The sequence below is a fragment of the Nocardiopsis sinuspersici genome (assembly GCF_001998325.1).
Lineage (GTDB): Bacteria > Actinomycetota > Actinomycetes > Streptosporangiales > Streptosporangiaceae > Nocardiopsis > Nocardiopsis sinuspersici.
In genome coordinates this window covers 1,722,169-1,835,324 of record NZ_MCOK01000001.1, presented here as the reverse complement: position 1 = coordinate 1,835,324, position 113,156 = coordinate 1,722,169, and the positions used below count along the sequence as shown (strand labels likewise).

General features: G+C 71.9%; 103 protein-coding genes (2 of these 103 only partly in view). 55 read left to right on the top strand and 48 right to left on the bottom strand.

What is annotated here, in order from left to right:
• From NOSIN_RS07725 to NOSIN_RS07705, 6 genes are all read right to left on the bottom strand, one after another.
• Positions 1-770, bottom strand: the 5' portion of a protein-coding gene (locus NOSIN_RS07725) for a gamma-aminobutyraldehyde dehydrogenase (RefSeq protein WP_077690073.1). The gene continues 664 nt to the left of window position 1, outside the view; the window shows 770 of its 1,434 coding nt (coding positions 1-770); the start codon lies at positions 768-770; its stop codon lies beyond the left edge, outside the window.
• Between the two features lie 412 nt (positions 771-1,182).
• On the bottom strand, positions 1,183-2,646 hold the full coding sequence (locus tag NOSIN_RS07720; protein ID WP_077690072.1) for a glycoside hydrolase family 43 protein: 1,464 nt from the start codon (positions 2,644-2,646) through the stop codon (positions 1,183-1,185).
• A gap of 126 nt (positions 2,647-2,772) precedes the next feature.
• Positions 2,773-2,895, bottom strand: a complete 123-nt coding sequence (locus NOSIN_RS27995; RefSeq protein ID WP_255528183.1) for a hypothetical protein — start codon at positions 2,893-2,895, stop codon at positions 2,773-2,775.
• A gap of 9 nt (positions 2,896-2,904) precedes the next feature.
• Positions 2,905-4,446 carry a tyrosinase family protein gene (locus tag NOSIN_RS07715; protein WP_227014436.1) on the bottom strand — a complete coding sequence of 514 codons (1,542 nt, stop codon included), beginning with the start codon at positions 4,444-4,446 and terminating at the stop codon, positions 2,905-2,907.
• A gap of 402 nt (positions 4,447-4,848) precedes the next feature.
• Positions 4,849-5,772, bottom strand: a complete 924-nt coding sequence (locus NOSIN_RS07710; RefSeq protein WP_077693477.1) for an alpha/beta hydrolase — start codon at positions 5,770-5,772, stop codon at positions 4,849-4,851.
• A gap of 75 nt (positions 5,773-5,847) precedes the next feature.
• Positions 5,848-8,157, bottom strand: coding sequence for a rhamnogalacturonan lyase (locus NOSIN_RS07705; RefSeq protein ID WP_077690070.1), 2,310 nt, complete (start codon positions 8,155-8,157; stop codon positions 5,848-5,850).
• Positions 8,158-8,356: 199 nt separating this feature from the next.
• Here NOSIN_RS07705 and NOSIN_RS07700 point away from each other — a divergent pair, with 199 nt between their 5' ends.
• Positions 8,357-9,181: a class I SAM-dependent methyltransferase gene (locus NOSIN_RS07700; protein WP_077690069.1), complete on the top strand. Its 825-nt coding sequence runs from the start codon at positions 8,357-8,359 to the stop codon at positions 9,179-9,181.
• 340 nt (positions 9,182-9,521) lie between these two features.
• Here the strand turns inward: NOSIN_RS07700 and NOSIN_RS07695 are convergent, their stop codons facing one another.
• Positions 9,522-10,514 (bottom strand): LacI family DNA-binding transcriptional regulator, encoded by a 993-nt coding sequence (locus NOSIN_RS07695; RefSeq protein WP_077693476.1) that lies wholly within the window; start codon positions 10,512-10,514, stop codon positions 9,522-9,524.
• 205 nt (positions 10,515-10,719) lie between these two features.
• Here NOSIN_RS07695 and NOSIN_RS07690 point away from each other — a divergent pair, with 205 nt between their 5' ends.
• From NOSIN_RS07690 to NOSIN_RS07645, 10 genes are all read left to right on the top strand, one after another.
• Positions 10,720-12,006, top strand: coding sequence for an ABC transporter substrate-binding protein (locus NOSIN_RS07690; protein ID WP_077690068.1), 1,287 nt, complete (start codon positions 10,720-10,722; stop codon positions 12,004-12,006).
• Positions 12,003-13,025, top strand: a complete 1,023-nt coding sequence (locus NOSIN_RS07685; protein WP_077690067.1) for a carbohydrate ABC transporter permease — start codon at positions 12,003-12,005, stop codon at positions 13,023-13,025. The genes NOSIN_RS07690 and NOSIN_RS07685 overlap by 4 nt, the downstream gene beginning before the upstream one ends.
• The gene (locus NOSIN_RS07680) at positions 13,022-13,921 is read left to right on the top strand and encodes a carbohydrate ABC transporter permease (protein WP_077690066.1); all 900 of its coding nucleotides are present in this window, start codon (positions 13,022-13,024) and stop codon (positions 13,919-13,921) included. The genes NOSIN_RS07685 and NOSIN_RS07680 overlap by 4 nt, the downstream gene beginning before the upstream one ends.
• Positions 13,922-14,078: 157 nt before the next feature.
• A complete protein-coding gene (gene ribA, locus NOSIN_RS07675; protein WP_077690065.1) occupies positions 14,079-14,708 on the top strand; it encodes a GTP cyclohydrolase II in 630 nt (209 codons plus the stop codon).
• Between the two features lie 5 nt (positions 14,709-14,713).
• A complete protein-coding gene (locus tag NOSIN_RS07670; RefSeq protein ID WP_236743324.1) occupies positions 14,714-15,442 on the top strand; it encodes a CDP-alcohol phosphatidyltransferase family protein in 729 nt (242 codons plus the stop codon).
• Positions 15,439-16,419 carry a dehydrogenase gene (locus NOSIN_RS07665; protein ID WP_077690064.1) on the top strand — a complete coding sequence of 327 codons (981 nt, stop codon included), beginning with the start codon at positions 15,439-15,441 and terminating at the stop codon, positions 16,417-16,419. Before NOSIN_RS07670 ends, NOSIN_RS07665 begins: the two co-directional genes overlap by 4 nt.
• 36 nt (positions 16,420-16,455) lie before the next feature.
• Complete coding sequence (locus NOSIN_RS07660) at positions 16,456-16,839, top strand: 6-pyruvoyl trahydropterin synthase family protein (protein ID WP_077690063.1); 384 nt, start codon at positions 16,456-16,458, stop codon at positions 16,837-16,839.
• Positions 16,836-17,909: a glycosyltransferase family 4 protein gene (locus NOSIN_RS07655; RefSeq protein ID WP_077690062.1), complete on the top strand. Its 1,074-nt coding sequence runs from the start codon at positions 16,836-16,838 to the stop codon at positions 17,907-17,909. The genes NOSIN_RS07660 and NOSIN_RS07655 overlap by 4 nt, the downstream gene beginning before the upstream one ends.
• Positions 17,906-18,694, top strand: a complete 789-nt coding sequence (locus NOSIN_RS07650) for a class I SAM-dependent methyltransferase (RefSeq protein WP_077690061.1) — start codon at positions 17,906-17,908, stop codon at positions 18,692-18,694. Before NOSIN_RS07655 ends, NOSIN_RS07650 begins: the two co-directional genes overlap by 4 nt.
• Complete coding sequence (locus tag NOSIN_RS07645; protein ID WP_236743323.1) at positions 18,691-19,686, top strand: lysylphosphatidylglycerol synthase transmembrane domain-containing protein; 996 nt, start codon at positions 18,691-18,693, stop codon at positions 19,684-19,686. Before NOSIN_RS07650 ends, NOSIN_RS07645 begins: the two co-directional genes overlap by 4 nt.
• Positions 19,687-19,924: 238 nt before the next feature.
• Here NOSIN_RS07645 and NOSIN_RS07640 read toward each other — a convergent pair whose 3' ends face one another.
• Together NOSIN_RS07640 and NOSIN_RS07635 are read right to left on the bottom strand one after the other, a co-directional pair.
• Positions 19,925-20,551: a VOC family protein gene (locus NOSIN_RS07640; protein WP_077693473.1), complete on the bottom strand. Its 627-nt coding sequence runs from the start codon at positions 20,549-20,551 to the stop codon at positions 19,925-19,927.
• Positions 20,552-20,971: 420 nt separating this feature from the next.
• Complete coding sequence (locus tag NOSIN_RS07635) at positions 20,972-21,571, bottom strand: CGNR zinc finger domain-containing protein (RefSeq protein WP_077690060.1); 600 nt, start codon at positions 21,569-21,571, stop codon at positions 20,972-20,974.
• 85 nt (positions 21,572-21,656) lie between these two features.
• Here NOSIN_RS07635 and NOSIN_RS07630 point away from each other — a divergent pair, with 85 nt between their 5' ends.
• The gene (locus NOSIN_RS07630) at positions 21,657-22,439 is read left to right on the top strand and encodes an MBL fold metallo-hydrolase (RefSeq protein ID WP_077690059.1); all 783 of its coding nucleotides are present in this window, start codon (positions 21,657-21,659) and stop codon (positions 22,437-22,439) included.
• A 143-nt stretch (positions 22,440-22,582) separates the two neighbouring features.
• On the opposite strand, the gene NOSIN_RS07625 is transcribed toward NOSIN_RS07630, so the two are convergent.
• Both NOSIN_RS07625 and NOSIN_RS07620 read right to left on the bottom strand, forming a co-directional pair.
• Positions 22,583-23,296, bottom strand: coding sequence for a creatininase family protein (locus NOSIN_RS07625; RefSeq protein WP_077690058.1), 714 nt, complete (start codon positions 23,294-23,296; stop codon positions 22,583-22,585).
• Between the two features lie 65 nt (positions 23,297-23,361).
• Positions 23,362-23,952: a TetR/AcrR family transcriptional regulator gene (locus NOSIN_RS07620; protein WP_206057611.1), complete on the bottom strand. Its 591-nt coding sequence runs from the start codon at positions 23,950-23,952 to the stop codon at positions 23,362-23,364.
• 115 nt (positions 23,953-24,067) lie between these two features.
• On the opposite strand from NOSIN_RS07620, the gene NOSIN_RS07615 reads away from it, so the two are divergent.
• Both NOSIN_RS07615 and NOSIN_RS07610 read left to right on the top strand, forming a co-directional pair.
• Positions 24,068-25,663, top strand: coding sequence for an MDR family MFS transporter (locus tag NOSIN_RS07615; RefSeq protein ID WP_077690057.1), 1,596 nt, complete (start codon positions 24,068-24,070; stop codon positions 25,661-25,663).
• A gap of 175 nt (positions 25,664-25,838) precedes the next feature.
• Positions 25,839-26,642, top strand: a complete 804-nt coding sequence (locus NOSIN_RS07610) for an SAM-dependent methyltransferase (RefSeq protein WP_077690056.1) — start codon at positions 25,839-25,841, stop codon at positions 26,640-26,642.
• A 21-nt stretch (positions 26,643-26,663) separates the two neighbouring features.
• Here NOSIN_RS07610 and NOSIN_RS07605 read toward each other — a convergent pair whose 3' ends face one another.
• Entirely contained in the window at positions 26,664-27,911 is a 1,248-nt protein-coding gene (locus NOSIN_RS07605) for a PP2C family protein-serine/threonine phosphatase (protein ID WP_206057612.1), read from the bottom strand.
• Positions 27,912-28,441: 530 nt separating this feature from the next.
• Between NOSIN_RS07605 and NOSIN_RS07600 the strand changes: the two genes are divergently transcribed.
• The 3 genes from NOSIN_RS07600 to NOSIN_RS07590 all read left to right on the top strand — a co-directional run bounded on the left by NOSIN_RS07600 (position 28,442) and on the right by NOSIN_RS07590 (position 31,446).
• A complete protein-coding gene (locus tag NOSIN_RS07600; protein WP_227014437.1) occupies positions 28,442-28,744 on the top strand; it encodes a hypothetical protein in 303 nt (100 codons plus the stop codon).
• A 193-nt stretch (positions 28,745-28,937) separates the two neighbouring features.
• Complete coding sequence (gene bla / locus NOSIN_RS07595; protein ID WP_077690054.1) at positions 28,938-29,885, top strand: class A beta-lactamase; 948 nt, start codon at positions 28,938-28,940, stop codon at positions 29,883-29,885.
• Positions 29,886-30,288: 403 nt separating this feature from the next.
• Complete coding sequence (locus NOSIN_RS07590; protein WP_236743322.1) at positions 30,289-31,446, top strand: zinc-dependent alcohol dehydrogenase; 1,158 nt, start codon at positions 30,289-30,291, stop codon at positions 31,444-31,446.
• 253 nt (positions 31,447-31,699) lie between these two features.
• Here the strand turns inward: NOSIN_RS07590 and NOSIN_RS07585 are convergent, their stop codons facing one another.
• From NOSIN_RS07585 to NOSIN_RS07570, 4 genes are all read right to left on the bottom strand, one after another.
• A complete protein-coding gene (locus NOSIN_RS07585; protein ID WP_077690052.1) occupies positions 31,700-33,241 on the bottom strand; it encodes a rhamnulokinase in 1,542 nt (513 codons plus the stop codon).
• Positions 33,238-35,340, bottom strand: a complete 2,103-nt coding sequence (locus NOSIN_RS07580) for a bifunctional aldolase/short-chain dehydrogenase (protein WP_206057613.1) — start codon at positions 35,338-35,340, stop codon at positions 33,238-33,240. The genes NOSIN_RS07585 and NOSIN_RS07580 overlap by 4 nt, the downstream gene beginning before the upstream one ends.
• Positions 35,328-36,506 (bottom strand): L-rhamnose isomerase, encoded by a 1,179-nt coding sequence (gene rhaI / locus NOSIN_RS07575; RefSeq protein WP_077690051.1) that lies wholly within the window; start codon positions 36,504-36,506, stop codon positions 35,328-35,330. Before rhaI ends, NOSIN_RS07580 begins: the two co-directional genes overlap by 13 nt.
• 193 nt (positions 36,507-36,699) lie before the next feature.
• Positions 36,700-37,320, bottom strand: coding sequence for a LysE/ArgO family amino acid transporter (locus tag NOSIN_RS07570; RefSeq protein ID WP_170293661.1), 621 nt, complete (start codon positions 37,318-37,320; stop codon positions 36,700-36,702).
• A 73-nt stretch (positions 37,321-37,393) separates the two neighbouring features.
• On the opposite strand from NOSIN_RS07570, the gene NOSIN_RS07565 reads away from it, so the two are divergent.
• Together NOSIN_RS07565 and NOSIN_RS07560 are read left to right on the top strand one after the other, a co-directional pair.
• Positions 37,394-38,290: a LysR family transcriptional regulator ArgP gene (locus tag NOSIN_RS07565; protein ID WP_077690050.1), complete on the top strand. Its 897-nt coding sequence runs from the start codon at positions 37,394-37,396 to the stop codon at positions 38,288-38,290.
• Between the two features lie 165 nt (positions 38,291-38,455).
• Positions 38,456-39,322 carry an LLM class F420-dependent oxidoreductase gene (locus tag NOSIN_RS07560; protein WP_077690049.1) on the top strand — a complete coding sequence of 289 codons (867 nt, stop codon included), beginning with the start codon at positions 38,456-38,458 and terminating at the stop codon, positions 39,320-39,322.
• A gap of 142 nt (positions 39,323-39,464) precedes the next feature.
• Here the strand turns inward: NOSIN_RS07560 and NOSIN_RS07555 are convergent, their stop codons facing one another.
• Positions 39,465-40,367: a serine hydrolase gene (locus NOSIN_RS07555; protein WP_077690048.1), complete on the bottom strand. Its 903-nt coding sequence runs from the start codon at positions 40,365-40,367 to the stop codon at positions 39,465-39,467.
• A complete protein-coding gene (locus tag NOSIN_RS07550; RefSeq protein WP_077690047.1) occupies positions 40,364-41,248 on the bottom strand; it encodes a LysR family transcriptional regulator in 885 nt (294 codons plus the stop codon). The genes NOSIN_RS07555 and NOSIN_RS07550 overlap by 4 nt, the downstream gene beginning before the upstream one ends.
• A 213-nt stretch (positions 41,249-41,461) precedes the next feature.
• Between NOSIN_RS07550 and bla (NOSIN_RS07545) the strand changes: the two genes are divergently transcribed.
• The 7 genes from bla (NOSIN_RS07545) to NOSIN_RS07515 all read left to right on the top strand — a co-directional run bounded on the left by bla (NOSIN_RS07545) (position 41,462) and on the right by NOSIN_RS07515 (position 47,101).
• Positions 41,462-42,388, top strand: coding sequence for a class A beta-lactamase (gene bla / locus NOSIN_RS07545; protein ID WP_077690046.1), 927 nt, complete (start codon positions 41,462-41,464; stop codon positions 42,386-42,388).
• A gap of 183 nt (positions 42,389-42,571) precedes the next feature.
• On the top strand, positions 42,572-42,916 hold the full coding sequence (locus NOSIN_RS07540; RefSeq protein WP_077690045.1) for a DUF3817 domain-containing protein: 345 nt from the start codon (positions 42,572-42,574) through the stop codon (positions 42,914-42,916).
• A gap of 142 nt (positions 42,917-43,058) precedes the next feature.
• On the top strand, positions 43,059-44,090 hold the full coding sequence (locus tag NOSIN_RS07535; protein WP_077690044.1) for a phosphatidylinositol-specific phospholipase C domain-containing protein: 1,032 nt from the start codon (positions 43,059-43,061) through the stop codon (positions 44,088-44,090).
• Between the two features lie 339 nt (positions 44,091-44,429).
• A complete protein-coding gene (locus NOSIN_RS07530) occupies positions 44,430-45,239 on the top strand; it encodes a peptidoglycan recognition protein family protein (RefSeq protein ID WP_077693468.1) in 810 nt (269 codons plus the stop codon).
• A 133-nt stretch (positions 45,240-45,372) separates the two neighbouring features.
• A complete protein-coding gene (locus tag NOSIN_RS07525; RefSeq protein ID WP_077690043.1) occupies positions 45,373-45,819 on the top strand; it encodes a MarR family winged helix-turn-helix transcriptional regulator in 447 nt (148 codons plus the stop codon).
• A 112-nt stretch (positions 45,820-45,931) separates the two neighbouring features.
• Positions 45,932-46,432, top strand: a complete 501-nt coding sequence (locus NOSIN_RS07520; RefSeq protein WP_077690042.1) for a hypothetical protein — start codon at positions 45,932-45,934, stop codon at positions 46,430-46,432.
• Between the two features lie 171 nt (positions 46,433-46,603).
• Positions 46,604-47,101 carry a LysR family transcriptional regulator gene (locus NOSIN_RS07515; RefSeq protein WP_236743321.1) on the top strand — a complete coding sequence of 166 codons (498 nt, stop codon included), beginning with the start codon at positions 46,604-46,606 and terminating at the stop codon, positions 47,099-47,101.
• Between the two features lie 115 nt (positions 47,102-47,216).
• Here NOSIN_RS07515 and NOSIN_RS07510 read toward each other — a convergent pair whose 3' ends face one another.
• Positions 47,217-48,023 (bottom strand): RNA-guided endonuclease InsQ/TnpB family protein, encoded by an 807-nt coding sequence (locus tag NOSIN_RS07510; protein WP_227014439.1) that lies wholly within the window; start codon positions 48,021-48,023, stop codon positions 47,217-47,219.
• On the bottom strand, positions 48,020-48,376 hold the full coding sequence (locus NOSIN_RS27690) for a helix-turn-helix domain-containing protein (RefSeq protein ID WP_236743320.1): 357 nt from the start codon (positions 48,374-48,376) through the stop codon (positions 48,020-48,022). Before NOSIN_RS27690 ends, NOSIN_RS07510 begins: the two co-directional genes overlap by 4 nt.
• Positions 48,377-48,488: 112 nt before the next feature.
• On the opposite strand from NOSIN_RS27690, the gene NOSIN_RS07505 reads away from it, so the two are divergent.
• From NOSIN_RS07505 to NOSIN_RS07495, 3 genes are all read left to right on the top strand, one after another.
• Positions 48,489-48,902: a LysR substrate-binding domain-containing protein gene (locus NOSIN_RS07505; RefSeq protein ID WP_375539647.1), complete on the top strand. Its 414-nt coding sequence runs from the start codon at positions 48,489-48,491 to the stop codon at positions 48,900-48,902.
• A gap of 102 nt (positions 48,903-49,004) precedes the next feature.
• Complete coding sequence (locus NOSIN_RS07500; protein ID WP_077690040.1) at positions 49,005-50,090, top strand: S-(hydroxymethyl)mycothiol dehydrogenase; 1,086 nt, start codon at positions 49,005-49,007, stop codon at positions 50,088-50,090.
• Positions 50,087-50,719: an MBL fold metallo-hydrolase gene (locus NOSIN_RS07495; protein WP_077690039.1), complete on the top strand. Its 633-nt coding sequence runs from the start codon at positions 50,087-50,089 to the stop codon at positions 50,717-50,719. Before NOSIN_RS07500 ends, NOSIN_RS07495 begins: the two co-directional genes overlap by 4 nt.
• Positions 50,720-50,773: 54 nt before the next feature.
• Here NOSIN_RS07495 and NOSIN_RS07490 read toward each other — a convergent pair whose 3' ends face one another.
• Positions 50,774-51,235: a GNAT family N-acetyltransferase gene (locus NOSIN_RS07490; protein WP_077690038.1), complete on the bottom strand. Its 462-nt coding sequence runs from the start codon at positions 51,233-51,235 to the stop codon at positions 50,774-50,776.
• Positions 51,236-51,285: 50 nt separating this feature from the next.
• Positions 51,286-52,359, bottom strand: coding sequence for a hypothetical protein (locus NOSIN_RS07485; protein ID WP_227014440.1), 1,074 nt, complete (start codon positions 52,357-52,359; stop codon positions 51,286-51,288).
• Positions 52,360-52,591: 232 nt separating this feature from the next.
• Here NOSIN_RS07485 and NOSIN_RS07480 point away from each other — a divergent pair, with 232 nt between their 5' ends.
• Positions 52,592-55,750, top strand: coding sequence for a BTAD domain-containing putative transcriptional regulator (locus NOSIN_RS07480; protein ID WP_077690036.1), 3,159 nt, complete (start codon positions 52,592-52,594; stop codon positions 55,748-55,750).
• 24 nt (positions 55,751-55,774) lie between these two features.
• On the opposite strand, the gene NOSIN_RS07475 is transcribed toward NOSIN_RS07480, so the two are convergent.
• A complete protein-coding gene (locus NOSIN_RS07475) occupies positions 55,775-56,398 on the bottom strand; it encodes a YHS domain protein (RefSeq protein WP_077690035.1) in 624 nt (207 codons plus the stop codon).
• A gap of 399 nt (positions 56,399-56,797) precedes the next feature.
• On the opposite strand from NOSIN_RS07475, the gene NOSIN_RS07470 reads away from it, so the two are divergent.
• The 3 genes from NOSIN_RS07470 to NOSIN_RS07460 all read left to right on the top strand — a co-directional run bounded on the left by NOSIN_RS07470 (position 56,798) and on the right by NOSIN_RS07460 (position 59,171).
• Complete coding sequence (locus NOSIN_RS07470) at positions 56,798-58,159, top strand: multidrug effflux MFS transporter (protein WP_077690034.1); 1,362 nt, start codon at positions 56,798-56,800, stop codon at positions 58,157-58,159.
• A gap of 58 nt (positions 58,160-58,217) precedes the next feature.
• Positions 58,218-58,730: a pyridoxamine 5'-phosphate oxidase family protein gene (locus tag NOSIN_RS07465; protein ID WP_077690033.1), complete on the top strand. Its 513-nt coding sequence runs from the start codon at positions 58,218-58,220 to the stop codon at positions 58,728-58,730.
• Between the two features lie 231 nt (positions 58,731-58,961).
• Positions 58,962-59,171: a hypothetical protein gene (locus NOSIN_RS07460; protein ID WP_077690032.1), complete on the top strand. Its 210-nt coding sequence runs from the start codon at positions 58,962-58,964 to the stop codon at positions 59,169-59,171.
• Between the two features lie 166 nt (positions 59,172-59,337).
• Here NOSIN_RS07460 and NOSIN_RS07455 read toward each other — a convergent pair whose 3' ends face one another.
• The gene (locus tag NOSIN_RS07455) at positions 59,338-60,084 is read right to left on the bottom strand and encodes an SDR family oxidoreductase (protein ID WP_077690031.1); all 747 of its coding nucleotides are present in this window, start codon (positions 60,082-60,084) and stop codon (positions 59,338-59,340) included.
• 124 nt (positions 60,085-60,208) lie between these two features.
• On the opposite strand from NOSIN_RS07455, the gene NOSIN_RS07450 reads away from it, so the two are divergent.
• Entirely contained in the window at positions 60,209-61,036 is an 828-nt protein-coding gene (locus tag NOSIN_RS07450; protein ID WP_077690030.1) for a helix-turn-helix transcriptional regulator, read from the top strand.
• Between the two features lie 89 nt (positions 61,037-61,125).
• Here NOSIN_RS07450 and NOSIN_RS07445 read toward each other — a convergent pair whose 3' ends face one another.
• Positions 61,126-61,833, bottom strand: coding sequence for a TetR/AcrR family transcriptional regulator (locus NOSIN_RS07445; RefSeq protein WP_077690029.1), 708 nt, complete (start codon positions 61,831-61,833; stop codon positions 61,126-61,128).
• 114 nt (positions 61,834-61,947) lie between these two features.
• On the opposite strand from NOSIN_RS07445, the gene NOSIN_RS07440 reads away from it, so the two are divergent.
• From NOSIN_RS07440 to NOSIN_RS07430, 3 genes are all read left to right on the top strand, one after another.
• Positions 61,948-62,685 carry an SDR family oxidoreductase gene (locus NOSIN_RS07440; RefSeq protein WP_077690028.1) on the top strand — a complete coding sequence of 246 codons (738 nt, stop codon included), beginning with the start codon at positions 61,948-61,950 and terminating at the stop codon, positions 62,683-62,685.
• Positions 62,686-63,063: 378 nt separating this feature from the next.
• A complete protein-coding gene (locus tag NOSIN_RS26665) occupies positions 63,064-63,345 on the top strand; it encodes a hypothetical protein (protein ID WP_143832881.1) in 282 nt (93 codons plus the stop codon).
• Between the two features lie 256 nt (positions 63,346-63,601).
• Positions 63,602-64,312, top strand: a complete 711-nt coding sequence (locus NOSIN_RS07430; RefSeq protein WP_077690026.1) for an HAD family hydrolase — start codon at positions 63,602-63,604, stop codon at positions 64,310-64,312.
• A gap of 58 nt (positions 64,313-64,370) precedes the next feature.
• On the opposite strand, the gene NOSIN_RS07425 is transcribed toward NOSIN_RS07430, so the two are convergent.
• From NOSIN_RS07425 to NOSIN_RS07395, 7 genes are all read right to left on the bottom strand, one after another.
• On the bottom strand, positions 64,371-65,096 hold the full coding sequence (locus NOSIN_RS07425) for a polyamine aminopropyltransferase (protein ID WP_077690025.1): 726 nt from the start codon (positions 65,094-65,096) through the stop codon (positions 64,371-64,373).
• Between the two features lie 244 nt (positions 65,097-65,340).
• Positions 65,341-66,840, bottom strand: a complete 1,500-nt coding sequence (locus tag NOSIN_RS07420) for a SulP family inorganic anion transporter (protein WP_077690024.1) — start codon at positions 66,838-66,840, stop codon at positions 65,341-65,343.
• Between the two features lie 500 nt (positions 66,841-67,340).
• A complete protein-coding gene (locus NOSIN_RS07415; protein WP_077690023.1) occupies positions 67,341-67,748 on the bottom strand; it encodes a MerR family transcriptional regulator in 408 nt (135 codons plus the stop codon).
• A 201-nt stretch (positions 67,749-67,949) separates the two neighbouring features.
• Entirely contained in the window at positions 67,950-69,467 is a 1,518-nt protein-coding gene (locus NOSIN_RS07410) for a sodium:solute symporter (protein ID WP_077690022.1), read from the bottom strand.
• Positions 69,468-69,530: 63 nt separating this feature from the next.
• A complete protein-coding gene (locus NOSIN_RS07405; RefSeq protein WP_077690021.1) occupies positions 69,531-70,706 on the bottom strand; it encodes an anhydro-N-acetylmuramic acid kinase in 1,176 nt (391 codons plus the stop codon).
• A 450-nt stretch (positions 70,707-71,156) separates the two neighbouring features.
• Positions 71,157-72,083 carry a cation diffusion facilitator family transporter gene (locus tag NOSIN_RS07400; RefSeq protein WP_077690020.1) on the bottom strand — a complete coding sequence of 309 codons (927 nt, stop codon included), beginning with the start codon at positions 72,081-72,083 and terminating at the stop codon, positions 71,157-71,159.
• Positions 72,084-72,368: 285 nt separating this feature from the next.
• A complete protein-coding gene (locus NOSIN_RS07395) occupies positions 72,369-73,367 on the bottom strand; it encodes an ArsR/SmtB family transcription factor (RefSeq protein ID WP_171986566.1) in 999 nt (332 codons plus the stop codon).
• A 69-nt stretch (positions 73,368-73,436) separates the two neighbouring features.
• Here NOSIN_RS07395 and NOSIN_RS07390 point away from each other — a divergent pair, with 69 nt between their 5' ends.
• Both NOSIN_RS07390 and NOSIN_RS07385 read left to right on the top strand, forming a co-directional pair.
• Positions 73,437-74,681 carry an MFS transporter gene (locus tag NOSIN_RS07390; protein WP_143832880.1) on the top strand — a complete coding sequence of 415 codons (1,245 nt, stop codon included), beginning with the start codon at positions 73,437-73,439 and terminating at the stop codon, positions 74,679-74,681.
• Between the two features lie 99 nt (positions 74,682-74,780).
• Complete coding sequence (locus NOSIN_RS07385; RefSeq protein WP_077690018.1) at positions 74,781-75,509, top strand: dienelactone hydrolase family protein; 729 nt, start codon at positions 74,781-74,783, stop codon at positions 75,507-75,509.
• Positions 75,510-75,601: 92 nt separating this feature from the next.
• Here the strand turns inward: NOSIN_RS07385 and NOSIN_RS07380 are convergent, their stop codons facing one another.
• From NOSIN_RS07380 to NOSIN_RS07355, 5 genes are all read right to left on the bottom strand, one after another.
• Positions 75,602-77,554, bottom strand: a complete 1,953-nt coding sequence (locus NOSIN_RS07380) for an aconitate hydratase (RefSeq protein WP_077690017.1) — start codon at positions 77,552-77,554, stop codon at positions 75,602-75,604.
• Positions 77,555-77,814: 260 nt separating this feature from the next.
• Entirely contained in the window at positions 77,815-78,336 is a 522-nt protein-coding gene (locus NOSIN_RS07375; protein WP_077690016.1) for a hypothetical protein, read from the bottom strand.
• 167 nt (positions 78,337-78,503) lie between these two features.
• Positions 78,504-79,208 carry a hypothetical protein gene (locus tag NOSIN_RS07370; RefSeq protein ID WP_227014442.1) on the bottom strand — a complete coding sequence of 235 codons (705 nt, stop codon included), beginning with the start codon at positions 79,206-79,208 and terminating at the stop codon, positions 78,504-78,506.
• 232 nt (positions 79,209-79,440) lie between these two features.
• On the bottom strand, positions 79,441-79,905 hold the full coding sequence (locus NOSIN_RS07365; RefSeq protein ID WP_077690015.1) for a hypothetical protein: 465 nt from the start codon (positions 79,903-79,905) through the stop codon (positions 79,441-79,443).
• 953 nt (positions 79,906-80,858) lie between these two features.
• Positions 80,859-81,809 (bottom strand): PfkB family carbohydrate kinase, encoded by a 951-nt coding sequence (locus tag NOSIN_RS07355; protein WP_077690014.1) that lies wholly within the window; start codon positions 81,807-81,809, stop codon positions 80,859-80,861.
• Between the two features lie 344 nt (positions 81,810-82,153).
• Here NOSIN_RS07355 and NOSIN_RS07350 point away from each other — a divergent pair, with 344 nt between their 5' ends.
• Both NOSIN_RS07350 and NOSIN_RS07345 read left to right on the top strand, forming a co-directional pair.
• Positions 82,154-82,726 carry a type I-E CRISPR-associated protein Cas6/Cse3/CasE gene (locus NOSIN_RS07350; protein WP_077690013.1) on the top strand — a complete coding sequence of 191 codons (573 nt, stop codon included), beginning with the start codon at positions 82,154-82,156 and terminating at the stop codon, positions 82,724-82,726.
• A gap of 138 nt (positions 82,727-82,864) precedes the next feature.
• Complete coding sequence (locus NOSIN_RS07345; RefSeq protein ID WP_077690012.1) at positions 82,865-83,701, top strand: class I SAM-dependent methyltransferase; 837 nt, start codon at positions 82,865-82,867, stop codon at positions 83,699-83,701.
• Between the two features lie 97 nt (positions 83,702-83,798).
• Here the strand turns inward: NOSIN_RS07345 and gndA are convergent, their stop codons facing one another.
• Positions 83,799-85,232: an NADP-dependent phosphogluconate dehydrogenase gene (gene gndA / locus NOSIN_RS07340; protein WP_077690011.1), complete on the bottom strand. Its 1,434-nt coding sequence runs from the start codon at positions 85,230-85,232 to the stop codon at positions 83,799-83,801.
• Positions 85,233-86,179: 947 nt separating this feature from the next.
• On the opposite strand from gndA, the gene NOSIN_RS07335 reads away from it, so the two are divergent.
• The gene (locus tag NOSIN_RS07335) at positions 86,180-88,087 is read left to right on the top strand and encodes a calcineurin-like phosphoesterase C-terminal domain-containing protein (protein ID WP_077690010.1); all 1,908 of its coding nucleotides are present in this window, start codon (positions 86,180-86,182) and stop codon (positions 88,085-88,087) included.
• Between the two features lie 179 nt (positions 88,088-88,266).
• Here NOSIN_RS07335 and NOSIN_RS07330 read toward each other — a convergent pair whose 3' ends face one another.
• The gene (locus tag NOSIN_RS07330; RefSeq protein ID WP_170293662.1) at positions 88,267-89,031 is read right to left on the bottom strand and encodes a DUF1932 domain-containing protein; all 765 of its coding nucleotides are present in this window, start codon (positions 89,029-89,031) and stop codon (positions 88,267-88,269) included.
• A gap of 82 nt (positions 89,032-89,113) precedes the next feature.
• Here NOSIN_RS07330 and NOSIN_RS07325 point away from each other — a divergent pair, with 82 nt between their 5' ends.
• The 9 genes from NOSIN_RS07325 (at position 89,114) to NOSIN_RS07285 (ending at position 97,804) form a co-directional block, all read left to right on the top strand.
• The gene (locus NOSIN_RS07325; protein ID WP_077690008.1) at positions 89,114-89,791 is read left to right on the top strand and encodes a GntR family transcriptional regulator; all 678 of its coding nucleotides are present in this window, start codon (positions 89,114-89,116) and stop codon (positions 89,789-89,791) included.
• Positions 89,792-89,929: 138 nt separating this feature from the next.
• Positions 89,930-90,901, top strand: coding sequence for a DUF6282 family protein (locus NOSIN_RS07320; RefSeq protein ID WP_077690007.1), 972 nt, complete (start codon positions 89,930-89,932; stop codon positions 90,899-90,901).
• A complete protein-coding gene (locus NOSIN_RS07315) occupies positions 90,898-91,665 on the top strand; it encodes an ABC transporter ATP-binding protein (RefSeq protein ID WP_077690006.1) in 768 nt (255 codons plus the stop codon). Before NOSIN_RS07320 ends, NOSIN_RS07315 begins: the two co-directional genes overlap by 4 nt.
• Entirely contained in the window at positions 91,662-92,522 is an 861-nt protein-coding gene (locus NOSIN_RS07310; protein WP_077690005.1) for an ABC transporter permease, read from the top strand. Before NOSIN_RS07315 ends, NOSIN_RS07310 begins: the two co-directional genes overlap by 4 nt.
• An 83-nt stretch (positions 92,523-92,605) precedes the next feature.
• A complete protein-coding gene (locus NOSIN_RS07305) occupies positions 92,606-93,631 on the top strand; it encodes an ABC transporter substrate-binding protein (RefSeq protein ID WP_077690004.1) in 1,026 nt (341 codons plus the stop codon).
• Positions 93,632-93,750: 119 nt separating this feature from the next.
• A complete protein-coding gene (locus NOSIN_RS07300; protein ID WP_077690003.1) occupies positions 93,751-95,037 on the top strand; it encodes a 4-oxalomesaconate tautomerase in 1,287 nt (428 codons plus the stop codon).
• A complete protein-coding gene (locus tag NOSIN_RS07295) occupies positions 95,034-96,050 on the top strand; it encodes an amidohydrolase family protein (RefSeq protein WP_077690002.1) in 1,017 nt (338 codons plus the stop codon). Before NOSIN_RS07300 ends, NOSIN_RS07295 begins: the two co-directional genes overlap by 4 nt.
• 40 nt (positions 96,051-96,090) lie before the next feature.
• Positions 96,091-96,774 carry a 4-carboxy-4-hydroxy-2-oxoadipate aldolase/oxaloacetate decarboxylase gene (ligK, locus tag NOSIN_RS07290; RefSeq protein ID WP_077690001.1) on the top strand — a complete coding sequence of 228 codons (684 nt, stop codon included), beginning with the start codon at positions 96,091-96,093 and terminating at the stop codon, positions 96,772-96,774.
• A 304-nt stretch (positions 96,775-97,078) separates the two neighbouring features.
• Entirely contained in the window at positions 97,079-97,804 is a 726-nt protein-coding gene (locus NOSIN_RS07285; RefSeq protein WP_170293663.1) for a CPBP family intramembrane glutamic endopeptidase, read from the top strand.
• A 374-nt stretch (positions 97,805-98,178) separates the two neighbouring features.
• Here the strand turns inward: NOSIN_RS07285 and NOSIN_RS07280 are convergent, their stop codons facing one another.
• From NOSIN_RS07280 to betC, 3 genes are all read right to left on the bottom strand, one after another.
• The gene (locus NOSIN_RS07280; RefSeq protein WP_143832878.1) at positions 98,179-98,832 is read right to left on the bottom strand and encodes a hypothetical protein; all 654 of its coding nucleotides are present in this window, start codon (positions 98,830-98,832) and stop codon (positions 98,179-98,181) included.
• Positions 98,833-99,179: 347 nt separating this feature from the next.
• Entirely contained in the window at positions 99,180-100,220 is a 1,041-nt protein-coding gene (locus NOSIN_RS07275; protein ID WP_077689998.1) for a hypothetical protein, read from the bottom strand.
• Between the two features lie 312 nt (positions 100,221-100,532).
• The gene (gene betC, locus NOSIN_RS07270) at positions 100,533-102,071 is read right to left on the bottom strand and encodes a choline-sulfatase (RefSeq protein WP_077689997.1); all 1,539 of its coding nucleotides are present in this window, start codon (positions 102,069-102,071) and stop codon (positions 100,533-100,535) included.
• A 37-nt stretch (positions 102,072-102,108) separates the two neighbouring features.
• Here betC and NOSIN_RS07265 point away from each other — a divergent pair, with 37 nt between their 5' ends.
• The gene (locus NOSIN_RS07265; RefSeq protein ID WP_227014443.1) at positions 102,109-103,014 is read left to right on the top strand and encodes a formylglycine-generating enzyme family protein; all 906 of its coding nucleotides are present in this window, start codon (positions 102,109-102,111) and stop codon (positions 103,012-103,014) included.
• 25 nt (positions 103,015-103,039) lie between these two features.
• Here the strand turns inward: NOSIN_RS07265 and NOSIN_RS07260 are convergent, their stop codons facing one another.
• The 5 genes from NOSIN_RS07260 to NOSIN_RS07245 all read right to left on the bottom strand — a co-directional run bounded on the left by NOSIN_RS07260 (position 103,040) and on the right by NOSIN_RS07245 (position 110,996).
• Complete coding sequence (locus NOSIN_RS07260) at positions 103,040-105,085, bottom strand: BCCT family transporter (protein WP_077693464.1); 2,046 nt, start codon at positions 105,083-105,085, stop codon at positions 103,040-103,042.
• Between the two features lie 251 nt (positions 105,086-105,336).
• On the bottom strand, positions 105,337-105,465 hold the full coding sequence (locus NOSIN_RS27990; RefSeq protein WP_255528184.1) for a hypothetical protein: 129 nt from the start codon (positions 105,463-105,465) through the stop codon (positions 105,337-105,339).
• Positions 105,466-106,074: 609 nt separating this feature from the next.
• Positions 106,075-109,794 (bottom strand): tetratricopeptide repeat protein, encoded by a 3,720-nt coding sequence (locus NOSIN_RS27985; protein WP_077689996.1) that lies wholly within the window; start codon positions 109,792-109,794, stop codon positions 106,075-106,077.
• A 48-nt stretch (positions 109,795-109,842) separates the two neighbouring features.
• Positions 109,843-110,178 (bottom strand): trypco2 family protein, encoded by a 336-nt coding sequence (locus NOSIN_RS07250; protein WP_077689995.1) that lies wholly within the window; start codon positions 110,176-110,178, stop codon positions 109,843-109,845.
• A gap of 353 nt (positions 110,179-110,531) precedes the next feature.
• Positions 110,532-110,996, bottom strand: coding sequence for a hypothetical protein (locus NOSIN_RS07245; RefSeq protein ID WP_077689994.1), 465 nt, complete (start codon positions 110,994-110,996; stop codon positions 110,532-110,534).
• Between the two features lie 405 nt (positions 110,997-111,401).
• Between NOSIN_RS07245 and NOSIN_RS26660 the strand changes: the two genes are divergently transcribed.
• Positions 111,402-111,584, top strand: coding sequence for a hypothetical protein (locus NOSIN_RS26660; protein WP_143832877.1), 183 nt, complete (start codon positions 111,402-111,404; stop codon positions 111,582-111,584).
• A 164-nt stretch (positions 111,585-111,748) separates the two neighbouring features.
• On the opposite strand, the gene NOSIN_RS07235 is transcribed toward NOSIN_RS26660, so the two are convergent.
• On the bottom strand, positions 111,749-112,267 hold the full coding sequence (locus tag NOSIN_RS07235; protein ID WP_236743319.1) for a TetR/AcrR family transcriptional regulator: 519 nt from the start codon (positions 112,265-112,267) through the stop codon (positions 111,749-111,751).
• A gap of 141 nt (positions 112,268-112,408) precedes the next feature.
• On the opposite strand from NOSIN_RS07235, the gene NOSIN_RS07230 reads away from it, so the two are divergent.
• On the top strand, positions 112,409-112,918 hold the full coding sequence (locus NOSIN_RS07230) for an alcohol dehydrogenase catalytic domain-containing protein (RefSeq protein WP_077689992.1): 510 nt from the start codon (positions 112,409-112,411) through the stop codon (positions 112,916-112,918).
• On the top strand, positions 112,915-113,156 hold the 5' portion of the coding sequence (locus tag NOSIN_RS07225) for an NADH:flavin oxidoreductase/NADH oxidase family protein (protein WP_077689991.1). It continues 1,015 nt past the right edge of the window; the window shows 242 of its 1,257 coding nt (coding positions 1-242); the start codon lies at positions 112,915-112,917; the stop codon falls past the right edge of the window. Before NOSIN_RS07230 ends, NOSIN_RS07225 begins: the two co-directional genes overlap by 4 nt.

Genomic DNA, 113,156 nt, shown 5'->3' with positions numbered 1-113,156 from the left:
ACCACGGCGGGCGCCTTGCCGCCGAGTTCGAGGTGGCCGCGCTTGAGGCCTCGCGCGGCGGACGCGGCGACCTGCCGGCCCGCACGCACCGAGCCGGTGAGCGAGACCATGGCCGGCTCGGGGTGCTCGACCATGAGCTTCCCGGTGGTGGCGTCGCCCAGGACGACGTTGACCACGCCCGCGGGAAGGATCTCGCCGATGAGGCGGGCCAGGACCAGTGTCGACTCGGGGGTCGTGTCGGAGGGCTTGAGCACGACGCAGTTGCCCGCGGCCAGCGCCGGGCCGAGCTTCCACACCGCCATGAGCAGCGGGTAGTTCCACGGGGTCACCTGGGCCACGACGCCGACCGGCTCGCGGCGCACGTAGGAGGTGTGGCCCTCCATGTACTCCGTGGCGGCGCGGCCCTCCAGCGTGCGGGCGGCACCGGCGAAGAAGCGCAGGTGGTCCACGCCCATGCCGATCTCCTCCTGGGAGATCATCCAGCGCGGCTGGCCGGTGTTGCGGTGCTGGGCCTCGACGATCTCGTCGGCGTGCGCCTCGACCGCGTCGGCGAGCTTGAGCAGCAGGCGCTGGCGCTCCGCCGGGGTGACGTCCTTCCAGCCCTCGAACGCCTCACGGGCGGCCGTGAAGGCGCCGTCGACGTCGACGTGGTCGGATACCGGCGACACCGCGACGGTGCTCCCGTCCGTGGGGTCGACGACGTCGATGCCCTCCTGCCCGTGGGCGTCGACGAACCCACCGTTGACGTAGTTCCTGAGGCGGTTTCCCATGCGGTCTCCTCGGCCGTACAAAAAATGATGCTCGTTCATTTTATGGTCGCACAAGGTGGTGGGCAACACATCCCCCGGTCCGGATCGCCGGGGAAGCCGCTCCCGCACCGGCCTCCGGGCACGCCGGACGCACGCCGTCTCCCCTGCGGTGGGGCCCTTCGAGACTCCGGGCACCCCGCCGCCGGGTGTCCCCCCTCCCTCCACCGAGTGGACCGGCTTCCTCGGCACCACACTCCCCCGCCGACCAGCGGACACGGCCGTGCCCGGCCACCGCCTCCCCCGGCGGTGACCGGGCACCCCGCTCTTCATCCGGGTCCACCCGGCGACAGGCACAGGCCGCCCTCGACCGGCCCTGGTCCACCAGGCGCCGGACGGTCAGCGCACATCGCCCCGCGTAGGCGCGGCGGTCCCCTCAGGCACCGCCGAGGTACTCGACGAACCGCACGTCGATCTCGCCCGAGGCACAGCTCACCCCGGCCATGCGGCCGGTGAACCCGCCGGCGGTCTCGGTCGACAGGTAGCGCCCGTCCATCCGGGCCAGCTCGACCGTCCGCTCCGGGGTGCGGACGGCGGCGACGACCACGTCCGGCCCCCGCTCACGGCTGTGCTCGGGCGCCGTCGGCCGGACCACCCGCAGTTCGAGGACCGTGTCCGCGGTCGCGGGAGCCTCCCCCAGCACGGTGGTGAGCGGTCCGACGCGCGCGACGGCGCTCACCCGCGCGCCGTCGACCTCCAGGGCGAACCTGTGCACGGGATCGACACGGACCTCCAGCGCGCCCGTGCCCTCGTGCGCGTCGATCCCGGCCCGGACGGTCATGGTCGTGTGCTCCTGGCGGTGGCCGACGAACACCGGCTCGGCTCCGCGGGCCGACATCCGCCACCGCCCGCGCGACCACCGCAGGGCCCGCTCGGGGAAGACACCGGCGCCGACCCAGTCCGCACCGATCACCCCGTCGCCCAGTGGCGTCCGCACCGCCGGCGTCTCCTCCGGTTCGACCGGTCCGGCGACCACCGGCCAACCGTCCCGCCAGGCGACCTCGGCGGCGAACGTCTCCCTGCCCAGTACATGCCACCCGGGGAAGGAGCCCGAGGGGCGCACTCCCAGGAACACCATCGCCCAGGAGCCGTCGGGCCGTTCGACGAGATCGGCGTGCCCGGTGTTCTGCACCGGCCCGGGTCCTCCCCGGGCGGTCAGCAGGGGTTGGTGCGGGCAGGGCTCGAACGGCCCCGTCGGCGACGGGGCCCGGGCGACCGTCGCCGCGTGCCCGGCGCCGGTACCGCCCTCGGCGATCACGAGGTACCACCAGCGGCCGACACGGTACAGGTGCGGAGCCTCCGGGTCCCTGCCCCCGGTACCGCTCCACAACGGGCGCGGTTCGGACAGCAGGTCACCGGTACCCGGATCGAGAGGGGCCTGGCGGATCCCGCCGTCGGCCCAGGTGAGGAGGCACCTGCCGTCCTCGTCCCAGGCGATGTCCGGATCGACGCCGCCCGCGCCGCGGACACGGACCGGGTCGGACCACGCCCCGGCGGGGTCGGTCGCCGTCATCAACAGGTGTCCGGGGCCGTCGGAGACGTTGGTCGTCACCAGGAAGAAGGTGCCGTCGTGGTGGCGCAGGGTCGGAGCGTAGACGCCCCCGGACGGCGCCGCGTCGGACAGTTCCAACTGGGAGGGACGGTCCATCACCGAACCGATCCGTTCCCAGGTGAGGAGGTCCGACGACCGGAACAGCGGGATCCCCGGCGCGTACTCGAAACTCGAACACGCGAGGTAGAAGACGTCGTCCACGCGGCACACCGTGGGGTCCGGGTGGAAACCGCCGAGGACCGGACGCGTCGGCAGGACACCGGGGGGAAGCTTCTCGGGCTCTGTCATTGCGGGAGTCTGGCACGTCCTCCGCCCGCTTCGGGACCGGGTGCGCCGTCCGAGTCCTTCGGTTCCGACGGCGCGTCCGGTCCCGTGGTCACGCCCTGCGAGGCGGGGCGGGTGGCCCACGCCGGGTCAGGCGAATCCGGCGGCTCCGGCGAGGAGCACGAACAGCGGCAGGGCCAGGTTGTTGACGACGTGGACGGCCACCGCCCGCGGCCGGTCGCCGTGGCGACCGGCCGCGGGGCGTGGCGCCACGGCGGGGTGTCAGACCACCGTGAAGGTGGCGTTGGTGAAGCGCGGGTCGGCCTCGGCGATGGCCGCCGCCTCCGCCAGCGGCCCGGGGACCACCCGGACCACGGGCATCTCCTCGCCGGTCCAGGCCTGGTCCGGCAGCTCCCGCAGCGTCTCGGTCACGTCGAAGGAGAGCCTGGTGCCGTCGGAGTGCGCGGCCCGGGGTCCGACGTTCTCGAAGAACGTCAGGTGGCCCACGAAGGCGGGCCCGGCGGGATCGGTGTCCGACTCGTCCCCGCCGAGGAAGACGAGGAAGGTGGTGCACGGCGCCGCGTCGGCGCGCACGCCCTCGAAGGTGAGCACGACCCGGTCGCCGGATTCCACCGCGGTCTCGATGGTGTCCGCGCCGCTCCTCCCGGTGCCGGGTGAGAGGGTGACCGGCTCGGCGCCCAGGTGGGTCACCTCGTCGGCGACCGCGAACGTGGGCGCTCCCTGCGGCATCCCGACGACCAGGAAGGCCGACGGTGTCCCGCCGGCGCCCATGCCGTCGGTCAGCGACTCGTACGTGTAGGCGTTCCGGGGAAAGGTGAAGACCGGTCCCTCCAGTGTGTGCCGGCCGCCGTTCTCGTCGCGCAGCAGGTAGGGCAGGTCGGGGTCGTCGGGCGCGTGCTTGGGGCGCACCTCGGGCCACCGCCATCCGGTGGGCACCTGGTGCCTGGTCAGCCAGGCGGTCCAGAAGCGGTCGATATTGGCGTGGTGCAGCCAGAACACCGGGTCCCCGGCCGCCGTCTCCACCGCGCCCATCAGACCGCCGGTGCGGACGTGCACCACGTTGTGCGGGGAGCCCTCCAGCACCAGGGAGAAGCCGGCGCGTTCGACCTCCTGCTCCTCCGGCGGCCAGAAGGAGTCCTCCCGCATCGCGACGGCCGGATCGACCTCGCTGAAGGTCATGGCCCTGTCGCCCAGGCAGCGCCCCTCCATGTTGACCGGCAGGTACAGCGGGTTGTCCTCCTCCTCCCGGCCCTGGGGGTCGTGGATCCTGCGCTGCCGGAAGGGCAGCGGGATCCTGCGCCACTCCTTCGAGGCCGCCGGGTCGCCGCCGAACATCAGGTGCGCGTAGTTCCAGTACGGCAGCGCCCAGTCGGCCATGCTCTTCTGACCCAGCTCGGTGACGATGACGTTTCGCACGATCCGCTCGAAGTAGTACAGGTACCAGCGGTGCCAGGGCAGGAAGTACCGGTCCCCGTGCGGGCACTGGTGCCACTCGGGGGGATCGGTCCGCTCCCGCCGGGGCTTGCCGTGCGTGTACCACTGGAACCGCCAGGAGTTCGGATCGTTCCGCCGCTGTTCCCTCATCCAGCCGACGGCCTTGGCGTACCAGTACAGCTCCGGTGCCCAGGCTCCCGTCACGGCGTCGACCAGTCCGGCCACGTCCTTGCGTACGAACCGGCTCCGCGGCGGCTGCGCGAGGCCTGACCGCCGCTGTGGTGCGGCCGCGGCGGCCGACTGGGGCAGTCCCGTGGAGAGGACAAAGGCTCCCGTTCCCGCGAGCAGGGAGCGCCTGGACACATGCATGTGGTTCCTCCGGAGTGGTCTGGGTGGTTCGGTCGGCCTCGCGCAGGTGGCCGGTACGAGCCTCCGCTCGCGCGAGATGGTGACCGTCAGTGACCAGACAACCATGCCGAGAGGTCGGGCGGCCGGATTTTCCACGGGAACCACCGGGACCGGAAAGAAGGCTGTGCGGGCTATTGACCTGCACAAAAGGACAGCCATGGGGAACCGGTGCCCTAACGGAGCGCGTGGTCGGCGTCCCGTCACCGGGCACGGATCACCCAGGGTGTTCACCGCGGGTTTCGGCCGGAGTACACGGCGGGCGGCGGCGGCCCACGCTTCCGAGGCCGGGACGCGGACCGGAAGGCGCCCCGGCCGCGGACGCGGCCGGCCGGGGTCAGCGGATCCGCACGGTCCGAGCGGGTCCTAGGCCGCCGGTCCGGTCGCCCGTGCGAGGTGTCCCGCGATCACGCGGTAGGTCTCCCGCGCCGCGTCGTCGTGGCCCACGTCGTACCCGTGGTCGCGGCCGCGCACCTCGTGGAGCGCGACGAGCGCGCCGACCCGTTCGAGCCGCTCGGCGTACCGGACCCCCTCCTCGCGGAGGACGTCGTGTTCGGCGACGACGACCACGGCGGGGGCGATACCGGTGAGGTCGGCCGTGTCGGTCGGCGCCGCCGGGGAGGCCAGCCGGTCCCGGCCCGCCTCCGGGCCGGGGAGGTAGCAGGTGCTGAAGACCTCTCCCATCCAGGGCCGCAGCATGGGCCGGGCGACGGGCGAGGGCTTGTCCTCCGTCCGGACCGTCAGGTCCAGCGACGGGTAGTGCAGCACCTGCAGCGTGACCAGGGACCCGCCGCCCTCCAGGTCCAGCCGCGCGGCCGCCGCGGCCAGGGATCCGCCCGCGCTCTGCCCGCCGACGGTCAGCCGGGTCCCGTCCCAGCCGTGGTCCCCGCCGTGGGCCGCCGCCCACCGCACGACCTCGTACGCCTGGTGGGGCGGTGTCGGGAACGGGTGCTGCGGGGCGACCGCGTAGTCCACGTTCAGCACGACGGCCCCGGCCTCGGCCGCCAGCACACGGCACAGCGGGTCGTCCATGTCCGTCCAGCCCAGCACGAAGCCCCCGCCGTGCAGGTTGACGTGCACCGCCGGGGTCCGAGGGCCGGGCTCGGGGCGGTGGACGGTGACGCGCGCCGGTCCGTGCGAGGTGGGCACGGTGAGCGACCCGGCCCTTCGCGGATACTCGGGGAGCCGCGCGTGGGCGCGCCGGGTCGCACGTCCCGCGGCCAGCGCCATGCCCGCCTGCATCGAACGGGCCACCAGGCGCGCCACCCGCGGTCGCCTCATGAACGTCATGGCGCGCACGGTACCGGCGGCGCCGTTCGGAGACGACGGGGTCCCGGGCGGCACCCGCCGCCCGGGACCGCTCCCCTACCGCGTCGTCGGGTACCGGGCCTCGGGGACCTCCACCCGCGACCAGTCGGTGTCCGAGCCCAGGTGGAAGCTCGGGTAGGCCGGCTGGTTGTAGCCGCTCTGCTGCCCGGCCACGCCCACCCGGTACTGCGGGTCGTGCATGAGGGTGTGCAGCTTGCGGTCGGTCACCTCGGTGCTGGTGAGGACGCGCAGTGCCGTACTGTCCTCGGTGCGCACGACCAGCTCCTCGCGCCAGTCGCCGAGCACGTCCGCGACCAGGGCGGGGTTGCCCTTCGTGCCGTTGTTGGTGTGGGTGCCCTCGGCGGTGAGCAGGGTGCCGCGGCTCCAGTCCCGGATCCTCGGATCCCGCGTCCCCTCGACGATCTGGGTGGTCATGTCCGCGGCCCAGCGGATGCTCATGTTCGTGCCGGGGGTCCGGTCACCGAGGAACTCGCCGTCGGCGCTCCACAGGCCCGCCTCGACGTCGTCGCCGGGCGGCATCGAGGACCAGACCTCCAGTCCGGGGACGTCCGGGTCGATGTCGCCGGCCATGCCCCGGCCGGTGTCCGTGCCGGTGTACCCGCCGAAGAGCACCTCTCCGGTGGCGGCGTCGCGCATCGCGAACCCGTAGGGCACGCTCGCGGAGCCCTCGTGCACGGTCCAGGCCTCCAGGCCGTCCCGCCCGGGGTCGAGGTCGCCCACGTGCATCGCGTCGCCGTGGCCGAGCTTGACGTACTCTCCCGCGACGTCGCTCTCGGGGGGACCGTGGTCGTGGGAGGAGTAGAGCAGGGAGCCGTCGTCGTCCAGCGTCGCGGCGCCGTAGACGATCTCCTGGCGGCCGTCGCCGTCCACGTCGGCCGCGCTGAAGGAGTGGAAGCCCTGGCCGGCCAGCGTTCCCGTCTCGGGATCGGTGCCGTCGCCGCCGTGCGGGGAGGCGTTGAACGGGTTGTCCATCGGCACGTGCCCGCTGTCCGCGGTCCAGCGCTCGCGAATGGACTCGCCGTCGAAGTCGTAGGCCGCCACGGCCGCGCGCGTGTAGTAGCCCCGGGCGAACACCGCCGACGGGCTGGTGCCGTCCAGGTAGGCCACGCCGGACAGGAACCGGTCCACCCGGTTGCCCGGCTCGATGCGCGACATGGCGTAGTCGCCCCACATGAGGCCGTCGTCGCCGCGTCCCGGCTCGTAGCGGACGGTGTCCAGCTCCGCGCCGGTCTCGCCGTCGAACACCGTCAGGTACTCGGGTCCGCTCAGGACGAAGCCCTCGAAACCACGCAGGTCGTTCCTTCCACTGCGCGAGGGCGCGTACTCGTCGATGAAGAAGTCGGCGAGGGACTCGGCGTCCTCCCGGCTCAGCGGGTAGTCGTGGCGCGGCTCCTCGCCGAAGGCCTCCTCCAGGGTCCGCGGCCAGTTCCCGGCCACGACCTCGGGGTGCTCGTGCCAGCCCAGGAACATCTCCACGACGTGCTCGCGGTAGTCCTCGGCGCTCATCCGGTAGTCGTCGCCGTGCCCGTACCCGGCCTCGACGTCCTCCTCCGGCATGGTCACGTAGTCCTCGGACACCTCGCCGTCCTCGCCGAAGGCCAGCGACCTGCTGCCCGGGGCGGTCTTGAGCATCAGCTCCGAGCGGCCGTCACCGTCGAGGTCGTAGACCAGGAACTGCGTGTAGTGCGCGCCCGAGCGGATGTTCACACCCAGGTCGACGCGGTGCAGCAGCTCGCCCTCCTGGGTGTAGGTGTCCACGTAGGTGTTGCCGGTGTACCCCTTCTGGGAGACGTCCTTGGAGTTGGTGGGGTCCCACTTGACGACGAACTCGTAGCGGCCGTCCCCGTCCACGTCGCCGACGCTCACGTCGTTGGCGGTGTACTCGTACTCCTCCCCCGCCGGGGTCGTTCCGCCCTCGGGCTTTCGCAGGGGCAGGTCGCGGTGGCCCTCGGCCCACACGGCCGTCTCTCCTGCGGGTCCGGTTCCGGGCCTGCCCCGGGGCACCGGAACGACCCTGTACTCGGAGCCCTCCGTGCCCTCCTCGTCCAGGAAGCTGGTGCTGTCCCCGACTGTGCCGACGACCTTCCCGTCCCGGTACACCCGGAACTTCGTGCCCCTGAGCCCCGAGTCCGTGTGACCGGTGACCTCGGAGGCCAGCAGACGCCAGCTCAGGAAAACGCCTTCCTCCACATCGACCGCGACCAGGCCCCGGTCCAGTCGCTCCAACTGGATTTGCGGCTCCTCGCGCGGCTCGGCCAGCGCGGTGGTGCTCGCCGCCATCAGCACCGCGCATACGCCTGCTACCAGCGGACTCGTTCTCAGGACGAAACGTGGGGGGATGCCCATGGATACGCCTCCTCTACGGCTGGGGGGTGGCCCACCCTATAAGGCAAGCGCTTTCCAGCCAAGACTCCTACGCACCCCGGCTTTCCGGGGGGAAGGGCCCGGTCACGGTGGACACGTACACGGAACCCGCCGTGGCGGGGCGGAGCGCCGCGTGAAAACGGCTTGCCGGCACGGTACGTCCTGTTCCTAGGATGCCGGTATGAGCGACGCCGACAGCACCGCGGACCTTGTCGAGGGCAACCACCGGCACTGGGACGAGCGGGTTGCGATCCACACCAGGAGCCCCTTCTACGACCTCGACGGGTTCCGCGCCGGCGCCGAGCCCCTGGACCGCTTCCAGCTCGACGAACTCGGTGACGTCACCGGCCTCGACCTGGTCCACCTTCAGTGCCACATCGGCCTGGACACCCTGTCCTGGGCGCGCCACGGCGCCCGCGTCAGCGGTCTGGACTTCTCCGAGGCGGCCGTCCGGGCCGCGTCCGGCCTCGCCGCCGACATCGGCCTGGACCACAGGGCCCGGTTCGTCGCCGCCGACGTCCACGACGCCGTCGACGTGTTCGGCGCGGGCGCGTTCGACGTCGTCTACACCGGCACGGGCGCACTGATGTGGCTACCCGACATCGAACGCTGGGCCCGCACCGCGGCCGGCCTGCTGCGCCCGGGCGGGCGGCTCTACCTGGCCGAGTTCCATCCGCTGGCCGACGTCCTGGACGACGGCGACGGTGTCACCGCCGTGCACGACTACTTCGCCCGCGGAGCGCGCACCTACGAGGTGTCGGGCTCCTACGCCGACTGGGAGGCCGAGACCACGCACAACACCGCCACCGAGTGGCACCACACCCTCGGCGACGTCATCAGCGCCGTCGCCGGGGCCGGGTTGCGCATCGAGTTCGTCCACGAACACGGGACGATCGCGTTCCGGCGCTGCGACGCCCTCGTCGCCGACGGCGGGCGTTTCCGCTATCCCGACCGGTCCGCGCGCCTGCCGCTGACGTACTCGCTGGCCGCCTCAGCGCCCTCCTAGACCCCCGTCTCCGGCCGCGTCCGGGTCCGCGTGCAGGGCGCACGGCTCCGGCGGCGGGAGGCTCCCGCGAGGAGAGGCCCCGACCGTTTCGGCGGCCCGGGACGGACTCACCTGGGGCCGCCCCTCGGGGAGGACATCCACCACCACGTGCGGGCCTCCCCGTCGCGCGCCCGGCCGAGCACGACGCGTACCGGCGGCCGCCCCTCTCCGCCGCCTCGCAGGAGCTGTCGGCGAGGGATCGGGCAGGAACCGCTCCCCGACCCGCCCGCGGCCGGCGCCCGGGCGTCGTTCCTCCGGCGCCCGGGCCGCGCTCTCCACCCGAAGCGAACCGCGTCAGGGCTCAGCCGGTGAGCGGCTGGGCGCTGCTGCCCCGCACCACCAGGTCGGTCGCCAGGTCCAGGCGCAGGTTGGCGGGGGTGGCCCCGCGGGCCAGTGTGAGCGCCATCCGGGTGGCCTCCTCGGCCATCTCGGTGAGCGGCTGTCGCACGGTGGTCAGCGGCGGACCCATCCAGCGGGCCACCGGCAGGTCGTCGTAGCCGACCACGCTGAGGTCCTCGGGAATGCGTACCCCCAGCTCACGGGCGGCCTCGTACAGTCCCATAGCCTGTAGGTCGTTGCCCGCGAAGATCGCCGTGGGCGGATCGTCCAGCCGCAGCAGCTCCCGTCCCCGGTCGCGGCCGCTCTCGACGTGGAAGTCGCCGTAGCGGATCAGGGCGGGGTCCGGTGTCAGGCCGGCGGAGTCCAGCGCCGATGAGTAACCGTCTATGCGGGCCTTGCTGCACAGCACGTGCCGGGGCCCGCCGATCACCCCGATGCGCCGGTGCCCGAGTTCGAGGAGGTGACGGGTCGCGACCAGGCCCCCGTTCCAGTTGGCCGACCCCACGGAGGGCATCTTGGGGCCCGGATCGCCCGCCGGATCGACCACGACGAAGGGGATGCCGCGTGCGGTCAGGCGTGTGCGCTGCTCGGGCGCCAGGTCGGAGAAGACCAGGATCGCGGCGGTGGACTGGCGGGCGAGCACGGCGTCGACCCAGTCGTCGCGCGGGGTCTGGGCGCCTCCGGACTCGGTCAGCACGACGCTGAGGCCCTCGGCGCGCGCCACGCTCTCCACCCCGCGGATGACCTCGACCGCCCAGGCGCTGTCCAGCTCGTGGAAGACCAGGTCGATCATGGAGGACCGGCCCCCGCCGGGGCCCCGGCGGCGCCGGTAGCCGTGGCGGCGGATCAGTTCCTCCACGCGTGCCCTGGTGTCGCTGGCCACGTCGGCCCGCCCGTTGAGCACCTTGGAGACCGTCGGCACCGAGACGCCGGCGGCTTCCGCAATTTTCGAGATGGTGACCGGCTCCGAGAAGGTCGTTCGCGCGGAGTCGGGGGTCGGGTCTGCACTCACGATGCCTGATCCTACGCGGTCGTGGGCGTGCTGTGGGAACCCAGGTGACCCACCTCTCACTTGCCTATTGACGCCCCACGTCACGCCGCGTACATTCGGGCGCAAATATTTCGAAATACTTCCCGATAGTTTCGAAAGAGGAGTGGCCATGAGAACCCCCCGCCTAGGCTCCGTCGCTGGAGCGACGGCGCTCTGTCTGCTCGCCGCCACCGCCTGTTCAGGCGGCGGTGGCGGTGGCGGCGGCGACGACCAGATGCACGTGTGGATGTACCAGGACACACTGGTCGTCGTGCAGGAGGGCGCCGTCGAACGATTCAACGAGGCCTCCGAGACCGAGGCCGTCATCGACGAGGTGCCCGGCGACAACTACGAGGAGCGCCTGCGCACCGCGATGGGCTCCAGCGAGCGGCCCGACGTGTTCTTCAACTGGGGCGGGGGCAGCATCGAGCCCTACGTCGAACAGGACATGCTCCAGCCCCTGGACGACATGCTGGCGGACAACCCCGAGTTCGCCGAGTCCTTCATCCCCTCCATCCTGGAGGCGGGCCAGGTGAACGGCGTCCAGTACGGCATCCCGCTGCGCGGCACCCAGCCGGTCATCCTCTTCTACAACGAGACGGTGTTCGAGGAGGCCGGTGTCGAGCCCCCCGAGACCTGGGAGGACATCCTGGGCCTGGTCGACACCTTCAAGGAGGAGGGCGTCACCCCCTTCGCCCTCGCCGGGGCCGACCCCTGGACCGAGCAGATGTGGCTCCAGTACCTCGTGGACCGCATCGGCGGGCCCGAGGTGTTCGCCGAGATCGTGGAGTCCAAGGGCGCCGAGGGCTGGGACGACCCCGCCGTCCTGGAGGCCGCCCAGATGGTCCGGGAACTGGTGGACAGCGGCGCGTTCGGTGACTCCTACGCCTCGGTGAGCTACACCGAGGGCGCGGCCTCCACCCTGCTCTCCGAGGGCAGGGCCGCCATGCACCTGATGGGCTCGTGGGAGTACTCCACCATCCTTGACCAGGACGAGGAGTTCGCACAGGAGAACCTGGGGTACGTGGAGTTCCCGCCGATCGAGGGCGGCGAGGGCGACCCCGACAACGTGGTCGGCAACCCGACCAACTTCTTCTCGGTGACCGCCGAGACCGAGCACATGGACGCGGCGCTGGAGTTCCTGACGTACACCTCGGAGGAGGAGTACGTGGCCGACATGGTCGCGAACGGCGAGGTGCCCACCACCGTCAACGCCGAGGAGGCCGTGGCCGACAGCCCCAGCCCGGACTTCGCCACCTTCCAGTACGAAATGGTGCGCGACGCGCCGCACTTCCAGCTCTCCTGGGACCAGGCGCTGCCGCCGGACGTGGCCACGCCGATGGTCACCGAGATCGAGTCGCTGTTCAACGGCCAGAGCACGCCCGAGCAGTTCGTCGACGCACTGGCGGCCCTGTGACCGGCCGCTCCAGCAGCCAGGCGACCGGTGGCACCATGACCGGTGACCCGGCGGCCGAAGGTTCCGGGGCGGGCGGCCGCCCGCCCCGGGGCCCCCGGCCCGACGGTCCGCGCGGCGGCTCCGCCGCGCGGGCCGCCGTCCCCCGCACAGGGCGGCCGGGTCCGCTGTGGGCCGTCCCCGGGCTGCTGTACTTCGCGTTCTTCGCGGCCCTGCCGATGGTGCTGGTGGCCTACCTGTCCCTGACCGAGTGGGGCGGGCTGGGCACACCCCGCTTCGTCGGTATGGAGAACTGGTCGCGCCTGACCGCCGACCCCCTGATGCGCAAGGCCGTGGGGCTGAGCCTGCTGCTGACCGTGCTCTCCTGGGCGGTCCAGACCCCCATCAGCCTGCTGCTGGGCGTCTGGGCGGCCGGCCGACAGCGCAGCCGCGCGGTGCTCTCGGCGATCTTCTTCCTGCCCCTGCTGCTCTCCTCGGCGGCGATCGCGCTCATCTGGCGGGCCCTGTTGGACCCCAACTTCGGGCCGCTGGCCTGGCTGGGCCCGCGCCTGGGCCTGGGGTCGGTGGACGTGCTGGGCGGGACGAACAGCGCGTTCCTGGTGATCGTGTTCGTCAGCGCGTGGCAGTTCATCCCGTTGCACATGCTGCTCTACCAGGGCGGCGCCCGGCAGATCCCGCCGTCGCTGTACCAGGCGGCGGAGATCGACGGTGCGGGACGGCTGCTGGCGTTCTGGCACATCACGCTGCCGCAGTTGCGGCACACCGTCACCACGTCGTCGGTGCTGATGGTGGTGGGCTCGCTGACCTACTTCGACACCGTGCTCATCATGACCGGTGGCGGCCCCGGAACCAGTACCACCATCGTCCCGTTCCTGATGTACCGGGCCGGGTTCGAGAGCTGGGAACTGGGATACGCCAGCACCATCGCGTTCACGCTGGTACTGGTGGCGACGGTGGTCTCCCTGCTGATGGTCCGCTTCACCGGCTTCGGCAACATGCGCAGTACCCGGGAGGGAATGTGAGCGTCCATACGGCCGAGAGGCCCACCTCCCAGCAGCGTCCCGGTGGTCGGCGCCCCGCCGCCCTGCGGTGGCGTGCGGGCCGCCAGCGTCCCAACGTCCTGGGCTGGCTGGGAGCGCTGGTGTGGCTGGCCATCGTGGGGGTGCCGCTGTACGCGCTGCTCGTGGCCACGGTGCAGCGCTCGGAGAACTACACCGCCGAGGGGCCGCTCACCCCGCCCTCGGACCCGACCCTGGACAACTACGTCAAGGCGGTCGAGAACGGGGTCCTGGGATTCGTGCTCAACACCGCGGTCGTCACCGTCGCGGTGGTGGCGATCGTGCTGGTGCTCGCCGCCATGACCGGGTTCGCCGTGGTGCGCTCGCGCACCCGGTGGACCTCGGGAGTGTTCCGGCTGTTCCTGCTGGGGCTGGCGATCCCGTCCCAGGCGGTGATCATCCCGGTGTACCTGATCATCCTCGAACTGGGGCTGTACGACACACTGACCGCCATCGTGCTGCCCACGGCGGCGTTCGCGCTGCCGGTGTGCGTGCTGATCCTGGTGGGGTCGATGCGCGACATCTCCGAGGAGCTGTACGAGGCGATGGCCCTGGACGGCGCGGGTTCGGTGCGCACCTTCCTCCAGCTGGTGGTGCCGCTGTCGCGGTCCGGACTGAGCACCATCGGCGTGTACGCCGCGCTCCAGGCCTGGAACGGGTTCCTGTTCCCGCTGATCCTCACCCAGTCCATGGAGAGCCGGGTGATCACCATGGGTCTGTACGAGTTCCAGGGCGAGTACCGCGTGGACGTGCCCGGCCTGCTGACCGCGGTGGTGCTGGCGACCGTGCCGCTCTTCATCGTGTACCTGTTCGCACGCCGCTCCCTGGTGCAGGGGATGATGGGGGTCGGCGGCAAGTAGCTCCTCCGGCGGCCCCTCCCGTCCGGAGGCCGCGGCCGCACGCGCCTCCCCACGGCGCCCTCCTCCCCTCCCGGTGCCCCGCCCCCTGGTTTCACTCCCCCAGGGGCGGGGCACCGGGCGTGTGTGGCCGCTGCCGCGCGGTGGAACGAGGGGACGTATGAGCGAACACAGCATGGATCCGGCTTCCGTGGCGGAGTCGGAGCTGGCCACCCGGCGGGGGACGTTCCGCGCGGTGGCCTTCCGGGACCCGGTGGACGACCAGGAACACGTGGCCCTGGTGTTCGGCGAGGTCCTCGGCTTCGAGGAGGTGCTGGTCCGTGCGCACTCGGAGTGCCTGACCGGGGACGCCTTCGGAGCACTGCGCTGCGAGTGCGGCGACCAGCTGGGGGCCGCACTGGACGCGATCGTGCGCGAGGGACGGGGCGTGCTGGTCTACCTGCGCGGCCACGAGGGCCGGGGCATCGGCCTGGTGGCCAAGGTGCGCACGCTCGCCCTACAGGACCGGCTCGGCCTGGACACCGTGGACTCGGCGACCGAGCTGGGACTGCCGGTGGACGTGCGCGACTACGGCCCGGCGGCGCGGGTGCTGCTGTACCTGGGGGTGCGGTCGGTGCGGTTGATGTCGAACAATCCCGACAAGGCACGTGCCCTGGACGAGTACGGGATCAAGGTCATGGGGCGGGTCCCCCTGCTGATGCCCGCCCGCGCGGAGAACCTGGCCTACCTGACCGCCAAGCGCGACCGCCTGGGGCACGACCTGCCGCACCTGGACGAGACACTCGGTTGAACGCCGTGGGCGGGCGACCGGCCCTGGCCGCCGGCGCGTGCGCGCAGGTGGCGGTACTGGTGGTACTCACGGTGACCGCGGACCTGGGAACGGCCGGCTGGGCGGCGGGAACCGCCTACCTGCTGACGGGGGCGGCGGTGCTGGCATGGGCGATGCGTCGCGCGGGCCACGACGCCCTGGGCCCCGCCGACCTGGTGACACTGGTGCGGTCGGTGCTCATCGGCGCGGTGACCGCGCTGGTGGCCGACGGCGGTCCCGTGTGGCCGGTGGTGGTGCTGGCGTCGCTGGCGCTGGCGCTGGACCTGGTCGACGGGCCGGTGGCGCGAAGGACCCGGACCGAGTCGTCCTTCGGCGCGAGGTTCGACATGGAGGCCGACGCGTTCCTGATCCTGGTGCTGAGCGTGCAGACGGCGTTCACGCTGGGGCCGTGGGTGGCGGTGATCGGTGTGACGCGGTACGTGTTCGTGCTCGCCGGATACGCGGCCCCGTGGCTGCGGGCGCCGCTGCCGCCGAGCCGGGCGCGCAAGGCGGTGGCCGCCGTCCAGGGGGTGGCCCTGGTGGCGGTCTCCGCCCGGGTACTCCCCCACTGGGGCTCGGCCGCCGTGGCGGCCGGGGCGCTGACCGTCCTGGGGTGGTCGTTCGGCCGCGACGCCGTGTACCTGTGGCGGAACCGCCGACCGGTGGGGCCCGCCGCACCGGCCACCGGCCGGGGAAGGGAGCAAGGAGGAGTATGAGTCGTACGGCACGGGCGTTCTGGGTGAGGTCACCGGGCGAGGGCGAGATCCGCGAGAGCGTACTGCCCGCCCCCGGGCGAGGGGAGGTCCTGGTCCGCACCCTGTACTCGGGGGTGAGCCGTGCCACCGAGGCCCTGGTCTTCGGCGGAGGCGTGCCGCCGAGCCAGTACGGGCTCATGCGGGCGCCCTTCCAGGAGGGGGAGTTCGACGGCGCGGTCAAGTACGGCTACCTCAGCGTCGGGGTGGTCGAGGAGGGGCCGCCCGACCTGGTGGGGCGCACGGTGTTCGCCCTGTACCCGCACCAGACGCGGTTCGTGCTCCCGAGGGAGTCGGTGCGGCCCGTACCCGAGGACGTCCCGGCGCGTCGGGCGGTGCTGGCCGGAGCGGTGGAGACGGCGGTGAACGCGCTGTGGGACGCCCCTCCCCTGCTGGGCGACCGGCTGACGGTGGTCGGCGCCGGAATGGTGGGCTGCTGCGTGGCGCGCCTGGCCGCCGGGGTTCCGGGAGTGCGGGTGCAACTGGTGGACGTGGACCCCGCGCGGGCGCGGGTCGCCGAGCGGCTCGGCGTGGAGTTCGCCCTGCCGGAGGAGGCCGGAAGCGAACGCGACCGGGTCTTCCACACCAGCGCCACCGAGGCCGGGCTGGCGCGTTCCCTGGAGCTGGTCGCGGCCGAGGGCGAGGTGGTCGAGCTGAGCTGGTACGGCGACCGGCGGGTCAGCGTACCGCTGGGCGAGTACTTCCACTCGCGCCGTCTGACCGTGCGCTCCAGCCAGGTCGGCACGGTCGCCCCCGCGCGCGGGGGCCGGCGCGGCCACGGCGACCGGCTCGACCTGGCCCTGGAACTGCTCGCCGATCCCGCCTTCGACATGCTCGTCACCGGTGAGAGCCCCTTCGAGGAACTGCCGTCGGTGATGCCGCGCCTGGCCGGGGGCAGCCTGCCCGCACTGTGCCACCTGATCGTCCATCCGCGGCCGTGAGCGTCCGCGACCGACCACCACCGAGGGAGCGCACTCGTGTACAGCGTCACCGTCCGCGACCACATCATGGTCGCCCACAGTTTCCGCGGCGAGGTGTTCGGCCCCGCCCAGGGGCTGCACGGGGCCACGTTCGTCGTGGACGCCACCTTCCGCCGCCGTGAACTGGACGAGGACAACATCGTGGTGGACATCGGCCTGGCCACACGGGAGCTGAAGGCCGTGCTCGCCGGACTCGACTACCGCAACCTGGACGAGGATCCCGACTTCGCCGGGGTGAACACCAGCACCGAGTTCCTGGCCGGGGTGATCGCGGACCGCCTGGTGGAGCGCCTCGACGCGCGGGCGCGCGGACTGGACGGGATCGCGGTGACCCTGCACGAGTCGCACGTGGCCTGGGCCGGCCACGAACGGGACCTGTGACCACGGTCGTCGTCGTACCACCGGACTCGGTGCCCAGCGGCGGCAACACCTACGACCGGCGCCTGGCCGGAGCGCTCACCGGGCTGGGACGGCCGGTGCGCCGGATCGTCGTCCACGGGGACTGGCCCCGCGCGGACGCCGGTGCCCGCGCCGGGCTCTCGCGCGTGCTGGCGGAGGTCCCCGACGGCGCGACGGCGGTCCTGGACGGACTCGTCGCCTGCGGCGTCCCCGAGGTCCTGCTCCCCCACGTGTCCAGGCTGCGGCTGGTGGTCCTGGTACACCTGCCGCTGGCCGAGGGAAACGGCCTGTCCCCCGAGGCCGCGCGCGACCTGGACGCCCGGGAGCGGCGGGTGCTGCGCGCGGCCGCGGCCGTGGTGGCCACCAGCCGGTGGTCGGCACGGCGGGTGGCCGGCCACCACGGGCTGGACCGGGTACACGTGGTCGAGCCGGGTGTGGACCCGGCGCCGCTCGCCCCCGGCGGGGACGGCACCCGGCTGCTGTGCGTGGCGTCGTTGACCCCGCGCAAGGGCCACGACCTGCTGCTGGCCGCGCTGGCCCGGCTGGATTCCCTGGAGTGGGAGTGCTCGTGCGTCGGTCCGGTCGGAGACCTGTCGGCCGACACGGGCGCGTCGGCCGCCTACGCCCGGTACCTGCGCGCCCTGTGCCGCGACCTCGGCCTCCAAGGCCGGGTGTCCTTTGCCGGCGAGCTCCGGGGAGAGGGGTTGTCCGCGGCCTACGCCCGCTCCGACCTGCTGGTGCTGCCCTCGCGCGGGGAGACCTACGGCATGGTCGTGACCGAGGCGCTGGCGCACGGCGTCCCTGTGGTGGCCGGCGAGGTGGGCGGTGTGCCCGAGGCCCTGGGCCGCGACCCCCGGGGGGAGCGGCCCGGCGTGCTCGTCCCGCCCGGGGACGCCTCCGCGCTGGCCGAGGCGCTGCGCCGCTGGCTGACCAGGGAGGACCTGCGTGGGCAACTGCGGTGTTCCGCCCGTCTGCGGCGGGAGGGATTGGCAGGATGGGAGCGGGCGGCACGGGACATGGCCGCCGTTCTGGACCATGGGGAGCCGCGTTGAGTACCACCGGGGTTCCGGCGTTCACGCCGGAGTGGCTGGCGCTTCGGGAGAACGCCGACGCCGAGGCGCGCGCCACGGAGCCGCCCACGCTCCTGTACGGACACGGGCGGGTGGTGGCCGACCTGGGGTGCGGGACGGGTGCGCTGGGGCGCTGGCTGGCGCCGCGCCTGCCCGGGCCGCAGCGCTGGGTGCTCTTCGACCGCGACCAGGCCCTGCTGGACCTGGCCCGGGACGCGGTGCCCGCCGCCGAGGTGGTCACACGGCGGCTCGACCTGGCCTCGCTGCGGGCCGCCGGCCTGCGCGAGGTCACTCTGGTGGTGGCCTCGGCACTGCTGGACCTGCTCACCCGCACGGAACTGGAGACACTCGCCGGGGCGGTCGCGGTGACGGGGTGCCCGGCACTGTTCTCGCTGTCGGTGTCGGGACGGGTGGACCTCTCCCCCGCCGACCCGCTCGACCGGGCCTTCTCCGAGGCCTTCAACGCCCACCAGCGGCGTGGGGGGCGCCTGGGCCCGGACGCCGCCGGGTTCGCCGCCACGGCCTTCGGGCACCTGGGCTACGGGGTGCGCACCTATCCGAGCCCGTGGCGGCTCGGTCGCGGTGAGGCGGAGCTGACGCGGGCCTGGCTGCGCGGCTGGGTGGGCGCGGCCGTGGACCAGGACCCGTCGCTGCCCGGCGCGGAGTACCTGGCGCGCCGCCTGGAGGAGTGTTCCCGGGGGAGGCTGGCGGCCGTGGTCCACCACACGGACCTGCTGGCGCTGCCCCGGCCGCCGGAGGTGCGGTGACCGGCGGTCGCACGCACCGTTGGTGGCCGCTGTGGGCGCGGACGCTGGCCGGGTTCGCCGTGCTGGCGGCCGTCGTGTGGTGGTACCCGCTGGAGGCCTTCACCGACGCGTTCGGGGTGGTCGGCCTCCCCGCGGTCGGGGCGGCCCTGGGCATCGGCGCGGTGACCACCGTGCTCTCGGCGGTCCGCTGGCTGACGGTGGCGCGCGGGGTGGGGCTGCGGCTGCCGCTGCGGCGCGCGGTCGCCGACTACTACCTGGCCGTGTTCCTCAACGCGGTGCTTCCCGCCGGGGTGCTCGGCGACGTGTACCGCGCGTTCAGCCACGGCCGCTACACCGGGGACATGGGCCGTGGCGTGCGCGCGGTGGTGCTGGAGCGCATGGCGGGGCAGGCGGTACTGGCCGCCACCGGGGCGGCGCTGCTGTTCGCCCTGCCCACCGCCCTGCTCGGTTTCGGGCTGCGCGCGGTCGGGGTGACGGCGGGGGTGGTCGGACTGGTCGCCCTGGTGGTCGCCGTCGGCCTGCGCGTGGGGCGGTCCCGCCGGCCCCGGTGGTGGCGCGCCCTGCGGGCGGCGGCCGCCGACGCCCGGGCGGGCCTGTTCGTACGCGGTCCCCGGGTGCTGCTGCTGTCGGCGGCCGCGCTGACCGGCTACGTGTCGATGTTCCTGGTCGCCGCCCGTCTGGCGGGGGTCACCGCGCCCGTGCTCCAGTTGGTGCCGCTGCTGGTCCTGGCCCTGCTGGCGATGAGTGTGCCGGTCAACGTCGGCGGCTGGGGGCCGCGCGAGGCGGTCACCGCCCTGGCCTTCGGTGTGGCGGGGCTGGGCTCGCGGGAGGGGCTGACGGTGTCGGTGGTCTACGGGCTCCTGGCCCTGGTCGCCGCCCTGCCCGGCGCGGTGGTCCTGCTGGTGCGGCTTGTCCGGCGCCGCAGGGTACCCCGCGAAGGATTCGGGGAGGACGGCGAGCAGGGGCCGGCCCGTGGCGGCCGTGGCCGATGAGGGACGACCGGCCCCCGAGGGGCGCAGGGAGCCGATCCCACGGTGAGCCCGTGGTCGCGCCCACCCGTGGTGTGGCCGGCGTTCTCCCCGCCCGGCCGGGATGGTCTCCCGTGCCCCCGTGCACCGCCACTGGTACGGCGCGTCAGCCGTTCCCGGCGAGGCGCGCGGGGACGGCGCGCGTTCGCGCGGAGTCCGCGGCCCGGGTCACGGGTCCGGGAACGCGGGCGGCGACGGCACCTCAGGATGCGGTCACCGGGGACACGGCCTCCCACACGAACCCGTCCGGGTCGGTGAAGGACCCGGCGTCGCCACCGAGCACGAGCCGGTGCGATCCGGTGCCCTCGGGCGAGACGCCGACGTCCTTGGCAAGGGCTCGGTGCCTGTACAGGGCCAGCTTGACGGGGCTCGGCCCGGTGGCGAACTCGACGTACGCACGGCCGAAGCTCCTCGCCACGCCGAGGCCGCGCTCGACGTAGAACCGCTTGCTCGCGGCCACGTCCGCCACCCCCAGCAGCAGCACGATCTCGTCGACGCGCCGGGTGTCGGGACCGGTGTCCTTCTTCGCCGACGTCGCGACCTTCCAGATGGCCCCGTCCGGAGCCCGTACGACACCGCCGTACCCCCAGAACGACTTCACGGCGGGCTTCAGCGGCGTGGCCCCGGCGCCGAGGGCGGAGCCGATGAGGCTGTCGACGGTGCCCGGCCGGGACACCGTGAGCGCCGTCGCGAACCCGCGGAAGCCGGCCGTGGGTGCCTGCGAGGCCCGAAAACGCACCTGCGTGTCCAGGCCGAAGGCGGCGGTGTAGAAGCGGTCGGCGGCCGTGGGGTCGGCCACGTCAAGGGTGATGGATTCGATGGTCGCCATGACCGTCACGCTAGGCGTGGCCCGATGGCCGGCGCTTCTTGATTCCTGACCGGTCCGGGCACCTGACCGGCCGCGCACGGCGAAGGCGGAAAGGGTCATCGGCACCTGTGGGGGCCGTTCTCCGAGATGCTGCCCGTCCGAAGCCCCCGGGGACCACCCGCCGCGCCCGGGTCATGCGGTACTCGTCCCCGAGCAGCTCGGGGACGAGTACGGCGCCGCCCCCGGCACCCTTCTGGTCCGATGAACGCGGGTCCCGGTCCCGCCGGGTGCGCCACACCCCCGGTCCGGACGGGGCGCGCCACCTCGCCCCGGAGGAAGCACCGCGCTGACGGGAGCAGGGACGGGACCCGGCCCCTGTCCACGCCCCGTACCCGCCCGCGCCGACGGACCCCGCCGAAGGCCCGGAGCACCGGGTGCGCGTCAGCTCCCCCCGGCCTGGGCCCGCCGGGCGTAGGCCCGAGCGGCGCGGGCCCGGTCGCCACAGCGGGTGGAGCACCAGTGCCGGCGGCCGTGGCGCAGCAGGTAGCGGTTGCAGGGGGTGGAACCACAGGCGGTCAGGCGCGCGGCGTCGGGGCCGGTGAGCAGGTCGGCGGCGTCGGAGGCGAGGGTCGCCAGGGCGTGGTCGACGATCTCGGTGACGGGGTGCGGCGTCACCCGGTAGGGACCGTCCTCGTCGTCCCACTGCAGCAGCGGGGCGGTGGGCACCTTGGTCAGCGCGTCGTTGACGGCCGTCAGAGCGGCGGGAAGGGCGGGAAGGGCCGCCACGTGCGAGGCGAACAGGGATCTGATCTGCTCGCGTAGCACGCGTAGCTGTGTGGCGCACATCTCCCGCATGCCGGCGTCGACCGGTGCCAGTCCCCGCTCGGTCAGCCATCGGTTGGCCTGCGCTGGGGCCGCGAGCAGATCCACTGAGCGCCCGCCGGGCAGGACGACCGCGCTGTTGGCGAGGTCGAGGGAGGGGTACTGCTCCGCCCCTGGCGCGGACGGCAGGTCAGGTTCTTCGGCCACGGTCTCGTCCATGGCTCTCATGGTACAAGTTGCCCCATCCGTGAGATACGGCTACCGTGCATCACGGTTGAGCCGTTCCTATCCGTGAGGTGTACTCATGTCCGTCGTAACCGAGCAGTTCCCCGTCCGCGTCTTCGGCGGCCCCACCGCCCTCTTCGAGTACGGCGGCCTGCGTTTCCTGACCGACCCGACCTTCGACGGCCCCGGCGACTACGGGGCGCCGGGCCGCCCGGGACTGACCAAGACCGCGCCCTCCGCCGGCACCCCCGCCGACCTCGGCCGCGTCGACGTGGTCCTGCTCTCCCACGACGAGCACTCCGACAACCTCGACCGCTCCGGGCGTGCCCTGCTCGCCGAGGTGCCCCTCACCCTGACGACCCCCGACGGCGAACGGCGCCTCGGTGGCAACGCCAGGGGGATGGCCGACTGGGCGACCACCGAGTTGGACCGGCCCGGCGGCGGCAGGGTCACCGTCACCGCGGTCCCCGCTCTGCACGGCCCCGGCTCGCGCGAGGAGGTCGAGCCGTTCACCGGCCAGGTCGTGGGCTTCGTCCTGACCGGTGAGGGCCTGCCCGCGGTCTACGTCAGCGGCGACAACGCCTCCCTCGAACTGGTCGGGCAGATCGCCGAGCGCTTCGCCCCGGTGGACACCGCCCTGCTGTTCGCTGGAGCCCCGAGGCTGCCCGCCCTCTTCGACGGCCGGCCCCTCGTCCTCGACAGTGCCCAGGCCGCCGAAGCCGCCCGCGTCCTGGGGGCCCGCCGCGTGGTTCCCGTCCACCACGACGGCTGGGCCCACTTCACCGAGGACGCCGACGACCTGGCCGCCGCCTTCACCGAGGCCGGCCTGGCCGACCTGTTGGACTGGGGACGGCGGGGCTGATCGCCGGTGGTCCCCTTCCGCCCTCCGCGGCGCTTCGCCGCGGAGGGCCTTCGCTCGGGCCCCGCGTCCCGTGTCCACCACGGACGGGACCGGCACGGTCGGCTCGGCGTCCGGGCAGCGCGGGACCGGCGGCCCGCGCCTCCTCACCCGTGCGGCTCGTCCAGCACCGCCAGGTACCCCGCGAAGGACTCCACGAGGGCGGCGAGCAGGGCCCGCCCCTTGGCGGCCGTGGCCAGTGAGGGCCGGCCGGCCACCCCCGAGGAGGTGTAGGGGGCCAGTCCCACGGTGAGCATGTGCTCGCGCGCGCCCGTGGTGTGGTCGGCGTGCTCGTACCCGGGCCGGACCAGGTCCGGGTGGGTGTGCAGGAGCACGGAGGTCTCCAGCTCCCCGGCGTGCATGTCGCGGTCGTTGTCGGTGGCCATCCCGGCGACGACCCGGGCGGCCTCCCAGTCGTGGGGGCCGGGGAAGAGCGCCATACGCCCGCCCGACTCCTGGACGAGGTTGGCCAGCACGTGGTTGCCGCCGTGGCCGTTGACCAGTACGAGCCGGGTGTCGCCGAGGGAGGCGGCGATGTCCCCGACGTACGCGTACAGGGTGGGCGCGGAGACGCTCACGGTCCCGGGCCAGGCGGCGTGCTCGTGGGAGCAGCCGACGGTGACCGGCGGCAGCGGTCGCAGCGGGTGGGCGTCGGCCAGGCTCCGGGCCAGGTCGCAGGCGATGACGGTGTCGGTGACCAGGGGAAGGTGGGGGCCGTGCTGTTCGAGGCTGCCCACCGGCAGCAGAGCCACCCGTGCGGCCCGCTCGCGCTCCTGTGCGCTGGTCGTCAACGGCAGCAGGGACAGTGTCAGGTCGTCCATGGGCACCAGTATTCCCACGGCTCCCGCCTCCAGCCTCCCGGTGCCGGGTCCGGGGCCGGGGCCGGTCAGCGGCCGAACGGCGCCTCGACCTCGTCCAGTGCCTCCTCCACGAACCTCAGCGGGTCCTGCGCCTCCTCCTCGTCGATCCACGTGTTCAGGCCCACGCGCAGGCCGGAGAGGAAGACGGCGACCAGCAGTTCGGGGCGTATCCCGTTCGGGCGGACCCGTCCGGCCAGGGCCTCCTCCAGGTCGCGGGCGAGCGTGGCGTGGTTGGTGAGCTGCCGGGCCAGGAGCGAGGGGTGCTTGCGGGCCAGGCGGGTGCGCAGGGCCCATCCGCGGTCGGGCCGGCAGTCCCAGGACACGTAGAGATCGCGTGCGGAGGCGCGCAGGGCGGTCCAGGCGCCCTCGTGTGCGGGGCGCTCGCGCAGCGCCCGCACCAGGGAGCGCGTGTAGAGCCGCTCGCCGTACAGGACCGCGTCCTCCTTGCAGGCGAAGTAGTTGGAGAATGTCCTCCGGGAGATGTTGGCGGCCTCGGCGATGGCCTCGACCGTGACCTGGTCGAATCCGTGCTCCACGGTGAGCCGCATGGCGGCGGTGTACACCGCTCGCCGGGTTTCGTCCTTTTTGCGTTCCCGTAGTCCCTGTGTCCTGTCCACGGTGCTATTCTACATGGAGTGCAAAAATGCCGACCCTGCATTTTTGCCGGATGAGCAGCCTTAGCAGTCCCCGCGGCCCCCGGCGCCGCGCCTTCCCTCCCGCAGAGGTCAGTCCTTGAACACTCCACGTTCCCTGCCCGAAACCGGGCGACCGTCGATCCCGCGCTCCCTGAGCGGGCTGCTCACAGTGCTGGGTGTGACCATGCTCAGCAGCACGATCGTTTCGGTCGCCCTGCCGCAGATCGTCGGGGCCCTGGAGGGCACCCAGTCGCAGTACACCTGGGTCGTGACCGCGGCGCTGCTGGCCTCCACCGCCTCCACGCCGATCTGGGGCAAGCTCGCCGACCTCTTCGACAAGAAGAGGCTGTTGCAGCTGTCGATCGTGCTGTTCGTCCTCTCCTCGCTGCTGTGCGGCTTCGCGCAGACCACCGGCCAGCTGATCGCGTTCCGCGTGGTGCAGGGACTGGGGATGGGCGCCTCCCAGGTCCTGGTCCAGGTGATCATCGCCTCGCTGGTCAGCCCCAAGGAGCGCGGACGCCTCAACGGCCACATCGGCGCGGTGATGGCCGTGGCGACCGTCGGCGGACCGCTGATCGGCGGCCTGCTCGCCGACCTGCCCGGACTGGGATGGCGCTGGTGCTTCCTCGTCGGTGTGCCGTTCATGCTCATCGCCCTGGTGGTGCTCAGCCGCACCCTCGAGCTGCCCGACGTACGCCGTCCCGACACCAGGGTGGACTACGCGGGCGCCACGCTCATCGCCTCGGGTGTCAGCCTCCTGCTGCTGTGGGTGACCTTCTTGGGCGACGGCTTCGCCTGGATCTCCTGGCAGTCCGGCGCCATGGTCGGCGGAAGCGTCCTGCTGCTCTCCCTGGCCGTGTGGGTGGAGTCGCGCGTGGCACAGCCGGTCGTGCCCCTGCACCTGGTCATGCGGCGGGAGACGGCCATCGCCATCCTCGCCAGCGCGGCGGTCGGCATGGCGATGTTCGGCGGCGCGGTCTTCCTGGGGCAGTACTTCCAGCTGGCACGCGGATACGCTCCGACCGAGGCCGGGCTGCTGACCGCACCGCTCATGCTGGGCACCATGGTCTCGGCGACCGTGTCCGGGCGCATGGTCTCGCACTCGGGCCGGGTGAAGCCCTACGTGGTCACCGGCATGGTGCTGTTGACCCTGGGCTTCCTCGTCCTGTCCACCGTCGACGAGAACACGTCCCTGGCCATCGTCTGCGGGGGAATGCTGCTGATGGGCTTCGGGGTCGGCATGTCCATGCAGAACCTGGTCCTGGTGGTACAGAACTCCGTCCCGCTGCGCGACATCGGCGCGGCCAGCGGCACGGTGACCTTCTTCCGCACCCTGGGCGGCACCATGGGCGTGTCCGTGCTGGGCGCCTTCCTGGCCAACCGGGTCGCCTCGAACACCGCCGAGGGCCTCTCCGCGGCCGGGGCCGGCCCCACCGCCGGAGGCGAGAGCGCCGGCACCCTGGACCTGGAGGGCATGCCGCCGTTCCTGCGCGAGATCGTCGAGGGCGCCTACGGCTCGGCCACCGGCGACCTGTTCCTCGTCGCCACGGCGATCGCCGTCTTCGGCCTGGCCACGTCACTGTTCCTGCCGCGGGTCCGGCTGCGCGACAGCGTCGACCTCCCTCCGGAGGCCGCGCCGCGGGAGTCCGCCGCCGGGGCGGCGAGGGACAACAGGGAACCGGCCGCCGACTGACCGGCCCCGCACGGGAGGCCCTTCCCGGCATCGCCTCCGAGGAGGGCCTCCCGTTTTCACGGGGCCGCGGTGGGGCGCGAGGTCCGCGACGGCGGCTCTCGGGTTGCGGGCACACGGCGGACGCACAAGACTGCGCGTACCGCTTGCCACGGACCCGTCCCCTTGAGAGGCCCCCATGACGGACACCCCCATCGACCCCAGCGTCGCGCACGGCGCGCGGGTGCGGAACTACTGGCTCGGCGGCAGGGACAACTACCCCGTCGACCGCGAGGTGGGCGACACCGTCAGGGAGCTCATGCCGCAGGTCGTCGAAGCCGCCAGGGGGGACCGTCTCTTCCTGCGCCGCGCGGTCACCCACCTGGTCCGGGAGGAGGGGATCCGCCAGTTCCTCGACATCGGCGCCGGGCTGCCCGCCGCCGGCAACACCCACGAGGTGGCGCAGGCCCACGTCCCGGACGCGCGCGTGGTCTACGTCGACAACGACCCCATGGTGCTGGCCCACGCCCGCGCCCTGCTGATGGGCACCGACGAGGGCCGGACCCGGTTCGTGGGATCGGACCTGCGCGACACCGGCACGGTGCTGGAGGCCGCCCGCCGGACCCTGGACCTGGACCGCCCCGTCGGCCTGACCCTGCTGGGGACGATGGGCGCCCTCGGCGACCTCGACGAGGCCCTGGGCATCGTGCGCGCCTACATGGACGCCCTGGCGCCGGGCAGTTTCCTGGCCGTGTGCGACGGCGTCCTCACCGGCGCGGAGACCACCGCAGACGAGCGCGCCCCGGAGGCCCTCCGGCACTGGCGGGAGAGTGTCGCCCAGCCCTACCACATGCGCCCGGTGAAGGAGTTCGGCCGGTTCTTCGACGGGTTCGCACTGGTCGAGCCCGGGATCGTCTCCGTCACCCGGTGGCGTCCCGAGCCGGTCGAGGTCGGCGAGGTGCGCGACATCCCCCAGTACTGCGGCCTGGCCCGCAAGGTCTGAGGCCCTGCGCGGGGCGGGCCCTCAGGGTCCGTGCCACTGCAGGAGGAGGACGGTGGCGTCGTCCTGGAGACGTCCGCCGTGGTAGTCCATGACGCTGTGGATGAGGCGCCGCAGGGTCTCCGGCACGGGGAGGCTGCTGGCGTGCTGGCGGAGGATGAACTCCAGGAACCGTTCCAGGCCGAACTCGCGGCCGTCCGCGCTGCGCGCCTCCGTGATGCCGTCCGTGTACAGGATGACGCGGTCGTCGGGCTGGAGCTGCTCACTGCACGTGGTGACCGGCAGGCCCAGGTCCGAGCCCAGCGGGTGGGAGGGCTCGCACTCCAGGGTGCTCACCCAGCGTCCCTCACGGATGATGACGGGCGGCAGGTGGCCGTGGTTGGTCCAGGTGAGCATGCCGGTGCGGGTGTCCAGGTCGCTCAGGACGGCGGTGACGTAGCGCGTCTGGGCGAAGAAGCCGTCGTCGGTGGAGGCGTCGTAGTACTTCTGCCCGAACTCGGTGAGCAGGGTGTGCTCGACGCCCGCGGCGACCTCGGCCAGGTCACCGCCCTGGCGGCGGTGGTTGCGGCAGGCCGCCACGGCGAGGTTGGCGGTCAGCCCGGCGGCGGTGTCGTGCCCCATCGCGTCGAAGATGGACACGTGTACGTTCCGGCCCGCCACGGCGTAGTCGAAGGCGTCGCCGTTGACCTGGTAGGCCGGCTCCAGCGCGGCGTCGATGGTCACGTGTTCGTTGGTGTAGGTGCGCGGCGGCATCAGGTTCCACTGCATCTCGGCCGCCACGCTCATCTCCTGGACACGGACCAGCCTGGCGTAGGAGTCGCTGTGGACCCGTTTGCTCACCACCAGCAGCGCGACCAGGGACGCCAGGTGCCACATGCGCTCGCGGGTTTGTGCGTCGTCGGCGTCGGTCTCCACCCAGAGGAGTCCCATGCGCTCGGTGCCGTCCAGCACCGGCACCCACCAGTGGTAGCGGTCGTCCTCCTTCGTGGAGGCGCGAAGGATCCTCTCGGTCTGGAAGGCGCGTCCCGCCAGCGTTCCATCGATGCGCAGCGGTGTGCGCTTTCCTCCGGGGTCCTGTCCGGCGTCCGGACCGCGCCCGGTCAGCAGCACCAGCACCTCCTGGCGCACGTCGACCGCGTAGATCAGGACCCCGTGCAGTCCGGCGCGGGCCGCTTGGTCGGCCACGTGGCCCGGCACGTCCTCCATGGCCATCGTGTGGCTGGCGCCGAGCAGGTCGCCGAGCATCCGTTCCGCGGCGTTGGACTCCTCCATGCGGGTTCCATCCTCTCCACGGGTGGTGCGGCCCCGGGCCGGCGGGTGGTCCCACCGCACCGGATTCCAGAAGGCTTCCCCGCGGACGCCGTACCCGAACACGGCGACCGCCCAAAGACCGGCCCCGAAATGACGTAGGCGGATCCTAGGGTCGGTCCCGTACCTTCCCCGGAAACGGGAAACCCCGGTTGAGGAGTCGCGTCATGGGCCAGCCCGTCCACTTCGTCCACCGGTCGCCGGACGGCTTCGCCGGGTGCCCGGACGGGGAGTCCGACCGGCAGGAGACGGGGGCCGGGCCGCCGGTCCACCCGCGGAACCCGAACGGCGTTGCCGGTGCCTGACGTGCCGCGAGGGACCGTGCCGCGCACCCCCGGGGGTTTCACCGGCCGGGGGTACGGGCAGCCTGCATGCACACGGCGTGTCGGGCGCGGAGCGTACGGCGAACGGCCGGGGAGCCCGCGGGAGCGCGTGGGCACGGCCGTCCGGGAAGAGGGAAGCGAGGGAACGTGACACTGGCGATTCTCGTGGCGATGACGATTGCGGCAGCGGTGTGCGTGGACACCCTGGTTCCCCTGGGGAGCAGGAGCGGCCTGGGAGTGCGCAGGGGGGCGGCGCAGAGGGCCGTCGCGGCCTGGCGCGGCCGTCGGCGCGTGCAGGTGCCCGTGCCCTCGGCGGCCGGCGACCGGCGGCAGAACACGGCGACCGGCCGGAACGCTGAGCCGGCGGGGTACGGGCCCGCGGTCGCGGCGTCCGACGGGCACCGCGCCTGGCGCCGGGGCCCCGCACGGACGGGTCGGCCGCACCACGCCGCCGTGAGGACCTCCTCCGTCTGACCGAAGGACGGGCGTGGCCGGTGCTCCTCGTGAGCACCGGCCACGCTGTTCACCGGGGCCGCACGGGTACCGCGTGCGGGGACGACGCCCGAGAAGACGTGCGCGCCATGCCGTCGCCATCGTCGACAGCGCGCCCGCCGACCGCGAGAATTCCGGGAGTCACCGTCCGGCTACGGAGAGAAGGTGCTTCGCGGTGCCGTGGTCCACGACTCGCCACGCCGCGTGGGCGGCGCTGGTCCCGATCGCCCTGGTCCCGTTCACCGGCTGCTCGTCCCCCGCGGATTCCGCCGGTCCGGCGGCCCCACCGCCGTCGGCCGAGGCCGCCGGGACTCCCCCGCCAGCGGAGCCTCCCGCCCCCGTCCCGATGGACTCCGAGTTCGAGCGCCTCGAAGAGGAGTTCGACGTCCGGCTCGGCGTCTACGCGCTCGACACCGGCACCGACCGGGTGGTCGAGTTCCAGGCCGACGAGCGGTTCGCCTACTGCTCCACCTTCAAGGCCCTGGCCTTCGGCGCCGTGCTCGACCGGACACCGGTCGACGGACTCGACCGGGTCGTCACCTTCTCCGAAGCGGACCTGGTCTTCCACTCCCCCGTCACCCGGAAGCACGTGGACAGCGGCATGACGCTGCGCGAGATCGGCGACGCCGCGCTGCGCCACAGCGACAACACCGCCTCCAACCTGCTCCTCGAGGAGCTCGGTGGACCGGAGGGGCTGGAGGAGGCCCTGCGGGGGATCGGCGACGACGTCACCCGGGTGGACCGGGTCGCGCCGGAGATGGCGGAGGCCGTGCCGGGCGACGTCCGCGACACCAGTACCCCGCGCGCGATGGCCACCAGCCTGCGCGCGTTCGCCCTGGGCGACGTCCTGCCCGAGGACGGGCGCGGCGTCCTCGTCGGCATGATGCGCGCCAACACCACCGGCGACGGCCTGATCCGCGCCGGGGTCCCGAAGGGCTGGACGGTCGGGGACAAGACCGGTGCGTGCGGCTACGGCACCCGGCACGACATCGGTGTGCTGTGGCCGCCGGAGGGCGCCCCCGTCGTCCTGGCGGTCATGTCCAGCCGCGACGAGGCGGGCGCGGAGTACGACGACGCCCTCGTCGCGCAGGCCACGGAGCTGGCGGTCGGAGCCCTCGCCTAGGTTCTGTTCGGTGGACTCGGTGCTGTGCCGCCGGGGGGTGGCGAGGGCGCCGACGGGGACGCCGGAGGTCCCGCGGTGCGCCCGTGAGGTAGGCGCGTGCGCACCGCGGGGACCGAGGGTTCCCGCACCTGCGGCTTCCGGGCACGAGGCAAAGCGCGGCGGAGCTTCACCGAACAGCACATCCAGGCCGGGCGGGCACGCGGAGGACCTCCTGCGTCGGTCCGGCCGGACCGGTTCCCGTGTCCGCGCCCCTTCCGGTTTACGGGGCCGGGGCCTGGGTAGCCGCCGCACTCAGCGAACATCCACCGATTCGGGCGACGCGGACGCGTCCCCACCGCTGGTCGGGAGGAAGACCATGAAGGCCGTTGTGTGGCATGGCATTGGCGACATCCGCCTGGAAGACGTGGCGGAACCGAGCATCGAACACTCCCAGGACGCCATCGTGCAGATCACCACGAGCGCGATCTGCGGCACCGACCTGCACATGATCCGAGGCACCATGCCGGGCATGGTGCCGGGCACCGTCCTCGGTCACGAGGGGGTCGGCGTGGTGACCGAGGTGGGCTCCCAGGTGCGCAACTTCCAGCCGGGCGACCGGGTGGTCATCCCCTCCACCATCGGATGCGGGACGTGCAGCTACTGCCGGAGCGGCTACTTCGCCCAGTGCGACAACGCGAACCCCGGGGGCAGCCGCGCGGGCACGGCCTTCTTCGGTGGGCCCGAGTCCACCGGCTCCTTCCCCGGCCTCCAGGCCGAGCGGGTGCGCGTTCCCTACGCCAACGTGGGGCTCGTCAGCGTCCCCGAGCGGGTGAGCGACGAGGAGGCCGTCCTCATCTCCGACATCTTCCCCACGGCGTGGTTCGGGGCCAGGCTGGCCGAGATCGCCCCGGGTGACACCGTCGCGGTGATGGGCTGCGGTCCCGTGGGGCTGTTCGCCGTGCTGAGCGCCTACCTCCAGGGGGCGGGGCGCGTACTGGCGGTCGACGGGGTCGGGAGCCGGCTGGAGCAGGCGCGCCTGCTGCACGCCGAGGTGATCGACTACACCAAGGAGGACCCGGTGGCCACCATGGTGGAGCTCACGGGCGGCATCGGCCCGGACCGCGTGATCGACGCCGTCGGGGTCGACGCGGAGCAGCCCAAGCAGGGGCCGGCCGTCCAGGAGGGCCTCAGGGAGCAGTTCGCCGCGGAGGTCTCCGAGATCGTGCCCCAGGCCCGGCCCCAGGGCGACACCTGGGTTCCCGGCGACGCGCCCTCCCAGGTCACGCGGTGGGCGGTGGACGCGATCGCGAAGGCGGGGACCCTGTCCATCATCGGCGTCTACCCGCCGACGATGACGCACTTCCCCATCGGTGCGGCGATGAACAAGAACCTCACCCTGAAGATGGGCAACTGCAACCACCGCACCTACATCCCCGAACTGCTGGAGATGGTGGCCGCCGGCAGCGTCGACATCACCTCGGTCCTCACCCAGGAGGTGCCGTTCGACGAGGTGGTGAACTCCTACCGCGCCTTCGACCACCGCGAGCCCGGCTGGACCAAGGTGGCCGTGACCACGGCCTGACCCGGCGGCGTCGGCGAAGCCCGCGGGAGCGGCCCGCCGGTGGACGTCGTGGCCGAGCCGCGCGGGTTCGGGGACAGGCCCCGGAGGCGGGCCCGCGCCGATCGGCCGTGTGAGGGTCCCCCGCCGTGGTTCCGCGGCACGGAAGCCGCACACGGGGAGGCCGTGAGGAGACGGGGACTCCGGTCGGGGACCGGAAGCGGCGAGGGGCCGCCGAACACCGGCGGCCCCTCCAGCGCGTGGGGAAGGCGCAACCTCAGCTCCAGAGCCGCCGCTCGGCGGCCTCCCACGGGGCCTGCGGTCCGCTCGGCTCGTAGCGGCGGACCTCGGTGGAGTCGGCCACGATCCGGCGCAGGTCGTCCAGACCGCCCTCCACCGCTCCGACCGCGCGGGCCTGCACCAGCAGGTTGCCGATCGCCGCGCCCTCGACGGGCCCGGCGACGACAGGCAGGCCCACGGCGTCCGCGGTGAGCCGGCACAGCAACTCGTTGCGCGATCCGCCGCCGACCACGTGGACCACCTCCACGTCCGTCCCGCTCAGCTCGGCGGCCTGGCGCACCGCCCCGCGGTAGGCCAGTGCCAGCGAGTCCACCACGCACCGCGCCACCTCGGCGTCGGTCTCCGGCGGGCGCTGCCCGGTCTCGGCGGCGAACGCGGCGATACGCGCGGGCATGTCCCCCGGCGGCAGGAACCGGGGATCGTCCACGTCCACCACGCACGCCAGCGCGGGCAAGCCGGCGGCACGCGCCAGCAGGTCGGGCAGGTCCACCTCGCGTCCCCGCTCACGCCACACGCGCAGCGACTCCTGGAGCAGCCACAGCCCGGTGACGTTGCGCAGGTAGCGGACCGTGCCGTCCACCCCCAGTTCGTTGGTGAAGTTGGCCGCCCGGCTCGCCTCGGTCCGCACGGGGGCGTCCAGCTCCACCCCGACCAGCGACCACGTCCCCGAGGAGACGTAGGCGAAGCGGGGTGTGGCGGCGGGCACGGCCACCACGGCGGAGGCGGTGTCGTGCGAGCCCACCGCCACCAGCGGCGTGCCCTCGGCCGCCCCGGTTCCGGCCCCGGTCCCGGTTCCGGCCCGGATGGCGCCGACGACGGTTCCGGGTTCGACCAGTTCGGGCAACAGGTCCCGCGCCGGGACGCCGAAGCGCTCCCGGAGCAGGTCCAGGCACCGGTCCGCCCAGCGCCGCGCGTGCACGTCCACCAGGCCGGTGGTGGAGGCGTTGGTCAGCTCCGCCACCCGCTCCCCCGTCAGCCAGTACCCGAGCAGGTCGGGCACCAGCAGCAGGTCGCGGGCGGCGGCCGACTGGGCGTCCCCGGAGGCGGCGGCGAGCTGGAACACCGTGTTGAACGGCTGCACCTGGAGGCCGTTGACCGCGTACAGCTCCTCGGCGGGCAGGTGCGCGAACACCCGCTCGGACGCCCCGTCGGTACGGGCGTCGCGGTAGTGGACGGGGTTGCCGAGCAGGGCGCCGTCGGCGTCGAGCAGGCCGTAGTCCACGGCCCAGGAGTCCACCCCGGCCGAGGCCAGCCCGTGGGGTTCGGCGGCCCGCCGCAGCCCTTCGACCACACCCGCGTACAGGGACAGCACGTCCCAGTGCAGGGTGGCGCGGTTCCCGGCGGGCACGGTGACCGGCCCGTTGGGGAAGCGGGCGACCTCCTCGGTGCGCAGCCGCCCGTCCTCGATCCGCCCGGCGATGACCCGTCCGCTGGAGGCGCCCAGGTCGACGGCCGCGTGGACCGCCGTGCCCCCGGCCGCCCGGGCGGAGCGGCCGCCCGGGCCGCTGGCGGCGCTCATCGCAGGAACGCGGCGGCGACGCCGCTGTCCACGGGGATGTGCAGGCCGGTGGTGTGCGACAGCTCCCCGGCCGTCAGCGCGAACACCGCGTTGGCGACGTGCTCGGGCAGCACCTCGCGGCCCAGGATGGTGCGCTTGGCGTAGAACGCGCCCAGGTCCTCCTCCTTGACCCCGTAGACCTTGGCCCGCTGGGCTCCCCAGCCCCCGGCGAAGATGCCCGATCCGCGCACGACCCCGTCGGGGTTGACGCCGTTGACCCGGATGCCCTCGCCGCCCAGTTCGGCGGCGAGCAGCCGCACCTGGTGGGCCTGGTCGGCCTTGACGGCGGAGTAGGCGACGTTGTTGGGCCCGGCGAACACGGCGTTCTTGGAGGCGATGTAGACGATGTCGCCGCCCATGCCCTGGGCCGTCATCACGCGGGCGGCCTCGCGGGAGACCAGGAAGGACCCCTTGGCCATGACGTCGTGCTGGAGGTCCCAGTCGCGCTCGGTGGTCTCCAGCAGCGGCTTGGAGATGGACAGCCCTGCGTTGTTGACCACCAGGTCCACCCCGCCGAAGGCCAGCGCGGCCTCGTCGAGGGCGCGGGCCACCGCGTCGGCGTCGCTGACGTCGCAGGCCACGCCCACGGCCACGTCCGCGCCGCCCAGTTCGGCGGCTGCCTCGGCGGCCTTGCCGGCGTCCAGGTCGGCCACGACCACGCACGCGCCCTCGGCCGCCAGCCGGGCGGCGATCGCCTTGCCGATGCCGCCGGCCGCGCCGGTGACCAGGGCGATCCGGGTGGCGAGCGGCTTGGGCTTGGGCAGGCGGGCCAGCTTGGCCTCCTCTAGCGCCCAGTACTCGATGCGGAACTTCTCCGACTCCTCGATGGGCCGGTAGGTGGAGACCGCCTCGGCGCCGCGCATGACGTTGACGGCGTTGACGTAGAACTCGCCCGCCACGCGCGCGGTCTTGGCGTCCTTGCCGAAGGAGAACATGCCCACGCCCGGGACCAGCACGATCGCCGGGTCGGCGCCGCGCATGGCGGGGCTGTCGGGGCCCGCGTGGCGCTCGTAGTAGGCGCGGTACTCGGCCCGGTACTCCTCGTGCAGCTCGCGCAGTCGCGCGACGGCCTGCTCCAGCGGGGCGTCGGCGGGCAGGTCGAGCACCATGGGGCGGACCTTGGTGCGCAGGAAGTGGTCGGGGCAGGAGGTGCCCAGGGCGGCCAGGCGCGGGTGCTCGGCCGAGGCCAGGAAGTCCAGGACCACGTCGCTGTCGGTGAAGCGGCCGACCTGGGGGTGGTCGGTGGAGGCCAGGCCGCGGATGACGGGGGCCAGGGCGGCGGCGCGCTCGCGGCGCTCGTCGTCGGGCAGGGCGCCGTAGCCCTCCAGGGCGGGGCCGAAGGGGTCGGGGCGGCCGTGCTCCTCGAGGAAGCGCTCGGCGGTGTGGATGATCTCCAGGGAGTTGGCCTGGCACTGCTCGCTGGTCTCGGCCCAGGCGGTGATGCCGTGGCCGCCCAGGACGGCGCCGATGGCGTTCGGGTTTTCCTCCGCGATCTTCGCGATGTCCAGGCCGAGCTGGAAGCCGGGACGGCGCCAGGGCACCCACACCACGCGGTCGCCGAAGCACTCGCGGGTCAGGCGCTCGCCGTCGGCCGCGGTGGCCAGGGCGATGCCGGAGTCGGGGTGCAGGTGGTCCACGTGCGCGGCGCGCAGCAGGCCGTGCATGGCGGTGTCGATGGAGGGTGCGGCGCCGCCCTTGCCGAACAGGCAGTGGTCGAAGGCGGCGACCATCTCGTCCTCGCGCTCCTCGCCGGGGTAGACGTCCACGAGGGCGCGCAGGCGGTCCAGGCGCAGCACGGCCAGGCCGTCCTCGGTGAGGGTGCCCAGGTCGCCGCCGGATCCCTTGACCCACAGCAGGTCGACGGGCCGGCCGGTGACGGGGTCGGTGCGCGTGCCCGCGGCGGAGGTGTTGCCGCCCGCGAAGTTGGTGTTGCGCGGGTCCGAGCCGAGGGTGTTGCTGCGGGCGAGGAGCTGTTCGACGACGGAGTCGGACACGGTGTCCTCCTGTTCGGTGCGGCTGCCGGGTTCTGGCGTGGTCGGTGTCTGGCTCACGCGCCCCACCCGGCCTGGGCGCCGCCCTTGCGCTCCTCGACGGCGCGCTCCACGTAGCCGGAGCGCGCGTGCGCGGCCATGGGGTCGGGGTCCAGCCCCTGGTCGGTGCGCAGGTCGGCGAGCATGGGGCGCACGTCGGTGTTGTAGGCGTCCATCAGGACGGCGTTGGCGGCCAGGACGTCGCCCTCGCGCTGGGCGTCGGCGAGCGCGTCGGCGTCCACCAGCAGGGCCTTGGCGGTGGCCTCCTGCACGTTCATGACCGAGCGGATCTGCCCGGCGATCTTGGGCTCGATGTTGTGGCACTGGTCGAGCATGAACGCGACCCCGGTGTCGGCGGCCAAGCCGCCGCCGCGCACGACCTCGTACATGATGCGGAAGAGCTGGAAGGGGTCGGCGGAGCCGACCATGAGGTCGTCGTCGGCGTAAAAGCGCGAGTTGAAGTCGAAGGCGCCGAGCTTCCCGGCCCGCAGCAGGAACGCGACGATGAACTCGATGTTGGTGTGCGCGGCGTGGTGGCCGGTGTCGACGCAGACCACGGCCTTCTCGCCCAGCTCCAGGCAGTGGGCGTAGGCGGTGCCCCAGTCGGGGACGTCGGTGGCGTAGAAGGCGGGCTCGAAGAGCTTGTACTCCAGCAGGAGGCGCTGGTCGGGGCCGAGCCTGTCGTAGACCTCGGACAGGGCCTCGGCGAGGCGGTCCTGGCGGGTGCGCAGGTCGTCCTGGCCGGGGTAGTTGGTGCCGTCGGCGAACCACAGCTTGAGGTCGCGCGAGCCGGTGGCGTCCATGACGTCCACGCACTCCAGCAGGTGGTCGATCGCCTTGCGGCGCACGGCCGGGTCGGGGTTGGCGACGCTGCCGAGCTTGTAGTCGTCGTCCTGGAAGACGTTGGCGTTGACGGTGCCGATGCCGATGCCCAGGTCGCGGGCGTGGGCGGCGAGCGCGGCGTAGTCGTCCACCTGGTCCCAGGGGATGTGCAGGGCGACCGTGGGGGCGACGCCGGTGAGCCGGTGCACCTGGGCGGAGTCGGCGACCTTCTCCCAGGGGTCGCGGGGGACGCCGGGCTGCGCGAACACCTTGAACCGGGTTCCGGAGTTCCCGAAGGCCCAGGAGGGGAGTTCGATGTGCTGGCGCCGCAGGACGTCCAGGGCGTCCGCGCGGCGTTCGGGGAGTGCTGCCACGGTGGGGCTCCGTTCGGGGAGGGCACGACTGCGGGTGGACCGGCGGTGAAGCGATTGAATCGTTTCACTCAGGCTGCGCTGAAACTACCCCCAGCTCTTCTCGCATGTCAAGACCTCCCCGAAGTCTTCCCTGGTCATCGGATGTCTCTGCTCTTGAAACGTTTTATCACCAGCGTGTAGCGCTCGCGGCCTCTCAGGATCCGAGGGCCATGCGCACGCCCAGGGTGAGCATGACGGCGGCGATGACCGCGTCCAGGACGCGCCAGGCGCCCGGCCGGGCGAAGAGGGGGCGCAGCAGCCGCGCGCCGAAGCCCAGGCCGAAGAACCACACGAAGCTGCCCGTGACGGCGCCCGCCGCCCACCACCAGCGGGCGCCGCCGTCCTGTTGGTTGGCGAGGGAGCCGAGGAAGACCACCGTGTCCAGGTACACGTGCGGGTTGAGCCAGGTGAGCACCAGCGCCGTCGTCACGGCGGCCCCGCGGCCGTCCCCGATCCCGCCGCCGACCACGAGCGCGCCCGGCCGCAGGACCCGGCGCGCCGCGGACAGGCCGTAGACGACGAGGAAGCCCGCGCCGAGGAGGCGGACCACGACGACGGCGGCGGGGGCGGCCTCGACGACGGCACCGACGCCGAGGACGCCGCACACGATGAGCACGGCGTCGGACAGGGCGCAGACCAGCACCGCCGGCAGGACCGTGCCGGTGCGGCCCTCGATGCCGAGCCGTAGGACGTAGGCGTTCTGGGCTCCGATGGCCACGATGAGCGCCAGCCCGGTACCGAGACCGAGCAGGGCGGGGAGAAGGGTCGCGTTCATTGTCAGAACGCTAGGACCGCACACCCCATGCAGTAAAGCTAAACTTCCTTAGGATACCTGAGAGAGGCTTCATATGTCGTTCCAGTTCGACCACCTGCGCACCCTGACGGCCCTGGTGGACGAGGGCACCTTCGAGTCCGCCGCGCGGCGGCTGCACGTGACGGCGTCGGCGGTGTCCCAGCGGGTCAGGGCGATGGAGCAGACCGCGGGCAAGGTCCTGGTGCAGCGCACGAACCCGGTGCGGACCACCGCCGCCGGGGACGTCGTGCTGCGCTACGCCCGCCAGGTGCTGCTGCTGGACGAGGACGCCACCACCGAACTCCGGATGGGCGACCGGGAGCGGGGCCGGGTGTCGGTGCCGCTGGCCGTCAACGCCGACAGCCTGTCCACCTGGTTCCTGGAGGCGCTGACCGACCTGCCCGCCGACCTGGGAGCGGTGTTCGAGATCCACCGCGAGGACGAGGAGCACACCACCTCCCTGCTGCGCTCGGGAACGGTGATGGCCGCCGTGACCTCCACCCCCGAGGCGGTCCAGGGATGCACCGTGGCCGGGCTCGGCGCGCTGCGCTACCAGGCGGTGTGCAGCCCCGGTTTCGACGAGGAGTACCTGTGCGGCCGAGCGGACCCGGAACTGCTCCCGTACGCGCCGGTGGTCAACTTCGACCGCAGGGACGACCTTCAGGACCGGTTCCTGCGCGAGTCCGGCGGAGGCGAGCCCCACGGGCCCCGGCACTACATCCCGGCTTCGGAGGACTTCGCCCGGGCGGTCCTGCTCGGACTCGGGTGGGGCATGGTCCCCGAGCAGCGGTGCGCGGCCGACGTCGCGTCCGGGCGGCTGGTGGCGCTGGCACCGGACCGCCCGGTGGACGTGCGCCTGTACTGGCAGCGGTGGAACCTGCGCTCACCGGCCCTGGACACGGTCTCCGAGGCCCTGCGGGCGGGCGCGGCGGCCCACCTGCACTCGCTGTAGGCGCCCTTCCGTGGTGGTGCACGGCGGCCCGGCGGCGCTCCCGCGGCGCGGCCCCCCGAACACGCGTGGTGAGCGTAACGTGGCCGGGTGGGGCAGCGCACGTGCCCGACCGGCGGGCCGCCGGGGGCGGTGGTCCGCCGACGCCACCGCCGAGGAAGGCCTTTCATGAGTCTGAACGCGACCTCCGTCGATCCGGGGACCTACGGGGTGTGGGTGAAGCGGACCGACCTCACCGCCGAGGTGGCCGCCGAGATCGAGCGCCTGGGCTACGGCGCCATCTGGATCGGCGGCTCCCCCGGCGCCGACCTGGACCTGGCGTCCACGGCACTGGCGGCGACGTCGCGCGTCGCGGTCGCGACCGGCATCGTCAACATCTGGTCCGCGGACGCCGCGACGGTGGCCGACTCCTTCCGGCGGATCGAGTCCGAGAGCCCCGGCCGGTTCCTGCTCGGCATCGGCGCGGGGCACCGCGAGGCCAACGGCCCCGAGGCGGCCAAGCCCTTCCAGGCGGTGGTGGACTACCTGGACGCCCTGGACCGGGGAGGCGTCCCCGAGGACCGGCGCGTGGTCGCCGCCCTGGGGCCGCGCATGCTCCGGCTGTCCGCCGAGCGCGCCGCCGGCGGCCACCCGTACCTGGTCGACCCGGAGTTCACGCGCACCGCTCGGGAGAGGCTCGGCGACGGGCCGCTCCTGGCTCCCGAGCACAAGGTGGCCCTGGGCGGGGACCGCGAGCGGACCCGGGCCGCCGGCAGGCAGGGGCTGAGCGTCTACGTCGACAACCGCCTGACCAACTACCTCTCCAACTTCCGGCGTATGGGCTTCACCGACGCCGACTTCGCCGACGGCGGGAGCGACGCGCTGGTCGACGCCCTGGTCGCGCAGGGCGCACCGGAGACGGCGGCGGCGGAGCTGCGCGCGCACCTGGAGGCGGGCGCGGACCACGTCGCGGTCCAGCCGCTGGCCGAGGACGGCGACCTCCTGTCGGTGCTGGCCCGGCTGGCTCCCGCCCTCGGCCTTCCCGCCCGGGGCTGAGGCCGCCGCTGCCGAGGTGGACCGCCGCGGCGCCGGGGCGGCCGGTCCGCCCCGGAAGCCGGCGCCGCGGCTTCCGGGGCCGCCGCGCGGTCGCCGCCGCGTGCACGCCGGGCACGGGGAGGCGGGCCACGCGACCCCGGGGCTACCGTGCGCGCAGGTGGTCGCGCAGGGACCGCGCCACCCGCGCCATGAGCGCCTCGGCCCCCGGCTGCTGGAAGGCGGGCACACGCGACTCGGTCAGCACCGCGACGGCGAAGGCCTGGCCGCCGTCGTGCTCGACCACGCCGACCTCGTGGCGCAGGTTGAGCAGGCTCCCGGTCTTGGAGGACCACCGGGAGGCGTCGGAGGCGAACTCGGGCGCCAGCCGGTGGCGCAGGACGTTGTCGCCCATCAGCTCCCGTACCCGCGCGGCCACCTCCGCGTCGATGGCCGAGGGCCGCCACAGCGCCTCCATCAGGTCGGTGAACGCCCGCGCCGACCCGGAGCTGGCGCGCGTGGCGTCGAGCTGCGCGATCCGGTGCCCCCGCCCGGCGGTGCCCTCCCCGATGGCCAGCAGGTGGGCGAGGTGGACCTCGTCGGGGTCGAGCCGGTTGGCCGGGGTGTCGCCGATGTCGCGGATCGTGTGCCGCACGGTGATACCGCGCAGACCGGACGCGCGCAGCGACGCGGCGACCCGCGCGGGCGGTGTGAGGTCGAACAGGACGTCCGTGGCCGTGTTGTCGCTCAGGCACGTGCTGAGGTAGAGCAGGTCCTCGACGCTGACCCGGACCGGGTGGCGGAACTTGGTCAGCCCGGTGTGTCCTCGGACGGTGCTCCTGCCCGGCTCCACGAGGATCTGCTCGGCGCCGTCGAGCTCTCCCGCGCGGACGCGTTCGAGCGTGGCGATCGCGAGCGGGATCTTGACGAGGGAGGCCGTCGAGAACTCCAGGTCCGGCTCGATGCCCAGTTCCTCGCCCGTGCTCAGGTCCCGTACGAGGAAGGAGCCCCGCAGGCCCGCCTCGTCGAGTTCGCCGCGCAGCTCGCGGATCAGGGCCGTGGCACTCAAACCGTCTCCTCCTCAGCGCCCAGGCAGCGGGCGATCGTCCGTCCCAGGAGCGTACGCAGGCGCTCGGCCTCGTCCCCGGTCTCGGCGGCCACGTCGTAGCCGCGGGCGAGGCGGATCTCGCCCGTCGGCCGCCAGTACAGCCCCAGCTCCTCGGCCTGCCGTGGTGAGCACAGCAGGAGGTCGTCCGAGCCCAGGACCTCCGCGGCGGCGGAGGCCAGGGAGGCGGCGGAGGCCACCTGCGCGGGCCGCAGGCCCACGGAGTCCCGCAGGCGTGTCAGGGGATCGCGCACGTGGGGGACGTCGTCCTCGGGCTGGAGCCAGATACGGCGCCCGCGCGAGGACAGCCTGTCACGGGACAGGCGCAGGGTCTCGACGTAGACGGTCCCGGCCCGGGGCTGTCCGGCTCCCGCCAGGCCCAGCGCAACCCTCCAGGCGGCCTCGTCCGGCGGTACGCCCACCAGGGCGGCGCGGACCTCCCGAAGACCCAGGAGCTCGGCCCGCGCGGCGGGGGCTGCGGGGCGAAAGTCCAGGTGGAGGCCCTCCTCACGGGCCTCGGCGCCCAGGAGGGCGAGGTCGCGCGCGGCGCAGATTTCGGGCACGGCCAGGCGCAGGGGACGGAGCACCGCCCTCTCGGCGTCGTGCTCCATCTCCTCGGCCAACTGGACCAGGCGCCTGGCCGAGGGCAGCATGTCGCGGCCGAACTGGGTGAGGGTCGCCCGGCGGGTGGAGCGGTCGAACAGGCGCGCGCCCAGGTGCTTCTCCAGGGCGGCGATACGCCTGCTGGCGACCGGCTGGGGGATGCGCGCGGCGGCGGCCCCGAGGGTGAAGCTGCCCCTCTCGCCCACGTTCACGAACGCCTTGCAGGCTCCGACGAGGTCCATGGCCCCACATTATGCCGTTTCCGCATGGAAGTGTCTGTTTCCGTCTTGGACAGCATCGTTGGCGAAGGTCAGACTGCTGCCAGAGGCCGCCCCGGCAGGGAGGCGCGGCGCGTGTGGCGCCCCGTGGGGCGTTCCATCACGGCTTCCTTTATGGGCCGGATGGTCCATAACGGCCGTGCGACACGCATCACCCAGGACAGGAAGAACAGACAGATGGTGCTTTCACCCACCCGACGTACCGGACTCGCGGCCCTGGCCGCGTTCGTCCTCGTTCCCGTCACCGCCTGCGGACCGTCCGGCTCCGGTACCGCCCCGGAGGCGGAGGCGTCGGCGGCTTCCCACGCCACCGAGGCCTCCGCCGGACTCGCCCGGGAGTTCGAGCGGCTGGAGAAGGAGTTCGACGCGCGGCTGGGCGTCTACGCGGTGGACACCGGCACGGAGGAGGAGGTCGTGCACCGCCCCGACGAGCGGTTCGCCTACTGCTCCACCCACAAGGCGTTCTCCGCGGGCGCGGTGCTCCAGCGGAACACGCCGGAGGAGATGGAGGAGGTCATCACCTACACCGAGGACGACCTGCTCGACTACGCGCCCATCACCGAACAGCACGTGGACACCGGGATGACCCTGATGGAGCTGACCGACGCCGCCGTCCGCTACAGCGACAACACCGCGGCCAACCTGCTGTTCGAGGAGCTGGACGGCCCGGACGGGTTCGAGGAGGCGATGGAGGCCGTCGGCGACGACGTGATCGAGGCCGACCGTGTGGAGCCAGGACTGAATGAGGCGGTGCCCGGTGACATCCGTGACACGAGCACACCGCGCGCCATGGCCGAGAGCCTGCGGAAGTTCACGCTCGGGGACGCGCTGCCCGAGGACCGGCGCGACGTGCTCACCGACATGCTCGTCAACAACATGACCGGGGACGAGCTGATCCGCGCCGGGGTTCCCGAGGGCTGGGAGGTCGGCGACAAGACGGGGAGCGGAGGCTACGGCACGCGCAACGACATCGCCGTCCTGTGGCCGCCGGAGGGCGAGCCCATCGTCCTCGCGGTCATGTCCAGCCGTGACGAGGAGGACGCCGAGTACGACAACGCGCTGATCGCCGAGGCGGCCGAGGTCGTCGTGGAGGCCCTTGCCTAGCGGTCGCACGGTGCGGGTGGGCGGTGCGGACGCGTGGTGGGGGGAGACCGCGCCTTCGCACCGCCCGCCCCGGATCGGGGCACCCGAAAGCGTGTCCTAGCCTGGGAGCGGCCCGGACCGGAGAGGTGTCCGGCAGCCGCCGGTGTCCGGCCCGAGCGAGCCCGAACGAGTCCGAGGAACAGCGTGAGCATCAGTCCCCGTGTCACAGCGACCATCTTCCGCGTGGTGGCGGTCATCGAGGCCCTGACCTGGATCGGCCTCCTGGGCGGCATGTACGTCAAGTACCTGGGCAGCGGCAGCGAGGCGGGCGTGCACCTCTTCGGACCCCTGCACGGCGGGGCCTTCGTGGCCTACGTGGTCGTCACCGTCCTCGCCGCGCTCCACCTGCGCTGGAGCCTGTGGCCGACCCTGGTGGCCCTGGCCGCGTCCGTCCCTCCCCTGGGCACCCTGGTCGCGGACTGGTGGCTGCACCGCACCGGGCGGCTGGCGCCTCGCGCCGAGGACCGGGCCTCCGAGCCCGTGGCCTGACCGGAACCGTTCGCGGGGCCCGACGGGACTTCACGTCCTGTTGGGCCCCGCGCCATTTTCTGGAATATCACCCTTTGCGCACACACGGTGACCTGTGCTTGGTTGACAACCAGTCAGTAACCCCCGCTGCGGAAGGACCCCCATGCCCCCCGCTCGCACGGCCGCGCTCACCTGCGCCGCGTTCGTCCTCACCCTGGCCGCCGCCGTTCCCGCCAGTGCCTCGGCCGCCGAGGGCACCCTCTCCCGGACCACCTCCGTGGGCGTGCACAACGCCTACCAGACGGGCACGTTCCCCTACTTCGCCGACGCCCTGGACTCCGGCGCCGGGCTCCTGGAACTGGACGTGTGGACCGACGAGTGGTTCGGCACCTGGCGTGTCAACCACGAACTGGTCGGCCAGGACAACAACTGCGCCGGCGCCACCGCCCCCGACCGGCTTCGCGACGGCGGCGACGGCGACCTCGCCGACTGCCTGCGCGACGTGCGCACCTGGCACGAGGCCAACCCCGGCCACCGGCCGCTGCTGCTGAAGGTCGAACTGAAGAAGGGCTACCACGCCGCCTCCGGACTGGGCCCCGCCGAGTTCGACGCGCTCGCCGACCAGGTGCTCGGGGACGCCCTGTTCCGCCCCGGCGACCTGCTCGGCGCCCACGACACACTGGACGAGGCCGTACGCGCCGACGGCTGGCCCTCCCGCGACGCCCTGGCCGGAAGGGTGGTCGTCTACCTGACCCCCGGCACCTTCGAGAAGGGCAACCCCTTCGACGACCTGTGGACGGACGAGGAGCAGGCGGCGCGCCTGCGCGACCTGGCCGCCGAGGGGTCCGTCGGCGAGGCGGCCACGTTCCCGGCCGTCCTGGGCGCCGAGGGCGGTGACCCGCGCGGGCGCTACGCCGAGGACCTGCGTCCGTGGTTCGTGGTCTTCGACGGAAGCGCCCCCTCCTACGCCGGGGGCGTCGACACCTCCTGGTACGGCGAGAACGACTACCTGCTGGTGATGACCGACGCCCACGCGGTGTCCCCGGCGATCGACGCGCGCACCCCTTCCGAGGACGAGGCCGCCGCCCGCGTCCGCGAGCTCGCCCGGTTGGGCGCGACCACCGTCACCAGCGACTGGGCAAGCCTGCCCCATGTGCTCTCCATGGTCGCTCCGCACGGTTCCGACCTGGGCTGACACCACCGGAACCCGTCAGGGAAGGGGATCGCGGCGCTAAGCCGCGGTCCCCTTTCCGCGTTCTGCGGGACGGCCCGGAAAAAACGTGTCGAGGACAGCGGAAAGGCCCCGCCAAGAGGCGGGACGGAATAGCAGAAACCGCACATGTCCGCCCTATCGTTTCCCCGCAGCCTTGTACGCATCCATCCGCTTACGTCCACCTGGTTGAGGGGCTGACGCCTGACCGTTCGACGGCCGGGAGACTCACCACGTCACCCTCGCGCGCACCGTGGACATCCCGCGTTCCCCGACGGACCGGCAAGTCGCCACACGAACCGCGAAGGATCAGCCATGACCGCCATGAACAGCACCCACCGGCCAGGCCCGAACCGACGCACCGTCCTGCGTGGAGCGGTCGTGGCCTCGGGCTCCGCCGTCCTCGGCGGGACGTTCGCCACGGTCGGCGCCGCGAGCGCCTCCGCCGAGGTGGTGGAGCCGTCCCTGTACACCCGGGCCGACTGGCGGGCCCGCCCGCCCGCGGGCCGGGTCCAGATCCTGGCCACCCCGCCCCGCTACGTCCTGGTCCACCACACCGCGACGGCCAACAGCACCGACCATTCGCTCGAACACGCGCTCGCCCTGTCCCGGGCCATCCAGCGTTTCCACATGGACAACAACGGATGGCTCGACACCGGGCAGCAGCTCACCATCAGCCGCGGCGGCCACGTCATGGAGGGCCGCGACCGCAGCCTCGCGGCCGTCCGCGAGGGAAGCCACGTCCTGGGCGCCCACGTGGCCAACAACAACAGCACCTGTATCGGCATCGAGAACGAGGGCACCTACATGGAGGAGGGGCCCACCGCGGCCCTGTCCGAATCCCTGGTGGCGACCCTGGCGTGGCTGTGCACGGCCTACAAACTGGACCCGCACAGGGCGATCCTCGGCCACCGCGACTTCAACGCCACCGCGTGCCCCGGCGACGTGCTGTACGCGATGCTCCCCGAGCTGCGCGACGCGGTCGCCGAGGTGATGCGGGCCCGGGTCGTGGACCTCGCCGCCCGCCGTGTGCCCGACGGCGAGGGCCCCACCCGTCCGCCCGTGCCCGAGCACGAGCCGGACCACGCCTTCTATCACGGCCCCGCCCGGGGCCCGGACGACCTCACCCGCTAGGAACCGGCCGGAAACACCGCTGGCGGGTCTCAGGCGCTTCCACGGCGCCTTCCGGGCACGGCACCGGCCGGGTGCTCCGGGCAGGCGGGTCCGGTGTGCGGGCCCGCCCCGCGCGGTGGGAGAGACTGGGAGGGTGAGCACCGAGAACCGCCGCCCCGATCCGCCCGTGACCAGTCCGTCCATCATCATCCTGACCCTGGCGCGCAGGATCGAGGCCGAACTGAACACCGCGCTGGCGCCCCTGGAGCTCACGGTGGCCCGGCTCGGACTGCTCGGCCACATCGCCGGGGTCCCCGGCGCCTCCTTCAGCGAGCTGGCGCGGATGTCGGGGGTCACGGTCCAGAGCGTGCACGGCTCGGTGAAGTCGCTGGTCGCCGCCGGACTGGTGCGCGACCACACGGCCCGGGCCGGGACCGCCTCGGCGATCGAGCTCACGCCCGAGGGCGCCCGCCTGCTCGACGCGGCGAAGGAGGCCGTGTCGGCGGTGGACACCGGGATGTTCGGACCGGACGCCGATCCCGTCCAGCGGCGGGTGGGCGACGCCATACGAACCGCGTTCGGCGCCCCGGGCGCCTCCTGACCGGCTCCCCCTCCTCCGACGACCCCTGGCAGGGCCGTGGACCGCCCCCTGCTTCAGGCTGCCTGAAGCAGGGGGTAGGCTTCAGGCAACCTGAAGGATGAGGGAGACCCCCATGGAACACCTGCTGCTCTCGGTCCACGTACTCGCCGCCATCGTGTTCGTCGGCGGCTCGGCCGTCGCCACCAGCCTCTTCCCCCGGTTCGCGCCGGTCGCCGGAGGCGTCCCCGCCGCCGTCGGGGACACCGCCGCCCCGTTCGGGGGCACACGGCCCGGAGCGCGCTCACCCGGAGAGCGCAACCCCGCCGTGGCCGCCCTGCTGCACCGCATCACCCGCGGTTACGCCGTCGCCGGGATCACCGTCCCCGTGGCCGGAATCGCCCTGGCCCTCCTCCAGGGCAGGATGGGCGAGGTCTGGATCACGGTCGCGATGCTCCTGACCGCCGCCGCGGGCGTACTGCTCGCCGCCCAGATCTACCCGCGCCAGCGCGACGCGCTCCGTGAGCCGGGCGACCCCGGTGGACTGCGCACGCTGTCGATGCTCGCCGGGATCTACAACCTGGTGTGGGCGGTCGTCGTCGTACTCATGATCGTCCGTCCCGGCGCGGCGGAGTGACCGGCGCGCGTCCCACGGCACCGTCGCCGAGGTCGCCCGCGCCGTGCTCGTCCTCGGGTTCGAGGCCACCTTCACCTCGGGCGCGGAACTCCCCGTGGACGGCGGCCTGGGCGCGGGGCTCGACCCCGGCCGCTGAGGGCCGCCGCCCGACCGGATGACTAGGCTGGCGCGGTGGAGCTTCGACAGTTAAGACACTTCGCCGCCGTGTGCGAGGAGCAGCACTTCACCCGGGCCGCCGAGCTCCTCGGCATCACCCAGTCGGGTCTGTCGGCTTCGGTCCGCGCACTGGAGAGGGACCTGGGCACACAGTTGCTGCTGCGCACCACCCGGCGGGTGATCCCCACCCCGACCGGGCGGCTGCTGCTCACCGAGGCCCAGCGCATCCTCGCCGCCGCCGACGGGCTCAGGGAGATGGTCGCCGACCACCACGGGGTGCGCGGCACCCTGTCCCTGGGCACCGAGCAGTGCATGGGAGTGGTGGAGGCGGCCCCGCTGCTGCACTCCTACCGCTCCCGGCACCCCGAGGTGGTCATCAACCTCCAGCAGGCGGGCACCGGCCAACTGCTGGACCAGTTGCGCGCCGGGCGCCTGGACGCCGCCCTGGTGGCGGGCACGCTGCTCGCGGAGGAGGGGGTGGACCTTCGGCACTTGACTTCCTCCTCTTCCTGAAGGAAGAGGATTCCGACCAGGCCTGGCGGCCCGGTGGCGCTACGCGCCTCACAGCGCGCGCTGGTTCCTGCTTCACCGACATGGCACCCCAGAGGTCTCCGCAGGCTGGCACGGTTCACCCCGAAGGGCTAGTCCATCCGCGCGCACGAGTGTTCCGGGCCGCGTTCACGTCCGCATGCGCCCTGTACCCGCACACCACGCACCGGAACACCGATGGGCTCTCTCGGTTCTCCGGTGCGACATGCCCGCACGGATGACAGGTCTGGGACGTGTACGCGGGGTTGACCTCCACAATCTGGGTACCGGTCCGCCGAGCGGCATTGACCACGGCCAGCTTGAACCCGTGCCACCCCCGGGCCAGGATCGCCCGGTTCAACCCCGCCTTCTGCCGCACATGAGTGCCCGGGGCGTCGACGGTGCCCTTCGCCGAGCGGGTCATGTTCGTGGTGTGGAGCTTCTCCAACACCACGACCGCGTTCTGACCGCACAGCACACGCGCGGTCCGGGCGGCGAAATCGGCGCGCCGAGCCCGCACCCGCCCGGTCAGTTTCGACAGGGCAGCTTGGGTCCTGGCCCGGTTGGCCGAGCCTTTGTGTTGGCGGGACAGGCGCCGGCGCAGACGGCGCTCGCACTCGTGCTCCTTGGGGGTGTGAAAGGTGCGGTTGAACAGGTCGCCGTCGGAGGTGGCCACCGCCACCACCACACCCCGGTCGATCCCCACCGCGCTGTCGGAGCGCTCATGCGCCCGGGGGGTGGTCTGGCCGTCCTCGCACAGGATCGACACGTACCAGTAAGCGCCGTCGCGGGACACGGTGACCGACCGGACGGTGCCCTTCGGGGAGCGCGACCAGCGGAACCGCACCCATCCCAGCTTGGGCAGCTTCAGGCGCCCCCACTTGCGGCCCAGGCGCTGGATGCTCATGCGCCCACCGTCGGGGAAGCGGAAGGAGGGCTTCCACCGGCCCTTGGCACGCCAACGGACACCGAACGTGCCGTGGTCCCGACACGCGCATCCAGATCCCTGAGGACCTGCTGGAGGATGTGCGAGGGGGCGGTCTTCAACCACTCCTCCTCGGTCTTGGCCTCGGCGAGCTGGCGGGCCTGGAGGTGGTAACCGCAGAACGGCAGGTCCTGGCCGCGCTGCCAGCGGCGCACGGCCTCACGGCGCTGGTGAAGGCCGGTGTTCCACACCGCCCGACAGATATCGCCGTAGACCTGGCACAACCCGGCCTGCTCGCCGGTGGGCGCGAGCCGGTACCGAAACCCCGTCAACACGGTGTCACCACCTCCTTCCAGCGGGCACCGAACCTAGCGGTGGCCTACGACATTCCGATGGGAGCGGCTATCCCCGACCCGAAGGACGGGGTCCGCGCCGCAAAGGAGGCACATCACCGAGGAACCGCTGATGCTGCTGGCCGCCCCCGACCACGCGCTCGGCGGCGAGGACGTGCTGCCGCTGCTGGCCCGGGAGGACTACGTGGACCTGCACCCGGGATGGGGCGCGCGCGACTGCGCGGACAGGGCGTTCGGCGAGTTCGGCGTCACCCGCCGCGTGGCGCTGCAGGTCAACGACGTCTACACCCTGCTGGACCTGGTGCACCGGCGGATGGGGGTGGCGGTGGTACCGCGCCCGGTCGTGGACAAGCCGCAGGCGGCGGGGCTGCGGAGCGTGCCGCTGCCGAGCGACACACGGTGGCGGGTCGCTCTGGCCACGCCCAGGGGCGCGAAGCCCTCCGCCGCCACCCGGGCCTTCGTCGACCTGTTGCGCGGGGAGCACCCGATTGATGACTTCGACTCATGAATCCCACAGGCCCTACCTGTTGGACATGTGCGAGCCCTGCGGGGCATGGTGACGGGAGCGGCGCGCACCCGCGCCGCCTCCGGCCACATGTGGGGAGCAAGGATGTCCGAGCGGGTACAAGGGGTGATCTCCCGTGCCAAGGGAGCACCCGTCGAACTGACCACGATCGTGGTTCCCGATCCGGGACCGGGCGAGGCCGTGGTCAGGATCCAGGCGTGCGGGGTGTGCCACACCGACCTGCACTACCGCGAGGGCGGCATCAACGACGAGTTCCCGTTCCTGCTCGGCCACGAGGCCGCCGGTGTGGTGGACTCCGCGGGCGAGGGCGTGACCACCGTCGAGCCCGGTGACCACGTGGTCCTCAACTGGCGTGCGGTGTGCGGCGACTGCCGCGCCTGCCGCCGGGGACGGCACCAGTACTGCTTCGACACGCACAACGCCGAGCAGAGGATGACGCTGGAGGACGGCACCGAACTCTCCCCCGCCCTGGGCATCGGCGCGTTCGCCGAGAAGACCCTGGTCGCCGCCGGGCAGTGCACGAAGGTCGACCCGCAGGCCTCCCCCGCCGCGGCCGGCCTGCTCGGCTGCGGGATCATGGCCGGTATCGGCGCCGCCATCAACACCGGGGGCGTGGGCCTCGGCGACTCGGTCGCCGTCATCGGCTGCGGCGGCGTGGGCAGCGCGGCGGTCGCCGGCGCGCGCCTGGCCGGGGCCAACCGGATCATCGCCGTGGACCTGGAGGACCGCAAGCTCGAATGGGCGAGCGGCTTCGGCGCCACCCACACCGTCAACGCCTCCTACACCGACCCGGTCGAGACCATCCGCGACCTGACCGGCGGTTTCGGCGCCGACGTGGTCATCGACGCCGTGGGCACGCCCAGGACCTACGAGCAGGCCTTCTACGCCCGCGACCTGGCGGGCACGGTCGTCCTGGTCGGCGTGCCCACTCCGGAGATGCGCCTGGACCTGCCGCTGCTGGACGTCTTCGGCCGCGGCGGCGCGCTGAAGTCCTCCTGGTACGGCGACTGCCTGCCCTCGCGCGACTTCCCCATGCTCGTCGACCTGTACCTGCAGGGCCGTCTGGACCTGGAGGGCTTCGTGACCGAGGAGATCGGACTGAACGACGTCGAGGAGGCCTTCGCCCGCATGGAGCGCGGCGACGTCCTGCGATCGGTGGTGATGCTGTGAGCGTCGAACGAGTGGAGCACCTGACCACATCGGGAACCTTCGCCCTGGACGGCGGAGAGTGGGAGGTCGACAACAACGTCTGGGTGGTGGGCGACCGCGACCAGGCCCTGGTGATCGACGCGGCGCACGACGCGGACGCCATCCTCGGCGTGGTGGGCGACCGCGAACTGGTGGCGGTGGTGTGCACGCACGGGCACAGCGACCACGTCAACGCCGCTCCGGCGCTCGCCGACGCCACCGGCGCGCCCATCCTGCTGCACCCGGCCGACCGGGTGCTGTGGGACATGACCCACCCCGACAGGGCGCCCGACGCCGAGCTGTCCCAGGGGCAGACCATCAAGATCGCCGGGACCGAGCTGACCGTGCTGCACACCCCGGGACACGCCCCGGGCGCGGTGTGCCTGTACGCCCCCGAGCTGGGTGTGCTGTTCAGCGGGGACACCCTGTTCCAGGGCGGCCCCGGGGCGACGGGGCGGTCCTACTCGGACTTCCCCACGATCGTGGAGTCCATCCGCGACCGGCTGCTCAGCCTGCCGGAGGAGACGGTGGTCAACACCGGGCACGGTCCCTCCACCACGATCGGTGCCGAGGCACCGCACCTTCAGGAGTGGATCGACCGGGGCCACTGAGGGGACGTCCGCCGGGGCGCGCGGCGCGCCCCGGCGGCGGTGCCCGGACCCGTGTCAGCGCAGGAGCATCTCGCCGACCGTCTCGCCCCCCAGCACCCGTCCGGTGGGGCGGAAACCGAGCCTGAGGTAGAAGTCCTCCGGACCGCCCTCGCCCGGCACCCACATCACGGTGACGCGGTCGTTGCCCCGGCGGCGGGCCTCCTCGCACACGGCCTGGACGGCGAACCGTCCGTAACCGCGGCCCTGCCCGCCCTCGGCGATGTTGAGTCTCCAGATACCGCACCGGAAGTCCGGTTCCCGCTCCTCGGGCTGGAAGTTGGCCATGACGAATCCGACGGCCTCGTCGCCGTCCATGACCAGCCGGGGCCACGCGGTCCCACATGCGGCGTAGGCCTCGGCCAGGGAGCGCTCCACGGGGGCGACGAACCGGTTCTGGTCCTCGCGGACCTTCACCCCGCAGGCGGTGACGACGTTGTCGGGAGTGATCTCCGCCAGGCGGAGGGAGGGATGGCTCATGAAGGCACCCTACGTTCGGGCTCCGACCGTCACCACCGCTTTCCGTCCGCTCACGCGGGCTGCCCGGCGACGAGGCCGCTGCCGTGCTCCATGGCGGTGAGCAGCGCGGGCACCAACCGTCCGGAGCGCTCCGTGAGCCGGTCGGGGTCGAGGAAGACGCGCAGCGCCCCCGGCGCGAGACCGGCCAGCGCGCGCCGGACCAGGGGCTCGTCCAGGCGGCCGCGCAACCCGGCCACGGTGCCCGGCCAGTGCCGCTCCTGGACGGCGCCCAGGGCCACGGCGGTGAGCCAGAGCGCGAACAGCGGACCCGACTCGGCGCCCAGGTGCTCGGCGCATGCCCGGCGCAACTCTTCCGGCCGCGCGCCCCACTCCCCCAGCACCTCCAGGGTGGGCCGGTGGGCCTCGGGCACGTCGTGGGCGGTGTCGATGACCACGGTGTCGCAGGTGTTCCAGCGCAGGAACGGCAGCAGCGGGGGAACCTCCAGGACCGTCCCGTCGAAGCGGGCGCCCTCCGCGGCGAAGCAGACCGAGCGCCGGATCCCGTGGTCGTCGTTGCCCTTGAGGCTGGGCAGGTCCTCGTGCTCGACCAGGTTGGGCACCGCGGTCAGGGCGGGGACCCCGCGCTCCCGCAGGAACCGCAGGGCGGCGCGGTCGTCGGAACGGCCGCCGGCGTCCTCCATGAAACGGCCCATGCCGATCGCCAGGTCCCGCGGCAGGAGCAGGGCGAGCGTGGGCATGTAGGGGTTGATGACGGGGACCGCGCCGGATCCGGTGAGAACCGCCCACCGCGCCAGGTAGGCGGTGCGCGAACCCCATTCCACGAAAAGGGAGACCGCGGCTTCGGGGTGCCTTTCCACGATTTCGCGCACGGACGCCGGAAAGTCCGCGCACACGCGTACGTCGTCCTGCAGGACCAGGTGGTGGGTGGAGTCGAAACGGGCCGCGTCGGAGAAGGCGACCTGGGAGGCGCGCAGGGAACTGGGCGGACCACCGGGATCGGGGTCCAGGGCCAGGGAGCTGTCGGCGATCCCCAGGGAGTCCAGGACCCGGCGGGCGGATCCGCTTCTGCTGGGATGGGCCATGACCGACGCGGACAGCACGACGGAGGAAAGGGGTTTCGGCATATTCCCAGAATAATCACAGGAAACAGGAAAGCAAGCCGCCGGGAGATAAATACCTTTTCTCGAAAAAACCCTACCCCGCCAGGTTAGCACGCGGGCATTCGATCATTCAATTCTCCTTTTCCGGAAGCGGAGCGGATCCGCCCGGGATCTCGGAGATGCGGTTTCCGGGGGAGGAGGCTCCTGTGGGCACGTCCGGGGTGGATCCTGTCCCGGTCTCGGGGAGAATGCCGGTATGCGTGTCGAAGTCCTGGGTCCCCTGCGAGTGGTCGCCGACGGCCGTACCACGGACGTCGGCGGTCCCCGGCTGCGCGCCCTGCTGGCCCGGCTCGCGCTGGAGGCGGGACACCGGGTCGGCCACCGCACCCTGGCCGACGCCCTCTGGCCGGAGGCCGAGGCGGCGGAGGGACCGGAGAACCCCGTCTCCGCGCTGCACTCCCTGGTCTCCCGGCTGCGCCGGGCCCTGCCCGAGCCCGGCCTCCTCCGCTCCGAACCGTCCGGGTACCGCCTGGACGTTCCCGCCGAAGCCGTCGACGCCCTGCTCTTCGAACGCCTGGTGCTGCGGGGGCACGACGCCCTGCGGTCCGGGCGGCACGCGGCGGCCGCCGAACACCTCTCCCGGGCCCTTGGCCTGTGGCGGGGCGACCCTCTGGCCGACGTCGGCCCCCTGCCCTACGCCGAGGCCGCGGTGGTGCGGTTGCGGGAGGTCCGCCTGGGCGCGTTGGAGGACCGGGCCGAGGCCGGGCTGGCCCTTCCCGGCGAGGCCCCGCGCGCCGCCGAACTGGAGCGGCTGGCCGCCGCGCACCCCCTGCGCGAGCGCCTGCGCACGCTGCTCGTCACGGTGCTCGACGCCGAGGGCAGGCGCGCCGAGGCCCTGGCCGCCTACGAGGCCTACCGGACCCGCCTGGCCGAGGAGCTGGGCTCCGGCCCCGGGCCGGAGCTGCGCGCCCTCCACCTGCGGATCCTGCGCGAGGAACCCGCTCCCGAACCCGCGCCCGTGCCCGCACCGCGCGGCAACCTGCGCGCCCCGCTGACCACCTTCGTCGGCAGGGAGGACGAACGCAGGCTCGTCGGGGAGCGGCTGGCCGAGCACAGGCTGGTCACCCTGGTCGGCCCCGGCGGAGTGGGCAAGACCCGCCTGGCGTCGGTCGCCGCCGCCGACACCGCCGGCCGGGCATGGCTGGTGGAGCTGGGAGCCGTCACCGAACCCGACGCCGTTCCCCACGCGGTGGCCGGGGCGCTGGGCCTGCGGGTGTCCACCCTGGTGGAAGCCCTGTCCGTCACCGACACCCTGCTGGTCCTGGACTGCTGCGAGCACGTCGTCGACTCGGCCGCCCGGCTGGCCGAGGAACTGCTGGGACGCTGCCCGCGGCTGCGTGTCCTGGCCACCGGCCGCGAGCCGCTCGGCGTCCCCGGGGAGGCCCTGTGCCCGGTCTCCCCGCTCACTCCGGAGGCCGCGGAAGAGCTGTTCACCGACCGGGCGCGGGCGGTGCGCCCGGACTTCTCCCCCACCGGCGAGGTGGCCCGGATCTGCCGGCGCCTGGACCGCCTTCCCCTGTCCATAGAACTGGCCGCCGCACGCCTGCGCTCGATGTCGTTGGAGACGCTCGCCGGTGGTCTGGACCGCCGGTTCCGGATCCTGGGCGGTGGCAGCCGTACGGCACCGCCCCGCCACCGCACCCTGCGCGGGGTGGTCGCGTGGAGCTGGGACCTGCTCACCGGCACCGAACGCGACGCCGCCGAGCGGCTGTCCGTCTTCGCCTCGTCCCTCACCGTGGCGGCCGCCGAGCACGTCGGCGTCACCGCCGAGACCCTGTACTCCCTGGTGGACAAGTCGCTGCTGGAGACGAACGGCGACCGGTACCGGATGCTGGACACCATCCGCGAGTACGGACTGGAGCGCCTGGCCTCGACCGACCGGCTGCACGGCGCCCGGGCCGCCCACGCCGCGTGCTTCCTGGACCTGGCCGAGCGGGCCGAGCCGCACCTGCGGGGACCGGGGCAGACGGAGTGGCTGGCCCGGCTGTCCGCCGACCGCGACAACCTGCTCGCCGCCCTGGGACACGCCCGCGAGGCCGGCGACACCGGGACCGCCGTACGGCTGGGTGCGGCGCTGGGCATGTTCTGGGCCGTGCACGGCGACCACGCCAGCGCCGTCGTCCACCTCCGGCCGGTCCTGCGCGCGTCGGCGCCGTGCCCCGCCCACGGCTCCCCGGACGGGCCCGGCCACCGCGGGGACGCCGCGGACGCGGACGGCTCAGGCGGTTCCCGGCAGGACACGAACGGCTCAGGCGCTCCCGGGCGGGCCGGGGCGGAGGAGGACTCCGCTGCTTCGGGAGGAAAGGACGACCTGGTGCGGGAGGCGCGGCTGCGCGCGGCCGCCGCCTACCTGCTCAACGCCACGTTCGCGGGCGAGCTCACCGACGCCCGGGCCGTCGTCGGCCCGCCGCCGGACGCGTCGGACCCCGTCGGAGCGTTCGTGGCGGCGCTGCTGGCCATGGCCGAGGGCCGGTCCGCCGACGGGACGGCCGCCCTGGAGCCGCACCTGGCCCACCCCGACCCCTGGACGCGGGCGATGCTCTGGCTGGCCCGCTCCTTCCTGGACGGCACCGCCGGTGACACCGGCTTCGGCCCGAAGGACGTGGAGCACGCGGTGGCCGCCTTCCGCGAGGCCGGCGAGCGGTGGGGGCTGTCGATGCTGCTGATGTCCCTGGCCTACGCCCGTGCCGCGACCGGCGACACCGGCGAGGCCGTCGCCATGTTGGAGGAGGCCCAGACCCTGACCCGCGAGCTGGGCACCCACCACGGGCAGCGGGTGTGGCTGGCGATGGCGCACGTCGACACCGGGAACAGCGACGGCGCACGCGCCCGGTTGGAGGAGGTGGTCGCCGAGGCCGCGTCCATCCGCCAGGTGGCCCTGGCCCGGGTCTGCCTCGCCGACCTGTCCCGCCACGACGGCGACCTGGCCGGGGCCGGGCGGCACCTCGGCCTCGCCCGCGAGGTGGTGCGGGACGGGGAGCCGCCGGACCGGGCCCTGTACTCGGCCGCGGCCGGATACCTGGCCGCGGCCACCGGCGACCCCGAGGCGGCCGCCCGCCACCTGGGCGAGGCCTTCGCGCTGGCCGACGCCATGCCGGACATGCCGATGCTCGCCCAGGTGGCCGTGGGCGTGGCCGACCTGCTCCTCCGGAGGGGGGAGCCGGAGCGGGCGGCGCGGATCCTGGGGACCGCCCACGCCCTGCGCGGCGGCCCCAACCCGTGCAACCCGGACGTCGCCCGGCTGACCCGTGACCTGCGTGCCCACCGCGCCGCCTACGACCGCGCCAGCCGCCTGACGGCGGGAGAGGCCCTGGCGGCGGTCCGCGCGGAACGCGACGGCCTGACCGCCCGTTAGGAACGCCTCCCTCCGGCGCGGTCCCTACGCCGGGGCCTTCTCCTCCCGCTTCCTCTGCTTCCTCAGGAACTCCTCGCGGCAGTCGGAGCAGCAGAACGCGTGCAGCGTCCCCTCCCACTCCAGGGTGACGGTGTCGTCGTTCAGCGGAACGATCACCCCGCACAGCGGGTCCCGCGCGGCGCGCCCCTGGGCGAGGTCCTCCCGGTAGGGATCGCTCATCATCTCCACGATCCCCTCGGAGCCGACCGCCTTGCCGAACACGCCCATGCTGCCCTCGGTGACCCCCATGACCTGCACCTGGACCACCGGTTCCCGGTAGGGCCGCCCGGAGTCGGCCTCGACCTCGGAGATGACCTTGGTGGCGTAGGCGACCACGGCCCCGCTCATGGCCTTGCGCCACGGGCCCGGCACGTGGAAGCGCACCATGTACCGGGGCGCGGCGTCGGCGCCGAGGGCGTGCTGGTCGACCACCCACACCCGCGGTTCGTGCACCACCACCTGGAACAGGGAGCCCAGGACCTGCTCCCAGCCCTCGTAGATCTTCTCGCCCTCGGTCAGCTCGGCCACGGTCCCCAGGCGCTCGGCCAGGCGGCGGAGCCGCTCCGGGTCGAGGGTGCCCTCGGGGACGAACAACTCGATGAACATCATCGGAAAACACCTCCACGACGGACGGTGCCCCACCGTCCTGTCAGGAGGCTGCCGATCGGCTGTCAGACCGCGGCGAGCGCAGCGGGGACGGCCCTCGGGCACCGGGCGCGGGACCGGAGCGGCTCGAAGAGCACGGTCTGGCAGCACGCGGTGGGCGGGCAGCGGGTCCGTCCGCATGGGCGTCGTCACAAGGACGCGAAACCCCCTGCCAGTACGGGCTTCCAGCAGCGTAATTCGGATCACGCGACTCATCGGGTAAAGCGGGGATGGCATGCTCCTAGCCTCGTGTTGGCGAAAGAGATTCCCTCACGGGACTTCTGCCGGCGCCCCGCCCGAAGGCGGTTCACGGCGCCCCCCGCGCACCGCTTGTCTGTACTTCTCCCTGCGTTGGAGCCCTTGGTGACCCTTGCTTCCGCACGCCCTGAGCGCCGTGCCCAGACCGTCCCGGACACCCAGAACATCCCGACTTCCCAGAACCCCCTGGTCGGCGACGTGCCGCCGCAGGCCGGTGCGCCCGAGCGCGACGGGGTAGCTCGTGACCGGAAGGCGTCCCAGACGCGCCGCCGCACGCTGCTGCTCGTGTTCGTCCTCGGGGTGCTGTCCGCGATCGGCCCGCTCGCCACCGACCTGTACCTGCCCGCGCTGCCGCAGATCGCCTCCGGCCTGGGCACCAGCGAGGCCAGCGTCAAGCTCACCCTGACCTCGGTGATGGCCGGACTGTCCGTGGGACAGCTCGTCATCGGCCCGCTCAGCGACCGGTGGGGACGCCGCATGCCGCTGCTGGCGGGAATCGGCGTGTTCACCGCCAGCACCTTCGCCATCGCGGTGGTGGGCAGCGTGGAGATGTTCAGCCTGCTGCGCTTCGTGCAGGGGATGTCGGCAGCGGCCGGACTGGTGATCTCCCGCGCGGTCGTGCGGGACGTGTTCGACGGCGACGCCGCCGCCACCTTCTTCTCCCGCCTGGTCCTGCTCTCCGGACTGGCTCCCATGCTCGGCCCGATCCTGGGCGGCCAGCTGCTCGTGCTGGGCCCCTGGCAGCTGATCTTCGCCGTGCTCGGCGTGACCGGTCTGGCGACCTTCGCCCTGGTGCTGTTCGGTATGCCCGAGAGCCTGCCGGCCGAGCAGCGTGAGCGGGTCAGCCCGCGGGCGCAGATGCGGGTGTTCGGCCGCCTGCTGCGCGACATCCGCTTCACCGGCCCGACGCTCACGCTCGCGCTGAGCTTCGGAATGAGCTTCACCTACATCTCGACCTTCTCCTTCGTGTCCCACTCCCGCTTCGAGGCCAGCGCCCAGGAGTTCAGCCTGGTGTTCGCGGTGACCACGCTCGGGATGATCCTCGGCAACCAGGTGAACGTGTTCCTGATCCGCCACGTCGAGATCTACCGCCGCATGTTCCTGGGACTGGCCGGATCGATCGTGTCCGTGGCCTCGCTGGTGGCGCTGGACGCATCGGGCAACGCGAACCTGGTGACGGTGACCGCAGCGCTGTTCGTGATGATGGTGTTCACCGGCCTGGTGTCGCCGAACGCGACCGCGCTGGCCCTGGACGGGCAGTCGCCGAAGATCGCCGGGAGCGGCTCGGCCCTGCTGGGCACGCTCCAGTTCGGCCTCGGCTCCGGCCTGGCCTCGATCCCCGGCATGACCGGTCCGGTCACCATGGCCAGCATGACCGCGGTCATGCTCGCCACGGCCGTCGGCGCCGCGGTGGTGTTCACCGCGTTCGCCATGCGCGTCCGGCGCACCTCGCTGGTCGCCGCCTGAGTGTCGGTGCGGACCACTAGCCTGGTCCGTCCGCGACGGCGAATCCAAGGAGCTCATCGTGTTCCCCGATCCCCAAGCCCGTTCCCTGACGGACGAGGCACCCGGCGCGTGGGAGGAGGTACTCCCCCACCTGGCGGAGTCCGCCGGAACGTGCTGGCTGACCGTGACGCGCGCGGACGGCCGACCGCACACCCGGCCGCTGCTGTCGGTGTGGGTGGACGGCCGGCCGTGCTTCGCCTCCGGTGAGGGCACCGCCAAGTCGCGGCTGCTGACCGCCTCTCCCGAGGTGAGCCTGGCGTTCACCACCGGGCGGATGGACGTGGTGGTGGAGGGCGCGGTCGAGCGGGTGCTGGGTCCGGACCGGCTGGAGCGGATCGCCGCCGCCTACGCCGAGCGCCACGGTTGGGCGCCGGTCGCAAAGGACGGTGAGCTGACCGGGCCGGACGGTGCTCCGACCGCCGGTCCCCCGCCCTACCGGGTGTTCGCGGTCGTCCCGTCGACGGTGTACGCGTTCCCCGTCGCCGAACTGCCGCACGGACCCACCCGGTGGCGGTTCGACGTGTGGCCCTGAACGGGGTCCCGGGTCCGCGCACGGCGGTGCACACGGGTGCGGTGGGGCATACGTCCCGATGTCGCGGGATGAGCGAGAAGACGTGTGAGGCCGGGCGGACATCCGGTTCCGGACGGACAAGCGGGTCCGGGTACCGGGTGCCGACTCAGGTGCAACGTCCCGTCTCGCGGGTAGGTCTCCAGCGAGAAGTCAACGCCACCTCCCCATCCCACGACCCCCTGGAGGCAGAGAGTGCGCGTACGGATCGTTCTTTCGACCCTTGTCGTCATATGGCTGCTCATCGGACTGGTCGCCGCGTTCCAGCGCGGCCTGTTCACCAGGGACGAGGCCTCGTGCTCGAACCTGGGACACACCGTCGGGACCATCTTCGTCGGTCCGCTGAACTACGTGGGCGTGAACCCGACCATCGAGTGCCCGCCCCTTCCCGAGCCCTCCGAGTAACAGCGTCCCGATCTGCTGCGGCGCCGCACCCCTTCCACGGGGTGCGGCGCCGACCCGTGTCCGTCGGTCCCCGGCGCCGCTCCCCGCCGTCCGCGGCGCGGCCCGGGGCCGCGTGACCGGCTTGCGAAGCGCCTCCGCGGCTCGTTTCGGCGCCGCGCCGCCCCGCTCACCGCTGGGCGGCGGGTCGGACGACGATCTCGTTGACGTCGACGTCCGGGGGCTGGCCGAGGGCGAAGGAGATCGCCCCGGCGATGGCGTCGGCGGGCAGCGCGTGCCTCCGGTAGGTGCGCATGGCCTCCCGCGCGGCCGGGTCGGTGATGTGCTCGGCGAGCTCGCTCTCGACCACCCCAGGGGAGACGGTGGTCACCCGGATGGCCGGGTCGAGTTCGAGCCGCAGCCCCTCGGTGATCGCCCACGCGGCGAACTTGGTCCCCGAGTACACCGCCGAGGTGGGGACCACCTCGTGGGCTCCGACCGAGGCGATGGTCACCAGGTGCCCGGATCCCTGGCGCTGGAAGTGCGGCAGTGTCGCGGCGACACCGTTCAGCAGGCCCCTCACGTTCACGTCGACCATCTGGTTCCACTCCTCGACCAGGAGCGCGTCCATCCTGGACAGGGGCATGACGCCGGCGTTGTTGACGAGGGCGTCGACCCTCCCCCGCTCGCTCACCGTGTCGTCGACCACGGCGCGCACGCTCTGGAGGTCGGTGACGTCGAGGCGCCGGTGCACGGCGCTGCCGCCGGAGTCCCGGATGCGCCGGACGAGCGCCTCCAGCCGTTCCTCCCGCCGCGCTCCGAGCACGACGTGGTGTCCCTCCGAGGCCAGGCGCAGCGCGGCGGCCTCGCCGATCCCGCTGCTCGCCCCGGTCACGACGACCACCTTGCGGGCCGTGTCCTGTGGCTGTTCCGTCATGTCTTCCTCCTGGATCACTGGGTACGGCCAGTCTTCGCGGGGCCCGGTGGCGAAGGAAGACCGCGGCCTTCCTGGGTGTGACGCACCCAGGCAGGACGGCCCGCCGGGACCTACGCTGGGTGCCATGACCTCTTCGCCCCTGGGTGACTACCTCCGGAGCAGACGCGCGCAGATCGGGCCGCAGGACCTCGGACTGCCCGTCCACGGGCGTCGGCGTGTCGCCGGCCTGCGGCGCGAGGAGGTGGCGATGCTGGCCGGGATGAGCGCGGACTACTACACGCGTCTGGAACAGGGCCGTGAGACGCGCCCGTCCCCGCAGATCCTGGACTCGCTCGGGGAGGCCCTGCGCCTGGACGACGACGGCCGCCTCCACCTGTACCGGCTGGCCGGGCTGAGCCCGCGCCCGGTCCCGGGCGCTCCCGCCGAACGGGCCGACCCGTCGCTCGTCAGCCTCATGGGGGCATGGCACGGCAACCCGGCGCTGGTCCTGGGCCGCGCCTACGACGTGCTGGCCTGCAACCCGCTGGCCGAGAGGCTCTTCGAGGGCTTTCCCCGCTCACGGAACCTGGTGGCGGTGGTGTTCCTGGACCCCGCCTCCCGAAGGTTCTATCCCGACTGGGAGACCGTCGCCAGGAACACGGTGGAGGGCCTGCGCCTGGCCGAGGGCGCCTGGCCGGATGACGCCCGTGTCCGCGACGTCGTCGGGGAGCTGCGTGTCAGGAGCCCCGACTTCGCGAGGCTGTGGAGGCGCAGCGGCGTGCGCGGCAAGAGGCTGGAGTCGAAGAGGTTCTCCCACCCGGAGGTGGGCCCGCTGGAGCTGCGCGTGCACGCCTTCGACGTGAAGTCGGCCCCCGGCCAGGAACTCGTCGTCTACCACGCCGAGCCGGGTTCGCCCAGCGCGGACTCGCTGTCCCTGCTCGGCACGCTGGCGGCCGACACGGCGTCTCCCTAGATCGCGTGCCCTTGAGGCTGCGCTGCGCCTCGCGCTCGTACGCCGAAGGCACCGGGCCCTTCGCCGCCCTACACAGAACCCGGCCGTCCTCACCGGTCCGAGGCCCGTGCCATCCGGGCGAGGAGTTCGTCGAGCAGCATCGCCTCACCGGGCGAGAGCGCCCTCCCCGCCTCCCCCTCGGACAGCAGGGCCCGGAGCGCGTTCGCGTGGGAGGACACGCGGGCGTCGCCGCCCCCGGGCGCGTCCGTGAGCACGGCGGCCAGCACCGCCTCCCGGACCCGGGCGGACAGCCGCGGGTCGCGCTCCTCCTCCGGTTCGGAGATGAGCTGGAGCGTGACCCCCATGCCGGCCGCGTGGATCGTCCCGGCCGCCTCCTCCGCGTCCACCGCCAGACGGCCGGACGCCGCCACACGCCGCACCAGTGCGAGCAGGAGCTCGTGGCTCCTGTGGGCCGCGCCTCCCTCGCCCCGCGGCGACCCCGGGGCGTACATCAGCACGTAGTGCGCGGGGTTCTCCAGCCCGAACCGCACGTGCAGGTCCCAGCCCGCGCGCAGGTCGTCCACGGCGTCCCCCGAGCCCTCCTGCGCCAGCTTGCTGTCCAGGTAGCGCTCGAACCCGTCGGCGGCGACGGCCTCCAGCAGCCCCCGCATGTCGCCGAACAGCCGGTAGATGGTCGGCGGCTGCACCCCCGCCGCCGCGCTGACCGCCCGTGTCGTGACCGCGTCCCTGCCCTCCCGCGAGAGGAGGTCCGCGGTGACGGAGACGATCCTGTGCCGTGTGTCCTTCTTGTCACCCATGAACTGATCATACCATCGATAACAAAATATCTTTATCATCATTGCGCTATCGATGAAACTCGCATAGTGTTATCGACGGAAACAACACAGCGCCCGACACCCGCGGAGGACACCATGGGCAGCAGCGAACGACGCGTCGCCATCGTCACCGGGGGCTCGCGCGGCATCGGCCGCGCCGTCTCCGCCCGCCTCGCCGCGGACGGCCAGGCGGTCGCCGTGGTCTACGCGCACAACACCGGCGAGGCCGAGGGAGCGGTCGCCGACATCACCGCCGCCGGAGGACGGGCCCTCGCGCTACGGGCCGACGTCGCCGACGAGGACGCCGTCGCCGAGGTCTTCGACCTGGTCGAACGGGAGTTCGGCGGGGTCGACGTCGTGGTCAACTCCGCAGGTGTGATGATCCTGAAGAGCGTGGCGGAACTGGACCTGGCCGACCTCGACCGGATGCACCGCACCAACATCCGCGGCACCTTCGTCGTCGACCAGCAGGCCGCGCGGCGCGTGCGCTCCGGCGGGGCGATCGTCAACCTCTCCACGTCGGTGACCAGGCTCTCCCCGCCCACCTACGCCGCCTACGCCGCCTCGAAGGGGGCGGTGGAGGCGATCGGGCCCGTACTCGCCAAGGAGCTGCGGGGACGCGACATCACGGTCAACGCGGTCGCGCCCGGTCCCACCGCGACCGATCTCTTCCTCGACGGCAAGGACGAGGAGACGGTCGAGCGGCTGGCGGGGATGAACCCCATGGAGCGCCTGGGCCGCCCCGAGGACATCGCCGAGGTCGTCTCCTTCCTCGCCGGTCCCGGCCGGTGGGTCAACGGACAGACCCTCTACGCCAACGGCGGCATGGCCTGACCCGGGGCGCGCCGCCCACGCCCGCCCCGGTCCTGCGCCCCCGGAGCGGGGTCCGCGCCGGCGCCGGACGGGCTCCAGCGGCCCCGCACACGGGAGGGTAACCAGGATCACCCTGCTCCGCCCCCGGAGTGAGGGCGCCGTGCCCGACCACCGAGAAAGCGCGCCGACCTGCGGTGACCCCCTCCGAGGGCACGTCCGGCGAGGGCCCGGGAGGCGGCCCCGCGGGGGTCAATGAAAGCAGAGACGCATCATTACCACACCTTGGGGTAGTGCACCAGATAGGAACGGAAAAGTTCCCAGTTCGTAATACTTGGCCCATGCCGCGGCAACCGAACCGCATCCGGTGGATCGGCCGCGATGGGAGAGAGGAGACCGGCGATGAGCATCATGAGGATGGCGAAGCGCCGTCTGGCCCAGGGAGGCGGCCTCCCGACGAGGCGCCCCGGAGTGCGGGATCCCCTGACGAGGACGAAGCCGACGAGCAGGGGCCCCGGGGCCCGGACTCCCCTGGCCCGGGCGAAGAAGCTGGCCCGGTACGCGAACTCGCCGAAGGGGCGGAGCACGCTGGGCCGTGTGACCCGCAGCCTCTCGTCCGGCAAGCGGCACACCCGGTCCCGCAAGGGACCCATGCGGTGGATCAACTCCCTGGCCAGGCTCTGAGGGTCCCCCGTGGTGCGGGGGCGAAACCCGGCTCGCAGCCGACGGGCCGCTGAACACGGGAGTCAGGAAACGACGACGCGGGGGCGGGTCCCATGAGGGCCCGCCCCCGCCTCTGCCGTCAACGCACGTCGTCCGCTTCCCCGCCCGCCGGCCCGTGGACGGGTACTCCAGCCCCCGGGTTCCCGGGGACGGCTCGCCCCAGTAGGCTCCCGCGGGAGCCCTTCCCGCGCCGCGAGCAGTAAGGAAGCCGACCAGCGTGGCATTCGACGCCTCCTCGATTCGAGCGCTCTCCTTCGACGGAGACCAGACGCTGTGGGACTTTCGCACCGCGATGCGCCGGGCTCTCGTTGAGGCCGCGGACCTCCTCTCCGCAGAGGGCATGGTCCGTGAGACGGGAGCCGTGTCAGCGGACTGGCTGGCGAAGGTGCGTGACGAGGTCGCCGGTGAACCCGCGTTCGCACGCGAGACCATGGAGAGCATCCGCCTCGAGTCCTTCAGGCGCGCCGTCGAACACTGCGGCGGCGACGGTCGGGACCTCGTCGCAAAGCTCTACGACAGGTACATGCGCACGCGGTTCGGTGCGATGAGGCTCTACGCCGAGACGGCGAGCGTGTTGGAGGAACTGCACCGCGTCTATCCGTGCGTCCTGGTGACCAACGGCAACAGTGATCCGGGGCGGCTGGGTATCGGCGGCTACCTCACCCACCGCGTGGTCGCGGCCGACTGCGGGCTGTTCAAGCCCGATCCCCGCATCTACGCCCACACGGCCCGGCTGCTGGCGCTGCCGACCGCGTCCGTCCTCCACGTCGGGGACCACCCCGAAGAGGACGTCGCCGCCGCGGGCCGGGCGGGGATGAGGACGGTGTACCTCGACCGCGTCGGCAAGCCCCTCTCCCCCGGGCGGCACGCTGACGCGGAGATCAGCTCCCTGTCCGGCCTCCTGGAGCTGTTGCGGCGAAGAGGGTGACCGTGCCCGCGCATCCGTTCTCCACACCGGGAGGCCAGGACGAGGATCCTCCCCGCCGTCAGGGGCTCGGGGACACCGCGACGTAGACGGTGTTGGACGCGTCGCCCTCTTGGAGGGGGTTGGGGAAGCTCACGACCTCGGCGCGCGCACTCGCGAACACCTCCCCGAGCAGGCCGGTGAACTCCTCGTCCGGCGCGTCGTTGGACCACAGGGCGAAGACGCCGCCGGGCAGGAGAAGGCGCTCCGAGAGGCGGTGCAGCCCCTCGCGCGTGTACAGACCCGCGTGGGAGGGGTGGAGCAGATGGCGCGGCGAGTGGTCGATGTCGACGACCACGGCGTGGAAGCGGTCCGGACCCATCCCCGGGGCGGGTCCCGAACCGGCGTCGACCGTGGCGAAGAAGTCCCCGTGCACCAGGCCGCAGCGGGGATCGGCCACCAGCTCCGCGCCCGCGGGGATCAGTTTCTCGCGGTGCCAGTCGATGACCTCGGCCAGCGCCTCCACCACGACCAGGGAGCCCACCGCGGGGTCCTCCAGCACCGCCTGCGCCGTGTAGCCCAGTCCCAGGCCGCCCACGGCCACACGCAGGTCCGTTCCGGAGAGTTCGGCCAGGGCCAGTCGCGCCAGCTCGACCTCGGCCGCGGTGAACAGGCTCGACATCAGGAAGTCGTCGTCGAGCTTGATCTCGTAGACCTCCTTGCGGAAGAGGGGGTCGTGGCGGCGGCGCAGGCTGAGCTCGCCCATGGGCGTCGCCCGCCAGCCCAGCTCCTGGAAGTGAAGACCCATTCCTGCTCTCCGGTCGGTTCGCTCAGGACGTGCCGACCACGGTCGTACACGTCATCCGGTGGCCTTGGGGCCCCGCCCACCCTAACGCCGGCCGGGGGCGTCCGTGACTCCTCGTGCACGCCGCACCGGCTCCCGGTCCCCGAGTCGGGAGCCGGGAACCGGGAGCCGTGTGCGGTCGCGGAGAACACGGCGCGGCCCACCGGGACTCCGGCGGGCCGCGCTGCTACTGCTGGGACCGGTGTGGTCAGTGTCCGCCGGTGAGGGTGCCCGACAGCTCCTTGTGGAGTTCGGCGCTGGGCTCGTTGAGGCCGGTGATCTGCACCTGCACGTCGTGCCTGCGGAAGTGCTCGGTGACCTGGTCCAGGGCGGCCACGGCCGAGGAGTCCCACACGTGGGCGTTGGACATGTCCACCACGACCTTGGTCAGCCCCTGCTCGGCGTAGTCGAAGCGGCCCACCAGCTCGCCGGTGGAGGCGAAGAACACCTCGCCGTTGACCGAGTACACCCGGGTGCCGCCCTCGGGGTCGAGCACGCTGGTGACGTCGGCCTGCATGGCGGCCCGGCGGGCGAAGGAGATCATCGACACGATCACGCCGACGATCACGCCCAGGGCCAGGTTGTGCGTCCAGACCACCACCGCGACGGTGACGACCATGACCAGGGTCTCGGTCCAGGGCATCCGCCGGACGGTGGAGGGGGCGATGCTGTGCCAGTCGAAGGTCACGATGGCCACGAAGAACATCACCGCGACCAGGGCGGCGATGGGGATCATGCCCACGATGTCGCCCAGGCCCACGCACAGGATGAGCAGGAACACCCCGGCCAGGAACGTGGAGACGCGGGTGCGGGCACCGGACTTGACGTTGATCATGGTCTGGCCGATCATCGCGCACCCGGCCATGCCGCCGAAGAACCCGACGACCACGTTGGCAATGCCCTGGCCGCGCGCCTCGCGGGCGTGGTCGGAGACCGTCTCGGTCTGGTCGTCGACGACCTTGGCGGTCATCAGCGACTCCATCAGCCCCACCAGCGCCAGCGTCACGGCGTAGGGAGCGATCAGCGTCAGCGTGTCCAGGGTGAGGGGCACGTTCGGGATCAGCGGGACGGGCACGGTGTCGGGCAGCTGACCCATGTCCCCGACCGTCTGCGCCGGAATGCCCAGGGACAGCGCGGCGACGGTGAGCACGACGATGGCCACCAGCGGCGCGGGGACCAGCTTGGTCAGGTACGGCAGGCCGAAGATGATGGCCAGCCCGATCGCGACCATGGCGTAGATCGGCACCCCGACCCCGGCCAGGTGGGGCAGCTGGGCCATGAAGATGAGGATGGCCAGGGCGTTGATGAACCCGGTCATCACACTGGGCGGCACGAACCGCATCAGCTTGGCCACCCCGGCCAGTCCCAGGACGACCTGGAAGAGCCCGGCCAGGATCGTGGCGGCGATGAGGTAGTCCACGCCGTACTCGATCGACAGCGGCGCCACGACCAGGGCCATCGCGCCGGTGGCCGCGGAGATCATCGCCGGGCGCCCGCCCAGGAAGGCGATGGACACGGCCATCACGAAGGAGGCGTACAGCCCCACGCGGGGGTCGACCCCAGCGATGAGGGAGAAGGCGATGGCCTCGGGGATCAGGGCCAGGGCCACGACCAGCCCGGCCAGCACGTCCGCGCGCAGTTGGGCGGCTCCGGGGATCCTGGACCTCAGGAACCGGGGGGTCTTCACAGGCAGATTCATGGAACCCATCAGGTTTCGGGCAGCCCACAGCGAGGACCGCGGTGTTCGTGTCAGGCGTTCGGCGACGGCGCGGGCGAGCGCCGGACCTGGGGGGTCGGGTGCGCTCAGGCGCCTGGGATCCGGTGTGGCACGTGTGGTGCCCCGGACGCGGCTCCGTCGCCGCGGACCCGACCGTGTCCGTGGGACCGGCCGGGAAGAGGGCGGTGGTTCCACGGCCGTCGCGGGGAACCAACCTGGACCGACTCTACCCTTACGTAAGAGTCTGGGTCACGCAGAGTGCCTGAGACAACCATCACAGGAGAGGCTCTTCGCTGGTTTTTCCTGCTGAACCCAGACGACCCGAACGACAGGCGCGTTTCCGTCCTGATGACCCAAAGTGACTTTTTGGGTGGGATCCTGGGACGTTCACACCTGTTACCAAGCAGAGCGCCCCGCCGGTCGGGACGCTCCCGTTCCTCCGGACGGGGAGGCACCGCACGGCCTCGGCCTCCGCCACTCGGAGAACGCCCTCAGGTGGTGGCGTTGTTCCGGGACCGCTGCTCGCGCAGCCTCCCGGCGAACTCCTCGGCCATCGCCAACTGCTTGCGCAGGGTCTGGCAGCGGGCGACGACGGCCGCCTCGAAGGCGTCGAGCCTCTCGGTCAGGGCCTCCCGCTCCTCCCGGCCGGTCTCCGCCGCGTTCAGCCGGTCGATGGTCTCCAGCAGCTCACGGGTCTCCTCCAGGCTGAACTCCAGGGGCTTCATCCGCTTGATGAGGTTCAGGCGTTCCACGTCCGTCTCGGTGTAGAGCCGGAAACCGCCGCGGGAGCGCGCCGAGGGTTCGACCAGGCCGACCTCTCCGTAGTAGCGGATCGTGCGCAGGGACAGGCCGGTCCGTTCGGCGACCTCACCGATCTGCATGTGCTGCCCCCCGGGCATCGCGGCACCCCTTCTCCTCAAGTCCGTCCGGCGTCGGGTTCGCCTGCTCGTCGACGACCGCCAGGTGCGCAACGTTAACGTGCCCGCGCACCAGGAGGGTTCCACATGGCGGTGGAGGAGCCGTCCGGGCCGGGGACGGGTGGAGGGGCCGGGCCGCCGCGGGCGCGCACCCGGCCCCCCGGAGAGCGGTCGGCGCCCGGGTCAGGACCGCTCCTCCTCGGAGGTCGGCTCGGAGGCCGGCGCGGGTACGTCGCCGGACCGCGCCCCGGGCGCCTCGCCGCGGTGCCGGAGTGAGAGCAGGTAGCCCAGCACGAGCACGATGGACGTGCCGATGGCCGTGTACCAGGTGAACCCGACGAGCTCCGGCTCGAAGAGGAACAGCCAGACCATGGCCGCCACGGCGACGCCGAAGGAGATCACGGCGTCGGTCTGGCGTGCCCTGCGGATCCACAGTCCCAGGAAGAACGCGCCGAGCAGACCGCCGTAGGTCAGGCTCGCCACGGACAGGCCCAGCTCGACGACGGGGTTGTCGGTACCGGTGAACATCGCCGCCGCCCCGACGAACACCAGCCCCCAGCCGAGGGTGAACAGCCGGCCGAGCCGCAGTCCCTGGGAACCGGTGAGCGTGCGGTGGGAGAACCGCTCGTACAGGTCCGCCATGGTCGAGGACGACAGCGCCGACAGCGACGAGGACAGGGTGCTCATCGCCGAGGCCATGATCCCGGCGAGCAGCAGGCCCGACAGGCCGGCGGGCAGCCCCTCGACGATGAACGTCGGGAAGAGCTCGTCGGAGTTGGCGAGCCCGAGTTCGTCGACCGAGGCGCCCTCGAAGTAGGAGTACAGGGCGAGGCCCACGGTGAGGAACAGGGCGAACTGGAGGAAGACCACGACGGCGCTGCCGATCACCGCCTTCTGGGCGTCGCGCAGGCTGCGGCAGCCCAGCAGCCTCTGCACGATGATCTGGTCGGCGCCGTGGGAGGCGGTGGACAGCAGGGCACCGCCCAGCACCGCGGTGACCGTCGCGTACGGCGACGAGACCGGATTCGACGTGAAGTCGAGGAACCGGGTCTTGCCCTCCTCGGCGGCGACCGCGAGGAAGTTCACGTCCAGGCTGCCCGCGATGACGACCAGCGCGGCGACGCCGCCGACCACGTACAGCCCCATCTGCACCACGTCGACCCAGACCACGGCCCTGATCCCGCCGATGAGGGTGTAGAGGACCGTGACGGCCCCGAGCAGCGCGATGATCGCGAAGTAGGACAGCTCCAGACCGTAGGAGTCCAGGACGATCTTCATCGGGATGGCCGCCGCGAACAGCCGCACCCCGTCGGCGAGAAGCCGGGTGAACAGGAACGCGACCGAGGCCGTGCCCTGCATGCCGCGGCCGAAGCGGATGCCGAGGTAGGCGTAGGCCGTGGTCATCTCGCCCCGGTAGTAGCGGGGCAGCAGCACGAAGGCCACGACCACCCGTCCGATCAGGTAGCCGACCGCCACCTGGAGGAACGTGACGTCGCCCAGGTAGGCCACGCCGGGGACGCTGATCACGGTCAGGGCGCTGGTCTCGGTGGCCACCACCGAGAGGCACACCGCCCACCAGGGCAGCTGCCGGTTTCCGATGAAGTAGTCCTTCGTGTCACGCTGCCGGCCGGACAGCCTCAGACCGAGCCATGCCGAACACAGCAGGTACACCACGATGACCAGGAGGTCGATGGTTTGCACTGCGGGCCTTTCGGGAGTGGGGGTACGGGGGCGAGGGGTACGTGAGCGGTGGGCGCGGGCCGTTCACAGGCCCCGCGCCTCGACGCGCAGGCGTCTGGGAGGGTCGGCCGCCGGTTCGGGGAGCCGGAGCGGCCCGGCGCCCGGGGTGATGCGCCCCGCCACCGGCGCCCGCCGGGCTCCGGTGCAGGCCGGCACGGACCCGGGGATCCCGTGCCAGGTGAGGAAGCCGATCAGCGCGAACAGGTAGGCCTCCTTCGCGTCGCCGTCCAGCCCGAGGTCGTCGGACGAGCCGAGCCGCGCGGGGTGGAGCCGGTCGGCGAGCCGCTTCATCAGGACCGGGTTCCGGACACCGCCGCCGGAGGCGACCACCTCGGTCACGCCGTGGGGCCGCAGCGCGTCCGCGACGGTGGCGGCGGTGAGCTCCACCAGGGTGGCCAGCAGGTCCCCGTCACTCGGTGCGCCCACGTGCCGCAGTGCCGCGCCGAGGTAACCGGGGCCGAACAGCTCCAGTCCGGTGGACTTCGGCGGGGGCAGGCGGTAGTACGGCTCGGCGAGCAGGTGCTCCAGCAGGACGGGGTCGACGCGGCCGGAGCGGGCGAGCGCCCCGTCCGCGTCGAAGTCCGCGCGGCCGCCGGTCACCCGGTGCGTCGCGGCGTCGAGCAGGGCGTTGCCCGGTCCGGTGTCGAAGGCCTCCGGTGCCCCGTCCCGGACGACCGTGGCGTTGGCGATGCCGCCTAGGTTCAGGGCCGCGACCGGCTCGGCGCGCCCGCCGAGCAGGAGGGTGTCCAGCAGGGCGGCCAGGGGTGCTCCCTGGCCGCCCGCGGCCACGTCGGCCGCTCTCAGGTCCGACACCACGGGCAGGCCGGTGGCCTCGGCGATCCACGCGGGCTGACCGAGTTGCAGGGTTCCGTTCACCGCGGTGCCGCTGACCCAGTGGAACAGGGTCTGTCCGTGCGAGGCGACCAGGTCGGCCCGTCCCCCGGCGAACTCCTCGATCCCGTTCCGTGCCGCCTCGGCGAACTCCCGGCCGACACGGGTGTCGATCCGGCACACGTCCTCCATCGTCGTCGGCGCGGGGGGAAGGGCGCCGCGGATCTCCTCACGAAGGTCCGCCGTGTAGGGCGTGGTGCGGTGCCCCAGCGGGGTCAGGCGCACCAGCGTCCCGTCCAGCTCGATGCGCGCGGCGGCGACGTCGATCCCGTCGGCCGAGGTGCCCGAGGACAGTCCGACGACGATCATGCGGTGTCACCGACCGGGTCCCCGACGAGCCCACGGACACGTTCGACGCCCATCCACACCTCCGGCCGGACAACGGTTACCAGCCGTATACCCGAAGTGGTGACCGCCTCAATCTCCCTCCGGTCCGAAAAGGACGGGGAAGTACCGGGGCCCGTGGCAAGGGAACGGCCCCGCCGAGCAGGTGCTCGACGGGGCCGTGAAGAAGCCAGACCGGTGCGGCGGTCACCTCTCGGCGGGTCGCACAACGCGGCTCCCGGCCGCCCCGTGGGGCGCGGTATTCCGCGAAGGCTCTGAGTGGCGCCCGGGGACACTTACGACCGCACTGGCCTGTACCGTCTCCAACGGGCGGGTGGGGCCGGATATTCCGGTCGGTCCACGGCCCGCGCGGCCGGCGCTCCCCCACGCCCCGCCGCCCTCCCGTCTGCGGGCGGACGCCTCGGGGCGAGCGCCTCAGCCCGGTGTTCCGGAGCGCGCCAGGTCCGGCTCGATGTAGATGATCTCGGCGATGGGGACGGCCTCGCGGATCCGCTCCTCGGCCTCGTCGATGGCACGGGCGATACGGCGGGCGTCGTCCTCGGCGTCAACGCCCACCTTGGCCGCCACCAGCAACTGCTCGGGGCCCAGGTGCAGGGTGCGCATGTGGAGGACGGCGTTGATGTCCTCGCAGCCCAGGATGGCCTCCCTGATCAGGCGTATGTTCTCCTCGCTGGCCGACTCCCCGATGAGCAGGCTCTTGACCTCCACGGCCAGGACCACGGCGATCACCACGAGCAGCAGGCCGATGGCCGCCGAGCCGAGTCCGTCCCAGACGCCGTTGCCGGTGATCAGGGTGAGGCCGACACCGATCAGGGCGAACGTCAGCCCGATCAGGGCGCCGGTGTCCTCCAGCAGGATCACCGGTAGCTCCGGCGCCTTGGCCTGGCGGATGAACCCGAACGTTCCCATCTTGGCGCGTGCCGGCCTGGACTTGCGCAACGCGGTGCGCAGCGCCGTCGACTCCAACACGATGGCCACCAGCAGCACCACGATGGGGACCCACTGCCAGTCGGTGATGGGGTGCGGGTCCCTGATCTTGTGCCAGGCCTCGTACAGGGCGAACAGGCCGCCGAGCGTGAACAACACGATCGCGACCAGGAAGGCGTAGACGTAGCGCTCGCGTCCGTAGCCGAAGGGGTGTTCCGGTGTGGCCGTGCGCCTGGCTCTGCGTCCCCCGAGCAGCAGCAGGACCTGGTTGCCCGAGTCGGCCACCGAGTGCACCGCCTCGGCGAGCATGGCCGACGAGGCGGTCAGCAGGTAGGCGACGAACTTGGTCACGGCGATGCCGATGTTCGCCATCAGGGCCATGAGGACGGCCGTCCTGCTCTCTTCCCCGCTCATCGGCCACCTCCCCCACGGTTTCGGCCCGCGGTGCGACACACTCCGCCCGGCCGCCGGGGTCGGCTGCCTGGCGGCCCGGTGATCCGCTTCGTCGGCATGGTCCTCCCTCAGTCCGTACGTCTTCGGCGCCACCTGCGCCGTCCACCACCTTCGCAACACCCCGGGCCGTGAGTCGCGTATGTGATCGGGAGTGTCCGGACGACAACGGAGAAAGAGGGAGAAGCACCGGGGCCGGCGGACCTGAGCGGACCGGGTGTCCGCGCGGCCCCGCCGGTGCGGAGGCCGTCAGGCACTCCCGTCCGCCGGAGGTGTCCGGCCGAGCACGAGGGCGTCGCCCAGCGGAGTACGGGTGTAGAACACCCTGCGGCCGACCCTCCACGAGTGGACCAGGCCCGCGTCGCGCAGTACGGACAGGTGCTCGGACACCGTGGCGGCGCTCCACGGGTGGGTCCTGGCCATCACCGTGGTCGTGGTCGGCTCGGCGAGGATCTCCAGTACCCGGGCGCGTGTGTCCCCCAGGAGCCTGGCGAGGGCGTCGTCGGCCCGGGCCGAGGGGTTCCACAGTCGCGCGACGCCGTTCACCGGGTAGATCAGTGTCGGCGGCCAGGGCTCGTTCGTCTTCATCACGGTCTCCGGCCACACGAACGCGCTGGGCATCAGTACCAGGCCGTGGCCGTCGAGCCGCCGCTCGCCCTCCGCCGGCTCCGGGATGCTCAGGACGTCGCCCCGCCACCGGACGGAGGGGTCCAGGTCGGCGATCACCCGGGCCAGGCCGTGTTCCACCACGGACCGGGCGCGGTAGGAGATGTCGGCCTCCAGCAGGGCGCTGAGCCGGGACCAGTGGGGCCTCACCAGGAGTTCCCAGGCGCGGCGAAGCGCCTCGGCGATCCTGTCGCGGGTCGCCTCGGGGTCCCGCAGGAGCGGCTCCGTGAGAGAGGGCGCAAGCCCTCGGCGCGGGTCCGACAGGCACCGGCGCAGTTCCTCCTCGACATGGGACGGCGGGCAGTCGCGCAGGCCCTCCAGCTCGTGCTCCATCTCGGCCGAGGAGCCGAGTGGAGGCGGCGAGAGGAAGTCGGGGGTGTAACCGGGCCGGGGGAAGAGGAGGGGAAGGGGGTCCAGGTCCGCGCCCTCCGCGGCCCGGGAGGCGAAGGGCCTCATGGGGTGGTAGCCGTGCCCGCCGAGTTCGCCGAGGAGCCGTACGGCGGCGGTGGTCTCCCACAGGGGTGAGACGGCGAAGCGGCACCGCAGCAGGTCGTCGTGGGTGAAGAACAGCCTTCCCGCCATCGGGCACCACATGTTTCGGTCGTGGCCGAATCCTTTGAAACAGCTCTCATGCTAGGTGAGCGTGGGGCCATGGCATCCCCGAACACACGAGACGACGTCGTCGGCACCCCCGGAACCGGGGGATACCGGCGGGTCCTGGCCGTCGGAGAGTTCCGTGTCGTCTTCGTGGCGGAGGTCCTGGCCGTCCTCGGCCAGGTCGCCGCTCAGATCACCCTCTCCCTCACGGTGTACGAACGCACCGGGTCCCCTCTGCTGTCCGCGCTCGCCTTCGCCGCGAGCTTCGTCCCCTACCTCATCGGTGCCACGCTGCTGTCGGCGTGGAGCGACCGGGTCCCGGCCAGACGCCTCATGGTCGTCACCCAGCTGACGACCGCCCTGCTGATCGCGTGCATGGCGCCGTCGGGGACGCCCGTTCCCGTGGTGCTGGTACTGCTGCTCGCCATGGGCGCCATCGCCCCGCTGTACCAGGGCACCCGGGCCGCGCTGGTCGCCGACATCCTGCCCGCGGACGGCTTCGCGCTGGGGCGTTCGCTGTTGCGCATGGCCGCGCAGACGGCACAGATCTGCGGCTTCGCCTTCGGCGGCGTACTCCTCGCGGCCACCTCCCCCACCGCGGCGCTGCTCACCGGGTCGGGCCTGCTGGTGCTCTCCTCCCTCCTCCTGTGGCTGGGCCTCGCGGTCCGGCCCGCCCGCAGGAGCACCCCCTCCTCGGGCGGCTCTCCCCTGGGGGAGTCGGTCGCCGGTGCAGGCCGGGTCCTGCGTTCCCCGAGCCTGCGGCCCCTTCTCGCCTTCATGTGGCTGCTGCCCGCCCTGAGCGTGGCTCCCGAGGCACTGGCCGCGCCGATCGCCTCCGGCCTCGGCGGCGGCCCGGTCGCCGTCGCGGCCCTGCTGTCCGCGGCCCCGGTCGGCATGATCGTGGGCGGGCTGCTCCTGGGCGCCCTGCTGACCGACGGGCAACGCGTCCGCGCGGTCGTGCCGCTGGGCCTGGTGACCTTCGTGCCGCTGCTCGGGCTGGCTCTGCGGCCGGAGCTACCGGTGGTGGTGGCGCTGCTGGCGGTGAGCGGGTGCGGGTACGGATACGCGCTCGGCGTGGACCGCCTGCTGATCGAGCGCGTCGCCGTACAGGACCGCGGGCAGGTCCTGACCCTGGTGACCGCGGGACTGATGATCCTCCAGGGACTGGGTTTCGCCTTCGCCGGCGCCCTGGCGGAGTGGCTGCCCCCGCACACGGTGGTCGTGCTCGCGGCCGTGCTGGGACTGGCCACGACCGTGGGAGCCGGGCTCCGCCTCACCCCGGCGCGTCGCCGCGGCTGAGCCCGTGGAGTGCGTGCCTTGGCACCCCGGCCCGGGAACCCTAGGCTGAACCGCCCGGGGGCGAGCGACCAGCCGGGGACGAGCGAAGGGAAGACGACCGTGCCCGAGATCGACCTCAGTTCCTACACCCGGGGCGGCGACGGATCCCCGCACCTGCGCGGCTACGTGGCCCGCCCCGAGGGCGAGGGGCCCCGGCCCGGCGTGCTGGTCGTCCACGAGGCCTTCGGCGTCGATGTGGAGATGCGCCGCCACGCCGACCGGCTCGCCCGCCTGGGTTACCTCACCGTCGTGCCCGACCTGTACAGCGAGGGCGGCATGTGGCGGTGCGTCGTGGGCGTGATGCGCAGCCTGTCCGCCGGACACGGACGCGCGTTCACCGACATCGCGGCCGGGCGGGCCTGGCTGCTGGACCAGCCCGGCTGCACGGGCCGCGTCGGGGTCGTGGGCTTCTGTATGGGCGGCGGGTTCGCGATCGCCACGGCCTCGGACTTCGACGCCTCGGCGCCCAACTACGGGATGCTGCCGAAGGACCTGAGGGCCGCCGTCGAGGGGGCCTGCCCGACCGTCGCCAGCTACGGCGCGCGGGACCGGTCGCTGCGCGGTGCCGCCCCGCGCCTGAAGGCGGCCCTGGACGAGGAGGGCGTCGTCAACGACGTCAAGGAGTACGCGGACGCGGGCCACTCCTTCATGAACGAGGCGCCCAACGGCCCCCGGCCCCTGCGGGTGCTGTTGCGCGCGACGGGCTCCGGCCCGGTCCCCGAGGCCGCCGACGACGCCTGGCGGCGCATCGACGCCTTCTTCACCGAGCACCTCGGAAGGGCCCGGTAGGCCCGTCGGGACGGCCGCCCCGACGGGCCCGGCGCACGCGGGAGGGAGCGAGGAGGGCTCACGGAAGGGGCGCCAGGGAAGGGCCCCGGCCCTCACAGCTCCCGGGCCAGCAGCGGGATCTGCCCGCCCGCCAGGACGGCCTCGACCTGGCGTTCGGAGAGGTCGTGCCGCAGGCGGTAGTCCTCCCCCTTGGTCTCGTTGTGCAGGATCAGCTCCCGCGACGCGCGCAGGGTGGTGGAGAGGTCCTCCATCACCAGCACGTCCCCGGCGTCGATCCGGTCGTAGTCGCCGGGATCGGTGAACACCAGGGCCAGGACGCCGAAGTTGGCCAGGTTCTGCCAGTGGATGCGCGCGAAGGACTTGGCCACCACCGCGCGCAGGCCCAGGTACCGGGGGGTGATGGCGGCGTGCTCGCGTGAGGAGCCCTGCCCGTAGTTCTCCCCTCCGACGATGAGGTGGCCTGTGCCGTCGGCGGTCTCCCGGGCACGCCGCGGATAGTCCCGGTCGATGCGTGTGAAGGTGAAGTCGGCGAGCTTGGGCACGTTGGACCGGTAGGGAAGCGCCGCCGCACCCGCGGGCGAGATCTCGTCGGTGGAGACGTCGTCGGGGACCTTCAGCAGGACGGGGGCGCTGATCCGGTCCGGCAGCGGCGGAAAGTCCGGCAGGGACGAGATGTTGGGCCCCTTCACCAGATCGGCGCGCTCCTCCCCCGGTTCGGGCGGCGGCGCGAGCATGCGGGTGTTGACGCTGTGCCGGTCGGGCAGGTCCAGGTCCGGAAGGGGCATGTCGAACTTCTCGGCCAGGTCGCGCGGGTCGGTGATGGTACCGGTGAGCGCGGAGGCCGCCGCGGTCTCCGGCGAGCACAGCCACACCGCGTCCTCGTCCGTCCCCGAGCGCCCCGGGAAGTTCCGGGGGAAGGTGCGCAGGGAGTTCTGTCCGGAGGCGGGCGCCTGCCCCATGCCGATGCAGCCGAGGCACCCGGACTGGTGGATGCGGGCTCCCGCCGTGATCAGGTCGGTGACCGCGCCCATACGGGTGAGGTCGGTGAGGATCTGGCGCGAGGTCGGGTTCACGTCCAGGCTCACCGAGGCGTCGATCTGGCGCCCGCGCACCATGGCCGCGGCCATGGCGAAGTCGCGCAGTCCGGGGTTGGCCGACGAACCGATGACGACCTGGCCGACGTCGGTCCCGGCGACCTCGCGCACCGGGACGACGTTGCCGGGCGAGGAGGGCTTGGCGATCAGCGGCTCGATCCGCGACAGATCGATCTCGTCGGTCACGTCGTAGTGCGCGTCCTCGTCTGCGGTCAGTTCGGTGAAGTCCTCCTCGCGCCCCTCCTTGCGCAGGAACTCCCGGACGGCGCCGTCGGAGGGGAACACCGTGGTGGTGGCGCCCAGTTCCGCGCCCATGTTCGCGATGACGTGCCGGTCCATCGCGCCGAGGGAGTCCAGGCCGGGGCCGTGGTACTCGATGATGCGGTTCACCCCGCCCTTGACCCCGTGGCGGCGCAGCATCTCCAGGATGACGTCCTTGGCGGAGGTCCACGGCGGGAGCTCCCCGGTCAGCCGCACGCCCCAGATCTCGGGCATGCGGACGTAGAGCGGCCGGCCGGCGATGGCCGTGGCGGCCTCGAACCCGCCGACCCCGATCGCGAGCATCCCCAGCGACCCGGCCGCACAGGTGTGGGAGTCCGAGCCCACCATCGTCTTTCCCGGTATGCCGAAGCGCTGCATGTGCGTGGGGTGGGAGACCCCGTTGCCGGGTTTGGAGTACCAGATGCCGAAACGACGGCACGCCGACTCCAGGAAGACGTGGTCGTCGGCGTTCTTCTCGTCGGCCTGCAGGAGGTTGTGGTCCACGTACTGGACGCTGACCTCGGTGCGCGCCCGGTCCAGGCCGAGCGCCTCCAGCTCCTGCATGACCAGGGTGCCGGTGGCATCCTGGGTGAGGGTCTGGTCGACCCTGATCCCGACCTCGTTCCCGGGTGCCATCTCCCCCGAGACCAGGTGGGAGGCGATGAGTTTGTGCGCGACGCTGTCGCCCATGGCGGCCCCCTTCCGCTCATCGGAAATCGGTGCGCGCGGACACCTGGTCATCTTGATGCCCGCTGCGCCCGGTTCCATGTCGCGAGAGACGGTGTGCTGTGCCATGTCGGGGGTCGCGTGTGCGCTCTGGTCCCGAACGGCGCGTTCGGAGAGGGGCCGTCGGGGCTCCGTGGTGCCGCCGCCCCGGGCGGCCCCGGCCAGGCGGTTCCGTCGGGCGGACTCAGCCGGCCGGTTCGGTCGGGTGGTTCAGGGGTGTTCGGTCAGGCGGTGTCGCCGAGCAGGCCCTTGACGAAGGAGCGGTAGTCACGCAGGGTGAGGCGGAGTGATTCGGTGTCGGTGCCCTCGCCGTCGCTCCAGGCGGCGCGGAGCGCGGAGCGGCGTTCCTCGATCGCGGCGACCACGGCTTCGGCGACCTCCGCCGCCAGAGCGTCCGCCTCGCGTACGGACTCCTGGGGGTCGTCGACGAACGCGCCCTGCGTCCCGATCCAGCGCTGCCGTACCCCGTCCGGGTCCAGGCCGCGCGGCCGGGGCAGCCACGGCCGTCCCGAGCGGTCCGCGGTGCTCCGCGGCCTGGACGCCCGCCTGGGCGCGGCCTTCCTCGCCGGGGCCCCGCCTCCGCTGGTCCTGGCGGCGCCGGCGTCCGTTCCGTTCTCGGACGCCTTGGCCGCCTCGACCGCCTTGGCCGCCTCGACCGCCTTGGCCGCCTCGGTTTTCTCGACCGCCCCGGTCCCGGACCGCTCCGGTGCCGTCCTGCGGCCGGGCCCCGCCGTGCGTTCGGTCATCTGCGCCTCCTCGTTCCCTCGCCCGTACTCCTGGTGTCCGAGCGGTTGTCTCGGTGGCGGCCCTCCCGGGCGCCGTTCCCGCCGGGTCCCCCGGTCGTGCGCGCGCAGGCTCCACCGGACTCTGCGCGGTTCCGCTCCCCTGTGTCCCGTGGTGTCGCCGGAGTCGCTCACCGTTCTCCCTCCGGTTCCCTCTCCCGTTCCTCCCCCTTCTGCTGCTGCTCGTCCTTGCCCTTGTCCTCCTGCTTCGGCGCGGGTCGCGGTCCGCCCTTCGACGACGGTCGCGGTCCGCCCCTGGCCGCGGGCCGCAGTCCTCCGCCCAGCAGGGCGTCCACCAGCCCGCGGTGGGCCACCAGCACCTCGCGCAGGTGCTCGGTGTGCGGCCGGTCCGGCCCGGTGGAGTGCTCTGCCCCCTGCGCGCCGCGCACGTCGGCGACCGCGGCGGGGTGGTCCACCGACAGGTCCCGGAGCCGCCGCTCGAAGCCTTCGTCGGGTGGGGGGTCGGGGTAGCCCAGATCCGCCATGACGGCGCCCACCAGGGCACGGGCGTCCCGGACGGCGCGGTCGGGGTCGTCCACGAAGACCTGCTGGACCGTGGCCCAGGTGTCGGCGTACGCCTCGCGCTCCTGAACGGCGAGTGCGCGGAGTTCGGTGTCCTGACGGCGGCGGAGTCGTGCGGACAGGTCGCGCTCGGCGGCCGACGTGTCGTCGTGGTCCTGTACGGCGTGGTCGTATTCGGTACCGAAGTGCTTCCTGAGCCGGGCGGTGCGCCAGGCCGGAAGAAGAAGGAAGCGCGCGGCGATCGCGATCCCTCCGGCGAGGGCGACTACCGCTAAGGCGACCAGGACGGTGACGGTCATGGTTCCGGTCTCCATGGGGGGTACCTCCTGTCCGCCTGTCCTTGCCCTCGAAGACCCGCCCAAAAACGCTTTCATGTTTCAGTTGGGGCGCCTGTGGCTGGAATGACGGAAGGGACCGGACACGGCGGTCAATACTGAATTCTTGTAGGTGCCTGGCCTGTATTGATCACTGGCCCTAATCCGTTGGCGGCTCAGTCGGCACGGGGCCGTGGAGTTCCGGGGACCAGCGCCCACCGTGCGGGACGGCTCACGTCCTCCGCGAGAAGTAGGTGTTGGACGCCGGCAGGAACAGAAGCACGAGGACGGCCAGCCCCAGCAGGCCCGGAACGACATCGCGGAAGAGGCCGTAGGCCGACGCCGGCGCCGCCCACATGGTGCCGTCCATGTTGACGGTGGTCAGGAACATGAGCACGGCGAGGGCGCCGACGGCGGCGATCAGGAGACGCGCCCAGTTGCGGCCCCGGCGTATCAGGACGGCGAGGAGGACGCCCACCGCCGCGATCAGCAGCATGACGGTGCCGGAGACGGCGGCCTGGCGGAGCCCTCCCCCATCGCCCGCGGCCGCGCGCATGCTGTCCAGTCCCGTGGGGGCGACGAAGAACACGTCCGACACCCACAGCACCAGGTTGGCGGCGATCAGTGCGAGCAGGAGGAGGAAGGCCGCCTCCACCGTCCCGGGGCGTCCGGTGCTCTCGACGGGAGTACTGGTCATCGGTCCTCGTCTCGTCGCCGATTCCTCGGCTGGGAAGGGGAGACCGGGGCACGGGCCGCCTGGATGGCGAAGGACTCTACAGCAAGCGCCCGAGACCGGCCAGCGGCGCAGGCGGGCGGTGCCGCAGCCGGTCGCGGCGACGCGGGCCGGCCCTTGTCCGGTGGCGGGCCCCTCCGGTCTCCCGTGGTCCCTGCGCGCACCGCCGGGAACGGCGGAGGCCGTGGTGCGCGCCGTGGCCGCCTCTCCTCCTCCGTGCGGGGCGCCGCTCCCCGTGCTCGGCCGCGCCCGGTCGCTCAGCGGTCGTCGCTTCCGCGCGGCGGCTCGGTCCCACGGTCCCGCGCGGGGTGGACGTGGAGCCGGCCTATGTACCCGGCCTGGACGATGGTGCCCCGCACGTCACCGTGAGCCTCGTTTCGCCCGGCCCCCGGTTCCGGAGCAGGCTGCCCGGTTCGTGCCGGGCCGCGGGGAGGCTCTCCCGGGTTCGGCCCCGGCCACCGTCGCGCGACCTCGTGGGCCGGGATCCGCACGAGGAGGTCGGCGGTTCCCACGGCGACTTTGCAGGTGAACAGGCCCGCGGCGAGGGCCAGGAGGAACTGGAGGAGCGTTACGGGGCTGAACCGGGGGACGAGTTCGCGGGCAGGCTCCGCCAGGTGTAACGGCTCCGGAAAGACGGGGCCGGGGTGAGAAGAGCCAGAGCCTCGATCTGCGCGTGCGCCTTTCCGTTCATCCGCCGGGCGGTCCCGGCGAGGATACAGCGGGGGAGCGGCAGCGCGCGAGGGCACGTGACCGGAACCGGGGAGGGGATTTGCCCGGAACCTCCCGGGCGGCTCACCGACGGGTTCGGACCGGGCAGTCCCGTACTCGGGAACCGGGGGCGTGGCCGCCGCCCGAGGTCCTCTCCTCCCCGGCCCGGTGGCGGAACGTGGAAGCCGCCGTCCTTGCCCCGGGAGGCGTCAGGGCCCGGCCGCCGTACCGCTCTCGCTTCCCGCCAGGAGGGCGTCCGTCTCCTTCGCGGTGGGACAGGTGGCCGGGCCCTGGCGGGTGACGGCCAGGGCGCAGGCCGCGTTGGCCCGGCGGGCGGCCTCCAGCGGGGCCAGGCCGTCGGCCACGGCCGCGGTGAACACGCCCACGTGCGCGTCGCCCGCCCCGTTGGTGTCCACGGCGCGCACGGGAAACCCGGGAACCCGTCGGGGTACTCCCCCGGGTTCGGCCACCACGCAGCCCTTCGAGGAGTCGCGCACGACCACCACACCGCCGGGGCGGACCCGGCGGACGAGGAGTGCGGCGGCCTCCCCGGGGTCGGTGCGCCCGGTCATGGTCGCGGCCTCGCCGGCGCTGAGGCTGAGCAGGTCCACACGGGCCAGGACCCGGTCCAGGACCTGCTCGGGAAGGTCGCCCACGACCGGTGCGGGGTCCAGGACCAGACGCACCTCCTCCGGGAGGTCGCCGATCCAGGTGAGGAGGTCCTCGGCGGGCGGTCCGGGGAGCAGGGAGTAGCCCACGGTGTAGACGAAGTCCCCCGGCCCGGGCCGTAGTGTGCGCAGTTCGGCCAGGGACAGGTCCATCTCGGCGCCCAGACGGGTGACGAAGGTCCGTTCGGCGTCGCCCTCGACCAGGGCCACGCAGAAACCGGTGTCCGCGTCGGGGGCGGGGGCGTGTGCCACCGGTACCCCCTCGGAGCACAGCGCCGCACGGGCCAGGTCCCCGTTCGGCCCGCTTCCGTGCGCTCCCGCGTAGACCACCTCCATGCCGGCGCGCGCCGCGGCGGCGATGACGTTGAAACCGCCTCCGGCCAGGGTGTGCGCGGAGGAGGCGAACACCCCCTCGCCGGACCGGGGAAGGGCGTCGACCGCCATCACGACGTCGATGATCACCGGTCCCACGTGGAGGAGGCGTCCTGCCATGGAGGGGGTTCCTTTCGCCTGTGCCGACCGTGCGATTATCCCGTGTCCGCCGGGGGCGGACGCCACCGGGTGGGACGGGGCCGGAGGGGCCGGGCACACGGGTCCGACGCCGGGAAGGAGACCCCGCACGTGTCACCCGGGGCGTTCGACGCCCGGTTCCGGGTCACGGCGGGCGCGGCCGTCCCGCGTCGGGACCGCGGGAGCGCACGTGTACTGGAACAGCGCGGGCCGACCAGGGGCCAGCGCCTCATACAGTGGAAATCCACCCCGGGCGGAGGAAACCCCCGACCGCCCGTGACCGAACACAAGCCCCGCTCAGGCGGGACGCCCCGGAGGGAAGCTCCTTGTACCTGGCCCGCATCAAACTCGACCCCAAGCGCAGCGCCGGCATGGACCAGTGGGCGGTCATGGGGCGGGCCGTACGCAGAGCGGTCGACCCCGACCCCGGGTCCGACGCCCGTGTGCTGTGGGCGCGCACCTCGCCGAACACGCTGGTGGTCAGCTCCGACACCGCCCCCGCCTGGGGCAAGGTCCCCGGTGCGGTCTCCGCCGCGATCCACCCGATGCCGCGGTACGCCGAGGGCGAGACCGTCCGGTGGGAACTCATCACCGCGCCCACCGCGCAGCGCGCGGCGGAGCCCACCGACGAGGAGCCGCAGCCGCGCCCGCGCGGCAAGCGGGTCCCTCTCGCGGAGGAGGAGTTCGAGGACTGGCTGGACGGCAAGTTCGCGGGTGCGCTGAGCGTCACCTCGGTGAGGTGGAAGCACCTGGGCGGCAGGCCCGCCCGGTACCACTTCACCGGGGAGGCCGTGGTGCAGGACAGCGAGGTGCTCCAGGAACTGTGCCTGAACGGTATCGGCGCGGGCACTGCCACGGGAGCCGGGCTGCTCCTCGCCAGCCCGCTGGCCCCGCAGTAGCCGGTCGCGCCCGTCCGCGGGAACAGAGGGTGGGGCCTCGACCGCGGTCACCGCCGTGACAGCGGTCTGGCAGTCGCATGGCAGACCGTCCTGGCAGCGTCTCCCGTACGTCGACACGGAAAGCGGGAGACCACCCGAATGCAGCAGATCGCCAACCACGAACAGCACCGGATCCGGAACGGCGCGGACGGCCGCCACTGGGCCGAGCACCACCAGCGGTACGACACCATGGCCGCCGGCTTCACCGAACCCCTCCTCGGCGCCGCCGCGATCGCCCACGCCCACCGCGTGCTCGACATCGGCTGCGGCACCGGTCAGACGACCCGGTCGGCCGCCCGGCGGGCGTACCGCGGACACGCCGTCGGCATCGACCTCTCCGCGCCGATGCTCGAACGCGCACGCCGTACCGCGGCCGCCGAGGGCGTCGGCAACGCGGAGTTCGAGCCGGGCGACGCCCAGGTCCATCCCTTTCCGTCCGGTGGCTTCGACGCGGTGATCAGCCGGGCCGGGGTGATGTTCTTCGCCGACCCCGTCGCAGCGTTCGCCAACATCGGACGCGCCCTCCGTCCCGGAGGCCGGCTCGCCTTCGTCTGCCACCGGGACCCGGGTGAAGAGGTGCAGGCGGTCTTCGCGGCGCTGGCCGAGTACCTGCCGGCACCGGATCCGAACGACTCGGCACCGGGAACAGCCGACTTCGCCGATCCCGACCACATCCGTACGGTGCTCGGCCAGGCCGGCTTCGACGAGGCGGCCGCCATCCCCACGGAGATCCTGAGCGTCATCGGCACGGACGCGGCCGATGCCGCGGACTTCCTCCTCGCCGGACAGTTGCGCGACGCCGTACACGGCATGGACCGATCCGCCCTGGAAAAGGCACGGCGAGCGGTCACCGCCGCACTCCGCGACTGCGAGAGCGGTGGCGCCGTCCGGATTCCCGCACGCGGATGGCTGGTCACGGCGAGGGCCGGCCTCTGACCCGCACCCGCTCTCGACCGCCCGTCGACGAGGCGGCCCGGGCCCCGCCGCGATGGGCGCCGCCCGGGCCGCTGTCCACCCCAGGCCCCGGGATCCCTCACACCTCGGTCTCCGTGCGGTCTCCGGACCAGTCCGTGTGGAACGTGCCGTCGCGGTCCACCCTCTTGTAGGTGTGCGCGCCGAAGAAGTCGCGCTGTGCCTGCACCAGCGCCGCGGGCAGCCGCCGCGCCCGCACGCCGTCGTAGTAGGCGAGCGACGACGAGAACGCCGGCACGGGCACGCCGCTGCCCGCCGCGCCCGCGACGACGCGGCGCCACGACGCCAGCCCTCCCGCAACCGCCTCGGTGAAGTAGGGGTCGGCGAGCAGCAGCGGCAGCCCGGCGTCACGCTCGTACGCCTCGGTGATCCGGTCCAGGAACCGGGCGCGGATGATGCAGCCGCCCCGCCAGATGCGGGCCATGGCGCCGCGGTCGATGCCCCAGCCGTTCTCCGCCGACGCCGCGGCGATCTGGTCGAAGCCCTGCGAGTACGCCACGACCTTGGACGCGTACAGCGCCAGGCGCACGTCCTCGACGAACGCCTCCCGGTCCTTGACCTCCCATTCCCGGGTGTGCGCGGGCAGGCCGGCCCCGGCCGTGCGCTGGGGCACCGAGCCGGACAGCGCGCGGGCGAACGTGGCCTCCGCGATGCCGGTGATCGGCACGCCCAGGTCCAGTCCGTTCTTGACGGTCCAGCGGCCGGTGCCCTTCTGCTCGGCCTGGTCCAGCACGACGTCGACGAACGCCTGGCCGGTCGCGGCGTCGACGTGCCGCAGCACGTCGGCGGTGGTCTCGATGAGGAAGGACTCCAGGTCCCCGCGGTTCCACTCGGCGAAGATCTCGCCGATCTCCGCGGCGGAGGCGCCCAGGCCCCGCCGCAGCAGGTCGTACGCCTCGGCGATGAGCTGCATGTCGGCGTACTCGATGCCGTTGTGCACCATCTTGACGAAGTGTCCCGCGCCGCCGGGCCCCACGTACGTGCAGCACGGGACGCCGTCGACCTTCGCGGAGATCTCCTCCAGGAGCGGTCCCAGGGACTCGTACGACTCGCGGGTGCCGCCCGGCATGATCGACGGCCCGTTGAGCGCGCCCTCCTCACCGCCGGACACGCCGGTTCCGACGAAGTGCAGGCCGTGGTCACGCAGCGCCCTCTCCCGGCGGATCGTGTCCGAAAAGTGCGCGTTCCCGGCGTCGACGACGATGTCGCCGTCCTCCAGGAGCGGGACCAGCTCGTCGATCACGGCGTCGGTGGCGGCGCCGGCCTTGACCATGACCACGACCTTGCGGGGGCGCTCCAGCGACGCGACGAAGTCCGCCATCGACTCCGAGAGGACGAAGTCGCCCTCGCCGCCGTGCTCCGCCACCAGCGACCGGGCCCGGTCGAAGGAGCGGTTGTGCACCGCGACCGTGTACCCGTGCCGCGCGAAGTTCCGTGCGAGGTTGCGGCCCATGACCGCCAGACCGGTGACCCCGATCTGCGCTCGTGCTGACATTGCGTGCTCCTCAGGAGTCGGTCGTCGGGACGGACGGCGACGCGACGGTCGCTCGCCCATCCGCTACCCCGTGGCTCCGCTGCTCATCCGGCCGTGGAACAGGTCGGACCCGGGGAGCGGGTCGGCGGACAGCGGCGCTCAGGCGGCTGGGCGCCGGCCGGACGGACACCGACGCGGACCGGCCCCGCTCCTGAAGCCCGACGGACCTGGACCCGTGCGGCCTCGGCAGGCGGCGGGCTGGTCGGCGACGGTCCGGTGCCGACGGTGGGCTGTTTCCGCGGGGATGGCACCGGCCCGGACAGGCCATCCGCGAGCGGCATGGTGGGCCGTGTACATGTCTCGGCCCCGAACGACGACGCCGGAGATGTCTCCATTCACAGCATCCACGGCATTCGAGAAGTGCGCTGGCTATTTACCGTTACGTGTCATTTTGTACCGATTTATGCCACACCATTCGATCGGCGGTGCCGTCCGAGACCGTGTGATGCCGTCTGGTGCCGTTTCAGCACGGAAACGCGAATCACGAACGGAGCACACATCGGCGTCCGGTGACATCCGACGGCACCTCGCCAGGTTTTTCGGCGTGGGCGGAGTTGCGCTCCGCACACCGAGCTGACGTGCGTATACGGTCTGAGGCGAAGAACCGGACTCGGCGGTGAGGGGCTCTCAGCGGCGGGCGATTCGGGAAGACGGGCGAACCTCGTGATCACCCGAGAACAGGCTCCGGGTCCAGGCCGAATCGGCGCGGTTCCCGGTGCCCCGCTCCTTGGCAATACATGGAGATGGAACTCGCTGAGAATACTCGGTGCGTCGCGTCAGTCGTCACCGGCTGGTGGTCGGCTGTTGGTCGACAACTGGGTCCTTGTTCAGCCGTATCGAGAAAGGTTGCTTTCCGCCGGTCCCCTGGCCGGTTCTGCTCCCCTCCCCCGTATATCGGAGGCAACCGCATGCCAACGACACATTCACGACATGCGCGAACGCGGCGTGCCCTTCGGGAACACCGCTACTTTCGTACCGCGCTGACGGTCTCGGCGGCCGCCGTCATCGCCGGCTCCCTGACCACGGTGCCCGCCCCGGCAGCGGCGTCGCCGTCCGAGAGCCGGGATGACACCTCCTACCGCGGCGAGGTCGAAGTCGTCCGCACACCGACGGGCGCCGACGACGATTCGGTGCTGACCGGCAGGGTGTTCGTCGACGCCGACCGGAACAGCGCCAGCGACGACGACGAGGCCGGCCTGGCCGGCGTCATGGTCACCAACGGCCGCGACGTGGTGCGGACCGACGGTGAGGGCCGTTACCGGCTGCCCGCGTTCGACAACATGACGGTGTCGATCACGCAGCCGTCGGGCTACCAGGTGCCGATGGACGAGCACAACATCCCGCAGTTCCACTACAACCACCTGCCCGAGGGGTCCCCGGAGCTGCGCTACGGCGGCATCGCGCCGACCGGCCCGCTGCCGTCCGCGGTCAACTTCCCGGTCGTGGAGAGCGAGGGGACCGCCGCCGCCGAGCAGAGCTGCGTCATCGCCGGAGACCTGCAGACCTACGACAGGCAGGAGATCGAGTACGCGCGCGCCGGCGCCATCAAGGACCTGTCCGACCGCCACGACTACGCCGGCTGCGGCGCGCTGTTCGTCGGTGACATCGTCGGCGACGACCTGTCGCTCTACCCCGACGTCAAGGACCTGGTCAGCGAGATCAACGGCCCGGTCCGCTTCCTGCCGGGCAACCACGACCTGGACTTCGACGCCCCGAGCGCCGAGCACTCCTTCGACACCTTCCGCGCGCAGCTGGCGCCGGAGTACTACTCCTTCGACGTCGGTGACGTGCACGTCATCACGCTGAACACCGTCGACTACCCCTGCACCGCGGCCGACGACAGCCCCGAAGGCATCGCCGAGCACTGCGCCGACCCGGAGGGCGACCCGTCCTACAACGGCCGCATCGACGACGACCAGCTCACGTGGCTCCAGCGCGACCTGGACAACGTCGACCGTGACAAGCTCATCGTCCTCGCCAGCCACATCAGCCTGCTCAACTACGCCGACGAGGGTTCACCTGTGCACCAGGTCGACCAGGTCAGCCGCGTGCACGAGCTGCTGGAGGGCCGCAGAGCCGTGGCGCTGTCCGGCCACAGCCACAGCATCGAGAACCTCAAGACCGGCGACGACGTCGAAGGCTGGCGCGACATCTTCGGTGTCGAGGGCCTGCCGTTCCCGCACATCACCGCGGGCGCGATCTCGGGTGACTGGTACTCCGGCGCGATCGGCGAGGAGGGCTACCCGGCGGCGATCGGCCGCGACGGCGGCCGTCCCGGCGTGGTGACGCTGGACATCGAGGGCAACGAGTTCCGGGAGCGCTACACCGTCACCGGTGAGTCCGACGACGTGCAGACGCAGTTGGGCATCAACAGCCCGACCTACCGGGAGTGGTTCGAAGAGCGCCGGGAGTGGAACGCCGACCCCGTCGGTGAGGCTCCCGAACTGGAGGAGCCCCTGGTGGTCGACCGCGCCGACCTGATCCACGGCAGCTGGCTGACGACCAACTTCTTCTTCGGCTCCACCGGATCGACGGTCGAGGTCAGCATCGACGGCGGGCCGGCCGAGGAGGCCACGCGCACCCAGCAGATGGGGGGTGAGGCCGTCAACGTCGGCGCCGAGTACTCCGATCCGTACGCGGTCTCGCAGCAGTTGGTCCACGGCGGCAGCATCGCCGAGCGGACGATGCACCTGTGGCGGTTCGACCTGCCCAGAAACCTCCGCACCGGTCAGCACACCGCGGAGGTGACCGCGACCGACTCCTACGGCCGCGAGTTCACCGACGTCCTCGAGTTCGAGATCGTGGGACGACGGTAGTCGGACTCCCACGCCCGGAGGGCCGTCACCCGCACGGGTGGCGGCCCTCCGTCGTGGGTGCGCGGCGGCCGCGGCGACCGCTTCCACGGCCGGGCAGGGTGGCGCGGGCAGAGCTCAGGCACGTCATCGGGAGTCCGAGGACGCGTTCCCCGTCCTCGGAGCCGCTCCACCGAACGGTTTCAGGCGCTCAGCCGGCGCAGGTGCGACAGCGTGGCCTCGGTCACGGGGTGCTCCACGTCGAGTTCGTTCAGGTAGGCCGTCACCGCCTCCATCTCGTGCACGCGCCGCCCGGCATGCCGCCGGGTGCCCTCCACGAGCCGGTCCACCAGGTCCCGGCCGTTCTCGCCCAGTTCGGCGGCGATCTGGTCGCGGATCTCGTCCGCGGCTCCGGCGGCGCTCGCGGCGTCGAGCGATTCGATGATGAGCGCCGCCAAGCCCTTCATGAACACACTGCGCAGCAGCTTCCTGGCCGCGGCGTCACCGGCTTCGGTGGAGACCGTGCGGACGGGTGTGCCCAGGGGCGAGAGTGCCTCGGCGAAGGCCCCGGCTCCGCTCCCGGCCGCGAGCAGCGGCGTGCGGCTGCCTGCACGCGGGACGGGTGCCATGACCGCGACGTCGGCGAAGGGGACTCCGGAGTCGGCCGCCAGCCTGCCGATCGCCCTCTTCTCACCGGGAGAGAGGGTGTTCAGGTCCGCGTAGACGGCCGATGCGGGCACCAGGGGAAGGATCCTGGCGGCGGCCTCTTCCGCGGCGGAGGGACCGACGAGGCTGATGACGACCTCCGCGCCGGCGAACGCATCGTCCAGTACCGGACTCTGCACGATGGGCGTGTCGGACAACGAGACGAAGGGGTCGTGGCCCTGGACCCGGGCGCCGGCCCGCGCCAGTCCTTCGCCGATGAGCCGGCCAGCCTCGCCCAAGCCGACCATTGTGATGACGGTCATCGCGCCCTCCGTAGCGAGTACCACCCTGATGTGAACAACATTGTTTACAATAATGCACACCAAGATGAGCGAAAGGAAGACCATGACCCAGGAGGCAGTGCGCCAGGGTGCCAACCGTGGCGTCAGCGACGCCGAGCGTGTGACGTCGCGGATTCGACAGGCCATCGTCGCCGGTGAGTTCGCGCCCCGGCAGCGGCTCGTGGAGACGGACCTCATCGAGATGTTCGACGCCAGCCGGGGTGCGGTGCGCGCGGCCCTGGCGACGCTCTCGGTGGAGGGCCTGGTGGAGAGGGTCCGCAACCGCGGCGCCCGGGTGCGCGCGGTGGACCTGGACGAGGCGCTGGAGATCGTGGAGGTGCGCGCGGCCCTGGAGTCGCTGTGCGCGGCACGCGCGGCCGAGCGCATCGATGAGAGCGGCGTGGCGAGACTGCGCGCCGTCGGCGAGGTGATGCGGCAAGCCGTGGAGGCGGGCGACGGCGAGGCCTACGCGCAGGCCAACCGTGATCTGCACCAGGAGGTGATGGACATCAGCGGCGCCAAAGTGGCGCCCGACGTCGTCAAGCGCCTGCGCGCCCAGAACGTCAGGTACCGCATCCGGCTGGCCATGCAGCCGAACCGCCCGACCACGTCGTTGCCCGAGCACCTGGAGATCGTGGAGGCGGTCTGCGCGAAGGATCCGGAACGTGCTGCGGAGGCCATGCGGGCGCACCTGAACAGTGTGTACGAGGCCACGCGGGACTACTTCGCCCGGCGGGGGTGAGCGGCCGGCGCCGACCTCCCGCCGACGGTCGGCGCGGAGGCGAAGCGTCGCACCGCACATGGATGTGACCTGGGTATTGACTGTCGTCACCAAGATCGTTAACAATGTTGCTCATCAGTTTGTTAGCAAAGGGGCGGCATGTTGAAACACCAGGTACCCAGCGCACACGCCCGCGAGCTCGTCCGGGGCGCCTACGACATCCACGTCCACATCGCCCCCGATGTGATGAAGCGCAGGGTGAGTGACCTCGAACTCGCCCCGCGCTTCCAACAGCACGGTATGGCGGGCTTCGTGCTCAAGTCCCACTACACGTCCACGGCCGAACGCGCCGAGGTGGTCCGCAGCGTCCATCCGGACGTCGACGTACTCGGCGCCATCACGCTCAACGCCTCCGTGGGCGGGCTCAACCCCGTCGCGGTCGAGATCGCCGCACGCGGCGGCGCCCGGTTCGTCTGGCTGCCGACCGTGGACAGCGACAACCAGCGCAGTTGCCTGGAGGAGACCCCCGAGGGCGCCACGCCGCCCATGTGGGCCCGGATCCAGGAGGATCTGCGGGAGGCGGGGATCGTCAGCCCCGCCGTCGACGTGCTCGGCGAGGACGGGGAGGTCACGGCCGTGGCCCGCCAGGTCCTCGACGTCATCGCCAAGCACGACATGACCCTGGCCACCGGGCACCTGCACGGAGACGAGTCCGCGAAGGTGATCGCGCTCGCCCGCGAACGCGGCGTCCGACGCGTCGTCGTCACCCATCCCGAGTTCACCTCACAGCGCATTCCCGCGGAGCGCCAGAAGGCGCTCGCCGACCACGGCGCCTACCTCGAACGCTGTCTGACCACCCCGCTGACCGGCAAGGTGTCCTGGCAGGTGTGGCTGGACAACATCCGGTCGGCGGGCCCCGAGTCCTCCGTCATCAGCTCCGACCTGGGGCAGCCCTTCAACCCGCCGGTGGAGGACGGCCTCGCGCTGGCCGCCGACGTCCTCCTCGACAACGGCTTCACCGACCAGGAGGTGCGCTTGATGGTGGTGCACAACTCACGCTGGCTCGCGGGCGCGGAACCGCTCCCCGAGGCGCCACAGGCCCACCACGCGGCACAGGCGGTCAACTCATGAGCACCGTCCTGGAAGTCGAACACCTCACCAAGGAGTTCCAGCGCGACGACGTCGCCACGGTGGCCCTGCGCGACTTCAGCCTCAGCATCGAGGAGGGCACCCTCGTCACCATCCTGGGCCGGTCCGGCTGCGGCAAGTCCACCATGCTGAACCTGCTCTCCGGGCTCTCCAAGCCAACCTCGGGGCGGGTGCTGCACCGGGGCAGCCCGCACAGCGGCCCCACCCCCGACATCGGCTACCTCACCCAGACCGACACGCTCATGCCGTGGCGGAGCGTGCAGCGCAACGTCGAGATGCCCATGGAGATCGCCGGCACCGGCAAGGCCGAGCGCGAGGCGAAGGCGCGTGAGCTCATCGCCACGGTCGGCCTGGCCGATTTCGCCGACAGCTACCCGCGCGAGCTCTCCGGCGGCATGCGTCGCCGCGCCAGCCTGGCCCGCATGCTGGCCAACGGCGCCGAGACCATTCTGATGGACGAACCCTTCGGCGCCCTGGACGCCCAGCTCCGCTCCGAGCTCCAGCGTGAGCTGGCGCGCCTGTGGAGCGCGACCGGGCACACCATCGTCTTCGTCACCCACGACATCGAGGAGGCCCTGCTCCTCGGCGACCGCGTCGTCGTCCTGGGCCCGCTGGGCACCGTCCTGCTGGACCAGGAGATCGACCTCGACCGACCGCGCGACCCCGACGAGGCCAAGGTGGACCCGCGGTTCGTGGAACTGCACGCCACGCTGGCCTCCGCGCTGAAGAAGGGAGCGCGGCCATGACCACCGGATCGGTTTCCGACACCCACGCGCACAACGGCCTGAGCACGAGCGGACCCGTCAAGGAGACCCGCCGACGCAGCTGGTGGCACCGCAACCGCCGCACCACCCTCGTCTGGGGGCTGCGGGCGGGCGTGGTGCTGGTCTTCCTCCTGCTCTGGCAGCTCGCCGGCAGGGTGGCCGTCAACCCCATGTTCGTCTCCAGCCCGGTCAGCGTGTGGGAGCAGCTGCGCGACTGGATACTGGACGGCACCCTGAGCACACACACCTGGATCACCATCCAGGAAGTGGTGCTCGGCTATGTCATCGGCGCCGTCACCGGCGCACTCGCCGGCTTCGTGCTCGCCTCGGTCCGCCTCACCTACGACGTGTTCGAGCCGATGATGATGGCGCTGTACTCGATCCCGAAGGTGGCGCTCGCCCCGCTGTTCATCGTGTGGTTCGGCATCGGCATCGACATGAAGGTCATCCTGGCGGCCGTGAGCGTGTTCTTCCTGGTGTTCCTCAACACCGCCGCCGGCGTCCGCGACGTCGACCGCGGCCTCATCGACGCCGTCCGGCTGATGGGCGGCTCGAACAAGGACATCACGCTCAAGGTGGTGCTGCCCGCCTCCATGTCCGGCCTCATCACCGGCCTGAAGGTGTCCATCCCCTACGCGCTCATCGGCGCGGTGATCGGTGAACTCGTCGCCTCCAACCGCGGCCTGGGCTACCTCATCAACGACTCCGCCGCGCAGTTCAACACCGCGGGTGTGTTCGCCGCGGTCGTGGTGCTGACCGCACTGGCGATGGTCCTCAACACCCTGGTGGGCGCTCTGGCCTCCCGGGCCAACCGCTGGAAGCCGCTCGACGCCGAGTAGGGCCCCGAGCGGACACCGTGCGGTTCATCCCCCAAGGCCGTGGACACTCCACGGCCGCTCACCACCCAACCGAAAGTCACGCCATGAAACTCAGCACGCACCTCAGAACGGCGGCCGCGATCGCGGCGACCGCGGGCCTCCTCGCCGCCACCGGCTGCGCCGGTGACGCGGCCGAGTCCGAGCCGGGCGTCCTCAACGTGGGACAGATCAGCGACTCCGTCGCGTTCTTCCCGCTCTACGTCGCCGAGCAGGAGGGCTACTTCGCCGACGAGGGCGTCGAGCTCGGCGAGCGCCCCCGCCTCGGTACCGGCGCCAAGCTCGCGGCGGCCCTCACCTCCGGTTCCATCGATGTCGGCGCGGGGGTCCTCACCGATGCGTTCAACCTGGCGGAGAGCAATCCGGAAACGCAGGTCACCGGCTCACTCGTCACCGACTACTACGTGGACATCGTGACGGCCTCGGACTTCGACGGTCCGGCCGCGGACGCTCCCCTGGAGGAGAGGGTCCGCGCCCTGGAGGGCAAGAACATCGGTATCACCGGCCCGGGATCGGGCACCGAGGCGCTGATCGTCTACCTGTTCGAGCAGGTGGGCCTGGACGCCAAGACCGACGCCACGCTGGTGAACCTGGGCGCCGTCCCGTCGTCGGCCATCGGCGCCCTGTCCGAGGGGCAGGTGGACGCCCTCGCCTTCTTCCAGCCGACCGGTCAGATGGCCGAGGCGGAGGGAGTCGGCGACATCTACGTCTCCCCGCAGCGCGGCGACATCCCCGACCTGACCGACCCGCTGCACGGCGCGCTGTTCAGCACCTCCGGGGTGATCGAGCAGAAGGGCGAGGAGATCGAGGCCTTCAACCGGGCCGTCGACCGGGCACTGGAGTTCATCCAGACCGACCCGGAGGCCAGCGCGGAGCTGCTCTCGACCTACCTCGACGGCACCGACCCCGAGGCGGTGGAGGCCCTCAACGAGATCCTCCCCCAGGAGTTCGCCACCTCGTCCCAGGTGTCGGAGAGCGCCTTCGACACGGCGGTGGACTTCCACCTGGAGTCCCAGCTGATCGACGAGGCCCCCGACTACGACTCCCTCGTCTGGTCCCAGGTCCAGGAATAGCACTTCACGGGGCAGGACCCACCGCCTGGCGCCGCCACGGCGGCGCCGGGCCCGCTCCGGCCACCACCGCCCCTCCGCGGAGCACGCCGGGCTCCGCGGGCGACCGCACGAGGACGAGGATGACACGTTCGAAGACACCGCCGGCCGAGGAACGACGTGCGGACGGCCACGCGCAGACGGCCCCCGCGGCAACCGCCCCGGCCGCCTCACGCCAGGCCCACGTGCCGCAACGGGTGCACGCCCCGCGCCCGGGGACGCGGGTCCGCGGGCACCAGCTCGCGATCCCCTCGGTTCTGATGCGCGGCGGCACCTCCCGCGGACCGTTCTTCGCCCGCGCGGACCTGCCCGCCGACGACGAGGCCCTCGCCCGGGTGCTCCGGGCCGCGCTCGGCTCCCCCCACCCGTTGCAGGTCGACGGCCTGGGCGGCGGGCATCCGCTCACCTCCAAGGCCGGCATCGTCGGCCCCAGCACGGAGCCCGGCGTCGATCTGGACTTCCGCTTCGCCCAACTACAGCCCCACGACGACTCCGTGGACATGAACGCCAACTGCGGCAACCTGCTGGCCGCGGTCGTGCCCTTCGCCGTCGAGACCGGGATGATCGTGCCCGTCGCGGACACCACCACCGTGCGGGTGCGCACCCTCAACACGGGAGCGGTCGCGCAGATCTCGGTGAGCACACCCCACGACGGCGGTGTGCGAAGCGTCGAGTACGACGGGGACACCCGCATCGACGGCGCCCCCGGCACCTCCTCGCCGGTGACGATCGGTTTCCTCGACACCGCCGGATCCGTCGCCGGCTCCCTGCTGCCGACGGGGAACCCCCGTGACACGGTCGAGGTTCCCGGCACGGGTCCGGTCGAGGTCACCTGCGTCGACAACGGCCAGCCCCTCGTCATCGTCGCCGCCTCCGCGCTCGGCGCCACCGGGCGGGAGAGCCCCGACGAGCTCACCGCGAACTCCGCGCTGCGCGACCGGGTCGAGGCGCTGCGGCTGGCCGGCGGCAGGCTCATGGGACTCGGTGACGTCGCGGACCGCAACTACCCGAAGATGACGCTGGTCTCGCCTCCGCTGCACGGGGGCACCGTGGCGACGCGCAGCTTCATCCCCCGCGTCGTCCACGAGTCGATCGGAGTGCTGGCCGCCGTCACCGCCGCCACCGCCTGCGTGCTCCCGGGAACGGTCGCGCACGAGCTGGCGGAGCCACCGACCGGGCACGGGGCCGAAACCACCCTCTCCATCGAACACCCGAGCGGGGCCTTCGAGGTGCGGCTCGACCGGGAGCCCGGCGATCCCGCCCGCATCACCGGGTCCGCGCTCGTACGCACCGCACGAGCGCTCATGGCCGGAGACCTCTATGTCCCCCTGGGCGTCTGGAACCCACCAATGAAGGAAACGAACCGATGATCATCGACTGCCACGGGCACTTCACCACCGCGCCCGACGCTCTCGGCCAGTGGCGCCAGGCCCAGATCGCCGCGCTCGACGGCGGACCCGAGCCCGGCGAGCTGCACATCGGCGACGACGAGCTGCGCGAGGCGATCGAGGGCAACCAGCTCTCCCTCATGGACCAGCGCGGGATCGACCTGACCGTGTTCTCGCCCCGGGCCTCCTTCATGGCCCACCACATCGGTGACGAGGCCACCTCCGCCCGGTGGGCCAGGATCTGCAACGACCTCATCGCCCGCGTGGCCGAACTCTTCCCGGAGCGCTTCGCGCCCGCCGCCATGCTCCCGCAGTCCCCGGGCGCCGACCCGGCCGGCTGCCTGCCCGAACTGCGGCGCGCCGTGGAGGAACTCGGTGCGGTCGCGGTCAACCTCAACCCGGACCCCTCCGGCGGGCTGTGGGACTCGCCCCCGATCACCGACCGCTCGTGGTACCCCGTCTACGAGGCGATGTGCGAGTACGACATCCCTGCGATGGTGCACGTCTCCACCAGCGTCAACCCCGCCTTCCACACGACCGGGTCCCACTACCTCAACGCCGACACCGCGGCTTTCATGCAGTTGGTCCAGGGCGACCTCTTCGCCGACTTCCCCGACCTTCGGCTCGTCATCCCCCACGGAGGCGGGGCCGCGCCCTACCACTGGGGGCGCTTCCGCGGACTGGCGATGGCCCTCGGCAGGCCCGAGCTGGAGAAGCACGTGCTCGGCAACGTGTTCTTCGACACCTGCGTGTACCACCAGCCGGGCATCGACCTGCTGCTCGACGTCGTCCCGCACGAGAACGTCCTCTTCGCCTCGGAGATGATCGGCGCCGTCCGCGACATCGACCCGCGCACGGGACACCACTTCGACGACACGGGCCGCTACATCCGGCGCGCGGACCTGCCCGACACCGCACGCGAGGCCATCTGGGAGGGCAACGCCCGCCGGGTGTACCCGCGACTCGACGCCCGACTGAAGAGACAGGGCCGATGAGGGCCGGTCCGAACCCGCCCACCCACGCACGAGGAGAGTCATGACCGAGCTCGGAGTCGTCCACCGTTCCATCGAGCGCGCCGCACCGGAGGCCGTCGAGGAGCTGTCCCGCTTCGGCGTCGCCACCGTGCACGAGGCGCAGGGGCGCACAGGCCTGCTGCGGCCCTACATCCGGCCGGTGTACCCGCAGGCCAGCCTGTGCGGGACCGCGGTCACCGTGCTGCTCCAGCCCGGTGACAACTGGATGCTGCACGTGGTCGCCGAACAGGTCCGCCCGGGCGACGTCGTCGTGGCCGGGTGCACGACGGAGTCCGAGGACGGGTTCTTCGGCGAGCTCCTGGCGACCTCCTTCCGGGCCCGGGGCGCCGTGGGCCTGATCATCGACGGCGGCTGCCGGGACGCCGCCGAGCTCAGCGAGATGGACTTCCCCGTCTTCAGCCGTGCGATCAACGCCAAGGGCACCGTGAAGGCGACACTGGGCTCGGTCAACGTGCCCGTCACCGTGGCCAACGCCCTGGTCCACCCGGGCGACGTGGTCGTCGCCGACGCCGACGGCGTCGTCGTGGTGCCCCGCGCCTCCGCCCCGGAGGTGGCCGAGGCCGCTCGGCGCCGCGAGGAGAACGAGGAGTCCAAGCGCGCACGGTTCCAGAACGGCGAGCTGGGCCTGGACATCTACGGAATGCGCGAGAAGCTGTCGTCGGCCGGCCTGCGCTACCTCGACTGACCCGACCGGTCGGCCGACGCCTCTCACCGGGAGGCACGGAGCGGCGGCATCCACCGCCCGGTGGATGCCGCCCACGGACCGGTACGGCCGCGCCTGGCACGGGAGTGCCCCGTGCCTGCTGCGACGGAAGGCCGGGGGGCGTACCGGGACCGCCTCCCGCAATCCGTGTCCTGGGCTTCGCCCCGTGCTCCGGGACGGTCTCGCCCGGCGGGGTCGGTGGGCCTTTCGCCAAGGTGGCTACGGGAGTCGACGTCGCCGCCCGGCTAGTATCGAACGCGTGCCCCGTCACAAGAGCAGGCCCTCCTTGCCCCCACTCGCTCTCGCAGCAGCCCTGACCCTGCTGTGGCATGCCGTGCTCTTCGCGGCCGCCGAACTCGTCCCCTCGCAGGACGCCCCCCATCTGGGCGCCACTCTGATCACCCTCTGCACCCTGCCGGTGCCGGTGCTCGCGGCTCTGGCCATGGGCGGGTGGCGCCACACCGGGTTCGCACCGATCCGCACGGGCGTCCCCGGTTTCGGGGTCACGGTGCCCCTGTTCCTGGTCGGCGCCGTCTATGCCGTTCCCGGCATCGAAGGCGACGGGCGGACGCTCGTGTACCTCGCGTTGTTCTGCCTGGTCGTCGGCGTCACCGAGGAGAGCCTGTCCCGAGGCGTCGTACAGCACGTGCTCGCCCGGATGGGACGGCTGCCCGCGGCGGTCTGGGTGGGTGTGCTCTTCGGGCTCGGTCACGCCCTGTCGGGTGCCTGGTTCGGCCGCGACCTCGGCGACACACTGTTCCAGGTGCTGAGCACCGCCGCGTTCGGCTTCGGCTACGCCGCCGTGCGGTTCCATCTGGCCACGATCTGGCCGCTGGTGGCGGCGCACGCGCTCTACAACTTCGTGCAGTACGCCAGCCCCGGCGCCGCTCCCTGGCCGGTGCAGCTGGGTGTGGCCGCGGGTTTCGTCTGCTACGGGCTGTGGCTCCTGCGCCGCCTCGATCACCGGTCGATTCCCGACGAGGAGGCACCCGCTCCCGCCGGGGCGCGGTGATGGTGCACCGCCGCGTGTGCGCCGTCCGGTACCGGGCCTCTCGTGCCGGACGCGACGGAGGCCCCGGTGTGGTGTCGGGACCGCCCTCTGTCACCGGGCTGAGTGGTGGGTGCGGCGGCTCATGACCGGTTCGGCACGGAGGCTAGGCCTCACCACCGAGAGCCTCGGCGATGGCAGCGGGCCCTGCGTCATGGCGGGAGCAGGTCGGGGCACCCCTCTACGGCGTGGCCGCCGACACGTGCGTTCCACGTCCTCGGCTTCATCATGGGCGGCAGGCCGATCCCCTGGTCCGTGCGATCTCCAGGACCGCCCGGCTCCAAGGCATGGGAGTTCGTCTCACTCGACGAGTCCGCGGTACTGAAGCGGTCGGAGCGCTAGTCGGCGAGGATCTCCTCGATCGCCTCTATGTACTGATCCGTCGCCGGGGTCGTGTACACGGCCGCACGCTCTGTCTCCATCACGTTGTAGGACGCCGTCCTCGGGCAGGTCTTGTCCCTGGCGACCACTTCGAGCGGTTCACCCACCGGCTCGCCGGTCCGGGCCTCATAGATCCGGATTTCCACATCCGTGAGGTGCAACGGTATGTCCGCTCCGTCGAGCGATCTGTGGAAACCGTATTCACAGGTGCCGACCTGTTCTCCCTCGTCGACGCGCTCGGCGCACGCGACGAGCTGTACCCCGTCCGCGTCCGGGTCGTACACCCTGTCCGGTTCAAGGCCAAAGCTCAGGTCCACCCGGCTGAAGAACCTGGGGTCGTGATCCTTCATGTCCTCGAACACGAGGATTGGTCGCACACCTGATCCTGTGTAGGCCGGTGCACCGGGAATCGGGCGGCCTTCGCACAACGTTTCGTAGTCACGCTGGTGCGTGGCGACCTCGTGTCCGGGCCTTGTACTCACGTGGTCGTATGCGATGACCAACACGGTCAGGAAGCCGCCGAGCACCAAAAGCGTGACCGACCACGTCAACGCCGGTGTGGGCGGCCTTGAGTCGTCGCCCGGTTCCTGCGGCGTGTTCTGTCCGCTCACGCATCCACTTCCAGAGTCCATTCGTGCTCGCCCGGAAGGTCCCGAAGGCCGGCTGGGGGGAATTATGGGGCCACGGGCGTGCGCACGCGCCGCCGGCATTCCCGGGCGACTACCGGATTTCGATAATCACGGTTCCCCAGAACAACTACCAAGCCCTGTGACGCTCGGCAACCCCGTGGGGTACGCCGATGACCGGAATTCAGGTTTCCCCCGGCCCTTTCTTGTCCCCGAACAGGACGAACTCCAAGTAACGGCGCTCCCTCTCGACCGCGGGGCCTCCGGCCTCCCCGCCGTGGACGGGGGTGTCCACGGGGAGACCGGACGCCCTCGGAGTGAGGCTGCGGTGCTCAGGCGGGGAGGGAGGCGACCTGGTCGGACAGAGGGATCCCCAGCTTGTCGCGGGCACGGACGTACCCGTACTCCGCGCTCGACTCCCAGTGGATCCACGCCGAGAACCTCGGGATGATCGTCCCGGTCAGCCGCAGAACCCGGGTCGCGAGCTCCGTCTCGCCCGCGAAGTAGAGCGCGGCGCCGAACTCGTGCGCGGTCTCCTGCCTGCCGGGGTGGTCGTCGTCCCCTGACAACCACAGGTCCGCGGCGTCGGTGATCTCCGCTCGTACCCCTGGGTCGGTGAGGTACTCCCGGCGCAGGGACTTGAAGTCGCCGACGGTCACCACGTCGTCCTCCCGCTCCCGCTGGAGCATGATGAACCGCTCCACATGCGCCCGCGGCACCAGGTCCAGCAACGGGTCGCCCCGGTGGGCGTAGGCGGCGACTTCCCGGGCGAAGGCGAACATCTCCTCGTGGGAGCCCTTCCATTTCCGGCACAGGACCTGGAGCCGGGAATGGTGGCTCACGTAGTGCCACGGATCGCGCTCGATGATCCGCTCCCACAGGAAGTCGAGGTCCTTGCGAGGCATCCCCGCTCCCATGCCGAACCACTGCAGGTGGTTCAACGCGTCCGGCCGGTCCGGGGCCGCGTTGGTCGCGTGGACCAGATGCTCGTAGGCCGCGGGGAGCATGGACTGGAACTTCTCGAAGCGCTCCCTGCCCACGTCCTTGGCCCATGCCCCGGTCCGGACCTCCCACGCGGCGATGATCCGCGCCGCCCCGGCCAGGAGGGCGAGATCGGGGTCGTCGTTCTCCTTCAGGCCGTCCTCGAGCTTGTCCAGGAAGGGAACGCACTCTGTCGCCAGGACGTCGACGCGCAGGGCGCGCAGGTTCGGGTCCAGGGTCTTGAGCAGCATGACCGCTGTGTCCGTGTCGCCCGAGCGGACGGCCGGGAGTTTCGACGCCAGGTCCTGGTCCTGCCACGCGCGTCCCGCGGTGACACCCGCCTTTCTGACCACGCGTTGTTCGTGCATATCGATGAGTTTGCTGAGCACCATGGTGTGTTTCTAGCGGGGCCAGGGTGCATTATGGGCATTTTCCGGGCATCAACCACGAAACGGTTTCCTCGGCGGGTCCATGAATACGACGGGCGCACGAGGTCACCACCGGACCACGCCACCGGGGGGTCACCCGCCTGCCGATCCTGCGCCGACCTGACCGAGCGGTGACCACGCCTGTGGACGAAGCCTTCCAGGGCGGGGCGTGGCACCGTTTTCGCTGGTGGTACACCGCCGCACCAGCGCTCCTTCGCACACAGGCGGCGCCGGGCCGGGCTCACCACGAGGCGGCGGGCCCGACCCGCGCAGGGCTCACCTGGAGGAATCGGAGATCTTCCCGTAGCCGAGTGCACCCCAGAAGTCGCCGCGCACGTAGCGCTGCTCGGGCTCAGGATCGAAGTCCCAACGGCGCACCCGCCCGTTCTGCAGCGCCTCGGCGACGAGACGGCGGCTCGCCTGGCTCGCGAGCACATCGGATTCCAGGCCGGGGACGTCGTACCGCGCCTCGAGCGCTGCACGCATCTCCCGAGCGACCTCCTCGTACTCGGGCTCCGCGGCGCGGTTTCGCAGCTCGTCCGGGTCGGCCGAGAGATCGAAGAGCTGCTCCGGGTCGCCGGGGCACAGCACGTACTTCAGGTTCCCCCGCACCATCGTCAGCTGGGGCCGCAACGTGCCCTCCGCGAGATACTCGATCACGATGTCGCGGTCCTCAGGGGCCGCCGCGCCCGCGCGCTCGCGACGTGCGGTCTCGAGCAGCGACCGCCCGTCCTGGTCACCCGCCCCGGGAGCCCCGGAGAGCTCCAGCAGGGTGGGCATCAGATCGAGCAGGCAGACCGTGTTGGCGAAGCGGCCCTTCGGCACCAGGTGTTCGGGGCCGTGCACGATCATCGGTACCCGCGAGGACTGCTCGTACGGTGACATCTTGTACCAGAGGCCCTTCTCCCCCAGCATGTCACCGTGGTCGCTCGTGACGATGATGACGGTGTCGTCGGCGAGACCGAGCTCCTCGACGCGCTCGCGGATGCGGCCGATGTGGTCATCGATGTAGCTCACCGCGGCGTAGTACGCACGGCGGGCCCTGCGTACCTCGTCGATGCCGGGCTCCCGTTCGTCGAACCCGCTCATCGACCGCAGGCGGTGGCTGTGCGGATCCTGCTCAGGATCAGGAACCCCAGGATGGGCCGGATCAGGGATCTCTTCGTCGGCGAACCGGTCCCAGTGCTCGCGCGGCGGCTCATACGGATCATGCGGGTGAATGAACGAGGTGACCACCAGGAAGGGCAGGTTCTCCCCCGCAGCCTGGTTGGCGCGGGCCCTGTCGTTGAGGTGGCGAAGGGTTCGGAACCCGACCTCGTCGTCGAAGTCCTGCTGCACCGTGGCCTTCGAGACACCGGCGGTGAACACGGCATCGGCGTCGTGGTACCACTGGAGCCGGTCCTTCAGCGGGCGGTTCCAGTCGGGCACCATGTCGAGGTCGGCCGGGTAGACGTCTGTGGTCAGTCTCTCCTCGAAGCCGTGCTGCTGGTCCGGTCCGATGAAGTGCATCCTCCCGATCAGAGCCGTGTGGTACCCGCTCGCCCTCAGCCGGTGGGCGAAGGTCGGTTCGGAGGCCGGGAAGTCGTCCCCGTTGTCGTAGCAGCCGATCGCCGAGGGCATGCGGCCGGTCATCATCGACGCACGCGAAGGCGCGCACAACGGAGTGTTACAGTACGCGCGATCGAACACCGCCCCCTCATCGGCGAGAGCGTCGATGTTCGGGGTCTTCGCCGCCTGATCCCCGTAGGCACCGAGAGCCTGGGCTGCCATCTGGTCGGCCTGGACGACGATGATGTTCGGTCGGTTCTGAGACATGACTGTTCCTTTCCGTGAGACGGAACAAGGGGGGCGAATGAGCTGCTGCGGTCCCGCACGCGAGACGGCCGACCGGCGGCTGGAGGGCTCGGAAGGCGCCGACGGGAGGATGCTGGAACGCCTCGCCGCCGCCGCGAAGGACGAGCTGCGGATGATCGGCCTCGCGGGAGGCGCGTTCCTCATGGGCAGCACGGACCGGTTCGCCTATCCGGAAGACGGAGAGGGACCTGTTCGGCGGGAGCGGGTGGGACCGTTCGCCATCGCGCCGACGACCGTGACGGTGGCCGAGTTCGCCGCCTTCGTGCTCGACACCGGATACCGCACCGACGCCGAGAAGCTGGGCGATTCCCTCGTGTTCCGGGGGCTGCTGCCCGAGAGGCTGCGCGACGGTGCCCCGGTGGTCGCACAGACGCCGTGGTGGCGTCAGGTCGAGGGGGCCTGCTGGCACCGGCCCGAAGGCCCCGGATCCTCGGCGGAGTCCCGCAGCGGGCACCCGGTCACCCACGTGTCGCAGCGGGACGCCACGGCCTATGCCGAGTGGGTCGGTGCCCGGCTTCCGTCGGAGGCCGAGTGGGAGTTCGCGTCGCGCGGCGGGCTCGAACAACAGCCTTTCCCCTGGGGCGCCGTACGGGAACCCGACGGGGTGCCCCGCATGAACACGTTCTCCGGTGACTTCCCGGACGGCCCGACCGGCCCGGTCGGCACCGTGCCCGCCGCGTCGTTCGAACCCAACGCCTACGGTCTGCACAACACCACGGGCAACGTCTGGGAGTGGACCAGCGGCGTCTTCGGCCGAACCGATGGACGGCCTGTGCTGCGGGGCGGTTCCTACATGTGCCACGCGTCGTACTGCCGTCGGTACCGCACCTCCGCGCGCACCGCGGTGACCGCGGACACGACCCTTGGCCACACGGGTTTTCGTCTGGCCCTCGACGCCGGCTGAGACAGCGGGGGCGGGGACGACGGAGTCAGTTCCGCCCATGGTCGGCCCCGGTCTTCAACGCCTCCACACGAGACCTCTCCCGCGCCACCGCGAGCTGTTCGGAGGTGGCCTCCGAGGCCTCACCGGTGGCCGCGTCATAGCCGTCGGCCCACTCCCCCGTCTCGAAGTCGTAGCCGACCGGCTCGCCTTCTTCGTTGGTGCGCTGGTACCACTCGGTGTAGCTCTCGTCGGTGGAGTCGATACCCGCCCCGGCCCCGTCTCCGGGACTTGATTCCACGACCTTCAGGGAGAAGTCGTCGCCGTACCGGTCCACTCCCTCGGTGACGGCGTTGTTCATCGCCGTGTCGACATAGTGCATGCGCAGGGCGAGAGGATCGGTGCGCAGTTCCTTGAACCACGCGATGATGGCGACGATCAGCACGAGCGCGAAAGGCACCGCTGTGACGATCACGAGCCGCTGCAGGCCTTCCAGTGCCGTCGCGTCGCCGAGAAGCAGCATCACGATCGCGATTCCCGACATGACCAGGCCCCAGAAGACGACCACCCAGAGGCGGGGCGTCTGGTCCCCCTGTGTGGTGAGCATGCCCATCACGACCGACGCGGAGTCGGCGGCGGTGACGAAGAAGATCGCGAGCACCAGGATCACGACGAAGGGCAGCCACTCGACATACGGCAGGTTGTCGATGAGGGCGAAGAGCACCTCGGGCGCGGGCATGCCCTCGGTGAATCCGGGCGCGCCTTCCCGGTACATCCAGATGGAGGTGCCACCCATCACTCCGTAGGCGATGAAGAGCAGCGAGGACGGGATGAGGATCGTGCCGAGGATGAACTGGCGAATGGTGCGACCGCGGGAGATGCGCGCGAGGAAGATGCCCACGAAGGGCGACCAGGAGATCCACCACGCCCAGTAGTAGACGGTCCACATCGATTGGAATTCCTGTGTCTCAGTACCCCACGAGAGCGAGCGGCCCATCATGTCGAACAGGGACCCGAGGTACTCCATGATCGCCGAGGGGAGCAGGTTCACGAGGAACAGTGTGGGGCCGAGGAAGAGAACGATCGCGACCATGCCGATCGTGAGCACGATGTTCATGTTCGACAGGTACCGGATGCCCCGCGCGACGCCCGAGACGGCCGAGACGACGAAGCCGACGGTCAAAATCGCGATGATGACGACCAGGGTGTCGTTCGTGAGTTCCCCGGCACCCGACACGATGCTGACACCGGCGCCGATCTGCATCGCCGCGATACCGAGGGCGGCGGCGGTGCCGAAGAGTGTCGTGATGATCGCGAAGATGTCGACGAGCTTTCCGGCAAAGCCCTCGGTGAGTCGTCGGCCGAACAGGGCGCGAAAGATCGAGGACATGAGCATGGAGCGGCCGCGGCGGTATGCGGCGTAGGCGACGGCCCCGCCGACCAGCGCGTAGATGGCCCACGCGTGAAAGCCCCAGTGGTAGTACATCTGGGCGAGAGCCGTGTGCAGGGCCTCGACCGACTCCGGCTCGCTGGTCAGCGGAGGCGGTGAGATGAAGTAGCCGAGCGGCTCCGAGGGCCCCCAGAACAGGACCGCCACACCCAGCCCGGCGGCGAACAGCATGGCCGTCCAGGAGAACGTGCTGAACTCGGGACGCTCGCCGTCCTTGCCCAGCGGGATCCTCCCGTAGGGCGAGAGCGCTATGCCCAAGGTGGCGACGAGCACGACGATGGCCACGACGTTGAACATCCAGCCGAGGTTGTCGGTCGACCAGTAGAAGGCTGTCTCAGCGACCGCGGCGACGCTCCCCGGGGACCAGATGCCCCAGACGACGAAAGCGACCGTCAGCGAGCCGGCGATCGCGAAAACGAGCCAGTCGACCCGGTAGTGGCGGCGCTGCTCGTCGATCGAGATGCCCGGCACAAGGACCGGGTGTGTGTCGTGGGGGTAATCGGGATGCCGGTAGTCCAGGCTTCCGAGTGCGGAATGACTCGCCCGGCTCTGGGACCCCGGGGTCTGGTCCCTGCCTTTGTCGTCCTTGCGTCCCTCCCCGTGGTGGCCCGGTTGTTCTTTTCCTCTATGTGGTTTTTCGGACATGACGAACACAGCCTCTGGATATCAAAGCATGGGTGCAGATCATGCCTGGGAGGGCACGAACGCACACCAAGAAAGCGAAACAAATGGATTGAGAAACCGGCGATTATTTCGCCTGGCCTCGACAGAACCAGTAGCAGTCACCGCTGCGGGTGCTACAGAATGGTATGCACGTATCTTTGCATACGTGTTGGTCCGGGAGTCTTCGGCCGCCTTTCCGGCGATGCCGATTCAATGCCCCGGAGGGCGCCTGGTTACGGCTCGCCGCCCGACCAGCCGATCGCCACGCCCGCCCACGAGTCGTTCTCGTAGCCGATCGTGTCGGTCGGGGCCGGGGAGGTGGCCAGGCCATGGAGTACGGCTCGAACCGTAGGGCGCCTCATGAGCCCGGTCCTTGGCTGGCGTTGCACCAACGATGCGAATTCCGACATAAGTAATTATACTAACCGCATTATATGCAACTGTCAACCGGGCGAATGGGAATTCGATGCAGCAACTGGCTTGCGCACCCACCGTTGGGATCAGCAGAAATATTGTGCTCGCCATCCTGGGGGAGTTTGCTCTTCCCTGGTTTGCCTTGCCGGGGAATTCATCGACAGGACCAGGGGGGAGCACACTCCCCTTGGGCCGCCGCGGGAAGCGTAATCAGCGGTTTCCTTTCGGATCGAACGTCGTTCGGTCGCTTGCCCGCCATAATGGTGGGCACCACTGCCGAGAGATGTCGGATACCGTTGGATTCCGGCTTCGGTGGAACCGGTGCGCGAGCGCAGCGACGAGGTTATGCGTATTTCCTCGGTGCTGGCGTCTCTCATTCCTCCCAGGGCTGGGAGCCTCCATCACACCCGGTGGGAAACAGTGCCGTGCCGGTCCGGAACTGCGAAGCACAAACGGAACACACACCGGTTCCTGGCGACGTCCGATGGCACCTCGTGAGGTATTCGCCGGCCACGGACCGGCGGCGGTGCCCCGCCCTGGGTATGACCGCTTCCGCACTACCTCCGGTCGACTTCGGAATTCCTGAGGTCTTCGAGCAGCCGGAGTGAATTCTCCAGTTCCTGCCGGTGCACGGCAGGACGCTCTTTCGCAAGAGCTGTCTTGATCTCGACGGCTCGGGTGATGGCTTCGAGGGCTTCTTCGACCCGCCCCAGCTCACCCAGACGAACGGCTTGGTTGTTCAGAGCCAAGGCGAGATCGGGCAGGTGGACGTCGGGGCGTTGCTCGGCCAGGGCACGGCAGTGATGGACGGCCTGGGTGACCGCCTCCAAAGCCTCCTCGGTCCGCCCCAGATCACCCAGATGAACGGATTGGTTGTTCAGAGCCAGGGCGAGATCGGGCAGGTGGACGTCGGGGCGTTGTTCGGCGAGCACCCGGTAGTGACGGACGGCTTCGGTGATGGCTTCAAGGGCTTCTTCGACCCGCCCCAGACCACCCAGACGAACGGCTTGGTTGTTCAGAGCCCTGGCCAGGCCGGGCAGGTGGACGTCGGGGTGCTGTTCGGCGAGCGCCCGGTAATGGTGGACGGCCTGGGTGATGGCCTCGAGCGCTTCTTCGACCCGCCCCAGACCACCCAGACGGAGCGCCTGGTTGTTCAGGGATCCGGCGAGGTCGGGTAGGTGGGCGTCGGGGTGTTGTTCTGCCAGGGCACGGCAGATGTCGACGGCTCGGATAATGGCTTCGAGGGCTTCTTCGACCCGCCCCAGATCACCCAGACGGTTGGACTGGCTGTTGAGGGTCCTGACTAGCTCGGGCAGGTGGACGTCGGGGTGCTGTCGGGCCACGGTGTGGCGGATGTAGACGGCTTCGGTGACCGTCTCCAGGGCCTCCTCGGCCCGTCCCAGGTCGCCCAGACGAATGGATTGGTTGTTCAGAGCCAGGGCGAGGTCGGGCAGGTGGGCGTCGGGGTGCTGTTCGGCGAGCACCCGGTAGTGACGGACGGCCTGGGTGATGGCCTCGAGCGCTTCTTCGACCCGCCCCAGACCACCCAGACGGAGCGCCTGGTTGTTCAGGGATCCGGCGAGGTCGGGTAGGTGGGCGTCGGGGTGTTGTTCTGCCAGGGCGCGGCGGATGTCGACGGCTCGGATGACGGCTTCGAGGGCTTCTTCGACCCGCCCCAGATCTGCTAGGCGGTTGGACTGGTTGTCCAGGGCCATCGCGAGGCCGGGCAGGTGGACGTCGGGGTCCTGTTCGGCGAGCACCCGGTAGTGACGGACGGCTTCGGTGACGGTCTCGAGCCCTTCTTCGACCCGCCCCAGACCACCCAGACGGAGCGCCTGGTTGTTCAGGGCCCTGGCCAGATCGGGTAGGTGGGCGTCGGGATGTTGTTCGGCCAGCGCCCGATAGTGACGGACGGCTTCGGTGACGGCTGCAAGGGCTTCGCCGGCCCGCCCCAGGTCTGCTAGGCGGTTGGACTGGTTGTCCAGGGCCAATGCGAGGCTTGGGAGATGGGCGTCTGGGTGTTGCTCGGTCAGGGCACGGCGGATACGGACGGCTTCGGTGACCGCTTCCAGGGCCTCCTCAGCCCGCCCCAGATCACCCAGACGAACGGCTTGGTTGTTCAGGGCCATCGCGAGGCCGGGCAGGTAGGCGTCGGGGTCCTGCTCGGCTTGTTCTCGACGCGCTTCGGCCAGGCGCGCGCTCAGGCGCTCGGCCCACACCGCCAGCCGCTGGCTGGACAGGGGCAGGGCATCGCTGAGGTCTTCGAGGGCTTCGGGCGAGATAGCAGGATCGGCTGTCGCGTCTTCCAGAGCTTGAACGAGCGGACCGGGGTGCTCTACCTGTGTGGCCACGTCGATGACCGCTGGACCCAGCGTGTGGATGTGGCGTGTGCACAGTGTGGTCAGGTGCCCTCCTACCGTGGGAAGGGCGGGGTGTGCGGCCGCGCGGGCGTACAGGGTCACCAGACGTTCGGCGTCCGCGGCTGTGATGGTGTCCAGATGGGGGTCGAACAGGGCGGGGTCGCGCTGGAGGCGCTGGCCGAGGAAGTACTCCAACAGCCGGTCCGGTTGCAGGTGTCCCCATGCTTCGGCTCCATCCGGGGAGTACAGGGCGCTGATCCACAGGCGGATCTGGTGTTTACGGGCGGTGGTCTGGCCCTCCAGCACCGCGGCGCTTCCCAGGAGGTGGTCTGCTTCCTCGACGTCGGCGGGGGTGAGGGTGAAAAGCAGGGCCAGCACGTCGCGCAGGGGTTGCGCGAGGTCGGCGTCGCCCAGGCCGTAGGCGGCGGCGGTCTGCTCCCAGTAGCGGAACTCGTGAGCCAGCACCCGATCCTCCACTGCACTGTCGACCGTGACGACAGTGGACTGTTGGGTGGCGTCCAGCAGGTCGGCCAGGGCACGCATGTGCACACTCAGCACCGTCTCCCACTCCGCACCGGACAGGTCCGGATCGGCCAGGCCGGCCGCGACCCGGTCCCAGTCGGCCGGGTGTGGTGTGCGGGCCACGGGCAGTGCGGCGGCGAGGTGACCCAGGGCGGTGCGGTACTCCTGGGCGCGCTCGACCACGCGGGGAGTCAGTGGTGGCAGGGGAAGTCGTCGGGTGATGTCGGCCAGCAGGTGGCCGGTATCCGTGTTGGCCTGCTCCCACCACTCGCCCACGGTGCGCACCAACAACAGCAGCCGAACGGGGGCGTGGCCCGGGGGCCGGTCGCACAGCCGGAGCAGGCGGACCAGCTGTGCGGTGCGGGTCTCGGCGTAGTCCACCACCACCAGCAACGGGGCCGTGGTGTCCTTGACCGGATCCAGTTCCTCGGCGGTGGTGTTCTCCTTGAGCCATACGGTGGCCCACCGTCGCCCCTGGGCGTCAGGGCGGGCCAGGCGTGCGGTGAGTTCGTGGGCCAGTCGGGTCTTGCCCTGCCCGCCGGGCCCGTGCACCACCGTCGCGGAGAGCACGTCATCGCCCTCGCACCACTGTGACAGGGTCTCCATCACTTCGTCACGGCCGTGGAAGTCCACCACCTGGCGGTGGGCCTCCAACAGCGATGCCGGGGAGGGGCGGTGGTGCGTGCGCGGGGTGTGGGTCAGGTGGGCGAGCTCGACCGGCTCCAGCACCAGGGGCACGCCGTGCTCGGCCAACACCGCCCGGAAGGCGGGGTCGTGGTGCAGGACGTAGGCCGGCACGACCTCCAGGGCGGCGTGGTCACGGTGTTCGAGGTCGGTAGCCACCACGCCCACCAGCAGTTGGCCGTCGCCACAGCGCATCGCGGCCCCGGACAGGCCCGCCCACAACGAACGGCGCTGCCCGGCCTGCTCTTGTTGTCGGATCTCGTGGGGGTGCCAGCGGGGCGGGTGGGCGCTCAGGTCCATCACGTGCCGGTGGTTGACGAAGTGGTTGCCCGGGGCCACCCTGCCCACCAACTGCGCGGTCTCCGCGGCCCGACCCGGGCGTTGCACCAGGTCGGGAAACCCCCACACCTCGCACGGGGTGTGGGGGGTGGTGGTGACCAGCCGCCCCCACCGGGTCGTCACCGCACGCTCGGCCCAGTCAGGGCCCGTGATGTGGATCAGTGCGGCGTCGTCATGCCCATGGGGAGTGCCGCGCCAGACCACCTGCCCGGTGTGGGGCTGGTGGTCGACGGCCGTGTGCACCTGCACATGACCATCGAGTGCGGGCACGGTGTGGGCACTGGTCAACACCAGGCGCGGGGCGAGCACGTACCCTGACCCGCTGCCGTGGGGGGTGGTGATGCGGGTGATGCGCTGGGCGGTGTCCAACATGCTCTCCGGTCATGGGCACGAGGGGCTGCCAGAGGACGGGCGGGTGCCTCAGCGGGTGTAGGAGGGAGGTGGCGTGATGTCGGTGTTCTGCCGGGTGCTGGTGATGGACACGTCGCCGTCGGGGGTGTCCTTGGGGTGGGGGGTGAGGGTGAAGGAGACCCGGTGGGTGCGGGCCCGGCTCGCCCCGGTCTCGATCTCGCCGGAGGCGATCCAGGCGGAGAGTTTGCCCTTGGCCTTGCCATCGAGACGGAACTGGACCTCGAAGTCCATCTGGATGGGCCCGACCTTGAAAGTGATGTCGGGGCTTTGGGTCTCGGCCTCCTCGACCGCCTCGGTCAGCTCCTCGCGCAACGTGCGGACGGCGTCGGTCAGGCGAAGCTCCACGCGGGTCTCCTCAAAGGGCAGGGGATGAAAGAGTGCGAGCCTACGATCGCAGAACCCGCGCTGTGGCGTGGACGAGGGGCTGGCCGTATCCGGCCAGGCTGCTTCCCCCGGTCAATGACGGCTTTGATACGTGCCGGGACCGCCTCCTGTCACCCGGCACGAGACACCATCGCCGAGCCGCCGTGCGGCCCGGCTTCGGTACCTGTAGGTAACCGGAACGGGGGAGCACGACAGGAGCCATGCGACACCACCGGCCCCAGGCCGGCCCACGGGTTCGCCCCGGCTGGCCTGGGGCTTCCGCGTTCCTGGAGTCTGGTGCCGATCAGACCACACATGTGCCGGGGTAACGGTGGTCAGGGCTTCCGTGCCCAGGACCGGGCTTCGGTGAGGGCGGTCGTGACGACGGTGGCGTCGATGGTGACCACGGCCATCTCCCAGACCTGTACACCTGCGCGGAAGCTGATGAAGCGCACATCGCCGAGTGCCGCCTCCCTCAAGGAGGACGGCTCCCTCACGTCGAGTACCTCGGTGGGGCCTGGTACGGGAACGGGTGCCGCGTAGGTGCGCAACGGCCGCCACCCGCGCCAGGTGAGGCGTTCGGATGCGGCGAAGTGCATGACCAGGACTCCCTGCCGGAAGACGCGACCGTGTCTCAGGTGCGCCACGGAGTGCAGGGGAAGGCCTTGGCGCAGTTCGGTGAGGTCCTGCTCGGCGATTTCTGGATTGCCGCCCCGGATACCCCACCACCACTGACGGGGATCACGGATGAGGTCCGGGATGCTTCTGGTGCCTGCGGTGTTACGGGACGCAAGGGTCATGCGCGGCTTTCTGGGATCGTTCCTGGTACCGGAGAAGTCTGCGCACCTTCTGACGGAAGGAGCACGGTGCCGGTTCCTGTGTCCAGGTGCTGTCCTTGGCGGTGCTCGGCCCGGGCCGCGCCACCGCCTACCGGATCCTGTGTCGAGGTGCCTTCCCGGTGCCCGCGCACCGGGCAAGGCGTGGGTGGTGCCCGCCGCCGGAGTCCTGACCCGCCTCGATTGGGACCACCTGGCCTTTCCGCCACGGAGTGGGTGTGGGTGCGGTGCGCGTGGTGACCACAGGAAAGGTGAGAAGTAGATGGCTTCTCACGACGGGTCGGTGTTCAAGCGCTGCGGATGCCGCGGCCAGGTGACCGGCAAGTTCCTGGGGACGAAGTGCCCCCGGCTGTGCTGGGAGGAGGGCGGTTGGAGTCCCCGGCACGGGGAGTGGGGGTTCCAGTTGGAGCCGCCCCGCACCGCGGAGGGCGGGCGCGCCAGGCCAGGCGCACCGGGTTGGGCTCGCAGGAGGAAGCCCAGCGGGCGATCGACTACCTCAAGGCGTTGATCCACCTGGCCGAGGTGAGGACGAGGTCCAGGTCGCGGACCTGATCCAGGCCGCTCTGCGGGGCCGCCGCCTTGTCTCCGTATGCGCACAAGAGCCTTCGGGCGGACCGGAGCAGTTACGAGTTCGCCGTCTCGATGGTCTTGACTCCCTCCCCAGATCCTTAACTTCACGGCCTTGGACGAAAAAGGCTCATCGGTACCGGGGCCTGTCAGCCGAGGACTCGGTCGACGACATCGGTGATGAACTCAGGTGTCGCCGCCTCGCCCTCATAGGTCACGCGAACCAGAACGGCGCCGACGAGCATGGCGAGGGAGGGGACGACGTCGCGGGCCGGAAGATGCGCGGCGAGGATGTCGCGGATGCCGTTCGTGGCGGTCTCGTAGAGGCGGTTCCGGAGATCGCGCGCGCCCTCGTCCCGTCCGGCGCGCTCGATGACTCCGGCCATCAGTTGGTCGTAGCGGCGCTCGGACAGGGTGAGCGCGAATCTCCCGAGGAACGTGTGGAGGTCCTCCCGGAGGTTCCCGCTCGGCGACGGAGGCGTGGAGTCCTCGCAGATCCTGTCGATCGCGTCCCGCATGAGATCGGTCGGGGTGGGCCAGTGCGCGTAGACGGTCGCCTTCGAGTACCCCGACCTTCGAGCGACCTCCGCGTGCGTCGCCGCTCCCCATCCGTCCTCGAGCAGGATGGCGGCGCTCGCTTGGATCACGTCGCGTCGGGTTCGCGCCACGCGCGGGTCTCTCGGGTCACTGGACGACTTGGCCACGGATTGAGGCTATCTTCTTCTGCTCGATCAGACCAATAATGGACTTCGAGTACAGTACTGAACTATGAGTCAAATAAGTGCTCGAACCACAAGGAGAGCCGCCCCATGACCGCCACTTCGGTGCCGAGCGTCCAGCGATCGATCGTCCAGACCCGGTACGGCGCCGCGCGTGACGTGCTCGCACTGTCCGAGGACATGCCCGTGTGCGCTCCAGGCGAGCAGGAAGTACAGGTACGTGTGCGGGCATCACCGATCAACCCCATCGACTGGCAGATGATCGAGGGAAACCGGCGCCTGGTCACTCGTCCACGATTCCCCTTCACACCGCTGTTCGATCTCGCGGGAGTCGTCACCGCGGTTGGCGACAGCGTCACCCCCGCCTCCGCGATTGGGCTGCTCGCGACGATCACCGCCCGCCGGATCCGGGGCTCGGGCGCACGAGGCGTGAAATACGTACCGGTCTTCCTCGGAGCCTCCGGCCCCCTGTTCGTCGAAGGTGACGACGCCAGGGTCCACATCGCCCGCACCTTTCCGCTGACAGTCGAGGAAGTGAACGCGGCGATCGACGAGAGCCGTCCGGGGCGCACCGTCGGGAAGCCGGTGCTCACGCGATGACGGGCACGCCACGATCCCACGAGTCGGCCGCGGTTCCCGCGCTCGCCTCCCCGCTCCGTCTACCCCGAGGAATTACTGTCGCGAACCGCCTGGTCAAGGCAGCGATGGAGGAGCAGCTCGCAGACACCGGAGGTCATCCGGGCGGGCGGTTCGTCACGCTCTACCGCACCTGGGACCGCGGCGGCGCGGGCATGATCCTGACCGGCCACGTTATGGTTGATCGCTTCGCCGTCGCACA

Bases quoted from the DNA above. Each gene is read 5' to 3' on its own strand.
- NOSIN_RS07720 (WP_077690072.1), bottom strand. From the start codon at position 2,646: ATGACAGAGCCCGAGAAGCTTCCCCCCGGTGTCCTGCCGACGCGTCCG.
- NOSIN_RS07715 (WP_227014436.1), bottom strand. From the start codon at position 4,446: ATGCATGTGTCCAGGCGCTCCCTGCTCGCGGGAACGGGAGCCTTTGTC.
- NOSIN_RS07710 (WP_077693477.1), bottom strand. From the start codon at position 5,772: ATGACGTTCATGAGGCGACCGCGGGTGGCGCGCCTGGTGGCCCGTTCG.
- NOSIN_RS07705 (WP_077690070.1), bottom strand. From the start codon at position 8,157: ATGGGCATCCCCCCACGTTTCGTCCTGAGAACGAGTCCGCTGGTAGCA.
- NOSIN_RS07700 (WP_077690069.1), top strand. From the start codon at position 8,357: ATGAGCGACGCCGACAGCACCGCGGACCTTGTCGAGGGCAACCACCGG.
- NOSIN_RS07690 (WP_077690068.1), top strand. From the start codon at position 10,720: ATGAGAACCCCCCGCCTAGGCTCCGTCGCTGGAGCGACGGCGCTCTGT.
- ribA (WP_077690065.1), top strand. From the start codon at position 14,079: ATGAGCGAACACAGCATGGATCCGGCTTCCGTGGCGGAGTCGGAGCTG.
- NOSIN_RS07665 (WP_077690064.1), top strand. From the start codon at position 15,439: ATGAGTCGTACGGCACGGGCGTTCTGGGTGAGGTCACCGGGCGAGGGC.
- NOSIN_RS07640 (WP_077693473.1), bottom strand. From the start codon at position 20,551: ATGGCGACCATCGAATCCATCACCCTTGACGTGGCCGACCCCACGGCC.
- NOSIN_RS07635 (WP_077690060.1), bottom strand. From the start codon at position 21,571: ATGGACGAGACCGTGGCCGAAGAACCTGACCTGCCGTCCGCGCCAGGG.
- NOSIN_RS07630 (WP_077690059.1), top strand. From the start codon at position 21,657: ATGTCCGTCGTAACCGAGCAGTTCCCCGTCCGCGTCTTCGGCGGCCCC.
- NOSIN_RS07625 (WP_077690058.1), bottom strand. From the start codon at position 23,296: ATGGACGACCTGACACTGTCCCTGCTGCCGTTGACGACCAGCGCACAG.
- NOSIN_RS07610 (WP_077690056.1), top strand. From the start codon at position 25,839: ATGACGGACACCCCCATCGACCCCAGCGTCGCGCACGGCGCGCGGGTG.
- NOSIN_RS07605 (WP_206057612.1), bottom strand. From the start codon at position 27,911: ATGGAGGAGTCCAACGCCGCGGAACGGATGCTCGGCGACCTGCTCGGC.
- NOSIN_RS07600 (WP_227014437.1), top strand. From the start codon at position 28,442: ATGACGATTGCGGCAGCGGTGTGCGTGGACACCCTGGTTCCCCTGGGG.
- NOSIN_RS07585 (WP_077690052.1), bottom strand. From the start codon at position 33,241: ATGAGCGCCGCCAGCGGCCCGGGCGGCCGCTCCGCCCGGGCGGCCGGG.
- NOSIN_RS07570 (WP_170293661.1), bottom strand. From the start codon at position 37,320: ATGAACGCGACCCTTCTCCCCGCCCTGCTCGGTCTCGGTACCGGGCTG.
- NOSIN_RS07565 (WP_077690050.1), top strand. From the start codon at position 37,394: ATGTCGTTCCAGTTCGACCACCTGCGCACCCTGACGGCCCTGGTGGAC.
- NOSIN_RS07560 (WP_077690049.1), top strand. From the start codon at position 38,456: ATGAGTCTGAACGCGACCTCCGTCGATCCGGGGACCTACGGGGTGTGG.
- NOSIN_RS07550 (WP_077690047.1), bottom strand. From the start codon at position 41,248: ATGGACCTCGTCGGAGCCTGCAAGGCGTTCGTGAACGTGGGCGAGAGG.
- bla (WP_077690046.1), top strand. From the start codon at position 41,462: ATGGTGCTTTCACCCACCCGACGTACCGGACTCGCGGCCCTGGCCGCG.
- NOSIN_RS07535 (WP_077690044.1), top strand. From the start codon at position 43,059: ATGCCCCCCGCTCGCACGGCCGCGCTCACCTGCGCCGCGTTCGTCCTC.
- NOSIN_RS07530 (WP_077693468.1), top strand. From the start codon at position 44,430: ATGAACAGCACCCACCGGCCAGGCCCGAACCGACGCACCGTCCTGCGT.
- NOSIN_RS07520 (WP_077690042.1), top strand. From the start codon at position 45,932: ATGGAACACCTGCTGCTCTCGGTCCACGTACTCGCCGCCATCGTGTTC.
- NOSIN_RS07510 (WP_227014439.1), bottom strand. From the start codon at position 48,023: ATGAGCATCCAGCGCCTGGGCCGCAAGTGGGGGCGCCTGAAGCTGCCC.
- NOSIN_RS07500 (WP_077690040.1), top strand. From the start codon at position 49,005: ATGTCCGAGCGGGTACAAGGGGTGATCTCCCGTGCCAAGGGAGCACCC.
- NOSIN_RS07490 (WP_077690038.1), bottom strand. From the start codon at position 51,235: ATGAGCCATCCCTCCCTCCGCCTGGCGGAGATCACTCCCGACAACGTC.
- NOSIN_RS07485 (WP_227014440.1), bottom strand. From the start codon at position 52,359: ATGCCGAAACCCCTTTCCTCCGTCGTGCTGTCCGCGTCGGTCATGGCC.
- NOSIN_RS07480 (WP_077690036.1), top strand. From the start codon at position 52,592: ATGCGTGTCGAAGTCCTGGGTCCCCTGCGAGTGGTCGCCGACGGCCGT.
- NOSIN_RS07475 (WP_077690035.1), bottom strand. From the start codon at position 56,398: ATGATGTTCATCGAGTTGTTCGTCCCCGAGGGCACCCTCGACCCGGAG.
- NOSIN_RS07455 (WP_077690031.1), bottom strand. From the start codon at position 60,084: ATGACGGAACAGCCACAGGACACGGCCCGCAAGGTGGTCGTCGTGACC.
- NOSIN_RS07450 (WP_077690030.1), top strand. From the start codon at position 60,209: ATGACCTCTTCGCCCCTGGGTGACTACCTCCGGAGCAGACGCGCGCAG.
- NOSIN_RS07445 (WP_077690029.1), bottom strand. From the start codon at position 61,833: ATGGGTGACAAGAAGGACACACGGCACAGGATCGTCTCCGTCACCGCG.
- NOSIN_RS07440 (WP_077690028.1), top strand. From the start codon at position 61,948: ATGGGCAGCAGCGAACGACGCGTCGCCATCGTCACCGGGGGCTCGCGC.
- NOSIN_RS26665 (WP_143832881.1), top strand. From the start codon at position 63,064: ATGAGCATCATGAGGATGGCGAAGCGCCGTCTGGCCCAGGGAGGCGGC.
- NOSIN_RS07425 (WP_077690025.1), bottom strand. From the start codon at position 65,096: ATGGGTCTTCACTTCCAGGAGCTGGGCTGGCGGGCGACGCCCATGGGC.
- NOSIN_RS07420 (WP_077690024.1), bottom strand. From the start codon at position 66,840: ATGGGTTCCATGAATCTGCCTGTGAAGACCCCCCGGTTCCTGAGGTCC.
- NOSIN_RS07415 (WP_077690023.1), bottom strand. From the start codon at position 67,748: ATGCCCGGGGGGCAGCACATGCAGATCGGTGAGGTCGCCGAACGGACC.
- NOSIN_RS07405 (WP_077690021.1), bottom strand. From the start codon at position 70,706: ATGATCGTCGTCGGACTGTCCTCGGGCACCTCGGCCGACGGGATCGAC.
- NOSIN_RS07400 (WP_077690020.1), bottom strand. From the start codon at position 72,083: ATGAGCGGGGAAGAGAGCAGGACGGCCGTCCTCATGGCCCTGATGGCG.
- NOSIN_RS07395 (WP_171986566.1), bottom strand. From the start codon at position 73,367: ATGGCGGGAAGGCTGTTCTTCACCCACGACGACCTGCTGCGGTGCCGC.
- NOSIN_RS07390 (WP_143832880.1), top strand. From the start codon at position 73,437: ATGGCATCCCCGAACACACGAGACGACGTCGTCGGCACCCCCGGAACC.
- NOSIN_RS07380 (WP_077690017.1), bottom strand. From the start codon at position 77,554: ATGGGCGACAGCGTCGCGCACAAACTCATCGCCTCCCACCTGGTCTCG.
- NOSIN_RS07375 (WP_077690016.1), bottom strand. From the start codon at position 78,336: ATGACCGAACGCACGGCGGGGCCCGGCCGCAGGACGGCACCGGAGCGG.
- NOSIN_RS07370 (WP_227014442.1), bottom strand. From the start codon at position 79,208: ATGGAGACCGGAACCATGACCGTCACCGTCCTGGTCGCCTTAGCGGTA.
- NOSIN_RS07365 (WP_077690015.1), bottom strand. From the start codon at position 79,905: ATGACCAGTACTCCCGTCGAGAGCACCGGACGCCCCGGGACGGTGGAG.
- NOSIN_RS07355 (WP_077690014.1), bottom strand. From the start codon at position 81,809: ATGGCAGGACGCCTCCTCCACGTGGGACCGGTGATCATCGACGTCGTG.
- NOSIN_RS07345 (WP_077690012.1), top strand. From the start codon at position 82,865: ATGCAGCAGATCGCCAACCACGAACAGCACCGGATCCGGAACGGCGCG.
- gndA (WP_077690011.1), bottom strand. From the start codon at position 85,232: ATGTCAGCACGAGCGCAGATCGGGGTCACCGGTCTGGCGGTCATGGGC.
- NOSIN_RS07335 (WP_077690010.1), top strand. From the start codon at position 86,180: ATGCCAACGACACATTCACGACATGCGCGAACGCGGCGTGCCCTTCGG.
- NOSIN_RS07330 (WP_170293662.1), bottom strand. From the start codon at position 89,031: ATGACCGTCATCACAATGGTCGGCTTGGGCGAGGCTGGCCGGCTCATC.
- NOSIN_RS07325 (WP_077690008.1), top strand. From the start codon at position 89,114: ATGACCCAGGAGGCAGTGCGCCAGGGTGCCAACCGTGGCGTCAGCGAC.
- NOSIN_RS07320 (WP_077690007.1), top strand. From the start codon at position 89,930: ATGTTGAAACACCAGGTACCCAGCGCACACGCCCGCGAGCTCGTCCGG.
- NOSIN_RS07315 (WP_077690006.1), top strand. From the start codon at position 90,898: ATGAGCACCGTCCTGGAAGTCGAACACCTCACCAAGGAGTTCCAGCGC.
- NOSIN_RS07310 (WP_077690005.1), top strand. From the start codon at position 91,662: ATGACCACCGGATCGGTTTCCGACACCCACGCGCACAACGGCCTGAGC.
- NOSIN_RS07305 (WP_077690004.1), top strand. From the start codon at position 92,606: ATGAAACTCAGCACGCACCTCAGAACGGCGGCCGCGATCGCGGCGACC.
- NOSIN_RS07300 (WP_077690003.1), top strand. From the start codon at position 93,751: ATGACACGTTCGAAGACACCGCCGGCCGAGGAACGACGTGCGGACGGC.
- NOSIN_RS07295 (WP_077690002.1), top strand. From the start codon at position 95,034: ATGATCATCGACTGCCACGGGCACTTCACCACCGCGCCCGACGCTCTC.
- ligK (WP_077690001.1), top strand. From the start codon at position 96,091: ATGACCGAGCTCGGAGTCGTCCACCGTTCCATCGAGCGCGCCGCACCG.
- NOSIN_RS07275 (WP_077689998.1), bottom strand. From the start codon at position 100,220: ATGGTGCTCAGCAAACTCATCGATATGCACGAACAACGCGTGGTCAGA.
- betC (WP_077689997.1), bottom strand. From the start codon at position 102,071: ATGTCTCAGAACCGACCGAACATCATCGTCGTCCAGGCCGACCAGATG.
- NOSIN_RS07265 (WP_227014443.1), top strand. From the start codon at position 102,109: ATGAGCTGCTGCGGTCCCGCACGCGAGACGGCCGACCGGCGGCTGGAG.
- NOSIN_RS07260 (WP_077693464.1), bottom strand. From the start codon at position 105,085: ATGTCCGAAAAACCACATAGAGGAAAAGAACAACCGGGCCACCACGGG.
- NOSIN_RS27990 (WP_255528184.1), bottom strand. From the start codon at position 105,465: ATGAGGCGCCCTACGGTTCGAGCCGTACTCCATGGCCTGGCCACCTCC.
- NOSIN_RS27985 (WP_077689996.1), bottom strand. From the start codon at position 109,794: ATGTTGGACACCGCCCAGCGCATCACCCGCATCACCACCCCCCACGGC.
- NOSIN_RS07245 (WP_077689994.1), bottom strand. From the start codon at position 110,996: ATGACCCTTGCGTCCCGTAACACCGCAGGCACCAGAAGCATCCCGGAC.
- NOSIN_RS07230 (WP_077689992.1), top strand. From the start codon at position 112,409: ATGACCGCCACTTCGGTGCCGAGCGTCCAGCGATCGATCGTCCAGACC.